Annotated in this window: 79 protein-coding genes, 1 pseudogene and 1 riboswitch (1 of these 81 running past the window's edge); of the genes and pseudogenes, 14 read left to right on the top strand and 66 right to left on the bottom strand. The window is 45.8% G+C overall.

The annotated features are described in order from the left end of the window. The 16 genes from AC6CIF_RS25395 to AC6CIF_RS25320 all read right to left on the bottom strand — a co-directional run. On the bottom strand, nt 1-409 hold the 5' end (the start) of the coding sequence (locus AC6CIF_RS25395; RefSeq protein WP_498202021.1) for a ribonuclease J. 1,313 nt of this gene lie to the left of the window's left edge; 409 of the gene's 1,722 nt are visible here — the first part of the coding sequence; it begins with the start codon at nt 407-409; its stop codon lies off the left edge, out of view. A gap of 109 nt (nt 410-518) precedes the next feature. Next, nucleotides 519-1,790, bottom strand: a complete 1,272-nt coding sequence (rhaA, locus tag AC6CIF_RS25390) for an L-rhamnose isomerase (protein ID WP_498202020.1) — start codon at nt 1,788-1,790, stop codon at nt 519-521. Between the two features lie 19 nt (nt 1,791-1,809). Beyond that, entirely contained in the window at nt 1,810-3,879 is a 2,070-nt protein-coding gene (locus AC6CIF_RS25385) for a bifunctional aldolase/short-chain dehydrogenase (protein WP_498202019.1), read from the bottom strand. Nucleotides 3,880-4,058: 179 nt separating this feature from the next. Beyond that, nucleotides 4,059-4,991, bottom strand: a complete 933-nt coding sequence (locus AC6CIF_RS25380; RefSeq protein WP_370739085.1) for a glycoside hydrolase family 5 protein — start codon at nt 4,989-4,991, stop codon at nt 4,059-4,061. A 414-nt stretch (nt 4,992-5,405) separates the two neighbouring features. Then, nucleotides 5,406-7,745 carry a beta-galactosidase gene (locus AC6CIF_RS25375; protein WP_498202018.1) on the bottom strand — a complete coding sequence of 780 codons (2,340 nt, stop codon included), beginning with the start codon at nt 7,743-7,745 and terminating at the stop codon, nt 5,406-5,408. A gap of 51 nt (nt 7,746-7,796) precedes the next feature. Next, nucleotides 7,797-11,135, bottom strand: coding sequence for a DUF5107 domain-containing protein (locus tag AC6CIF_RS25370; RefSeq protein ID WP_498202017.1), 3,339 nt, complete (start codon nt 11,133-11,135; stop codon nt 7,797-7,799). 173 nt (nt 11,136-11,308) lie between these two features. Next, a complete protein-coding gene (gene treR / locus AC6CIF_RS25365) occupies nt 11,309-12,019 on the bottom strand; it encodes a trehalose operon repressor (RefSeq protein ID WP_498202016.1) in 711 nt (236 codons plus the stop codon). Nucleotides 12,020-12,145: 126 nt separating this feature from the next. Then, nucleotides 12,146-14,275, bottom strand: coding sequence for an S-layer homology domain-containing protein (locus AC6CIF_RS25360; protein ID WP_498202015.1), 2,130 nt, complete (start codon nt 14,273-14,275; stop codon nt 12,146-12,148). Further along, nucleotides 14,169-19,649 (bottom strand): OmpL47-type beta-barrel domain-containing protein, encoded by a 5,481-nt coding sequence (locus AC6CIF_RS25355; RefSeq protein ID WP_498202014.1) that lies wholly within the window; start codon nt 19,647-19,649, stop codon nt 14,169-14,171. The genes AC6CIF_RS25360 and AC6CIF_RS25355 overlap by 107 nt, the downstream gene beginning before the upstream one ends. Before the next feature lie 155 nt (nt 19,650-19,804). Then, nucleotides 19,805-20,827, bottom strand: coding sequence for an SDR family oxidoreductase (locus AC6CIF_RS25350; RefSeq protein ID WP_498202013.1), 1,023 nt, complete (start codon nt 20,825-20,827; stop codon nt 19,805-19,807). 96 nt (nt 20,828-20,923) lie between these two features. After that, complete coding sequence (locus AC6CIF_RS25345) at nt 20,924-21,349, bottom strand: cupredoxin domain-containing protein (protein ID WP_498202012.1); 426 nt, start codon at nt 21,347-21,349, stop codon at nt 20,924-20,926. 205 nt (nt 21,350-21,554) lie between these two features. Then, on the bottom strand, nt 21,555-22,508 hold the full coding sequence (locus AC6CIF_RS25340) for an EamA family transporter (RefSeq protein ID WP_017688752.1): 954 nt from the start codon (nt 22,506-22,508) through the stop codon (nt 21,555-21,557). A gap of 106 nt (nt 22,509-22,614) precedes the next feature. Then, a riboswitch (purine riboswitch) is annotated at nt 22,615-22,725 on the bottom strand. Between the two features lie 77 nt (nt 22,726-22,802). After that, nucleotides 22,803-25,022: a DEAD/DEAH box helicase gene (locus tag AC6CIF_RS25335; RefSeq protein WP_498202011.1), complete on the bottom strand. Its 2,220-nt coding sequence runs from the start codon at nt 25,020-25,022 to the stop codon at nt 22,803-22,805. Beyond that, entirely contained in the window at nt 25,019-26,362 is a 1,344-nt protein-coding gene (locus tag AC6CIF_RS25330; RefSeq protein WP_498202010.1) for an ATP-binding protein, read from the bottom strand. Before AC6CIF_RS25330 ends, AC6CIF_RS25335 begins: the two co-directional genes overlap by 4 nt. A 6-nt stretch (nt 26,363-26,368) precedes the next feature. Next, on the bottom strand, nt 26,369-27,946 hold the full coding sequence (locus AC6CIF_RS25325; protein WP_498202009.1) for a TerB N-terminal domain-containing protein: 1,578 nt from the start codon (nt 27,944-27,946) through the stop codon (nt 26,369-26,371). A 372-nt stretch (nt 27,947-28,318) separates the two neighbouring features. Next, nucleotides 28,319-28,909 (bottom strand): biliverdin-producing heme oxygenase, encoded by a 591-nt coding sequence (locus AC6CIF_RS25320; RefSeq protein ID WP_498202008.1) that lies wholly within the window; start codon nt 28,907-28,909, stop codon nt 28,319-28,321. Between the two features lie 347 nt (nt 28,910-29,256). Here AC6CIF_RS25320 and AC6CIF_RS25315 point away from each other — a divergent pair, with 347 nt between their 5' ends. The 4 genes from AC6CIF_RS25315 to AC6CIF_RS25300 all read left to right on the top strand — a co-directional run bounded on the left by AC6CIF_RS25315 (nt 29,257) and on the right by AC6CIF_RS25300 (nt 32,053). Then, nucleotides 29,257-30,054, top strand: coding sequence for a Nif3-like dinuclear metal center hexameric protein (locus AC6CIF_RS25315; RefSeq protein ID WP_498202007.1), 798 nt, complete (start codon nt 29,257-29,259; stop codon nt 30,052-30,054). Between the two features lie 326 nt (nt 30,055-30,380). Beyond that, on the top strand, nt 30,381-30,806 hold the full coding sequence (locus AC6CIF_RS25310; protein WP_036608521.1) for a DMT family transporter: 426 nt from the start codon (nt 30,381-30,383) through the stop codon (nt 30,804-30,806). A gap of 45 nt (nt 30,807-30,851) precedes the next feature. Then, the gene (locus AC6CIF_RS25305; RefSeq protein WP_498202006.1) at nt 30,852-31,550 is read left to right on the top strand and encodes a Crp/Fnr family transcriptional regulator; all 699 of its coding nucleotides are present in this window, start codon (nt 30,852-30,854) and stop codon (nt 31,548-31,550) included. A 14-nt stretch (nt 31,551-31,564) separates the two neighbouring features. Continuing rightward, the gene (locus AC6CIF_RS25300; protein ID WP_498202004.1) at nt 31,565-32,053 is read left to right on the top strand and encodes a DMT family transporter; all 489 of its coding nucleotides are present in this window, start codon (nt 31,565-31,567) and stop codon (nt 32,051-32,053) included. Between the two features lie 90 nt (nt 32,054-32,143). On the opposite strand, the gene AC6CIF_RS25295 is transcribed toward AC6CIF_RS25300, so the two are convergent. The 4 genes from AC6CIF_RS25295 to AC6CIF_RS25280 form a co-directional block, all read right to left on the bottom strand. Continuing rightward, nucleotides 32,144-32,860, bottom strand: coding sequence for a YebC/PmpR family DNA-binding transcriptional regulator (locus AC6CIF_RS25295; protein WP_074096883.1), 717 nt, complete (start codon nt 32,858-32,860; stop codon nt 32,144-32,146). Nucleotides 32,861-33,138: 278 nt separating this feature from the next. Further along, the gene (cysI, locus tag AC6CIF_RS25290) at nt 33,139-34,860 is read right to left on the bottom strand and encodes an assimilatory sulfite reductase (NADPH) hemoprotein subunit (RefSeq protein WP_498202003.1); all 1,722 of its coding nucleotides are present in this window, start codon (nt 34,858-34,860) and stop codon (nt 33,139-33,141) included. Nucleotides 34,861-34,913: 53 nt separating this feature from the next. Then, nucleotides 34,914-36,749 (bottom strand): assimilatory sulfite reductase (NADPH) flavoprotein subunit, encoded by a 1,836-nt coding sequence (locus tag AC6CIF_RS25285; RefSeq protein ID WP_498202002.1) that lies wholly within the window; start codon nt 36,747-36,749, stop codon nt 34,914-34,916. A 219-nt stretch (nt 36,750-36,968) separates the two neighbouring features. After that, nucleotides 36,969-37,346 carry a winged helix-turn-helix transcriptional regulator gene (locus AC6CIF_RS25280; protein WP_076214900.1) on the bottom strand — a complete coding sequence of 126 codons (378 nt, stop codon included), beginning with the start codon at nt 37,344-37,346 and terminating at the stop codon, nt 36,969-36,971. A 189-nt stretch (nt 37,347-37,535) separates the two neighbouring features. On the opposite strand from AC6CIF_RS25280, the gene AC6CIF_RS25275 reads away from it, so the two are divergent. Continuing rightward, nucleotides 37,536-38,096: an NAD(P)H oxidoreductase gene (locus tag AC6CIF_RS25275; protein WP_498202001.1), complete on the top strand. Its 561-nt coding sequence runs from the start codon at nt 37,536-37,538 to the stop codon at nt 38,094-38,096. A 191-nt stretch (nt 38,097-38,287) separates the two neighbouring features. On the opposite strand, the gene AC6CIF_RS25270 is transcribed toward AC6CIF_RS25275, so the two are convergent. Together AC6CIF_RS25270 and AC6CIF_RS25265 are read right to left on the bottom strand one after the other, a co-directional pair. Then, nucleotides 38,288-43,474: an S-layer homology domain-containing protein gene (locus AC6CIF_RS25270; protein ID WP_498202000.1), complete on the bottom strand. Its 5,187-nt coding sequence runs from the start codon at nt 43,472-43,474 to the stop codon at nt 38,288-38,290. A gap of 447 nt (nt 43,475-43,921) precedes the next feature. Then, nucleotides 43,922-45,478 carry an ABC-F family ATP-binding cassette domain-containing protein gene (locus AC6CIF_RS25265; RefSeq protein WP_017688769.1) on the bottom strand — a complete coding sequence of 519 codons (1,557 nt, stop codon included), beginning with the start codon at nt 45,476-45,478 and terminating at the stop codon, nt 43,922-43,924. 196 nt (nt 45,479-45,674) lie between these two features. On the opposite strand from AC6CIF_RS25265, the gene AC6CIF_RS25260 reads away from it, so the two are divergent. Then, nucleotides 45,675-46,148: an SET domain-containing protein gene (locus tag AC6CIF_RS25260; RefSeq protein ID WP_498201999.1), complete on the top strand. Its 474-nt coding sequence runs from the start codon at nt 45,675-45,677 to the stop codon at nt 46,146-46,148. Nucleotides 46,149-46,378: 230 nt separating this feature from the next. On the opposite strand, the gene AC6CIF_RS25255 is transcribed toward AC6CIF_RS25260, so the two are convergent. The 7 genes and pseudogenes from AC6CIF_RS25255 to AC6CIF_RS25225 all read right to left on the bottom strand — a co-directional run bounded on the left by AC6CIF_RS25255 (nt 46,379) and on the right by AC6CIF_RS25225 (nt 53,158). Beyond that, nucleotides 46,379-46,999: a DUF1349 domain-containing protein gene (locus tag AC6CIF_RS25255; protein WP_235200736.1), complete on the bottom strand. Its 621-nt coding sequence runs from the start codon at nt 46,997-46,999 to the stop codon at nt 46,379-46,381. A 45-nt stretch (nt 47,000-47,044) separates the two neighbouring features. Then, nucleotides 47,045-48,391 (bottom strand): dihydrolipoyl dehydrogenase family protein, encoded by a 1,347-nt coding sequence (locus tag AC6CIF_RS25250; protein WP_498202036.1) that lies wholly within the window; start codon nt 48,389-48,391, stop codon nt 47,045-47,047. Nucleotides 48,392-48,441: 50 nt separating this feature from the next. Continuing rightward, nucleotides 48,442-49,957: pseudogene (opuFB, locus tag AC6CIF_RS25245) on the bottom strand (osmoprotectant update ABC transporter permease/substrate-binding subunit OpuFB). Further along, a complete protein-coding gene (locus tag AC6CIF_RS25240; RefSeq protein WP_498201998.1) occupies nt 49,950-50,924 on the bottom strand; it encodes an ABC transporter ATP-binding protein in 975 nt (324 codons plus the stop codon). The pseudogene opuFB and the gene AC6CIF_RS25240 overlap by 8 nt, the downstream one beginning before the upstream one ends. A 220-nt stretch (nt 50,925-51,144) precedes the next feature. Then, nucleotides 51,145-52,005 (bottom strand): ergot alkaloid biosynthesis protein, encoded by an 861-nt coding sequence (locus tag AC6CIF_RS25235; RefSeq protein WP_498201997.1) that lies wholly within the window; start codon nt 52,003-52,005, stop codon nt 51,145-51,147. Next, nucleotides 51,995-52,441: a nuclear transport factor 2 family protein gene (locus tag AC6CIF_RS25230; protein WP_498201996.1), complete on the bottom strand. Its 447-nt coding sequence runs from the start codon at nt 52,439-52,441 to the stop codon at nt 51,995-51,997. The genes AC6CIF_RS25235 and AC6CIF_RS25230 overlap by 11 nt, the downstream gene beginning before the upstream one ends. A gap of 132 nt (nt 52,442-52,573) precedes the next feature. Continuing rightward, complete coding sequence (locus tag AC6CIF_RS25225; RefSeq protein ID WP_498201995.1) at nt 52,574-53,158, bottom strand: TetR/AcrR family transcriptional regulator; 585 nt, start codon at nt 53,156-53,158, stop codon at nt 52,574-52,576. Between the two features lie 167 nt (nt 53,159-53,325). Here AC6CIF_RS25225 and AC6CIF_RS25220 point away from each other — a divergent pair, with 167 nt between their 5' ends. Beyond that, the gene (locus AC6CIF_RS25220; protein WP_017688778.1) at nt 53,326-53,688 is read left to right on the top strand and encodes an iron-sulfur cluster biosynthesis family protein; all 363 of its coding nucleotides are present in this window, start codon (nt 53,326-53,328) and stop codon (nt 53,686-53,688) included. A 463-nt stretch (nt 53,689-54,151) separates the two neighbouring features. Then, nucleotides 54,152-54,925, top strand: a complete 774-nt coding sequence (locus tag AC6CIF_RS25215; RefSeq protein WP_498201994.1) for a M15 family metallopeptidase — start codon at nt 54,152-54,154, stop codon at nt 54,923-54,925. A 134-nt stretch (nt 54,926-55,059) separates the two neighbouring features. Here the strand turns inward: AC6CIF_RS25215 and AC6CIF_RS25210 are convergent, their stop codons facing one another. After that, on the bottom strand, nt 55,060-55,299 hold the full coding sequence (locus tag AC6CIF_RS25210; protein ID WP_017688780.1) for a hypothetical protein: 240 nt from the start codon (nt 55,297-55,299) through the stop codon (nt 55,060-55,062). Nucleotides 55,300-55,429: 130 nt separating this feature from the next. On the opposite strand from AC6CIF_RS25210, the gene AC6CIF_RS25205 reads away from it, so the two are divergent. Then, nucleotides 55,430-56,062, top strand: coding sequence for a nitroreductase family protein (locus tag AC6CIF_RS25205; protein WP_498201993.1), 633 nt, complete (start codon nt 55,430-55,432; stop codon nt 56,060-56,062). 231 nt (nt 56,063-56,293) lie between these two features. Here AC6CIF_RS25205 and AC6CIF_RS25200 read toward each other — a convergent pair whose 3' ends face one another. Next, nucleotides 56,294-57,454 carry a leucine-rich repeat domain-containing protein gene (locus tag AC6CIF_RS25200; RefSeq protein ID WP_498201992.1) on the bottom strand — a complete coding sequence of 387 codons (1,161 nt, stop codon included), beginning with the start codon at nt 57,452-57,454 and terminating at the stop codon, nt 56,294-56,296. A gap of 166 nt (nt 57,455-57,620) precedes the next feature. Between AC6CIF_RS25200 and AC6CIF_RS25195 the strand changes: the two genes are divergently transcribed. Then, nucleotides 57,621-58,079 carry an AraC family transcriptional regulator gene (locus AC6CIF_RS25195; RefSeq protein WP_498201991.1) on the top strand — a complete coding sequence of 153 codons (459 nt, stop codon included), beginning with the start codon at nt 57,621-57,623 and terminating at the stop codon, nt 58,077-58,079. Nucleotides 58,080-58,395: 316 nt separating this feature from the next. Here the strand turns inward: AC6CIF_RS25195 and AC6CIF_RS25190 are convergent, their stop codons facing one another. The 3 genes from AC6CIF_RS25190 to AC6CIF_RS25180 all read right to left on the bottom strand — a co-directional run bounded on the left by AC6CIF_RS25190 (nt 58,396) and on the right by AC6CIF_RS25180 (nt 62,745). Next, nucleotides 58,396-59,640: an aminopeptidase gene (locus tag AC6CIF_RS25190; RefSeq protein ID WP_036608587.1), complete on the bottom strand. Its 1,245-nt coding sequence runs from the start codon at nt 59,638-59,640 to the stop codon at nt 58,396-58,398. Nucleotides 59,641-59,881: 241 nt separating this feature from the next. Further along, entirely contained in the window at nt 59,882-61,474 is a 1,593-nt protein-coding gene (mbcS, locus tag AC6CIF_RS25185; RefSeq protein WP_498201990.1) for an acyl-CoA synthetase MbcS, read from the bottom strand. Between the two features lie 266 nt (nt 61,475-61,740). Continuing rightward, nucleotides 61,741-62,745 carry an aldo/keto reductase gene (locus AC6CIF_RS25180; protein WP_074094841.1) on the bottom strand — a complete coding sequence of 335 codons (1,005 nt, stop codon included), beginning with the start codon at nt 62,743-62,745 and terminating at the stop codon, nt 61,741-61,743. Nucleotides 62,746-62,946: 201 nt separating this feature from the next. On the opposite strand from AC6CIF_RS25180, the gene AC6CIF_RS25175 reads away from it, so the two are divergent. Then, the gene (locus tag AC6CIF_RS25175; RefSeq protein WP_498201988.1) at nt 62,947-63,792 is read left to right on the top strand and encodes an AraC family ligand binding domain-containing protein; all 846 of its coding nucleotides are present in this window, start codon (nt 62,947-62,949) and stop codon (nt 63,790-63,792) included. 69 nt (nt 63,793-63,861) lie between these two features. Here AC6CIF_RS25175 and AC6CIF_RS25170 read toward each other — a convergent pair whose 3' ends face one another. From AC6CIF_RS25170 to AC6CIF_RS25115, 12 genes are all read right to left on the bottom strand, one after another. Beyond that, entirely contained in the window at nt 63,862-64,260 is a 399-nt protein-coding gene (locus tag AC6CIF_RS25170; protein WP_047842725.1) for an Asp23/Gls24 family envelope stress response protein, read from the bottom strand. A 29-nt stretch (nt 64,261-64,289) separates the two neighbouring features. Further along, nucleotides 64,290-65,369, bottom strand: coding sequence for an AI-2E family transporter (locus AC6CIF_RS25165; RefSeq protein ID WP_047842724.1), 1,080 nt, complete (start codon nt 65,367-65,369; stop codon nt 64,290-64,292). Nucleotides 65,370-65,404: 35 nt separating this feature from the next. Then, nucleotides 65,405-66,862, bottom strand: coding sequence for a sensor histidine kinase (locus AC6CIF_RS25160; RefSeq protein ID WP_498201987.1), 1,458 nt, complete (start codon nt 66,860-66,862; stop codon nt 65,405-65,407). After that, nucleotides 66,840-67,547 carry a response regulator transcription factor gene (locus tag AC6CIF_RS25155; protein ID WP_498201986.1) on the bottom strand — a complete coding sequence of 236 codons (708 nt, stop codon included), beginning with the start codon at nt 67,545-67,547 and terminating at the stop codon, nt 66,840-66,842. The genes AC6CIF_RS25160 and AC6CIF_RS25155 overlap by 23 nt, the downstream gene beginning before the upstream one ends. A 149-nt stretch (nt 67,548-67,696) precedes the next feature. Continuing rightward, the gene (locus AC6CIF_RS25150) at nt 67,697-69,655 is read right to left on the bottom strand and encodes an ABC transporter permease (protein ID WP_498201985.1); all 1,959 of its coding nucleotides are present in this window, start codon (nt 69,653-69,655) and stop codon (nt 67,697-67,699) included. After that, a complete protein-coding gene (locus AC6CIF_RS25145) occupies nt 69,630-70,400 on the bottom strand; it encodes an ABC transporter ATP-binding protein (RefSeq protein WP_036608600.1) in 771 nt (256 codons plus the stop codon). Before AC6CIF_RS25145 ends, AC6CIF_RS25150 begins: the two co-directional genes overlap by 26 nt. A gap of 310 nt (nt 70,401-70,710) precedes the next feature. Further along, nucleotides 70,711-71,694: a sensor histidine kinase gene (locus tag AC6CIF_RS25140; protein WP_498201983.1), complete on the bottom strand. Its 984-nt coding sequence runs from the start codon at nt 71,692-71,694 to the stop codon at nt 70,711-70,713. Then, complete coding sequence (locus AC6CIF_RS25135; RefSeq protein WP_498201982.1) at nt 71,691-72,395, bottom strand: response regulator transcription factor; 705 nt, start codon at nt 72,393-72,395, stop codon at nt 71,691-71,693. The genes AC6CIF_RS25140 and AC6CIF_RS25135 overlap by 4 nt, the downstream gene beginning before the upstream one ends. A gap of 41 nt (nt 72,396-72,436) precedes the next feature. Next, the gene (gene nagZ, locus AC6CIF_RS25130) at nt 72,437-73,777 is read right to left on the bottom strand and encodes a beta-N-acetylhexosaminidase (RefSeq protein WP_498201981.1); all 1,341 of its coding nucleotides are present in this window, start codon (nt 73,775-73,777) and stop codon (nt 72,437-72,439) included. Nucleotides 73,778-74,175: 398 nt separating this feature from the next. Then, a complete protein-coding gene (locus tag AC6CIF_RS25125) occupies nt 74,176-75,279 on the bottom strand; it encodes an NADH:flavin oxidoreductase (protein WP_498201980.1) in 1,104 nt (367 codons plus the stop codon). A 233-nt stretch (nt 75,280-75,512) separates the two neighbouring features. Beyond that, the gene (locus AC6CIF_RS25120; protein ID WP_498201979.1) at nt 75,513-76,826 is read right to left on the bottom strand and encodes a hypothetical protein; all 1,314 of its coding nucleotides are present in this window, start codon (nt 76,824-76,826) and stop codon (nt 75,513-75,515) included. A 180-nt stretch (nt 76,827-77,006) separates the two neighbouring features. Then, the gene (locus AC6CIF_RS25115; RefSeq protein WP_498201978.1) at nt 77,007-78,056 is read right to left on the bottom strand and encodes a 2,3-butanediol dehydrogenase; all 1,050 of its coding nucleotides are present in this window, start codon (nt 78,054-78,056) and stop codon (nt 77,007-77,009) included. 387 nt (nt 78,057-78,443) lie between these two features. On the opposite strand from AC6CIF_RS25115, the gene AC6CIF_RS25110 reads away from it, so the two are divergent. Beyond that, nucleotides 78,444-79,481: a LacI family DNA-binding transcriptional regulator gene (locus AC6CIF_RS25110; protein ID WP_498201977.1), complete on the top strand. Its 1,038-nt coding sequence runs from the start codon at nt 78,444-78,446 to the stop codon at nt 79,479-79,481. Between the two features lie 177 nt (nt 79,482-79,658). Here AC6CIF_RS25110 and AC6CIF_RS25105 read toward each other — a convergent pair whose 3' ends face one another. Continuing rightward, nucleotides 79,659-80,627, bottom strand: a complete 969-nt coding sequence (locus AC6CIF_RS25105) for a D-2-hydroxyacid dehydrogenase family protein (protein WP_498201976.1) — start codon at nt 80,625-80,627, stop codon at nt 79,659-79,661. 80 nt (nt 80,628-80,707) lie between these two features. Beyond that, a complete protein-coding gene (locus tag AC6CIF_RS25100) occupies nt 80,708-81,289 on the bottom strand; it encodes a TetR/AcrR family transcriptional regulator (RefSeq protein ID WP_036670661.1) in 582 nt (193 codons plus the stop codon). Between the two features lie 286 nt (nt 81,290-81,575). Here AC6CIF_RS25100 and AC6CIF_RS25095 point away from each other — a divergent pair, with 286 nt between their 5' ends. After that, the gene (locus AC6CIF_RS25095; RefSeq protein ID WP_498201975.1) at nt 81,576-82,796 is read left to right on the top strand and encodes an MFS transporter; all 1,221 of its coding nucleotides are present in this window, start codon (nt 81,576-81,578) and stop codon (nt 82,794-82,796) included. 1 nt (nt 82,797) lies between these two features. On the opposite strand, the gene AC6CIF_RS25090 is transcribed toward AC6CIF_RS25095, so the two are convergent. The 13 genes from AC6CIF_RS25090 to AC6CIF_RS25030 form a co-directional block, all read right to left on the bottom strand. Next, entirely contained in the window at nt 82,798-82,959 is a 162-nt protein-coding gene (locus AC6CIF_RS25090; protein WP_237175782.1) for a hypothetical protein, read from the bottom strand. Between the two features lie 31 nt (nt 82,960-82,990). Beyond that, a complete protein-coding gene (locus AC6CIF_RS25085; RefSeq protein WP_498201974.1) occupies nt 82,991-83,446 on the bottom strand; it encodes an SRPBCC family protein in 456 nt (151 codons plus the stop codon). A gap of 161 nt (nt 83,447-83,607) precedes the next feature. Beyond that, nucleotides 83,608-84,693, bottom strand: coding sequence for an HD-GYP domain-containing protein (locus AC6CIF_RS25080; protein WP_498201973.1), 1,086 nt, complete (start codon nt 84,691-84,693; stop codon nt 83,608-83,610). Nucleotides 84,694-84,974: 281 nt separating this feature from the next. Beyond that, nucleotides 84,975-86,810, bottom strand: a complete 1,836-nt coding sequence (locus tag AC6CIF_RS25075; protein ID WP_498201972.1) for a UbiD family decarboxylase — start codon at nt 86,808-86,810, stop codon at nt 84,975-84,977. 214 nt (nt 86,811-87,024) lie between these two features. Next, the gene (locus AC6CIF_RS25070) at nt 87,025-88,356 is read right to left on the bottom strand and encodes a sensor histidine kinase (RefSeq protein WP_498201970.1); all 1,332 of its coding nucleotides are present in this window, start codon (nt 88,354-88,356) and stop codon (nt 87,025-87,027) included. A 2-nt stretch (nt 88,357-88,358) separates the two neighbouring features. Further along, nucleotides 88,359-89,027, bottom strand: coding sequence for a response regulator transcription factor (locus AC6CIF_RS25065; RefSeq protein ID WP_076327861.1), 669 nt, complete (start codon nt 89,025-89,027; stop codon nt 88,359-88,361). A gap of 28 nt (nt 89,028-89,055) precedes the next feature. Further along, a complete protein-coding gene (locus AC6CIF_RS25060; protein WP_498201969.1) occupies nt 89,056-91,020 on the bottom strand; it encodes an ABC transporter ATP-binding protein/permease in 1,965 nt (654 codons plus the stop codon). A gap of 195 nt (nt 91,021-91,215) precedes the next feature. Beyond that, complete coding sequence (locus tag AC6CIF_RS25055) at nt 91,216-93,168, bottom strand: S-layer homology domain-containing protein (protein ID WP_498201968.1); 1,953 nt, start codon at nt 93,166-93,168, stop codon at nt 91,216-91,218. 92 nt (nt 93,169-93,260) lie between these two features. Beyond that, nucleotides 93,261-94,298 carry a dockerin type I domain-containing protein gene (locus AC6CIF_RS25050; protein ID WP_498201967.1) on the bottom strand — a complete coding sequence of 346 codons (1,038 nt, stop codon included), beginning with the start codon at nt 94,296-94,298 and terminating at the stop codon, nt 93,261-93,263. Nucleotides 94,299-94,492: 194 nt separating this feature from the next. After that, a complete protein-coding gene (locus AC6CIF_RS25045) occupies nt 94,493-95,785 on the bottom strand; it encodes an amidohydrolase (RefSeq protein ID WP_498201966.1) in 1,293 nt (430 codons plus the stop codon). 78 nt (nt 95,786-95,863) lie between these two features. After that, a complete protein-coding gene (locus tag AC6CIF_RS25040; protein ID WP_076214685.1) occupies nt 95,864-96,157 on the bottom strand; it encodes a hypothetical protein in 294 nt (97 codons plus the stop codon). A 74-nt stretch (nt 96,158-96,231) separates the two neighbouring features. After that, nucleotides 96,232-97,335 (bottom strand): saccharopine dehydrogenase family protein, encoded by a 1,104-nt coding sequence (locus AC6CIF_RS25035; protein ID WP_498201965.1) that lies wholly within the window; start codon nt 97,333-97,335, stop codon nt 96,232-96,234. Next, nucleotides 97,319-98,026 carry a class I SAM-dependent methyltransferase gene (locus tag AC6CIF_RS25030; protein WP_498201964.1) on the bottom strand — a complete coding sequence of 236 codons (708 nt, stop codon included), beginning with the start codon at nt 98,024-98,026 and terminating at the stop codon, nt 97,319-97,321. The genes AC6CIF_RS25035 and AC6CIF_RS25030 overlap by 17 nt, the downstream gene beginning before the upstream one ends. 129 nt (nt 98,027-98,155) lie before the next feature. Here AC6CIF_RS25030 and AC6CIF_RS25025 point away from each other — a divergent pair, with 129 nt between their 5' ends. Beyond that, nucleotides 98,156-99,265: a helix-turn-helix transcriptional regulator gene (locus AC6CIF_RS25025; RefSeq protein ID WP_498201963.1), complete on the top strand. Its 1,110-nt coding sequence runs from the start codon at nt 98,156-98,158 to the stop codon at nt 99,263-99,265. 511 nt (nt 99,266-99,776) lie between these two features. On the opposite strand, the gene AC6CIF_RS25020 is transcribed toward AC6CIF_RS25025, so the two are convergent. The 5 genes from AC6CIF_RS25020 to AC6CIF_RS25000 form a co-directional block, all read right to left on the bottom strand. Next, nucleotides 99,777-100,514, bottom strand: a complete 738-nt coding sequence (locus tag AC6CIF_RS25020; protein WP_498201962.1) for an ABC transporter permease — start codon at nt 100,512-100,514, stop codon at nt 99,777-99,779. Beyond that, on the bottom strand, nt 100,507-101,424 hold the full coding sequence (locus AC6CIF_RS25015; protein WP_076214666.1) for an ABC transporter ATP-binding protein: 918 nt from the start codon (nt 101,422-101,424) through the stop codon (nt 100,507-100,509). The genes AC6CIF_RS25020 and AC6CIF_RS25015 overlap by 8 nt, the downstream gene beginning before the upstream one ends. 86 nt (nt 101,425-101,510) lie before the next feature. Further along, nucleotides 101,511-102,551, bottom strand: a complete 1,041-nt coding sequence (locus AC6CIF_RS25010) for a sensor histidine kinase (protein WP_498201961.1) — start codon at nt 102,549-102,551, stop codon at nt 101,511-101,513. Then, on the bottom strand, nt 102,544-103,251 hold the full coding sequence (locus tag AC6CIF_RS25005; protein ID WP_076214661.1) for a response regulator transcription factor: 708 nt from the start codon (nt 103,249-103,251) through the stop codon (nt 102,544-102,546). Before AC6CIF_RS25005 ends, AC6CIF_RS25010 begins: the two co-directional genes overlap by 8 nt. Before the next feature lie 192 nt (nt 103,252-103,443). After that, the gene (locus AC6CIF_RS25000) at nt 103,444-115,332 is read right to left on the bottom strand and encodes an amino acid adenylation domain-containing protein (protein WP_498201960.1); all 11,889 of its coding nucleotides are present in this window, start codon (nt 115,330-115,332) and stop codon (nt 103,444-103,446) included. Nucleotides 115,333-115,343 lie beyond the last annotated feature (11 nt).

Raw genomic sequence — 115,343 nt, 5'->3', positions numbered from 1 at the left:
TCGTATGCAGGTCGGCCTTGCGCAGCAGCCCATGCTCTTTCAGTTTAAGTTCGATCAGCCCACGAGTGAGCCTGGATGCATACACCGGGATGTTCATTTGTTTTAACAAATACGGAATACCACCAATGTGATCTTCATGTCCGTGAGTAACCACAAGACCCCTTACTTTATCCAGATTGTCCAGCAGATACGCTACATCCGGAATGATCAGATCAATACCAGGCAATGTCTCATCGGGAAACTTTGAACCACAGTCAATGACGATGATGTCCTGATTGTACTGGATGAAATACATATTTTTCCCTATTTCATTCACGCCGCCAAGTGCAGCGATATACAGTTTGTTGTGGGATAGATTCAACTCTATTATTCCTCCTCTGCGTGGAAATCGTATACGATACAGATCCATATTCCTAGTATGGAAGCAATCGCGTTACTTATGCATTTCAATGTGATTATGCCAAAAAACCACCATGGAATATTCATTCCATAGTGGTTTATACGAAACTTAAATACAGTTACACCAATGATTTATCACGCTGTAGTAATACGTCTTGTTCATAGGTTTTGATATCGGTGATCCACTTTTCACGAACTGGAACGCCTTGCTTAGCACAATAGTAGTCCCAGATCGCGCCAAACGGATAGGATTTGAACTCTTCCGTTAAGGCAAGGCGCAACGTGTAATCCCCTTCCAACTCGGCTTGTTTCAAGGCATCCACCGGTTCGAGCATCGCTCGGAGAAGGGCTTTGATCGTGTTACGAGTACCCACAACCCAGGCAGCTACACGGTTAATACTTGCATCAAAGAAATCCAGTCCAATATGTGTGGTCGCAAGCAGATCATGTCGAACCAGTTCACGGGCAATTTCCAGCAGCTCATCGTCCATGATTACCACATGGTCACTATCCCAGCGCATCGGTCGGCTTACGTGAAGCAGAATGCCACTTGTAAACAATGACAAGGAAGACAGTTTATTAGAAATAACTTCAGTTGGATGGAAATGACCCGCATCCAGGCAGATTAACGTATCATTTTGCAAACCGTAACCCATATAGAATTCATGAGAGCCCACCACATATGCTTCCGAACCCAGACCAAAGAGCTTACTCTCTACCGCGTCCAGATTGTGCTCTGGATTAAGCGGTTCGGCGAATACTTGATCCAGCGATTCTTTGAGACGTTTGCGTGGTGTCAACCGGTCAACCGGATTATCTTTGAATCCGTCCGGTACCCATACATTGGTTACACAAGTCTGACCAAGCTGTTCCCCGAAATAAGCACCAATCCGGCGGGATGCCTTGCAGTGATCAATCCAGAACTTGCGAATTTCAGGGTCTGGATGACTGAGCGTGAACCCGTCACTTGATTTTTCATGGGAAAAACATGTTGGGTTGAAGTCCAGACCGAGTCCTTGTTCTTTGGCCCATTTCACCCAGTTCTCATAATGCTTTGGCTCAATCTGATCCAGTTCAACCTGCTCGTCTGTATCCGTGTAGATCGCGTGTAGATTGACCTTATGTTTGCCAGGAATCAGAGCAAAAGCTTGCTCCAGATCATTACGAAGTTCTGCTGGTGTGGTCGCAGCGCCCGGATATTGACCTGTAACGGAAATACCACCTGTTAACTCCCCATCTTTATTCAGAAAGCCTTTGACATCGTCGCCTTGCCAGCAGTGTACGGATACTTTGATCTCCGCGAGTTTGTTCAGTACCTCGTCCGTATCAATTCCGTGCTGGGCATACAATGCCTTGGCTGCTTCATACGCTTGCTTGACTTGGTTATCCATCCGCAAGAACCCTCCTAATTTAACGTGTAAATGCTGCCGGTACACCGCCATCAATGGTCATCATGCAACCGGTTGTTTTTTCGGATTTCGAAGAAGCAAAGAATGCAATTCCTTCCGCAATATCTCTTGGATAGATATTCACGAGTAATGTCGTCCGTTTGCGATAATACTCTTCCAATTGATCCGGTTCAATCCCATATGCCGCTGCGCGTTCATTTCTCCAGGAACCGTTCCAGATTGCTGAACCCTGTAGAATGGCATCTGGAAGAATCGTGTTGACACGAATGCCATACTCTCCACCTTCTGCTGCAATACAACGTGCCAGATGTGCTTCCAGCGCTTTCGCTGAGCTGTAAGCCGAGGCGCTTTTACCTGCATACACCGAGTTCTTGGACCCGATAAATACCATGCTTCCACCAATACCCTGCTGTTTCATCAGCTTGAACGCTTCACGAGCCACGAGGAAATACCCTGTACCCAGTACATTCATGTTCAGGTTCCATTCTTTCAGGGACGTCTCGTCAAATGGGCTGGATGTGGCTAATCCGGCATTGTTCACGATGATGTCCACTCCGCCGTACTGCACCGCAACATCAGCATACGCAGATTGAACGGCTTCCTCATCGGTTACGTCCATTTTCAGCGCATAAGCACGATTCGCACCGTATTGATCATTAATTTCCTGTGCTACTTTCTGTGCGCCCTCCAGGTTGAGATCAGCAAGCACCACATGTGCGCCTTCAGATACCAATCTACGTGCTGTTTCACTTCCGATCCCGCCTGCGCCGCCTGTAATAAACGCCACTTTGCGTGAGAATTCGGTTTCTGCCGGTGCCAAAGACAATTTGTACAATTCCAGCGGCCAGTACTCCACATTGTAAGACTCGTTTGCACTAAGTGATACGAATTGGCCCAAGCTAGTAGCTCCACGCATAACGGCAATCGCTCTGTGATACAACGCTCCGCTTACTTGGGAAAGCGCCCAGCTCTTACCTGTGTTGATCATGCCCACACCTGGAATGAGGATTACGCGAGGTGCCGCTTCGAACATGACATCACCTTCGTTTTTGTTGCTCTCAAAATACTGCTGATATTGCTCTTTGTAAGCAGCCACACCTTCTACCAGCTTGGCTTTTAAGCCTTCAATATCTTCCGCATCCGGTGTCCAATCGATGAACAGAGGTACCACTTTGGTATGTACCAGATGATCCGGGCAAGCTGCACCCACCTGAGACAATTCCGGGGAATCTGCTCCGCCCACAAAAGCAAGTACGTCCTCTTGATCATCAAAGGACAAAATCATTTTTTTACTATCCGACACCGCTCCACGAATGGTTGGCATTACACGTGATACGATCTGACGACGAACATCAGCGGCAAGTGCCGGGTGTTTTACACCACCAAACAAACTTTCTTCGTTCACTCGTGCTTCGATGAATGCTTCCGCTTCATTGATGATCTTGATGGTCTGAGTGTAACATTCCTCGGATGTTGCACCCCAAGTGACAAGTCCGTGTTTTTCCATCAGTACGAGTTCCGCATTGGGATTCGAGAATACGCTTTCAGCAATCATTTTAGATAACGTAAACCCTGGACGTACGTAAGGCACCCATACAAAACGATCACCGTAGATCTCTCTGGCCAATTCCTTCCCGTTATGCGCACAACACAGGCTGATAATCGCATCCGGGTGCGTATGATCCACATGTTTATATGGAAGGAACGCATGCAGAAGAGTCTCGATGGAGGCGCGCGGGTGCTTGGCATCAATCATGCAATGTCCCAGATATTCAACCATCTCTTCATCCGACATGGATTCACGTTCAATTAAGGGTCGAATGTCTTCGAGCCCAAGTCCGGTAAAATGTTTCGCTTCCATGGAACCCAGATCTGAGCCGCTTCCCTTCACATACATTACTTCTACATCACGACCACGAAAATCCTTCACTGTCGTTTTGGTAGACGTATTGCCACCGTAGATGTTACATACACTGCGATCAGATCCAATCAGATTGGATCGGTAAACCAACTGCTCAAGTCCTGTTGTTTTCTCAGATGCCTGCGATGCATTCCATAAACTCTGTACCATTTGTTTCCCTCCGATAATGTTTGTTTTATTCCTAATCCGAGTTTAACATCTTTGTTTTATTTTGAAAACAAAATATTTTAAAACCAAACGGAAATATTCAAAAGTCATTATAGATTGAACTATTTTATTAAAAAAACACCCTGACGTGAACGTCAGAGTGTTCCTGTTTCATCGGCGGATTAGAAAATCCCCGCTTTTTGGGAAGTGTTTTTAATACCATAGGTATCATTAACTACGGTGTTGCCAAAGCTCGTTAAGCTTCCATTCGGGCCTGTTGCCATGTCCAAATAGTTCAGACCGGAGCTGTTTCCGTACCAAGACCAGGCAAGCCAGCCTACCCCTTTTTCCTGACCATATCTCATGATGGCATACTCGTCCACATCACCGTTTGTGTGATATCCCCCGAATTCACCAATGATCAGAGCCAATCCTTTGTTCAGCACATTCTCCATATTGGCTTTGACCGTTGCAGCATCTTTGCCAGCATACTCATACATATGAATGGAGAAGACCGTATTTTTTTGAGAATCGGCTGCAAATACACTTTGTCCGTAATCCACGATGGATTGAGGGAACTGTCCCCATCCGGCTGCATCCACAATGAGCGTATTTTTAATTCCCGCATTTCGGAGTTTCGGAATGGCTTTTTTGTAACCATCAGCCCACGCACTTCCATTCCACGTTCCATACCATTCATTGGCGATGTTGACAATTACCCGATCTTCTTTGCCAATCAAAGCTTCCTTAATACTAATCCAGTAGTTCACCGCCGCATCCAACGAATTATAATCATCTTTCCCTGTGGCGTCATGCACCTCGAGTACAGCTATCATTTTATTTTGGTTAACCACATTAATAATATTTTTAACAGCGTTCAGATCATCTTTGGTGTACAGGCTACCATTCGAAAGAACAATGCGTACCGTATTGGCACCTGTTTTGGCGATTGCAGGGATAGCGGTATTCAAATCATTCTTGAACCAGGAATGGCCGTGATTAACACCTCTCATGACAAAAGCCTTGCCTGTGGAATCGTATAACTTGTTACCGCTTACATAAAAACCTGTAGCAGCAGAAGCTTTGGGGGCTGCACTCCCTAATACCATGAACATAAGAGCAGCAATAACCGTGAAGATTGTACACTTTTTCAGATTAACCATTCGTTTGGAACCTCCTGTATTTGTTTTTTTATTTCAATTAACCCTGCTCCAGACAATAAGTTAATTAAAATCGTTGGTAATAGAAGTTCTTTTGTTAGCAAACAAACAACAAATAACTTTATTATAGTTACATTATTTAGTTTAAATAAACTTTATCGTTAAGGTTATGAAGTTATAATAAATTGAAAACGCTTACCAGTCAAGATCTTTTTACCATGATTAGGAATCATTTGTTTTTACATAACACAGCAAAAAAAAAAGGCTCTCTCCCCTCACAATCGTTCGGAGAAAGAACCCTCTGTATTATTAACGAAAGTTAACTCTTGTTTAAGTCTTGTTTATCTGTTGTTTAATCCCTGCTTTAGACTAAGTGTCTTCTCTTACTCCCGCCAATACCAACCCAACCCGGTACTGTGGTCTCACCCGAATCTCATTAAACTTTCCGATCTCCACACCCTCAAACCGCTCCACATAAGCCTGATTCACATAACTCTCAGTCGTCCCTTTTCGAATTGGGGTTATAGACAGACGAAGCGCGTGATCAGCCAACAAATGACGGGATTGCTTCAAACCAAGCATCCAGCTGCGTCCATAGTGAATATGATCCGTTAACATCTGATGATGAATATGTGCTGCTGCAACGTCTCCTTCATAATCAATCTCAATCCACACGTCATCTACTTGTTCCGGCCACGCTGTGTCCAATCTCAGTGTTGCTGCATACTCTTTCGGATAATCAACCTCTACAGCAGGCTCGTAAGGCGAAACTTGGAATGTATACGTACCGAATATTCCCTGCTTCAACTGGGATGACACAGAATATTTCGAAGCTGAAACATACTCTGGAGCCGGATAAAAGGATACCTCCATCTCTGGTTGCTCCACAGATGTACATAGGAGCATCTCATTCTGTACATACAGATGACTGCTGCTAATTACAAGCCTTTCTTCTCCGCCCACACGGAAACGGTAGGCATGTAATGCCTCTTCACGGGTCAATGTAATGATTCGTATGGCTATACCGTCCGATGTTGTAATCCCCAGATGATGGTCCTTGCCGGCAATCGGATGTATCACAACTTCATTCCCCTGCTCTGATACTGTACCTTCGGGCATATCCACATTTGTAACAGATGTTGCATCAACAACATACTCAGGCGCCATACCTTCATGGGCATAAAAGACAGCCGTAAGCTCCTGATTTACCATGAATCGGGTCAGTGGCTGAACGGTAGCACTAATGATCTTCATTCCATTCAGATTCATATGGAAAGGCAGAATGGCTGCCATGCCGGATTTCAGCTGCATCGTTCCTTCTCTTGGATAAAGAGCAGTCCCTTTGCTGGTATGTAGCTCCAATTGTATATCACGATCAGGCATCGCCACATGATCCTGATAATTATTCATGAACAGAAATCCAGAACCATCTTGTTGCCGAACAGACCAACGCAGATCCAACGTGTTCTCCGGGGTTATAGATTGTTGACCATCCGGTACAACACAGCCCATTGGTGCAAGTAACTCACCGTATCCTTCCAGGAACATGGACAAGGTACGAATGCGGTCATACGATTCACCAACACGCCCAAATTCCCCGAGTGGCGATTGGTAATCATACGTCATTTTCGGCAATGCCTGCTCGTTCATATATGAATTTTTGCCTATCGGATTGGTCCCCCCGTGATACATATAATACCCAACCAGATTGCTGCCGTTCGCAAGTTTCACAATGGTCATCGCCTCAACACTGTCCGCATCAACAACCGGACGAGCGTGATAACTGACCTGCATGCCTCCAGCAAGCTCGCAATACGCAGCAGGGTACTCCAGACTGTCATAATCCACTTCTCCCACAGGATTCATATGCAGATCCCGGAACAAATACTCCCGGCTCGGAGGCTGATTGGGAATCCATGGTGTGTATGCATACCCCGCGAGCATAGGCAATGTTCCTTCTTCAGGCACCGCAGCATTGCCCCAGGCCGTGGCAGTATAGAACATCGGCTTCATACCGACTTCTTCGGCAATATGGCGAAGCATCTTCAGATGTTCTCGCCCGTCCCGGCCGGAGGTAATGTATTTTTCGCGGGTATATCCCCAGGCATCCATGGGTGCGCCAGCGTGCATATACTCATTTTCCAACTGTACCCCGATAACAGGGCCACCCTCCTGATAAAAACAGCCGTTGAGCTGACGGGCAATCTCCCGATATAATCGCTTAGCGTAATACAGATATCCTTCATCGTTCGACCTGACTTCAAATGGATAACTGAATAACCAATCCGGCATTCCACCATTACGCACTTCCCCATGACAGAATGGACCAATTCGTACGATCAGAGGCAGCTCATGTTTGCCACACAGATCCACAAAGTGCCGCAAATTCAGATTTCCTGACCAATTAAATTCGCCTTCCTGCTCCTCGTGAAAATTCCAGAAAACATAGGAAGCGACAATGCTCACGCCGCCTGCCTTCATCTTCAGTAATTCTTCTTCCCACTGCAAGTAAGCGAATCTGGAGAAATGAAACTCACCTACCACGGGAATATGGGGTTTAGCATTACGAGTCATATAATAGTTGGTAAAATCATACGATTCCCCTCGTGGGCTTTTGCCGCCACTGCCAGTCATGCGACCCGCACGAATCTCTTTATCTTCCGCATCCAATATAAAGCGAATCTGGCTACCTGCTGTAGTATCATTCATGGATTATATAACTCCTTCGATATAAATGGGATGTGTTGAAACGATTATCAATTATCGATGGATGATTGCCCCTTGATGATTCGGGTTTTTCTCCAGTACCCGCTCCAACTCAAGTTCGGCTTCACTCGTCCGACCCAGCCCCAGAAGACCCAATGCACGCATATACCGGCAATGTTCTTCATTTCGCTGATCTAGATCGTCATCGAATACTAGAAAATCGGGCAGAGATACCGCAAAATAATCCATTCGGATGTGATCATGCATATGTCTTTCCGCATAGTCAATGAGTTTGTTAAAGCGTCGGTTTGCTTCCTTCACATTGCCAAGTTTCTTCCAGGCCAGACCCTGATAATAGATGGATTCCGGCGGTTGATCATTATAAAACATCGCGCTTGCCGGTTCATTCAAACCGATGGATGCTTTGTGGAAACTTTCCTCTGCCGCCTGATTACTCTTCAGTTGCTGGTAGGCACAGCCAAGATAAAAGTAAACTGGGTTGTCTCCGGCTCCCTCCAATTTACCTTCACCTAAGTTCTCCGGGTAAACCAAAGCCTTCTTCAACAATTCCATTGCTAGTTCAGGTTGTTGTTTCTCCAGTTTTCGCTTCGCCAGTTCCGTCAGTGCCGTAACATATTGTCCTGTTACCTTGCCTTCTCCACCCTCCCATGGATGAAACCGCCGGGTCTGAAGGGCATTCCATGCTTCTTGATGACTACCTTGCATATTCAATAAAGTCACCCACTCGATATACAGATCATCACGGTGGTGAACCAACTCCATATGTTGTTCCAGCAATTTGACTCGATTCTCGCAGGAATACCCTATCTTCTTGTGCAATTGATCCAACTCGTAGAAGATTCGGGCATCCTGTGAATCCAATCGGAAAGCTTCCTCTAATGAAGCCAGTGCAAGATCAGGACGATTCAGCTTGTTATAATAAGCCAGTCCCAGATTCCGATGTACAGTCGAATATGCAGTATCCACCTCGCGTGAAGTTTCCCAATGGGTGATTGCTTCCTCGTAGCGTTTATGATCATATAACCAATTTCCCAGGTAATAGTGAGCACGCGCATCATTCGAATCCACTGCCAATGCATCCTGAAGCACCATGAATTCAAATAACGTATTAGGAAAACAATAATCCGTTGGAGCAGCTTTCCCCTGCTTTTGACATTCCCGGGCCTGCTCCACATCCCCCAGCTGACGATACAAGTAGGCCTGAGCATAACCAACCATAGGATACGGCTGTGCAATTTCGGATTCAACATAAGAGAGTACCGTCAGTGCTTCTTCCCACAACCCGCAATCCGCGTAATCTGCGGCTACATTCAGATAATTATAAAAGTCTCCCCGCATCAGACGATGGAAATTTTCACGTGTTTGCCCCGCTTGTTCTCTCTCTGAAGGTGCAGTTGCTCCGCTATAGATCAGGACTAATTCATGTGCAGCTCCAAATTCAACCGGGTCCAATTCCAGTGTCTCACGCGCATATTGAATGGCCTGTTTATCTTGACCCATTCTGCGTAACAGAGCCACCTTCAGATGCCGAGCCTTATAATTTCTGGTATTACGAATCAGCGAACGTTCGATGTGATCCAACGCTTCGATGTACCGATGTTGCCCCGTATCGATCTGAGCAAGCATGTAATAACCCATATCCTGATACTGTGCAGACCATACAGCTTTATACAGTGCTGCGTAGGCTTCTTCCTGTTTCCCCTGTAGTTTCAAACTCAGACCGAGTTGGTAAAAAGCTTCACTATCATACGGATTCGTATTTTTCCATGTCAGCCATTGTACGGCCTGTCTGAAATGCTTCTCTGCATCTTGAAACAACCCTCTACGCAGCAGCAATGTGCCATACGCTATGTTTAGACGAATATCCGTTGCATCGCGCTTCAAACCTTCCAGATAATAAGGTTCCGGTTCATACGTGGCATGCCGATATTGCTCCAAATGAAGACCAGCCAGATATAGTTGTTCATTTGTACGAATCTCGGATGGTAGTGGGAGTGGTGTGGCCGGGTCTGGGACTTCCTGAATCTCAGAACGTTCAGGCTGATAGGCTACAAGTACTTTTCCTTCCGCAGTTCGAACACTTAACTTTAATTGGTACCATTCATCTTGTCCGCTCCAGGGGAATGAAGATTTATATAGCTTCGTAGGTGAGATATTACATCTCTCCTGGAGATATACCTTGGTTGATCCTATCACTTCAACGGTAACTTGTTCAAAAACCGACGTCGCATATACCATCACGGTTACCATTCCGGTCGTTTCGTCCATTTCCAGATTAACCGCTGCATCAATCGTTGCGTTTTTGACCATACCAATTCCTTTATACGGCATAAAATACTGCGAGAATGATTTCGCTTCATAGGGCTGTAACCATGTAAAATCAGGCTGATTATCGGTATAGATCCCGGTCATTAATTCAATGTAAGGTCCATCCTCGTCCGTTAACTGACGATCCCAGGCTTGCCCAAATGCCCCATTCCCCCAGGTCCATTGCTTCTTGCCCGGAGAAATATGATGATTGGCTACATGCAACAAACCTGCCTGAATCCCATGATCATAACCCCCTACAAAATTATAATCCGACTTATAAGCCATATAGGATGTTGGCACCGGTATGTTTTTGTAGCGCGAGATATCCACACCTTCGGAATAGTCCATCTTGTAATAAGTGCCGGTAGCGATGGGAAAGCGGGATACATCCCGTTTTCCGTGGTCCAGCACAGCCGTTACATCAGGTGGAAAGACGGATTGCGTATAATCATTAACAGCTACAGCCGGGTTGGCCCACCATAGAAAAGTTTGAGGTGCGCTGGTGCGATTGTATACCTCGGCATGGATTTCAAGATAGGCTTTGCCGGGATGTAATGTGAAGCCAGCGGTCATTTTGGTACCATACATGCGGTCAATCTCACCCACCCACACGGTAGCGCTTCCATCTTGATTACTGCCAAATGTATAATCGACTGGACCAAACGTGTTGGGCCGATGATGCTGTGGCCAGTTGAATTCAATTCCTCCGGAAATCCATGGCCCTGCCAGACCCACGAGCGCAGGTTTAATCACCCGGTTATAATATACAAAATCGTAGTTGTTGGTCCGATCCAGCGCACGATAGATCCGTCCACCCAGTTCAGGCATCATCTCGATACGTACATATTCATTTTCGAGAATAACTAATCGATACGACTTCATTTTGGCATCATCTTCAATGCTGTCGATCACGGGATGCGGGTACACCTTACCCGAACTTCCCTGATAAATTCGCTTTTCAAGAAACATCGGATTTTTGTCCGGTTTACCTGTACCATAGGTTGGAATATCTCTGGTTTCTTCCCATATGTGAACGTTTGATGTCGCTGTCACGTGATTCAATTCCCTCACTCCTTGGCCTCGTATATATTGTGATCATACGCTCCGACATGCAGGAAGAACATTGACATTAAGCGGTTCTTGATGGACGATCTTCGGATTCCCCCATAACCAAAGAGAGTACCGATCCACTGAATAATACAGTGAAAGGTACTCTCTGATCGATCTTGATTAACTTATCTGCGACGTGCAAAATCCACAAATCTGAACTTGTCCGGTCGGTGCCTCGACTCCGTATACTGAAATTGACTGGCATCCTCCAGGTACACCTGGCTCCTCACCACAACTACATTGTGGAAACCTTCAAGGTCAAGCAGTTCCCTATCCTCGGCGGTAGGTTCCTCCACCAAAATCTCTTTTTTGGCAAACGAAATCGAAAGCCCCAGCTCTTGCTCAATGTACTCATAGATGGAATCATTACAGATCTCTTTGCTGAGCCCAGGAACAAGCCGCTGGCTAATGTAATCTTTGTCCAGTATGACATGCTCTCCATCCACTTTGCGCACACGTCTGATCTCCCAGACCTGTTCATTCAGGCCAAAGTTAATTTTCTTGTGCAACGCCTGATCCACTTGTTGCTCCTCAAAAACCTTCACATACGTTTGAGCGCGATGACCCATTTTTTTGGCTAATTCCTTGAAGCTAACCAGACCTGAGATGGGAAAATCGATCTTGCGTATGTCCAGTACAATCGAGCCCTTGCCTTGAATCTTCTGAATATAACCTTCTTCGTACAACATTTTCAATGCTTTGCGAATAGTCTCTCGAGACGTTTGATAACTTTCCGTTAGATCCAGTTCCGATTGAAGCAGCGTCCCTGCCTCTATCTCTCCGGTCCGAATACGATCTGCAATATCTTCATATATCCGGATAAATTTATTATTCATTATTCATCACCATTGTTCATTACCCTTTTTTATCATATTGGCAACTATTATAACATTAAAAACCAATCAAGCGGTAATGTCGTTACTGCCGATGATTGCAGTATCACATGTAAGAATCAATTTAATCTAGATATGACGATCAAACGCTGACGCTTTCTCCACTTGATCTGTACGGTTCTCATCCATAACTTGAATCAGCTTATTTAAACGGAAGATCAGCGCTGCAGCTTCGGATCTGCTTAAGTGCTGCATGGGACGGAAGCTGCCGTCTTCATATCCGGTAATCATGTACAAACCTGCAAGTTCCTGCACTTCTTCTTTGGCCCAATCAGATACATCAGTCTGGTCGGTAAACGCTCTTGGGGAAGTCAGCGGTTCCGGTCTGATTTTACGAACAACATTTGCTATAATCTTGGATGCCTGTTCCCGTGTCACCAGCGCATGTGGAGCGAATTTGCCGTTCCCCATGCCTTGAACCATCTCATGATGAACGGCTGCCTTAATCTCAGGAGCAAACCAATCCTCATCGTTCACATCCTGAAATCCATGTTGTTCATTAACCGTTGTGTCCACACCCATCAGACGCACGATTAATGCAGTGAACTCCGCACGGGTGATCGGACGGCGTGGCTCGAAGCGAGTTTCACTTACACCTTGAATGATATTTTGTTCGGCCAGCCAGGTGATCTGATCTTTATTGAATGTTTGGCTGATATCAATAAATTTGATAATTTTTTTCACAGGTACATCAGGCTGCTCAGACGGTTCTGGTTGTGAACTCACCTCATCGGCTTGTTCCGATGTACCGTTTGGACTCGGGGTTGCACCGCCACCGCTCCAGGAGGATGGTGGATACGGAAAAGTCATGGCTGCTGCCCGTTTTCTTTCACTTTTTTCACCTGCTGAATTCTCCGTCCATACTTCCACCTCATAATGCTGCTCGGCATTCAGTCCTGTCCATACATGACTGCGCTGCGTGCCACGGTAGATCTCACGATCTTTATGGGTGATCACAATCACCTCATTCATTGAATCCAGTTCCCAAGTTAGCTTAATCGTATTCGTACCTTGCGCTATGGCTGCTACTGTCAGTTCCTCGGAAGGTAGCGTCTCGAATTCCGGTACTTGAAGCGTCTCACCCTCCCCTGCCTCATTAAATGGAATGATTGCAAAGTCAGTATAACGCTCTGCACTTTTTAATTCAGACACATGTATGGATGTCTCAGTGGTCGTTCCCACAAGCTCTTCATTTCGATAAACTCGATAACCCGCAGCACCAGGAACCAGTTCCCATACAATGTCTGCACCATATATGGAACGCCCCTCTACTACAGGAGTTGAAGCAGCACTACCAGGCAAAGTCATTGCATGAAGGTAATAACCACCATCACTACTGCCGGAGGCATTCATCGCCTTCACTGTATAGATATAGTTCACGCCCGGTTCGAGTTCCTTGTCGTCATAGAACAGTTCGTCTGCAGGAACACGAGCAATCTCTACACCGTCACGCTCAATGATAAACAACTCGGCACCTTCGACCCGGCTCTGTTCCAATATAAGACGAATGTGGTCCTTTGCAGAATGATACTCCACTTTGACAGGAGCTGCTGGCTTGGTCAGGACAGAATACACGAGCTTCTCCGATCCATCTCCCTGGTCATTCTCTGTGTAGATTTCAATCGGGTACTGCTTGCCTGCATCCAGTTGATCAACAATAAACTCTTTTGTTTTGCCTCGGTATACTTCTGTACCATCCAGTAATATAACAAAAGTTTCGTTCCCATAAGGGAAGTCCCATTCCAGTTTGACGTGATCTGTCTCCGGATATATCTTCATTTCCAGTGAATCAACATGAGGTAAGGTGTAAAAAGGAGTCACGATCATTGGACTTCCTGAACCAGCCGTATTATAAGGAATAATCTGTATCTGATCATATCGGGTTGCACTCTCCAAATGAGTTAATCTCACCTCTGTGATATCCCCTTCTTCAATCGTGGTGAACATCTGATCTCCGATACGTATGGTATATCCCTCCGCACCTTGTACCTTTGGCCAAGAGATTAATCCCTCCTTTTCCCCAATCTTGCTTGCATGTAAAGGTTCATGAATGATCGCAGGCAACGTTCGCAAGTGAACTTCGAAACCGGAATCACTCTCTCCGGTTGCATTGGATGTTTTGATGGTATACGTGTAATGCTCTCCTGGTGTCAGTCCATTCATCTTCAAATGAAGCTTGATCTGCTGGAACCTTAGCAACTTCAACACCATCCCGCATAATAATGAATTGCTCTGCTCCCCGTGTTGAGCTTCCAGTCAGGTCCAATACCGCGGTCTGATCTGTAATGTGTATTATGCCTGCCGTCTGAGGTGAGATGGGTTTCGTTAAAACCTGAATCTGAATAGGTTCAGACCGATGACCATCTTCATTAATCGCAACAAGTTCGAATTCATACGCTGTGCCATCCAGCATGCTATTGAGATGTACAGACGGTTCAGACACGCTCTGTACATCTCCCGTTACCCGATTACGAATCTCATATGCAGCCGCTCCCTGAACAACATCCCAAGCCAGATCCACCGCATGTGTTCCGGCTTTCACTGTGATACTTTCTGCAACCAATGGCAACGTTTGAGTCATTACACTGAAAGTAAGCGGCGCACTCGTTCCACTCGCATTGACTGCCCGAATTACATAAGTATATTTCGTTCCTGGCGACAGATCCTTGTCTACAAACTGGGTTTCACTTGAATCCATCTGAGCGATCTCTCTTCCATCCCGTTCAATGACGTAATGATCTGCCCCTTGGACACCAGTGTTACTGAAATCCAGACCTAGGCTGTTTTTTGCCACATCATATACCGCAAACTTAACGGGTTTCTCAGGCAAAGTCAGCAGAGATACATCCGTCGCTTCAGAACGAGTCCCTTGTCTGTTGACTGCCCATAGTTGATAGCGATGCCACGTCCCACCCTGGAGACCTGTAATCGTCGCTCCATTCTCCATTCCTCTATAGATCTCCTTGCCATTCTGCTCAATCACGTATTCAGCGGCACCTTCCACGACAGACCAAGAAACTTTTGTATGATGTACTCCTGAATCAACAAGTACTTCGGCAGGAGACACAGGTTTGGACAATCGGATGAGCTGCGCTGTTTCACCTGATCCAGAAGCATTCACAGCCTGAACTTCCAAAGCGTACTCTGTACCTGGCAACAATTCCTCAGCCGTGTAGGCCAGTTCTGATGTTCTGCCCACTTCTGTTCCATTGATTTTCACAATATAGAGATTTGCCGTATCTACAGCTTGCCATGCAAGTCCCATACTTGTCTCACCAGTCGATGTAACATTCAGTCCTTCCGGCCTGCTAGGTAGCGTAAGAATTGTACTACTGGTGGATGCACCGTACCCAGCAGCATTGCCCGCCTGTACTTCATAGGTATACTCACGACTGCTTGACAGGTGGTGAACTGCGAGTTGTGTATCTGATATCTCATGGCTATGTCCATCGATGACCACCCGATATTTCGTTGCCCCAGCTACAGGTTCCCAGCTCAAGATTGCTCCCTGTTCAGTTACTTGAACAACGTGAAGTCCCGACGGGCTCTCTGGTAGCGTTGTTCCTGATACCGAACTGCGCATCCCCTGTCCACTTCCGTTCACTGCTTGTACATCCAGTTGATAAGATGTTCCTGAACTCAGTCCCGCAAAGATCCATTCTTGGGTTCCAGCAGGAACCGTTCCCGACTTCTCTCCATTCAACCATAACTCATAACGATCGGCTCCACGTACTGCTTCCCAATTCAGACGAAGGCTCCCTGTGGAAGCATCTGATATCTGTAAGCCGGACACCTGCCCAGGTAAAGTCTTGAGCAAAGGTAATCCTGCCAACGGTCCTGGTCCTGTCTCATTTCCGGCAATTAACGTATAGCTGTACTCCGTTCCGCTATCCAGACCCGAGTCCAGATACTCCGTCTGCTCTCCTTCATATATGGCTGTTCCATCGCGTGAAAGACCATAATACGTTGCAGAAGTCACTGTCTCCCATTTCAATGAAATATCATGCTCCTGAATTTGAACGGCCATAAATTCACCGGGCACTGCCGGCAGTGTGAGAAATCCAGTTCTACTACTACCACCTGCTCCGCTTTCATTCATTGCAGTTACCGAAATGTTATGCATGGTTCCTGGAACGAGGTTGCTGACATAGGGAGGGCTACCAGGATCAGATACTGTCTGATCAAATACGGTGGCACCGTCCGAAGTAGTCGCGATGATGCGGTAAGCATCTGCTCCTCGTACTGAATCAAATTGAATTTCGGCCAAATTGGGCTGTGAATCTACTTTTCGAACGTGCAACGTTCCGGGAGCTGCCGGGGTAGTTAATACTTGAACGCTTATTGCATCACTTACTCCGGTATGGTTTCTAACTCTAACTTCATATTCATAGACCTGACCACCGCTTAGGGAGTGATCGATTATACTGTGGTTAGGATAATCCAGTGTCCATGACTGTCCTGTTGTTTTATTCGTTATCTCATACTGATATCCATCGGTATACCTTTCCCCAGTTGGCAAATCCACTGTAAGTTCAGCTGATGTCTCAGCGATCTGTGTCATTCTCACATGATTCGGTTGCTGGGGCTTGCGTTGAATATGGTAAGGTGATGATGTTGTCTCATATGTATTCCCTGCTCTGTCCATGGTTTTCGCATGGATGTACCATATACCTTCCGATTCGATGGATATTTTATGCTGGTCAGAGCGGGCTTCAAGCCAATGCTCCGGTGATTCTGCACTGTTCGTAACTTGATAGAATTGTTCCAGTTCCTGAATGCCTGAGTGGGCGTCGGCATACTGAATGGTAGTGGATATGTCCATGTCCGTCCAGCCATGTCCGTTCGGTGCAAATGTAATCGTTGGAGCCATCTGATCCACATAGGCGATTCGACTGATTTCCTTGCTCACATTGCCAACGGTATCCCTTGCTCTAGCTCGAATGGTGGTACCGCCGTTTGTGCTTACTGTACCCGTATTGCCTGCAATATAAGGAGCATCGTTCATGCTGTATTCATAGGAAATTGCTTGTTCATCCACACTTCCAGCAATGGTGAATTGCACATGCTCTTTACTCCATCCAGAAGAACTTAAACGAATAACCGGCTCGGTTGGAGCTGTCGTGTCGATTCGAACTGTAGCCTGAGCGGACGTGCTTATATTCCCTACACGGTCAAGTGAACGTGCATATACGATCGTTTCTCCCTCATCGGTAACCGTCACTTCACCCGTGTAATCGATCCAGGGACCTTTTTTGTTAAGTCGATATTGACTCTTGGCAAGTCCACTGCCCGCATCTTCACCACTGTTTATCGCAAAAGTTACATCCTGATTCGTCCAATCCTCTTCACTTAACGTAATCGTTGGTTGCTCAGGCCCAGTCTTGTCGATTCTGGCTGTTGCCGAAGTGGAAGCACTGACATTGGCGGCCCGATCAACACTTCGTGCGTAAATCTCGGTTATTCCTTCTTCACTGAGTGTAAGAGGAGCCTTGTAGTCGATCCATTCTCCCTCACTTCCCAGCTTGTACTGTGTCAGACTAATGCCACTTGCTTCGTCCGTACCCTCCGTTAATGTCACGATTACCGCCGCTTTTGTCCAATCGGGCGGATTCAGCGAGATGACAGGTGGCGTTGGTGCCGTCCGATCTACTCTGGCTGTCACAGCCGTTTCCTGTCCTGTATTACCAAACGCATCAATACTGCGTGCCATAACAGTTGTGTTTCCTTCACTGCTTACGGTAAACGGAGCGCTGTATTCACGCCATTCTCCTGCCGGACCAACTTTTACTTCAGTCTTCTGAGTTCCGCTCAAGGCATCCTTTCCTTCTTCAACCGTGACCAGAACATCTTCCTTGGTCCATGTGGATGGAGTCACTGTAACGGAAGGAGCAGTCGGGCCCGTTGTATCTTTAATCATCTCTCCAGCGGATATAAACGGGGTCTGTATCCCTTCACCATTCAGTGCCGCCACAAATACTTCATATTTTCCGTCCGCGAGTCCGGTCAGGGCAAACGCTGTACGTGTGGAAGTTGTTGTTCCCGTTGCGAGGACTTGCCCACCTGGACTGCGTATTTCCGTTTTATAATGGGTGCCCGTAGGATTTGCATTATTATTCCAGCTCGCTGTAACAGAGTTGCCTGATTGTGTCACAGCCGCAGCAGCGGGTGGATTCGCCAATGTATATTTGGTGGATGGACTGGAGTACCCCGTGAAGGAACCACTTGAATTTTTGGCACGTACAGCAAAAGAATAACTCGTATTCGGAGTGAGCCCAGTCACCTGCCGACTGTTTGATGCACCTGTATCCACGATCTGATTCGTCGTCATATTTTTCAGTTCATACGTTACGGATGCATCATTAGCCTTCTTATCCCAGTTGACCGTCAAGTTATTAGAATTAACCAATGTGTATGTCGGCGTTCCGGGCACAACAAAACTTCTTACTGTAAAGTTAACGGTTCCTGCTGAGGACACCCCACCTTTGTCATCCATGACCCATACTTGCAACGTGTGCGTACCATCTGGCAGGGTGCCAGGCAATGTGTAATTGGTGTTGAAAGACTGATTTGAACCCGTTGCGGTCATCTGGGTAAGAATGTTCTCAGACCCACCATCAATGGACCATTTCACGGTCAACAGGTCGCCTACATCCGTATCTCGCGTTGTACCAGAGATCTGAAGTTGCTCGCCTTTGTAATACGTTTGCCCCGAAGAAGGAGCCGTTAGTGTAAATGAAGGCGGAACGTTCTGAGGGCCGATTCCCACGATCGTTGAAAATTTGCGTGAAGCCTGATTCGCTGTTGCTTTGGCATTCCACCAGAATTGCGCAGCTGTATCACTCGCCGTAACGGTCTGACCTGGAGTGAATGACGAAGGTGAAGAACCCCCTGTTAGCTGCGCATTGTCCGGACCGCTATACTGTCCCATGTATATGCGATCTGCATTCACAACATTGTACGTATTCGCATAAAAAGCCGTGACCTGAACGCCGCCGCTATAATTGCGCCATCCATTCTCGATGACTTCAAACGGAGAAGCATCATTGCCATTCACCATCGTATCCCAATAAAATGTTCCACCCAAATTCAGTGCCGATCCACTACGGTTGATGGCTTCCAGTTCAACCTTCATATACCCACCTTGTGAGGTAGCATTAACGATAGATACACGCAAAATATATTCGACATTGTCCTTTTGCCGGGACATTTCAATCACATTATTGTTAATTCGGTAATAATTAAGCGGCAATGTTTTGAAATTCACGGGTGATCCATTATGGTCGATAATCGTAGATACATTCCCTGTATCACCACCGTAAAATACATTTGTGTTTGGTAGTAATACGATTCTGTATTTACCGTCACTGTTCATCTCCACTTTCACCTTGGAGGACTGTACAGCCTTCATGCTGGACGTATCGGATACAATCCCGATTGTTTCAACCGTTTCAGCCATTACCGTCGTTGCGCCCCATTCAAGCAAAAGAGCTTGAGGTGATAATAACGCAAATGCCAATACCACTTTGGTTAATTGTTCCGCTTGTTTCTTCACACGTTTTCCTGATTTCTTCAACGTCTACTCTCCTTTTTGGCACACAAAAAAAGGAGGCACCCCAACAAAGGAACGATGTCCTAAGTTGGGGTGCCTCCCCTAACAAGTGTCATTTTTTCTTGATTATAACGATTAAGCGCATGAATGTAAACACTTGATCATGAACGCCTTACTTCTCATTTCTCATCTCTGATCTTTAATAACGCTTCGTCCAATGCGCCAACGACCTTGTCACACCAACCATCAAATTCCGGATCTTCGGTCTGTAACTCAGGACGCGTCAGAATGTGTTCAATCGTACGTCGAATGCCCTGATCAGCTCTTGTCGTTGCTACAAATTCCGGAACAAGCCGCTTCAGCTTACTGTTGTCAAACACAACGGTATTGGCTTTGTCACCCAGCAATCCGCCGCGAAGATCCTGATCACTGCATGCTGCCAAGAACTCAGAGGGTACATGAACCGCATGAAGCTTAACGCCCAACACGTCAGCTATAATCTCATGAATCTGATTCCATGTGACGGATTCATCTGAGGTGATATGTACCGATTCACCAATGGCATGGATATTTCCCATCAGCCCGATAAACCCTTTGGCAAAATCAGTATTGTGCGTAATGGTCCACAAGGAGGTGCCATCTCCATGGATGATAACGGGTTTGCCTTCACGGATACGCTTGAGAACCTGCCAACTGCCTTGAGCACCATGAACACCGAGAGGTACCGATTTGTCGCCATACGTATGGCTCGGACGCACGATGGTCACAGGGAATCCACGTTCGCGGTATTGTTTCATCAGATAGTCTTCACAGGCAATCTTGTTGCGTGAATACTCCCAATATGGATTCGATAAGGGTGTCCCTTCCGTGATCCGGTAATCAGCCAAAGGTGTCTGATATGCCGATGCCGAACTTATAAAAATAAACTGCTTTGTTTTATCCTTGAACAAACGGTAATCTCGCTCCAATTGAGACGGTACAAAAGCGATAAAGTCTGCCACAACATCAAATTCCAGATCAGCTATCAGTTCCGCTACACGTTTCTCGTCATTAATGTCCGCTTGAAGTACGTTGACCTCACTAGGTAAGTCATCGTTATGATTGCCGCGATTAATTAAATAAAGTTCACAGCCTTGCTGTGCAAGCATCTCCGTAATGGCCGTACTGATGGTGCCTGTCCCTCCAATAAATAGCGCTTTCATTTCGCCACCTCCTGATCGATTTTACCCACTTTCTCATGATAACACGCACCAAAAAAAGGAGCAAAGCTCGGTGACCCGAAACCTTGCTCCTTCTGCTTATACGACCTTAATCGTTGCATATATCATGTACATGCCGCAATGGATCTCATATTCTCCCTTAGGCAGATCTTTGTCGACCGTATAATAATTGGGTCCCTTTTGCATGTATAGATCCATGCCAAGCTTTTGTGATCCCACTGATTTCACATGTGTCACCGACCGGGTCAGAATAAAGTTGATTTTGGTCGGTACGCCAGCCTTCACCTCGATGACGTCTGGTCCAAAACCATCGTTGCTCACGTCCACATCAATGACTTCATATCCCTTCAAATCCTCCGAAGTCTCGGCTTGTGCTGTTACTGCACTTCCCGATCCCGGGGATACGTCTTTGCCCATAAAATAAACCAAAAATGATCCAAGCAGTACAACAACGGTCAGACCCAGCGTTAACCAAGGCCATGTTTTTCCAAACCAGCTTTTCATATAAACACTCCTCATTCGATGTCCCATCAATATTCAATCAACAGACGGATGTATTCTTTAAGCATACCTGATTCGCATGACAATGAAAATGACCCCTCTGGGCTATTGCGATTGAGCTATATTACCTCAATAGAAAAAGCCTGATTTCTCAGGCTTATCTACGGGTATTCCCGTTCATGCTTCGCAATATCCCTTTTTGTATAACTCAGGAATAGATCGGTGTATTCCGACTTCGTCTCATGCGTAATTTATACAACTCTGGCAGGGCTACACCAATGAGTACAATAATAACTCCGAACCATTGCAATCCGCTGACATGCTCATGGAGCACGATTGAGGATAACAATACTGCAATTGGAAGCTCCACTGCACCCAGGATTCCGGCCATGTCACCACCAATATGCGGAACGCCGATAGCGAACAATACTGGTGGAATGAATGCCCCGAAGAATCCAAGCAGCAATCCAAATACAAGCAACTGGCTCCAGATCAACCCGTTAAAGAGGAATGTCGGCGGGAACAAAATGCACAGCAGGATCAATCCGCCTGTAACCATCCACGCACTGCGGAAGGCTGGATGCGCTGAAGGAACCGCTTTACCGCTGAACAAGACAAACAGGGAATAACTTACAGCTGCCATTAGTCCAAGAGCAATACCCAGACCGTTGAACTCACCCAATCCTTGTTCCAGGAAACCCGCTGCCAGCAAAGTTCCACCAAACAGAATGATCAACGTTAGGAATGTGACTTTGTCTGGACGTTGACGTTTGCTTATCGCCTGAATCAATACGCTAATCCAAGTGAACTGGAACAACAGGATAATGGCAAGTGAAGCCGGAATGTAACGCAAAGACTGATAATACACGAGACCTGTAATTACCGTTGGTGTTCCAGCAGCCATCAATATCAGACGTTGTTTCCACGTCAACCGCTTGAATACCTGTGCCACGGCTCCTGATGCTTTGCCATTTGCCTGTGACTTACGTTTTGTTCTAAATTTTGTGTATAGCGCCAGCATCCAGGATAGAAGAAAACCCGTGATCAGCTGTGCTCCCACAACCTCTCCAAGTTTATATCCTTCGCCGTACGCCAGAACCACAATCGTGGATAATATGCCATAGCTCATCGCTCCCGCGAGAACGGACAGATAATATTTCATTGTGAATAAACCTCCTGATGATAAGAAAAATACGCCCGCATGTTGGTTCATGCCAAGGTCACAGACACCATCTAAATGCAAAAAATCCTAACTACGAGCAAGGAATACATTGATTCCTTGGCATCGTAGTTAGGAAGTATAGGCTTCCCGTAGAGACCCTCGCCCTGTGTACACTTTCGGCCTGCGAGGTTATACGAAATGATATATGCAATTTGATGTAATTCGTGTGTGACGACTTTTCATATATTACATGGGAGGTGAGATGGTGTCAACCCTATTCCGTATAAAAAAACGTCATGTCCGATTGGAGCCTGAAGAGTCCCACTCCAATGTTTGCTGTAAACCTTCCTTCAATCCATCCAGATCCAGCCCATCTACGGCAAAAGCCTCACGGATCAAAGGCGGCGCGACAAATTCATCATACTTGCCCAGATAAGGCGCTTCATCTTCAGCCAGTAACGCAGATGCGTCTCCAGCCGTTCGACACTCACTCATGATCTCGGCTAACAATGTTCGTTCGTCGACCTTGCCGGATACTACAAAATAATATGGCTCCATGGGCACAACTGAACGCAAGGCAAGTTTCTTCGACAGATTATGCTTCATCAGGCGCTCCAATGTACGGAATGATTTACTTCCCACCCAAGGAAGAACATACATCGAATCTCCCCCTGCCGGAATCACGACCTGCTTCAACAGTCCGCTTTCACGAGCTAGGCGGCGTGCCCGTTCAAGTCGATTGACGGCTTGCGGTGACAAGTAGGGATAGATGGTCGAGTCGGACAACACTTCACGCATTTTCTGTACTACCGACGTATGAATATCTCCTCCCGCTCCAAGCCATAACGTATCTACTTTACCTTTTGCAGACTTCACATACACAGCCTTGTGCTTGTGATCGACCTCTTCCACTTTCCACAGTTTGCCTGCGAGTGAGAAGCAGTAGCCAGGTGGGGGCACGGTTGTAATCGAACCAATCTCTTCTGAGCCGTTTAGTACTTTATGTTCCTCATCGTCTTTAAACACGGCGTAGAAGCGATAATTATTCACAATTTTCTCACCCGTCAGACCGATGATCAAAGTTCGATCCTCTGTCCATTGCAGATGATCCGTCTCGATGAGGTAATTCAGGAATACCTGATATTGATCAGGTCTAATCAACGCAAATGGAGCCAGCGAAAGGATGGCTTCTGCAAGATCTCTCGGCTCCGCCTCCCCCATACTTTTCAACATGCTCATCGTCTGATGGTAGAGCACACCTATGGGCATTTTGCGAGCTTCAAGCGGCTCGACCCACTTGGTTTTTACATAGAGCTCAATGACAGCAATCGCACGCATCAACGTCCACGGCATACGTGCTGGCAATTGCGCTTCCTCATCCTCTTCCTCCGGACATACAAAAAGCATCTCCGATGCCATATCCTCTCGTCTTCCCGAACGTCCCAGACGCTGTACAAAGCTCGAAGCACTATACGGTGCACCGAGCTGAACCACACGTTCCAGTTCGCCCAGATCAATTCCCAGTTCAAGCGTGACCGTTGCCGCAGCAACCGCAGGCCCCGACCCGGTGCGTAGGGCAGCTTCCGTCTCTTCCCTCAGCATAGCCGAGATACTTCCATGATGCACATGGAACACATCACGCTCTTGCCTGCGAGCCGCAACCCGCCGCATCTCAAGAATGGTGACTTCAGCATCCGTTCGGCTGTTGGTGAAGATCAGCGCTTTTTTACGATGTGTACTCTCATAAATGAAGTCGTAGTACGCTTTACGTGCGTTATGAAGCTGCTCCGCCTGCTCCTCGTCCTGCGCATCTGGAAAAGAGAAATGTTCCACCCGCAGTCGCAGCTTGCGACCGCCCGGGGAAGAGACCACATTCACCCCCTGCTGCGTTCCGGCAGCAAGCCAACATGTAGCCGCATCATAGTCACTAAGTGTAGCCGACAAGCCCACTCTTCGCGGTGCACAGCCAGCCATACGCTCGATTCTGGCAAGCTCGCTGAGTACTTGAATGCCCCGATCTGCTCCCATAAAAGCATGCACCTCATCGATGATGACATATCGCAAGTCATGAAACAGCGCCGGGATTGAATTCGGTCGATTCATGAGCAGACCTTCCAGCGATTCTGGCGTTATCTGGAGCACACCGGACGGATTTTTCATCAGTTTTGTTTTCTCCGCCTGAGGTACGTCACCGTGCCAATGCCAAACCGGAATATTTCCTTCGGATAACAGATCCTTTAGACGTTCGAATTGATCGTTAATCAGGGCTTTCAGAGGTCCAATGTACAAAATGCCAACCGACTTGGAAGGCCGTTCATACAGCTCGGTTAATGCAGGGAAAAAAGCCGCCTCCGTCTTGCCGGAGGCTGTTCCCGCCGCAATCAGCATATGATGCGGGGTATGAAAACAGATATTGCAGGCCTCAATCTGGGCAGGACGAAGCGATTCCCATCTTTTTTTATATATAAATTCCTGAACAAACGGCGCCAGCCGATAGAACGGATTATCACTCATAATTCAAACTCCGCCAGAAAGTCGTCCAGATCATCTGTATTTGCGGAAGCATCTGCCCCTTTAACCGTTTCCTGAGGTTTGGCAACCCGCTCGCCAAGTAATTGAGTATAAGTCACTTCAGGATTCTGGTGTAAAGTATGTAGTACATCCATAAAATCCCGTACCACTTCACGCGTGGTCAGCAATTCATCCGCACCCAGTCGGTTTACCGCCGTTTGCATAAAATCAACCAATTGTTCATCCGTCAAACTTGCGCTGTATCCAAAATGCAGAGCATGAATCTGCCGCAGCTTCTGGAGCAGAATCAGAATCTCTTCATGAGATAACATCGCCAGCTTCAAGATCGGACCTGTGTAATTCGCATACGCTTTGGCTGCATAACGGCCATCAATAAGCCTGGAGCGAAGCGCTTCATAGCTGTATAATCCGCGCCGTTCATCCTCCACAAACTGTGGCGTACCGCCTACAAATATGCCCAGGTGCTCTGCCTTGCCCTGCATCGTATCATTGAACATGGTCAGCAATTTCTCATAGTTGCTTTGACGGGAGACACTGTTTGTAATTTTGTACATATTCACCGCTTCATCAATGAACAACAGCAATCCTTTGTAACCAATGCGCGCTGTGAATTCAGACCATAATTTGAAGTAGTCGTACCAGTTGTCATCGTCAATAATAACCCCAACAGCCAGTTCTTTTTTCGCTTCCGTTTTGGTTGCAAATTCTCCTCGAAGCCAGCGAAGTGCCGCCTGTTTGCGATCATCATCAGCCAGCTTGTACCCGTTCCAGTATGACGCCAGTACTTTGGCAAAATCAAAGCCGTGAACCAGATTCTGCATCTCCCCCGTCACCGCATAAATCTGTTTCTCTACCTCAAGCGGCAAAGCGGGATCATCCGGGCGCAAGTTCTGACTCTGCATCGTGGACTGTTGCAACCCTGCGATCCATTTTTGCAAAATCGGCTCCAACGCTCCCCCATCCGGGCGTGTGCGTGTAGACAGACGAGTCATCAGTTCGCGATATGTCGCAAGTCCCTGCCCCTTGGTCCCCACCAATCGTCGCTCTGGTGACAGATCGGCATCTGCCACAACAAAATCCCTATCCATCGCATAATTACGAATCATTTGCAAAAGAAAGCTTTTACCGCTGCCGTAACGACCCGTAATGAGTTTAAACGCTGCGCCGCCCTCAGCGATATTGTCCATATCCCGCAAGATGGCTTCCACTTCCGGTTTCCGGCCAACAGCAATCTGCTCCAGTCCAATTCGCGGGACAACACCCGCTGTCAATGAATTTACAAGTGCGGTGGTCAGCCGCTTTGGTATTTTAAGTTCTGTCACTGCGTATCACCTCTTCACATGTTCGAACACATCTATATAATCAGGAACAATCCGGTCCCCATCAATCAGAAGATCACCGATCGTTTCCATAGCCACATCATTAATTTCATCCAGCAGAAGCGTAGGCATCGTTCCATATTGCTCAGCCAGACGCATCAGCTCCGTATCTGGACTTGCGCCAAGTAGAACATGAATCGTTTGCACCTGCTGAGGGGAGAGTTCCTTGGCAAAGAGCAGCCATTCTTCATCCAGATCAGCCTCAGTAGACTCGTCCCACTGCAACCTAATAGATTCTACTTGCGCTCCTGTTGCAATCTCTTCTGCCGATAGCTCCGACTCCATGGAACCTTCAGTTGGAGTGATCTCGTCCCTTACTTCTAGCGCATCGAATGGATTACTTGTAACATTTGCGTTGTTAACCTCTTCATCCTTCACTTCAGAAGGGTGATCATCCTCAATTGTAAGCGCCAATCGCACGTACTCACTTTCCTGCTGTAACGATGCCAATTTCTCTGTGTCAATCCGAATCATCGGTTGTTCCACAGACTCCGCATGCTCGATCGCATATGTTTTGTCCAGGTATCGCTCAATCAGATTTGCAAGTTCGGGTTCAAGAGTCTGTCCTCGCAATCGGCCTCTGAATCCGAGCAGTTCACGAAGTTTATTTTCAGTACATCGATAGATCCGCGTAACCATCTGCACAAATTCAGCCTGTTCACCTATGGGCATATATCTGAACGATACCGATCTTCCATAGATCGAATCATCATAGACTGCTTTGCGAAACAGAATGCGCTCCATCGTGCGTTCATCGTTATGATCACACTCAGGCAACAGTCCAACTTGTCGCGTACGTTCCAGGTACGAATCAACCAAGGCCATGGCCCGCGGGATGTACTGCTCCATCACTTCTTTGCCGCCATCTCTGTAGAATTTACTGAGCGTAATATCGTAATCATAGTATCTTTGCAGCATATTCAGCGATATATCCGATACATTATCCTGTAAAATGCGTTGCAGCTCCCTATCCAGCATCTCTGCTGGCAGGTATCCGCCCGAAAGGCCCATGACCTCGGATAAGGACATTTCCATCTGATGGACCAGCACATAATCGACCATCCACTCTTGCATATATATATTTAATTGGGGCAGCCGTTCACGGTAGTTCACCCATAGCTGCTTCAATTGATCATAACCATCCTGAGGATTCTGCCAGCCAATGCCGTTAATTAACTCGTAGATATGAACAAATAGATAGGACAGATCGGTATCCGGGTATCTCCCCTGACGTACTTCCTTCCTCCAAAACAAATACCACTTGCGCTGGGCTTCATTCATCACGCCATACGTTGGCCAGTAACTCATAAAGGGAACCCACGGGGATACATCCCCCTCCATCTCTGCCCACTGCTTTGCTTCCTCTACAAAACGTTTCTCTGAGGACAATATGCCTCCACGATGCTGCATCGTATCATGTGCAGACTGCACAATGGTTGAACGATCAGGAACTGGCACTGCTGCTGTTTCAGGTTCTTCACTCAGATCTATCTCCATAAATTCCAATTGTCTTGAGTTGTCTTTCATAGAACGTTATCTCACCCTCCTCCAAGACAGAATACGAACAAGTGTATCCATAGGGATCATTATATCACTTGTCCTGTGTCTGCGGTGACGAAATTTAGACATTCCTGGACACAAAAAAGAAGGCATTTCTGCCCTCTTCTCATCATGATGTTATATAAGTTGAAATAATGATTTTCACATTGCACTACGATGACAGAATAACCTTCCAATCGCTGTTATCCCCAGATTTTACCGATTCCCTTTTCTAAAGGGAAAAATCCGGTTATAAATGCGAACGCTTCGCTTTTCCAGCTTTTTTCTGTCCTCTCCGTTAGGTGTAAATGTATTATTTCAACTTATATAGATACCTTTTAAATATGAAAAAAGTCCGCCCTACGTATTAATCCATTGATCCAGTAGTCGGAATGTCTCTGATGCACTGTGTACCATGTTGTCATGATCTTCTGGAGTACTGATGGACTGCTGCAGCAAACCCGTAAACTCGCTCCATCTTGTTCTTGTTTCTGAGCCGTAAGCATTGAAATATTCCAAACCACGATCGGCCTCAATGGGCAGGAACTGCGACAAACGTTTGGTCATGATCTGTCCACCGTTCGTGGACCCCTCAATTACATACAGATATCCGAACAAACGCGCAGGTGTTGAAATATCCGGCAGTTCTTCACACAGCGGAAGTTGAGTGATCTCTTCTTCACCGGCACCCAGATTTCGTAAATCTTTTTCCAACAGTCCAGCCTTGCCTCTAATCTCGATATCCAATCCCGTACTTCCCCAGAAAGGCTGTTGTACAGCCTGATCTTCCAGCGGTTTCAGGAATCCATAAAATTTCTCTAAATATTTTCTATATTCTTCTGTAGTCACAGTTTGATTCATAATGGCTTTTGCATAAGGGTTCTGTTCTACTTGTCTGTGATAATGAGCTGTCTCGCTCTTCAGACGTTCCATAATAGTTGTTGCTGTCATCGTAGTTATCCCCTTTCACAATCTGTTCTATTGTTGCAAATGAACGCTTGTCCCCAACTGATTCTCAGTATATTGAAATGGAAACTGCTTTCCTTGCACTCAGCTCCATTTATTACAAGCAAAGGCTCTATGTAAGTATACTTATTCTTGTTTGAGAAAACTATATGAATCCAACATCCGTGTACAGCCCAATTCATTGCTCCGTTGTTATCTTAACTGACTGTAATCTGTATGTTTAAGTATTAACCGAAAACAATAAAAACGCCCCTATAATCTGGAAGGCAGTAGATTTCAAATGTCAACATGGTACACTAACTTTATATCCTGTCATTGGAGGAATGTATTCTATGGATCTTACTGTTCAAGACGTTGTACTTCATCTCACAGATAACATTCAATTGCCGGAAAACACGGTAGATCAGCTCATTACGGGCTCACTTGATCGTAAGGTCAAAGGCATTATCATTGCTTTTATGCCCACACATTATGTTATTGAACAAGCCATACAGCAAGGTGCGAACTTGATCATTGCGCATGAATCTCCATTTTATAACCATCACAGTCATACGGATTGGCTTGCAAATGATTCGGTTTATGCGGACAAAAGAAAGTTGATCGACGAAGCAGGCATTTCCATCTATCGATGTCATGATATCATCCACCGCTTCCAACCGGATGGCATTACTGAAGGACTGATTCGGGCATTGGGGTGGTCCTCTTATGTAGAGCAACGACTACCGGAAGCAGACGTCCTTTCTTTTCCGGAAGGAAGCACCGCCCAAGCTATTGCTCACCATGTGAAAAGTTCCCTGGGCATCGATTATGTACGCGTTGCAGGCAACGCGGAAATAGTCTGTAGACGCGCAGCGGTACTGGTAGGTTTTCGTGGTAATGGACATGTGACGATTCCCTTGATTCAGAACGAGCAATTGGACCTCATCATTGCTGGGGAAGGGTTTGAATGGGAGACGCCAGAATATATCCGTGATGCCGTGCAACAAGGCAAGTCCCAGGCACTGATCATGATGGGACATGCCGAGAGCGAAGCTCCGGGAATGAAGCTATTGACAGACAGGTTGGCAGAACGTTTTCCTGAACTGTCTGTTCGTTTTGTAGGCGAGAAGCCTGTGTACACTGTGATCTGATAATACGATTGGATTTGTACGGAGAGGATCTCAAGTTGATTCCTTCTAATCTCATTGCCTATCCTACCCCGGAGCTTTGGATACTTTCTATGCTCCGGGGTACGCTGGGCAGACTCTCCTTACATTTCTTGGATAGCTAGCTATGATGAAAAATGAGTACTGAGCACATATGCCACGCATCTCTTCATGCCCCATCTGGATTTTCCGAGTTCTTTATTGTACTCTAAATGCTGTGACTTCAAAGCTCAGGACATTTGTCCTTGGCGTTCAGAGTTAATTTATCATTTAATAATAGAAGTCGAAGTGATTGAATAAGGAGCGTACATATGAGAGGAATTATTTTTGCATTACTGGGCGGCGCGTGTATCACGCTCCAAGGGGTTGCCAATACTCGGATTAGCACCGACATGGGCACATGGCAGGCCGCTACGATCACACAACTGACAGGATTCATCTTAGCGGCGCTGATCCTAATGTTTGTTAGAGACACCAACCTTCAAGGACTCAAACAAGTAAAACCTATGTACTTGGCTGGAGGTGCTTTTGGCGCCGTCATTATTTTCAGCGAAGTGACAGCAATTCAGCAAATTGGGGTTACCTTCACGATCTCGGCTCTGCTCATTGCTCAGCTGTTCCTGACTTTTCTGGTGGATAGTAACGGATGGTTCGGCGTGGTGAAACAAAAGATGAAACTGCCGCAATTTCTGGGCATTGCCTTAATGGTGACTGGTGTCATTATTATGAAACTATAGTTTTTGGAGAAGGTTTGAAACATATCGTCGGGGGTGAATCACAGCGTGCAAGAGATCCATAACGAGCAACAATTAATGCAATATCTGAAGCAATATCAACTCGAAACTGTATTTCACGAGCCCCTGCGTACACATATGACGTTATGCCACTTTGAGAAGTGTGAACTGATCTGTCGTGAAGGGGAAGCTTCCGAATATTTGTACGTACTGGTTGAGGGTAAAATCAAGATTTTCACCACCTCCGCACAGGACAAAACGCTGGTGCTTTGCTTCAAAACACCGCTTGAAGTGGTCGGTGACATAGAGTATGTCCGTGAAAGCGATATTGTTAATACGGTTCAGGCCGTGTCACCTGTGGTGATGCTTCGCATTCATTATCAATGGCTCGCTGAGCTTGCCAGCGATTATGCACCTTTACTTAAATTTTTGCTCAAAATCATCTCACACAAATTCTACATTGACTCGAACTTTTCCAATTTCAACCTGATGTATCCCGTTGAGGTTCGTCTAGTCAGCTACCTGCTCTCCATCTCAACAGAAGAAGCGGGTAACGTCGTTCACGAAGAGTTGGACGCGTTCAATCTGACCGACATCGCGAATCTGATCGGCACCAGTTACCGACACCTGAACCGGGTCATCCAGAAGCTCTGTGCAGACGGATTAATCGAGCGACATCAAGGATTGATTATGATTAAGGACCGGGCGGGTCTACGTGAAATAACAGGTCACAACATTTATGAATAAGGAGTTCGACAACCATGTTAATCACAGGTATTTCGCTTGCATTACTGGCAGGTGCACTTGTCAGTCTGCAAACGATTTTTAATAGCAAAGTCAATGAACGCACCGGTTCATGGTCCACAACAACGATGGTGCTTTTCACCGGATTCATTGCTTCGTTCCTCATCTCTCTGCTGGTAGAGGGCAAAAATACATTCAGCTTCCAGCATATGCAACCCTGGTACTGGCTCAGTGGAGCCATCGGCGTTGGCGTGGTCTTCTGTCTCGTGCAAGGGATGAAGCTACTTGGTCCCACATATGCCATCTCGATCGTGCTAACATCCCAACTGAGTTTTGCGCTACTATTTGATTCCATGGGATGGCTCGGTCTGGAGCAAATTCCTTTTTCGTGGAATCAGCTGCTGGGTGTACTTGTTATCGTGGGGGGAATTGTGTTGTTCAAGTTCGGTGGGGGGAAATCTGAAAAATCAGAGCAGTCCCCTGGAAAACTTCAGTCTGACTCATAAACGAACAAAAAAAAGAGTGTCCGTCCAATCCCACAGATTGGTCAGACACTCTTTTTATGCAATCATACCACTACATATCGTCTCGTTCGCTTAAACGAACTCTACGTTATGGTACACCTGCTGAACATCTTCAAGGTCTTCAAGCGCATCGATCAGTTTCTCGAACTGAGCTTGTGCATCCTCTGGAAGTTCAATATGGTTTTGCGCAAGCATCGTCAGCTCGGCTACTGTGAACTCGGTAATACCAGCAGCTTTGAATGCTTCTTGTACAGCGTGGAATTGATCCGGTTCTGCATATACAATTACAGCTTCGTCTTCGTCCACGATATCACGTACATCCACATCTGCTTCAAGCAAAAGTTCCAGTACTTCCTCGGAGTTTTTGCCTTCTATACCGATAACCGCTGTTGGATCAAACATGTAAGCAACAGAACCACTGACACCCATGTTGCCAGCGTTTTTGTTAAACGCAGAGCGCACTTCCGGCGCTGTACGATTCACATTGTTAGTGAGTGCATCAACGATGACCATCGCACCATTCGGTCCGAAGCCTTCATAACGCAACTCTTCATAGTTCTCATCCCCGCTGCCTTTTGCTTTTTCCATCGCACGATCAATGATGGCTTTGGGTACATTATACGTTTTGGCACGTTCCAGCACGACTTTCAGTGCACGGTTCGCTTCCGGGTCCGGTTCGCCCTTCTTGGCAGCTACATAGATCTCAACTCCGAATTTAGCGTAGACCCGGCTCGTGTTTGCATCTTTTGAAGCTTTCTTTTCCTTGATATTATTCCACTTACGACCCATATCGTTTCCGCTCACTTTCAACATGTAATCTGCTTTCTACTATGCCATTATATCTTGTTGAGCGTACTTCAACAAGTTAATACACACGAAATAATGGGAATAACTGCGGTGATTATTCATCTCCATTTGAAGATTAGCCTCAGTTTATCCTCTCATAAATCTCTCAGCAGCAACTAACGTTACCTCTATTCACTCCATATATAACAGACAAGAAGCACCCCATAAAGGAATGCTTCCGCCCTAAATCAGTCCTAATTTCAGTTATCTTACCCGGTCAATTAAGCGTGAAATTGTCGACCATCCAACACTTCAGGAACATAACCCGCACGAATGACAAAGTCTCCGAAATGTTCCCCTTCATTACGTTCTTTGGCATACTGGTTCACCATCGGAGTTAACGTGTCCAGAATCTCGGTTTCACCAATGTTTTCTTTGTACAGCTTATTCAAGCGATGTCCGGTGAAGCTGCCACCGAGATACATATTGTATTTACCTGGTGCTTTACCGATAAATGAAATCTCCGCCAGCATCGGTCTTGCGCATCCGTTCGGGCAGCCCGTCATCCGAATGACAATCTCTTCGTCTCTCAGCCCCGCTTCGTCGAGTACAGGCTCCAGTTTGTCGATCAGGGACGGCAAGTAACGTTCGGACTCAGCCATCGCGAGACCGCAAGTTGGAAGCGCAACACAAGCCATGGAACTTCTGCGTAGCGCAGAATAATGTGCACCATCAGTCAGGTTATACTGCTGAATCAACGCTTCAATCTTTTTCTTTTTCTGGCTGCTAATATTACCGATGATCAGATTCTGGTTCGCAGTCAGTCGGAAATCACCCGTATGCACTTTGGCAATTTCACGTAGACCCGTCATGAGCGGATAGCCGTCTACATCTTTTACACGACCATTCTGAATGAACAGCGTGTAGTGCCATTTGCCATTATTGCCTTTTACCCAACCATATCGATCTCCGTTAGTCTCAAAATGATACGGACGTGCCGCATCCAGCTTCCATCCCAGACGGCTGGTCAGCTCTTCGACAAACCACTCCACACCACGGTCATCCAGCGTATATTTGAAACGAGCATGTTTACGAACGGCACGATCTCCATAATCACGCTGAATCATAACTGTTTTCTCTGCCACATCAATCATTTGCTCCGGCGTACAGAACCCAATGACTTTGGACACCTGAGGATAGGTTTTGGCGTCACCATGAGACATCCCCATGCCGCCACCAACAGAAACGTTGAAGCCTTGCAGCTTGCCGTTCTCCACAATAGCAATAAAGCCAAGATCTTGTGAATAGACGTCCACATCATTGGATGGTGGTACAGCAATACCGATCTTGAACTTCCGTGGCAAATACACTTTGCCATAGATTGGTTCAACTTCTTCGTCGGAGTCCTGGGAATCAATCACTTTCTCTCCGTCCAGCCACAGCTCATGATAAGCCCGCGTGCGAGGGTCCAGATGATTGCTCACCTGACATGCCCACTCATACACTTCAGCATGCACATCAGATTGATTCGGATTTGGGTTACACATCACGTTACGGTTTACGTCACCACATGCAGCCAGTGTGCTTAACAACGAATCGTTCACTTCGCGAATGGTGTTCTTAAGATCCCACTTCAGTACACCATGCAGTTGGAAAGACTGACGTGTGGTCAGACGAATCGTCTCATTCGCATATTTATGCGCTACCCGATCCATCATCAACCACTGCTCCGGGGTTACAACCCCACCGGAAGCACGTACACGCAACATGAATTGGTACGCAGGCTCCAGCTTGGATTTGTGACGCTCATTACGCAGGTCGCGATCGTCCTGCATATAACTGCCGTGGTGTTTCATCAGACGGTTGTCGTCCTCTGGAATAGCCCCCGTGATACGATCAGCCAACGTTTCGGTCAGACTTCCACGCAAGTAATCACTTTTGATCTTTATATCTTCCACATCGCTATTCGTGCGCTGTGGGTTAAGTAAGTTATTATAAACCATGCTGCTTTCTCCTCTCGTCTCTGCGGGATGGTGCAATCCGGCTGGGCCGGTGATTAATAGACGTCCCGCTGATAACGTTTCTCCTGCTGCAACCGTGTCAGATATTCCGATGCCTGCTCAGGCGATAGACCGCCTTCTTGTTCAAGAATCGTGGTGAGCGCAGCATGCACATCATGTGCCATTTTTTTCTCGTCACCACAGATATATACGCTTGCACCTTCCTGAAGCCACTGGTACAGTTCTTTGCTGTGTTCCAGCATGCGATGTTGTACATACACTTTCTGTTCCGTATCACGTGAGAAGGCTACATCCATCTTCGTGAGCACACCATCTTTGAGCCAACGCTGCCACTCCGTCTGGTACAAGAAGTCCGTGGCGAAATGCTGATCTCCGTAGAACAGCCATGTCTTGCCCTCTGCTCCTGTTTCTTCACGCTCACCAAGGAAAGATCTGAACGGCGCTACACCTGTACCTGGCCCAACCATAATAATCGGCGTATCCGGGTTCTCAGGCAGCTTGAAATTCGGGTTATGCTGTATATATACAGGCAGGGTGTCGCCAGCTTCGATTCGTTCAGCCAGATGTACCGAGCATACACCGTAACGTTCTCTGCCACGCGCTTCATAACGTACCGAGCGAACGGTTAGATGAACTTCATCCGGGAAAGACTTCGAACTACTCGCTATGGAGTACAGACGTGCCGGAATTTTGCGAAGAGCAGCTACAAATTCTCCGGCAGGAATCCCTTTCAGATTATAATCCTGAACCAGATCCAGCAGATCACAGCTATTCATGACTGTGCGGAATTCGGAATCATCTGCGAGTAACGCCGTCAGGCCACTCCCAGGATTCAGTTTCGCAAGTTGCTCCACGACCGGTTTCGTCACAGCTGTAATTTCAAAATAACGCAGCAACGCTTCATGCACAGATGCCTGATCCCCGTTTTTATTCACGGTCACGCGTTCATCGGCATTCCATCCCATGGCTGCAATCAATTCATCCACAAGGCGCGGATGATTCTCAGGGAATACCCCGAGGCTGTCTCCCGGCTCATAATCCAGGTTGGAACCTTCCAAAGACAACTCAATATGGCGTGTTTCACGGTCCGATCCTCTGCCATTCAGATTGAGATTCTCCAACACTTCAGCTTTGAATGGGTTCGTGCGATCATATTCGGACTCCCCGCCGCTCACCGCAGCTGTAACAGCCTCAGTGGTTACCGTACTCGCACCAGTAGATGTACTGCTTAAGGATGCCAGTACTTCATTCATCCACTCCGCAGCTGCTTCATCAAAATCAACATCACAATCCACACGCGGTACAAGAGCTGTACCACCCAACTCCTGCAACCGATTATCGAAGTCCTTACCTGTCTGACAAAAGAACTCATAGGAGGTATCTCCCAGAGCCAATACCGAGTAACGAAGTCCTTCAAGCTTCGGAGCCCGTTTGCTGTTCAGGAATTCATGCAGCGGAATCGCATTATCCGGTGGTTCGCCTTCGCCATGCGTACTGACGATGATGAGGAGATTTTCAATTTTCTTAAGTCCGTTCGGTTTGAAATCTCCCATCGATGACAACGTGACCTGAAGACCTTGCTCTTCAAGTTTCTTGGCCAGCTTCTTCGATAGGCCACTGGAATTCCCGGTTTGTGAACCAAAAAGCACGGTAACTTCCCGGGATACTGGCGGAGCACTGACAGGTGCAATACCTGTAGTTGGTGCAGCCTGTACCAGGTTAGCTGGAGCTGTTATTGTCGCGCTTGTCTGAATTGCTGCAATATATCCGCTCAACCAAGTACGTTGTCCATCGGTCAATGTAGGAATAAGACGATTAAGCAGTTCAACTTGTTCTTGATTAAAAGGGCTGTTTGTCACTTGAAGTTCCACTGTTTGCCACCTCGCGCATTGCTTCGATTTTAATTCCGACTAAAATCATCACATTAATTTAATTTCTTCTCTCTAAAACCTAACACACCGGGTGTTGAGGGTCAATTTCAATGATTTTATAGCATTTATCAGTTTCGCTGATAAAGGACAAAAAACAACAAAAACCCTCCTTTTCAAATCAAGGACGGTTTTGGTTTATTTTTAAATTTGGCGGCCAGCTTAAGTTGAAGTTGAAAGTGGAATATAGTCACTAAAATGATTTCCCAGCACTCTGCTTTTATCTCCGTATACTCTGTCCAAATGATTTTCTCCCCACAGACATATGCGGTCAATGATGTCCTGTAGTGTCAAGCCGTACTCTGTCAGCTCATACTCTACCTTGGGCGGAATCTGGGGATGAATGATCCGATGGATGATTTCATTCTTTTCCAGTTCACGCAGCTGCTGGGTTAAGACCTTCTGGGTAATGCCAGGAATGGCTCTGCGAAGTTCGCTTGTTCGTTTTTTACCTGATATCAGCTGATGCAGAATAAGAATCCTCCATTTTCCACCGACCAGTTCCAGCATCGCCTGCACGCCACTCTCATATTTTTTCATTTCTTGTTCCACTTGTACTCCCCCATAATTCACATATATGTATATCCATTATTAAAAGTAACCGAAGAACCCCAAAGTATCTACAGCACTCTCAGGTGCGTACTTCTCAAGAAGATGTCATGAAACTTATAATAACATTGGTCAGAATGTTTAACCAAAATAAAAAGAAAAAAGGATGGTTACTCCTACATGAAAGTTAAACTGGTCGTTACTCACCCAAGACAGGATTCCCTAACATTTGCCGTGATGAATCGTTTTATAGAAGGTATGCAGGAGAATTCCCATGAAATCGATATCCTCGATCTATATCATGACGGATTCGATCCCCTATATCGTGTAGAAGATGAGCGAGACTGGCAAAATCCCGATAAACAGCATTCCCCCGTGATTCGCAAAGAGCTGGATCGTGTGCTTGCGGCTGATGCCATTGTATTTGTTTTCCCGATTTGGTGGTACAACGTTCCCTCCATGCTCAAAGCTTATCTGGACAAGGTATGGAACATGGGGCTGCTGAACAAGGCAAACTCCAAAAAGGCACTGTGGATTGCACTAGCCGGAGGGACAGAGGCTTCATTCCATAAATACGACTATTACAACATGATTTCCAATTATCTGAATAATGGGATCGCGGGTTATGCAAGAATGCAGGAATCCCGAGTTGAATTCCTCTATGAAACCATTTCAGAATCCAAAGAACATATCGAAGGCTTGTTGGAGCAAGCGTATCAAATCGGCAAACATTACAATTAACAATTCGCAGACATTACACATAACATTCGTATACATTACGGATAACAACTGTAAAACGACATGAAGCTACGTGTTCGTTGAGTAAATTACTTTTCGCCAATGGCTGGCATATAATTAAGAAGGCTTACTCCAACCTGGGCTCCAGGGCAAAGTAAGCCTTTTTTTTCACACGCTACGATTCTGGTGTATCATCATTTCTGCCATACCAGTTTGCTCATCATCGCATATAACAACGTAGCCGATTCGGCTCGGGTCGCTTCGGCAAGTGGTTTCACCTCACCGTTGTACCCGCGGGCGATGCCCAGTTCTACAAGTAATGCCACACTATCCCGGGCATAAGAGCGAATCTCGGAAGCGTCACGGAAACGAGTAAGGTTATCTGTTCCAGTCTTCTCGGAGTCAACCAGCTCAGCCGCTGCAAGTGCCCGAACTGTCAATGTCATCATCTCTTGACGAGTGATCGTGGACTCTGGCAAGAAGCGCCCGTCACCGGTACCACTGGTGATACCTAGCGAACGCGCAGCTGTAACTGCTTCGTAGTACGGAGCCTTTTCGCTTACATCAGAGAACGCATTCACGGAAGAAGCATTCAAACCCAGCGCAGTCATCAACCATTGCATGTATTGGCCGCGGGTCATCTCCTGTTTTGGATGTAACTGCGTGGAATCACCGCTTAACTCTGCATCAATTACACCTCTGACAGCCAAAGCCTCCATTGCTTTCTTGGCCCACTGCACTTCTACAAGGTCTGCAAATGTCTGCTCTACAGGCACAACAGCATAATTTCCTGTGAGTGATGTTACGGAAAATACAAGCTGCCCGCTTTTTGGATCGTAGTAACTTTGCGGCAACGGGGTTGCCACACCGTTCGCACCAATGGCAAATGCTACAATCCGATCCTGCTGAGCATTTTGTGATGATTGGTAAGGCAGACGAACTATCAACTCGCTTTCCGATGGCCATGGTTGACCATCCAGTTGAAGTTCAAGCTGGACTCCATATTTCGTGCCAAGCTGATCTGCGACTGTTTTTGGTAACTCCGTTCTGACCAATCGGATTGATGCAACCCCATCACCAACGATATCCTGCGTTAACAGTGTCGCAGGGAGCTCCAAAATCCCCAGCTCTGTAACAATGTTGAACACATGTGACTCACCCTGATCTATTAACGCAGAGGCAGGCAGAGATACTTCATATGCCGTTGCTCCCGAAACCGGCTTCAGCCGAAGTTCAACCAAGCGCTGACCCGCATCTATTGAGGGGGCAACTTTAAAAGCCTCTTTAATCGTTGAAACATCTACATTGGACTGCACTACACCCTTCTGGTCGGACTGTCCCTGCAACTCCAGAACAGAACGGTCCTTCTCCGGTTTAGGTTGTGGTACCGCATTCTCTGCACTTGGGTTACCATTTCCTGAATTTCCACCGGAATTGCCGCCTGTATTACCGCCCGAACCAGGGTCCGTGCCTCCAGGGGAAGTAACAGATGCCGGCACCTTCACTGTCAACGGTATAGTAAGGGCTTTACTGTCGTCAGAAGTTCGAGTAATTTCCAACTCCAGTGTTACTGTTGTTTCCTTAGATGGCGGGACAATCGTTCCATCGGTATGAATGACGGACGGTACCGAACTGGAAGCGATCTTCACCGTGAACCCTTGTGGCACGGATGGTAACTTCAGTTTTTTTGCACCTGCAGAAGGCTGTTCCAGTGCCGTAATCCCTGTTGCTACATCGGCAGCGCTCTGCTGAGCCGTGTGCACCTGATAAGCGGAAGATACACCTCTCAAGGATTGTCCCGTCGCATCAAAAGCTTCCACTTTGTAATAATATTCCGTGCCGGGGTTCAGTTCACTGTCCGTGTACTCCCGTCCATTGCCGCTGTAGACCACCTTATACTCTCCTTGCTCACGATCTGAGCGGTAGAGCTTGTAGCTTGCTGCACCAAGATGAGCATCCCAGCGAAGCGTTGCGCTCGTTGAATCCAACGCATCAGCATGAAGGCCAGCACTATCATTTGCAGGTGGTACGGCGTCAGGTTTAACGATCATAATCCAACTAATCATCGGGTCCTGCGATGCCGTATTACGCACGGTCAACTCCAGCTTGTTGTCCGACACGCTGATGCCTTTGTCGGCTCTAACGCTAGCAGGCGTAAAAGTAACTGCACCGGTATTGGTGCCATTGATGATGAAATTTGCTCTGCGCGATGTATTGGTCCACGGATCGTTGAATCCGGCGTACACATCATATGTCCCGTTTGGCACATCAAATCTATAGGTTAAGTCCGTGCCTTTAGGTGAATTGCTGACATTGCCACCGTTCAGATAACGTACGGTCGAGAATATATCTCCGCCATTTGAACCAGATGACAGTGCATCTGCGCTGGTATACCCCCAATTGCGACCCTCCACCGGAGCGTACATCTGGTCTGCCGTTCCCGGGTTGGCAAGTGTTCCTTTCATATAGGCACCCATGAGACTATAATCAGCCGTTTCGTAACCTCCGCTATTCACGAAATAGAGTGTGTTTTCCGGGATGACGTTTACGCGAACTGCCTGCTTTTTGTTGTTATATTCCGGTGTGGTTACCTGTAATGTGAGCGGCCCTGGCTTGGCAAAATCTTCTGCCGTCATGGCCCGGTTATCAATCGTCCATACTGCTGGCGTTGATACCAGTGCTCCACCCTCGCGCACATTCAATGTTGATGGCAAGGATGGTACTTTGCCCAGCGCCACGGATTCTGGCAACGGATCAGCGATATCAACCTTGCCCATCGAATTCAGCAGATCAGGTGTCCAGCTGTTATACCACTTGATCGCGATATCCGAGCCTATTCCAAACTCAATTGGCAAGAACACGTATTTTGCAGCATCATTCGAGAAGTTGCCACCATTCCACGTATCCCCCACGTAAATGAACTTGCCTTTTTCAGGATCGACCGGAATGACGGAAGTGGTCTGTGTGCCAAATGCCTTGCCTGGATCGGGATCGGTTGGCAACGTACGCACGAACGGATTGGTCTGCGTTGACCACGGGCCAAAGATGTTGTCCGCAACCGTCACTTTGTTTTCGTTAGGGGCCCAACCGGAAGCTCCGGAAGTCAAAATATAATATTTCTCCTGATACTTAAACATCGCCGGTGCTTCACGTTGCCCTCCCGGAAACACTCGCACGTAATCTACGCCGTATTCCGCCTGATAGGTGGAATCTCGTACCGGATTGCCTTTGTCATCCGTTCGTCCTTCCTTATGCCACCCTGTTACGTCACTGTAGTCTTCATTCAGTTTGGAGATATACAGCGTCAGGTTTTCTTCGCTGGAGTAGATCAGATAACCGGTACCGTCACCGTCCTTGAACAACGTCATGTCACGGGCCATGCCCTTATCGCTTGGGAAGAAATCTTTCTCTCCTTCGGGAGCTCTGTCCATCCGGTAACTCTTCTGATACACAAAAGGCCCTGTTGGAGAGTCGCTGATCGCATAACCAGCCCGCGCCTTACCGTAATTCGCATTATCGTTATAGGGGTCCTTATCGCCGTCCATGTGGGCCCACATCACGTATTTCTTTGTTTTGTCGTTGTAGATGACCTTTGGTCGTTCAATAATCCGTCCTTTGCGGATATCTGCCCAGATATCCACGCGGTCTTCACGCCCCGCATACAATTTGGAGATCAACGGGTCATTGTCAAAATCATCCATGGATTGAAGTGTCGTTAGAGCCATGCCTCGGTCCGTCCAGTTCATCAGATCCTTGGATGAATACACACGCACACCAACCGCTGGCCAGCCGCCTGTGTGGTATTCACCATACCAGTAATACATCTCCGTCTGTTCATCATAGAAAAAGCCTGCTCCATGCGCATCAATCGGCTTACCGTCCAGATCTGGCCACAATTGCCCTGGTGTAATGCTTGTGCGAACTGTGGCAACACCCAGCGGTGCGGATGCTGGAGAAGTTACGCCGTCCACGGTCGCCTGGATGATATAAAAATATCCTGTGCCCATCATCAGACCGCCATCGTTAAATGTGTTTTCATTGCCGCTATAGACCTGCTGATACGTACCCGTAGCACTGGTTGCACGGGACACGGTATACGTTACATCAGATCCAGGCAGGACATTCCACCCCAGAGAGATTGATGTGTCCGTCACAGCTGTGGCAGCGAACTCTGCTGGAGAGTCAATGGAGTATGTCGTGGCTTCTGCAACAGTGAATGCTGACTCCCCAGCTACGTTATAGGCTGTTACGCGATAGTTGTAGCTGTTGCCCGGCTCAAGTGCATTATCCGTGAATGTGAGCCCTTTACCTTCATAGATTTGCTCGTATTGCTCACTGCCAGCTTTGGCTCGAATCACGCGATAACCAGTTGACTTGTCCACGGCGGACCAAGATAGCTTCACGCTCGTTGCGTTGAGTGCTTCGGCCTTTAATTCGCCAGGAGCCTGTGGTGCCGATGCAGTCGTCCGAACTTCCAGCGGAGCAGTCCATAATGATTCGGTTAGGCCTCCGTATTCATAAGCGAGCCTGTAATAATACACCGTATCTCCGCTTAATCCTTCATCCGTGTGTCCCAAAGTCCCGGTATTGGTTACCAGGGAATAGCTGCCTTCAGGCGAAGAGGAACGATACAAGCGATAGGCTGATGCTCCCGCGATTTCAGACCATTGCAGTGAAACCGAAGACGCCGTCTGCTCAGCAATAGAGAGCTGAATATCGTTCTCAGGCGGTTGCTCCGCAATGATCACGTCATCTGCATGTACCGACTGCCACTTATTCCGAATGCCCACGGTACCTGACCCGTATGTAGTATCGACCAGATCAAATACCAACTGATCGGAGCCGTTTTCCGCGATATACCCGCGAATGGTGGTACCTGATAACACCACTTTAAGTGTGTACCATGTATTTTGGGCAAACGCATAGTCCACCGTGTTCAAAGTTGTGTCTGATCCGTTCACCCGTTTGGAGAAAACGAGTTTATTACTAGGAACTTGCATCTGAAAATAGTAAAAGTTGCTCTTATCCTGAAACCGCGGCAATATTCCCGGATACCCCTGACCGGCTCCCGTGTAAAAGCGCATGGACACGGTCATGTCCGACATGGAGTCTCCAGTAGAGATAATGCCTTCATTGGTATCGCTCTGGAAAAGCGTAAAGTTGGACGCATCTGTCGGGTCAGCAAACACTTCCCAGTTGCCTGAGCTTACGTTCCACGCGGGTGATTCCGTGAAATTCCCATCCGAAAAATCGTCCTGCAACAATGTGGCGGGTATACTGCTCAGATCGGCATACGCCTTACTCGGCAGCATCAACGGTCCCGAAGACAGCGCAAGTGTTGCTGATAACATAAATATCATGGGTTTCCTGAGTTTATCCAATGTTCATTCTCTCCTTTGGCGTGAAAGATGAAAGCATGTTTCTTGAAAGCGCGGTGTTGTTGTTCAGCTTATCCTCAGCAACCAGTGGTCAGTAACGAGCTCTTGTCCACCTCCTTATTTTAATGAAACCGGTTTCATTTGAGTGTAAAAAAAGACCCGTCTTCCCTTCTAAGTGCAATGATACCCATACGGAATACCGTGTTTTCTTTGCCCCTATGCAGTGAAACAGGTTTTTAATATATAAATGTAACCGCTTTCCTGAATTATATTATTGCCTTATTCAAGCTGTCAACTGTGAATTGAGCTCAAACATTTTTCGTTAAAACCACGCAAAAAAGGCGCGAGTTCTGCTTGTTTTGCAAGCAAAATTCGCGCCTTTTCTCACGCTTCGAGCTTGTTCGCAAGCTCGCACGTATTATTAATCCGTGATTTTTGAACAACCTCTATTTAAAATACTTTTGTTGTCCACGACTCACAGTTCCACGTCTCCGTAACGACATCACGGTAGAATTCCGGTTCGTGGGAGATTAGAAGAATACTGCCTTTGTAAGCCTTGAGCGCACGTTTCAACTCTTCCTTGGCATCAACGTCCAGATGGTTCGTCGGCTCATCGAGCACAAGCAGGTTGGTTTCATTATTGATAAGCTTACAGAGACGCACTTTGGCCTTCTCGCCACCACTTAGTACAGCTACCTTGCTCTCAATGTGTTTTGTAGTCAAACCACATTTTGCAAGTGCAGCACGCACCTCGAATTGGGTATAGGAAGGGAACTCCTGCCAGATCTCTTCAATACATGTATTGTAGTTGGCATCCTTCATCTCTTGCTGGAAGTAACCAATCTCCAGATGTTCACCACGTTGAACGGTTCCTTCCAGAGCTTGAATTTCACCCAGAATACTGCGCATCAGAGTTGTTTTACCGATTCCGTTCGCACCAACAAGGGCAATCTTCTGTCCGCGCTCCATACGCAGATCCAGTGGTCTGGACAACGGTTCGTTGTATCCAATTACAAGACCTTTGGTTTCGAAAATGAGCTTGCCAGATGTTCTTGCATCACGGAAGTTGAACTGCGGTTTCGGTTTCTCCTTGGCGATCTCGATGACATCCATCTTGTCGAGTTTCTTCTGTCTGGACATCGCCATATTACGTGTAGCTACACTTGCTTTGTTACGCGCTACAAAATCCTTGAGGTCAGCAATTTCTTGTTGTTGGCGCTTGTACGCCGACTCCAACTGCTGTTTTCTCATCTCATGCACTTCCTGGAAGTGATCATAATCGCCCACATAACGAGTTAGATTCTGGTTCTCCATGTGATAGATCAAGTTGATAACACTGTTCAAGAACGGAATATCGTGAGAAATGAGGATAAATGCATTCTCATATTCCTGCAAATAACGTTTTAGCCATTCGATATGCAATTCATCCAGATAGTTCGTAGGCTCATCGAGGAGCAAAATATCTGGTTTTTCCAGCAGCAACTTGGCAAGCAGGACTTTGGTACGCTGTCCACCACTCAGGTCATTGACGTCTTTATCCAGACCGATATCCGTCAGACCCAGACCACGTGCGGTTTCATCCACTTTGGCGTCAATCATGTAGAAATCCTGGTTTGTCAGCGTATCCTGAATCGTACCCACGTCTTCAAGTAGTTGTTCAAGTTCCTCCGGGGTAACATCGCCCATTTTGCCATACATATCATTCATTTCCTGTTCCATGTCAAACAAATACTGGAACGCGCCACGAAGTACGTCACGGATTGATTGGCCTTTGTTCAATACAGCATGCTGGTCCAGATAACCAACACGCATCCGTTTGGACCACTCCACCTTGCCTTCATCCGGCTGAAGTTTTCCTGTAATAATGTTCATGAAGGTGGATTTACCTTCACCATTGGCCCCGATCAGACCAATATGTTCGCCCTTCAAGAGGCGGAATGAAACGTCGTTAAAGATAGCACGGTCACCAAAACCGTGACTTAATTTTTCTACATTTAATATGCTCATTCATGACACCTTTTCTATATAGACTTAATTCTTTGTATATTATAAGCGTTATATCCTGCACAACTCAACGCCATATTAAAAATATTGCATCTTTTTGTCTGAAATTTGCCTTATATGAAAGTATGGGTTAAAATTTTGCCTTAACGAATTACTATTATATAGAACGGAGCTCTTCGAAGAGCATCAGGTGAACAATATGATTGAAGTGAAACAATCCAAGTTGGGTGATGGTGGTGAGTTTAACCGCGGGGTATTTGCTACCGTGGATATTGCCAAAGGAACGCTTATCCATCAGGCACCCGTTGTGCCTTACCCAAATGAAGACCATGAGCATGTCGAAAAAACGATTTTGGAAGATTATGTGTTCGAATATGGGGCGAATCATACCGCGATTCTGCTCGGCTACGGAAGTCTGATCAACCACTCCTATGAACCTAACGCTACTTATGATATCAATTTTGATAACCACACCTTTGACTTCTACGCGTATACAGACATCAAAGCTGGCGACGAAATCGTGATCAATTACAACGGTGAGGAAGACAGTATGGACCCGTTATGGTTCCTGGACGATTACGAGGAGCGTATGCTGGAGTTCAATAAGTCCAATGATGATGAGGTTGAAAAAGAGACCGAACCCCAGTCCCTGGATACGGACACGAGTAAATAAACGTTAAACTCAAGTAAAGTTCGCAAGCACTCTATTGTATGTGCGAAAAGAACTCACTGAACCCGGTGAATGATGAAATGAGTAACTGGAGACTCTTCACAGTCCAAAGTTTAAACACACAAATAAGCAAGTCCTCCGTTAGTGGAAGACTTGCTTATTCATGTTGTCTTGCTTTCTAAGCCAGATACACCTGTTCATGTTTCATGGTTTATAGTGCATCTTAACTTGTTTTAATCTGTAATCGGCGGATCTGTATGCAAGTCTTGATCGGGTGTCGTGGATCTCCACTTGGTAAAGGCTACCTCGAACCCTGCACGCTTTGGTGAACACAGAAATGGACCGGCGTGTTTGTTCGTTGGATAGGCAAACCGTGCAACCCGAATCGTACGCCAAGGATGCTCATCTGTGCGTGCACGAATGACAACAGCCTCATTACTGTAGGAGGCTCTGATTGTTACGATTCGTCCACCCCACTCTGGCACAGGAGAGAGTGACCAATCGGAATACGTATCCGTCACGACGGCTCCAACATGTGCCACGCCATCATTAACCTCAACTCCAGCCTTGATCCATTGGTCTTCTCCATACCATAACATTAGTCCCGCCTGATCATATAATTCGGTGAATGAGCTTAGATCAAACGATACCTCAATCGCTTCCGTTCCGTCCCATGGAGCAAGCATGGCATGTCCATCCCGATGACAGAACCCATAGAATGTGTTCTCCCAGAAGTCACTGCCTTCCCGAGCTTCCACAACGAAACGATCCCCATCCATCCGTGCAGCAACGGGTTCCTTCGTCCATTTGCCTTCATGAAGCCCAATAAAATCCGATGACATCGTTGTTTTCATCCTTCCTTCCGTCCCAAAGGGGAGTTCATCCTCACTTCATCACTTCTAAATTAAAGAACCCAGGTCCGATGCAGCAGTAGGATATGCAAAATTCATGGTGTTTAACTGATCGATAGTCAGATTGAACTGAATCGCCATTGCAAAAAGGTTGATCAATTCTTCTGTTTTGCTCCCGAGCACATGCGCACCCAGAATACGCCCGGTTGATTTGTCGATCACCACTTTGGCCATGGCAAATTTTTCATGAGTTCGCTTGTAAGTATACCATTTCGACATATCATTTACCTGCACCTCATAGCCCTCTTTCTTGGCTTGTTCCGTGCTCATACCTACAGCTCCAAGGGCAGGGACAGTAAACACAATGGAAGGCATCACTTTATAATTAGGTTTGTGTTGATTTCCCTCCAACAAATTGAACGATACAGCCCGGGATTCCTGGCCTGCTAACGGGGTTAAAGGCAACCCTTTTGTATCCGTTACATCGCCAGCAGCATACACTCTTGGATTACTTTCACTTTGCAAGTACTCGTTCACCGTAATCCCCTTTTTGCTGTAGCTGACGTTGGCTTTCTCCAATTCCAGCCCATCCACATTGGGAATGCGCCCTGCTCCATGTACCACAAGTCCGCACTGCCACTTGTGATCTGCACCATTACGTGTGCCATGAACGACATAGGCGTTCCCCTCTTGCCGTATGGACTTCACCTCCGCGTTCAAGTGAACATGAATACCGATCTCTTTCGATTTTTGCAACAAAGATTCTACCAGATCTGCATCAAACGATTTCAGGGGCTGCTCACTCCGATGCAGGATATGGACTTCCGTCCCGGCTCTGGCCGCAATATGTGCAAACTCAAATGCAATGTATCCACCGCCTACCAGCACTAAACGATCCGGCAGCTGTTCCAGATCCAGAAAGTCATCACTATATATAAGATGCTCCGAGCCCTCAATCTCAAGTGGCGCAGGTCTTGCACCGGTAGCAATCAGGATGTGTTTCCCATGGAGAACTTCTTCACCAACTCGAATATGATTTTCATCGACAAATGAAGCTTTACCATGGAACGTATCCATTCCGGCCTGTTTGAATTGATCTTCACTTGCTCTAGGTATGCTCTCGGTAAAGGTGCGTTTAAAAGCTATAAGTTCAGACCAGTTGATGGTCGCCTGTCCCAGAATTCCTTTCCCTTGCATCCGTTCATTCCAGTCTATCAGCTCAGCTGCTCCAGCCAGCACTTTTTTGGGATCACAGCCGCGCAGTGCACACGTTCCGCCGAACTCACGTTCATCAATTACAGCAACTCTCCAGCCAGCTTCAGCGCAACGGGTGATTACAGAGCTTGCCGCGCTTCCTGTGCCAATCGCAATCAAGTCATACGTTTCTTGTGTCATCATGGTTCCTCCTCATCCTTTTGGTACATCTATTGCAGGGATGCCTGAAGTTACAGCAATCCAGCCTGTTTAAGGTACTCTGCTGCAACCTGTTCAGGATTCGCTCCCTCTACATTCACGTCATAGTTCATCTGACGCATCTCGTCATCCGTAATTTTTCCAGCAAGCTGATTCAGCACCTCAACCAGTTGTGGATATTGATCTGCCGTTTCTTGACGAAGCATCGGCGCACCTTGATACGGCGGGAACAATTCCTGGTCATCCTCCAGCACAACGAGTTCATATTGTCTCAACTCACTGTCTGTGGAGTAAGCATCAACGAGATTAATATCTCCGCGCTGAAGAGCACCATAGCGAAGCTTTGGTTCCATTGTTGCAACGTTTGGGAATTCAATCCCATACTTTTTCTGAATGCCAAGGTATCCGTCTTCCCGATCCGAGAATTCAAGTGTGAATCCTGCTTTGATCTGCTGCTCAACCGGTTTGAGATCCGAAATGGTCTTGAGATTGTATTGATCTGCGATGCTCTTTGGAACGGCCAACGTATACGTATTGTTGTAATCCATTGGGTTCAGCAGCACCATGTTGAACTGGCTTAACATTCCGTCTCTTGCTTGTTCGTAGACCTCTGTTCGATCCGTACTCACAGCCGTTTCCTTCATAAATTCGGAGATCGCTGTCCCGGTGAATTCGGGATAGATGTCAATATCACCCGACTTGAGTGCATTGAAAAGGAATGGTGTTTTGCCTAACCCGGGTTTTAGTTCAACCGTCAGGTCTGTATCTTTTTCAATCAGCAATTTGTACATATTAATGAGAATTTCGGGTTCCGCCCCTAATTTCCCGGAAATGACGAGATCCTTCTGTCCACCACGTGCCACGAAGGGAATGGTAATCACAAGTATCGCGATTATTGCCAGCGAACCAAGGGTAACCAATGTTTTCTTAAAGGATAACCGCTGGAACTGACGTAATAGTACATCAAACAAAATCGCCAGCAAGGCGGCCGGAATGGCTCCAAGGATGATCAATGCCGTATCGTTCCGATCAATGCCCAGCAAAATTAATGCACCCAAACCTCCTGCGCCGATCAAAGCAGCAAGTGTCGCCGTTCCTACAATAAGCACCATAGCGGTCCGAATTCCGGCCATAATAACAGGCATCGCCAGTGGCAGTTCCACTTTGATTAGACGTTGCCAACTATTCATGCCCATCGCATTCGCTGCTTCCACCATGGAAGGATCAACTTCGGATATGCCTGTGTACGTGTTGCGAAGTACGGGAAGCAGCGCATACACCACCAATGCAATAATTGCAGGAAGTGTTCCTATGCCGAATAACGGGATGAGCAATCCGAGAAGCGCCAAGGAAGGTATGGTCTGCAACACAGCCGTAACCCCAATAATCGGTTCAGCGACTTTTGGCTTGCGTGTCAAGTAAATACCAAGCGGAATAGCGATGAGGACAGCAAAGAACAAGGCGATAAAATGAGATCTGAATATGTTCCAGCAGAGCAGACAACAACTGACCTTTGCGCTCACTGAATACCTCCGTGAATCTACTCATGTCCTTCACCTCGTTCCTGTAACTGACCAGACCAGTATTTCATCAGATCAACTCGACTGATCTCCCCAATAATCTGGCGGTTATGTTCAACCAGCAGATGGTCATGGGAAGCCATGATATCAACTAATTCCGTTAACGTAATGGATGCAGGAACGGCAGTTTTGGCTGATTTTGGCACCTGACCCGGTGAGAGTGGTGACATGATGGATTCGAGATCAAAATCAGATTGTGAACTCGTATCGGTGTTAGGACTTCCAACAAATTCACGTACGAAATCATTAGCTGGCTGTCGGATCAGTTCTTCCGGGGTGCCTACCTGCAAAACCTGTCCATCCTTCATAATGCAGATGCGATCCCCCAGCTTCATCGCTTCCTGAATATCATGGGTGACAAACACAATTGTTTTTTTCATCTGACGCTGGATATCCAAAATATCGTCCTGCAATTTCTCCCGACTCATTGGATCGAGTGCACTGAACGGTTCATCCATCAAAACTATCTCGGGATCGGCAGCGAGTGCACGCAACACACCAATTCTCTGCTGTTGTCCTCCGGATAACTCGGACGGTTTACGCTCACTGTATGTATCTCCGTGTAAACCAACCATGTCCAGTAACGTATGTACACGCTCCTTGATTTGATCTGACTTCCATTTTCGCAGTTCAGGAACAACCGCAATATTTTCGGCAATGGTCATATGCGGGAATAGTGCAATCTGTTGCAGTACATATCCGATATTCCAGCGCAATTCGTGAATGTTGTATTCATCGATTGGGCGTTCATTAATGCGTACTGTTCCATCTGTTCGCTCAATCAGGCGATTGATCATTTTGAGCATGGTGGTTTTGCCACATCCACTCGGACCAATCATGACAAACAGTTCTCCCTTGTTAATGTTGAGGTTAACCTGACGCAAAGCCGTTGTTCCATCAGGATATTGTTTTGATACATTTTCGAACTGAATCATTCGCTCTCTTCGCCCCTTTATCTAGGGCGTGTCTGAGACACGCCCTAACATTCATCTTCATCTATTTCCCCAAAAGTGTGTTCGTATAATCACTGTTTTCCGTAGTGTCCCTGCTTAGGGAGAGATCCATATTTGAATCAACGATGTCAACATGCTGGTAGACATGCAAAAAGACGGGCACTAGGCACCGTCTTCTCATAATATGAAAATGTTTCTTCCATTATTTCCATACTTCCATATGATTCTGAATAAATTGCTCGAATGAAATCGGGTTATTCCCCGTTAATTTTTTCACCGTATCTGTCGTTTGATCTTCTCTCCCCTCCTCCCGGATAAGCACATCCAGTCCTGCGAGGGCAGCAGCGTATTCTTCTGACATTCCTGCGCGAATCATGCTGTTCCTCAATTCATCATCTGACAAAGATTCATGCTGAATGGACTGACCCAGTACACGGCTCAAGACGTCTGCAACCTGTCCATAGGACAACGTCTCCGGCCCTGTAATGATATGCTCCGTATTATGAGGAACAATATCTGTCAGAGCATGGAACGCAACTGCCGCGATATCATCTGCACTAACAAATCCAATTTTCCCGTCACCCGTAGCACTGTATATTTTCCCGAGTTGTTTCGTTGTCTCCCGATGCGGTCCCTCCGTAAAGTTCTCCATAAAATAGGAAGGCTGCAATACAGCCCACTCAGGAGCTTGGGCTTTTAAATATTGATGTACTTTGCCAAAAATAGGACCATCCTCATCAATTGAAGCACTGCCAAGCAAGACAAATCGCTTAACGCCGTTCCACAATGCTTCCTTGATGAACGGAATCATGACGTCTTCTGGGGTCATGTCCATGACTGGCACAACAAGATACACCTGGTTCACATTTTTCAGCGCCGGCGCATATGTCTCGGAATCATACCAATCAAAATAGACATAATTATCGGCAGAACCAGAAAGAGATGTTTTCGTTCTTCCTGCCAAACGCACCGGATATTGATGCTTTTGAAGTATGGCCGCAACACGGCTTCCTGTTTTTCCATTAGCTCCGGTAATAAGTGTCAACGGTTTATCATTGATCATGCTTGTTTCCTCCTAAGTCCGATTCGAGTACGATCGTCGGATTCCAATAGTCTTTATAATGTGTAATTTTTCCATTAGAGTGGCTCACTACAGAGATGTATGTTTGGTTGTATGGCTTGCCTGTAACTAATGAACGCCCTTTACAAGTAAATTCAGCCACAAACTGTTGTTTCGTGGAATCAGCCAAGATCACCGGTTCAGAAAACTGCTGGATTTCAATCATCCCCAGCAGATTATGAAGATGATTCGTAATTGCGGCTTTGCCTTCCAGTTTCTGAGGATATCCTGCTGGTGCATATGGGAATTCGAAGATAGCTTCAGATGTATATAGCTCCAACCACTGTTCTAGTTTTCCTTCCAGTAGCAAATTAGTGAATCCATGCATGATCCGATGCGGTATACTATTGCCCGCTTCCAACTGCTGAGATTGTGTCATCCTTATTTCCTCCTTCAGTTTGTTTGGTGTTCTTTTTCCAGACCAATCGGTCTATAATAGTCAAAAAATAAACGCCCTAAGCGTTCATTTTCAAAAAAACGTAAAGAATTCTTACTCAAATCATGTAAAACGCTAATCCATTGCCCTTAGGGTCATCTGTACAAAATCTCGCAGCGCTTCTGCACTTGCACCACTTTTCGCCGTAAAGGTCAATGAGAGTCGGGAATAATTCAGAAAACGGGCAAGCCCGGGCAATTCTTCCTCAGCGTGTCTCAATTCGCCACTCCTCTGGCCTCGTAACAGTGCACTATGAAAAACATCTTCCATTTGCTGGTTAGTGGTTTGAATAAAGGCTGCAATTTCGTGATTTTGTGGTGCCTGTTCAACCGCGCTATTAATGATGAAACATTCATTACGACGTTCGTCGTCTGTCAACACGTTAACCGCTTCGTTGAACAACTCCGTCACGCCTTGCCTCACACTTGTACATTCGTCTAATATTCTGATCCCCGCCTCTGTCTTCTGCTGAATATAGAATTTAAGAGCAGAGACAAATAAATCATGTTTAGTTCCGTAGGTGTCATACAGGCTTTGCCGCGCAATGCCAAGTTCACTCAGCAGTAAGCTCAAAGATGTACCTTCATAACCGTACGCTCCAAATACAGACGTTGCTTTTCTTAGAACGATCTCCGTGTCAAACTCCTTGGCTCTTCCCAATCTCAGACCTCACCTCCCTATTCATTAAATAAAGAATACCTTTTCCAGACTGATCAGTCAAGAAAATAAATGCTTTGATTTTTGCCAAAGTGGTATAATGTGAATAGAAGCTGAATGAATTCTTTTACCACTTACAACCATGACCACATATAAAGGAGTGTACCTATATGTATATTCAAATTACAGATTTGGCTGCAAAACGATTGACGGAAAGCTTGAATGACCAACCCGGATATTTCAAAGTGATCTATGACTTGGAAGGTTGCGGATGTAACGGAGTTATCGCTATTATCATTGTTGATGAACTTGCGGCTCTCGATGCGCAGATTGAAACCAATCTGGTTCCGTTCTATGTTGATCCGAAGCAGCAGCTGAACCTAGAACAACACATGAAGCTGGATACGGAAGAAAATTATCCTTCTTTCAAATTAAGCAGTGATTCTGGTGTGCTCAGCGCTAACGTTCGCGTTCGTGACACCCGTGCAGTAACCGTGGGAAGCTCCGGTGGATCCGACGCCTGCATGTTGTAACACAGTCTCCAGCATACTTAAAGTAATCTAGCATTATCTCTCTTCACATCAAAAGCCGTTGCATCTAATGCAACGGTTTTTTTAACGTTCTTTTCCTTATATGCCTCTATCAGAGTTGCAAAAAAGACTCTATAAAAGATGGACTAAACATTTACACGAAACGGAGAGGACAGAAAGAACCTGAAGAAACGAAGTGTTCGCCTAAAAGCTTTCTGAAAGAAAGCTGCATCGGAAGCATACGCTATCACAAGATTTTCACCATTATAAAATTGAATCAAAAAAATCTGGGGATAACAGCGATCGGAAGGTTGTTCTGTCATCGTAGTGTCCAGTGTAAATATCTTTGGTTCAACTTATATAGCAAACTTTGTTTACAACTCGGAAACAATTGGAGAACCTATGGATATAATCCTCTAGTATACTCGGTATATAGATTCATATATTCCGAGGAGGAACACACATCATGAAACATTTTACTCGTAAATCCATCATATCTACAATTCTCATAGGCTCTGTTGTAGCAGGTTCTGCATTTACTACGTTTCCCATCACTTCAAGCCTGAATCCCGTCGCGTCTGCGGCAAGCTCCAGCTTCACTCAATTCCTGCATGATAATGCACCTGGTCGTACGATCAAAACGATTAAAAATGTGGCAACTGTGACCAATGTGTCCAGTACGGTTGTACTTGTCAATAAAAAGAGAAATCTGCCTTCAACTTATGCACCTCAAGATTTGGTTGTACCTAATATTCCTTTTAGCTTCTCAGGTTCCAGTCCGAAGAAACAAATGCGTAAAGTAGCTGCAACCGCAATTGAAAAATTATTTGCAGCTGCCAAAAAAGACGGCATTGATATTAAAGCGGTGTCTGGCTATCGCTCTTATGCGACCCAGAAATCGATCTTTGACCGTAATGCCAGCATCAAAGGTGAAGCTGTTGCCAATAAAACAAGTGCTCGGCCAGGACAAAGCGAACATCAAACGGGTCTAGCCATGGATATATCAAGCGCTTCGGCCGGTTATGATCTTCAGCAAAGCTTTGGCAATACCAAAGAAGGCAAATGGCTGAAAGCCAATGCCCACAAGTACGGCTTCATCATCCGTTATGGCAAAGATCAGGAGAAATTGACTGGTTACTCCTATGAGCCATGGCATGTACGTTATGTAGGGGTATATATTGCTGGTGAGATTACCAACCAGAAACTTACGCTGGAGCAGTATTTGGAACGTGCCAAATAAGGCAGGTTTGAGCCCAAAACCTAGACAGTTATTTGATTAGATAAAAGAAGCGTGACTATAGGTAACATGACTGAAGGAGAAGATGGGGCCGCAACTGGCCCTCTTCTGCTTCAATCTTTCATTTACACACTTCGTTATGTCCCAACGATTTTTCTAAAGACCAGTGGCAGTCTCTTCAGACCTTCTGTTCCAGCCCAAGAGCCTACTCCAGCAAGTATTGCATTATGGCACAAATAAAGTGCGACATTGTACACGATAGGGCCTAGAATAATCTCCACGACTACAAAACGTTTTAACGTCGAAGATTGGATCACATATACCCGAAATTCATGAGGGTCATGTCCTCCCATATACCTTGCGATCAATGCTTTCATGAATCACCTCTAGTGTTTTATTTTAGCGTATGGCAGACAATCCTTGTCTTATTCTAAAATAATACTTACATAAAGTAACTAAGTGTGTTATAGTCAGTTTATAAATCATACATAAGCGAGGGAAACTACCATGAGTGAGTTGGAGAATGTAGTCAAAAACCGTAGATCGGCCGTTATTTTTGAAGAAGGAATTGAAATTTCGGATTCGGAACTGCAAGAAATGTTTGCCCTGAACAAATTTTCACCATCTGCCTTTAACCTGCAACACACGCACTATCTTGTGATTAAAGACGAGGAACAGAAAGAGAAAGTCTATGAAGCTTCCCAGCAATATAAGGTAAAAACAGCTTCTGCGGTCATCGTGGTATTGGGCGACGTCAACGCGCATCATCATATCCGCACGATTAACGAAGGTTTGCTGAACCTGGGCGCACTCACTCCATTCCAATACGAGCAGGAATCCCAAAGTGTCACCGAATTTTACGAATCTCGCGGCAGATTCTTCCAACGTGAGGATGCGATTCGCAATGCCAGCCTGTCTGCCATGCAATTGATGTTGATCGCTCAGGATCGCGGTTGGGACACTTGTCCAATGATTGGCTTTGACTCGGAAGAACTGCAACGGAGTCTGGAAATCCCTAACCATTACGTACCCGTTATGCTGATCACCATCGGTAAAAAGTCGGAAGCCAAACAGCGCCCACGCGGTTACCGTAAACCGATTAACGAATATGTTAGCTTCAACAAAATGCACGCTGAATAACATATAATATAACAAATTATATAAGTTGAACTAACATTTACACTATAACGGAGAGGACAGAAAAAACCTGAAAAAGCGAAGCGTGCGCCTTTATCCCCGGATTTTCCCCTTTAGAAAAGGAATGGAATTAAAATCTGGGGATAACAGCGATTGGAAGGTTGTTCTGTCATCGTAGTGTCAGTGTAAATAATCTTTAGTTCAACACAGCAAAAAAGCCACGATCTCGTGGCTTTAATACGTTTCATAAATCAACGTATCCAACATGTGAAATTCATCGTCAAACTCCGCATATATGTACAGTCGACCAGCAGGTGTATCCCCCGCATCATAACCCAATCGGAAATATTGATCTCCCTGAAATTCTGCATCAGCCAAAATCAATTCATTGATATCTTCGTCTGGATGAGCCTCGGCAATGGTTCTAAGCGCCTGTTCACCAAGCATGTCCCACCGTTTCCACGTCTCTTCCATATATGGGGATAAGGCTTCCATCTCTGTCTTGGTTGAAACCTGTGCAGTGACTACCAGTTCTTTATCCTGAATAAGTAAGCTCATCTGATAGTTGGACATCGATGCGTCATATTGAAACAACCCCATACCCGGAACTTCATGATTGGATTCAAACATTAGATTATCTGCATACTGCAGTCTTTCCAGCTTGGGATTAGCGCTATAATCCAACTCGGTCAATTTGTTCTCGGAACAGTACAACTCTTTTAGTTGTACGTTATGACGAATATCCAGCTTGCTAATATGGTTGTTAAAACAACGGACACTCTCTAAAACCATATTTGAACGAAAATCCAACTGTTTGATATGGTTGTGGTTACAACGAAGTTCAATCAAGTTTGGACAACCTGTTACATCAAGTTCCAACATGGAATTGTTGGCGCAATCCAGTCGCCGCAGTTGCTTATTGTGTTCAAATTCAAGTGAGAAAAGAGCGTTGTAACTGCAACTAAGTTCCTCCAACTGCTCAAGGGGCTCCGTAGCCATCTCCGACAACATATTCCAATGACACTCCACCATTACAAGTCTGGAATTATGAGAAAGATCTAATTTTCGAAGTCGATTAAAGCTGCAGTCCAGCACTTGCAATTCCGAATTGGAACTGAGGTCCAGTGTAAGAAGCTGATTCTCTCTGCAACGTAACGTCCTCAGCTTGTGATTCTGAGTAAGATCCAGACCGGTCAATTGATTATAGGCACAATCCAACTCTTGAAGACCCCTGAAATACTCGATTCCATTAAGATTGCTAATATTGTGATTGGAAAGTTCTAATATCTCAACCTCACAAACGTCACTCTCCTGAATGAAATCCCGCTGATCACAAAAACGATCCAACACAACTTGCCTGAAACGTTCATCCGTGAAGGCATAAGTAATATCCATGTATGACACCTCCCCCTCTCGTTTTGCTCTATTGGAACAGTCTTCCAACATATTACCATTATTCTATGAGTTTCGTCGCCGGGATTCAACAATTACCTAAGCAAATTCTTTTATACCATGTTAGCATCCAACATGTAAGAGAAATCGTACAGAGAGGAAGATTTTCATGGAAATGGTTATCGAAAACCTCCCGTCATATCGTATCGCCTATGTTCGACAAGTCGGTCCGTACGGGCCTGCCAATGCTCAAGCGATGAATACGCTGAAACAATGGGCAGACAAAAAACAACTGCTTAATGAAGCAGCAATTTTATTCGGTATTCCACAAGATGACCCAACTACCACACCGCCCGAAAAATGTAGATATGATGCCTGTATTTTTATTACTGAATCTGAACGTCTGGAAGATGAGTTTGTTGAGATTGGCGAGTTATCAGGCGGAGATTATCTCATCTGTAAGGTGAGACATACGGCAGAAGCTATACAGCAGGCATGGAATGTGATCATCCCTCATTTACAAACAAGTGGTTATCGGATGGACAATAAGCCGGTTATAGAACGATATCGTTGGGACCTGCTTAATCAGCATTATTGCGAGATATGTGTGCCTGTAAGACCCGTGTAATCCATGTTATGAGGAAACGAAAAAAGTGACTTCAAGTTGAAGTCACTTTTTTCGTTCAGTAATACTGCTACTATTTAAGTTGAATTAATCATTTACACGATAACGGAGAGGATAGAAAAAACCTGAAAAAGCGAAGCGTTCGCCTAAAAGCTTTCTGAAAGAAAGCTGCATCGGAAGCATACGCTATCCCCGGATTTTCCCCTTCGGAAAATGGAATCAAAAAAATTCTGGGGATAACAGCGATTGGAAGGTTATTCTGTCATCGTAGTGTCAGTGTAAATAATCTTTAGTTCAATTTATATAACTAGATTAGAAATTAAAATGCCCAGTTGCCTTTACGGAATACCGGCTCGATTGTACCATCCTGTAACTCACCATCGATATCCAGTTCTGCGGAACCGATCATGAAATCAACGTGAGTCAAGCTCACATTGCACTCATGCTTCAGCAACTCTTCGTTCGACATTGTTGTGCCGTCTTTCATGTTAAATGGATATGCACTTCCCACAGCCAAATGGCAGGATGCATTCTCATCGATACCCGTATTGTAGAAAATACGATTCAGGTTGGAAATCGGAGAGTCATGTGGTACGAGTGCGACCTCACCCAGATAACGTGCACCTTCATCAGTGGCAAACAGGTTCTTCAAATGTTCTTCACCAGATGCTGCCGTAAACGCTACAACCTGTCCATCCTTGAATGTGATTCTCATCTGGTCTACCAGTTGTCCGTTCAGGTTCAAAGGCATGGTGCTACTAACATAACCATTCACTCCGCTACGCTTAGGCATGGTGAATACTTCTTCAGTCGGCATATTGGCGACCGTGTATACACCTTGTTTATTTTCGCTACCACCGCCACCCCAGATGTGGTTGTGGACCAATTCAATTTTCAAGTCTGTACCTGGCGCACGGTAATGCAGGCTCTTATAGTTCTTTTTGTTCAGGAGATCACTCATGGTATTCAGGGTATCCAGATGTTCTCTCCAATTTTGTACGGCGTCTCCGCCATCTACACGGTTCATTTTGAAGATCGTTTCCCACATCACGTTGATTCGGTCTTCTTCCGGGATGTCGGCAAATACTTTGTTCGCCCAAGCTTTGGTTGGGGCCTTGATCAGACACCAGCTAATTTCATGGTTGCGTGTGTATTTGGCATATCCGCGACGTGCGTGTGCAGCTGCCTTGGTAGCACGGGAAACGCTGTCGGAGTCAATTCCGTTATACAGTTCAGGATCTGGAACTTTGATCGTCAAGGTAGCGCCGCCTGCTTCCGCAAACTTCTCCATCATATCCGCTTTCCAGGCTGGATAGTAGTCAAAGCTGTCATTGGAACCATGTTCAAAACGACTGCGGGTAATGTTGTCGTCATCGAAGTCCACTTGTACATAGTTTGCACCAGCCGCATAGGCTTTTTGCACAATGAGACGTGTGAATTCAAGCGTTTCAATGGGAGCAGTAACCAGCAGATCCTGTCCTTTTTGGATATTCACGCCGACTTTAACAACCAGCTCTGCGTATTGTTCCAATGACTTTTCAAAGGTTTGTTCAAATTGACTCATAGTTGTGTTCACTCCTGCTTCATATATTATGACATGGATTGCAAATGACTTGGATTCTGTTGAGTGGCCGTTACAGCGAAGGATCGTTCTTTAGATCGTCGTTGTCTCCAAATTTTCTTCATCGTATTTTTCAAAGGTTAAAATTAGGAGACAAATACGAACGCTATCGCTTCTGCAGAATCGATTCCTTCTCTTTCACTACTTATACTATTAATTTCCATCATTCGTTACCTAATCTCATTTAACCATTACGTTTTTCTTGTTCGCGCAGTTCGATCCGGCGGATTTTACCAGAGTTGGTCTTTGGCAGATCCGTAACAAATTCGATCTTGCGTGGATATTTATAAGGTGCTGTAATTTCTTTGACGTGGTGTTGCAATTCACGCATCAGTTCCGGTGAAGCCAGTGAATCGTCTCTCAACACAACAAAAGCTTTAACAATATTGCCGCGGATCTCATCCGGACTTGCAACCACCGCACATTCCTTCACGCTGGCGTGTTTCATAAGTGCTTCTTCCACTTCAAATGGTCCAATCGTGTAACCCGAACTGATGATGATATCGTCACTGCGACCTTCAAACCAGAAGTATCCTTCTTCGTCTTTGCGTGCACGGTCCCCTGTTACAAAATAATCGCCACGCTGACTCGCTTCCTTCCGTCCCTCATCCTGATAATAGGACCGGAACAAAGCTGGCATCTCTTTGTGTACCGCGATATCTCCCATTTCACCCGCAGGCACAGGTTGTCCCTCTTCATCAATAATTTCAATCAATCCAGGTGTAATCGACTGACCCATCGAGCCAATACGTACAGGCGCATCTTTGAGACTGCCGATTAACAACGTGCTCTCGGTCTGTCCATATCCGTCTCGAATAGTCAGGTCGAAGTGACGCTGGAAGATTTCAATGACTTCCTGATTGAGCGGTTCACCCGCTGAAACAGCACTTCGCAGATGAGACAGGTCATAATGTCCAAGATCATCGGCTTTGGCCATCAACCGATATTCCGTTGGTGTACAGCAAAGGACATTAATTTGATGTTCCTGCATCAGTTCCAAGTAACGCTTGGGCTGGAATGATCCATTGTAGACCAGTCCAGTCGCGCCTCTTCCGAGTACCGACAGGAACGGGCTCCAGATCCATTTTTGCCAGCCAGGTGCAGCCGTTGCCCATACGGTATCTGAAGGTTGAATATCCAGCCATAATGAAGAAGCGATCCGCAGATGGGCATATCCCCAACCGTGGCTATGTACAACTCCTTTGGGATTACCAGTTGTACCCGATGTATAAGCAAGAATAGCCGTATCATCACGATGAGTCTCCACCGCAACCATCTCTTCGGGTTGATTCTGCATTAACTGGTGCACATTCACCCAAGCTTCAGCAGGTACGCTAACTTCTCCATTCGGTGATGCCACGATGCGATGTGCCAGTGACGGCAGATCCGCGTCCATCTTTTCCACTTCCGAGGTCGTCTCGGACCATACAATAACAGCCCGCGCCTCAGAGTGACGCAGACGATATTCCAGATCTTTTGCCCGTAACATCTCGGAGGAAGGAATAACGGCAATTCCCAATTTCAGACAAGCAATATAAATGACGTAGGCAATAATACGGCGTGGTACCATGACCAACACCCGATCACCCTTCTCTAATCCAAGTTCACGCAGACCTCCAGCAAGACGATTCGCCTGCTTGAACAAATCACCATACGTGATCTCTTCCACCTCTCGTTGATCGCTGAGCCATCTAAGTGCAATCCGCTCTGATGGATGATTCTCCATCTCGGATGTCAGGTTATAGCTTTCAGGCGAAATCCACTGTTCAAAGTTCAAATGGAGCCTCTCCTTCGTAGTTCAAATGTAAAGCTTCTATATATTATACCCTAAATCCTAGGACCAGGTGCTATGAACTAGGTTCAATCTGAAAAAATAAACACAGGTCAATTAATGAACTATTATAATAGATCTTATCCTATAAAGAAAATGACATATAAAAAAATGGCACCTACCCTGGATATCAGGAAGGCGCCATTTCATTCTTCATTTATATTACATTAGTTTTACCTAACTATAATTTTCACACTGCTATACTGTGTATTTTACCACGGATAATTACCCATTCCGTCCAAAATGCTTTCGATCTCATTCAACTCTTCCGTTGTCAGATCCGGTGCGCTGAGCGCAGCCACGTTTTCTTCAATCTGGGACACACGGCTTGCACCAATCAGTGCAGAGGTTACACGGTTACCACGCAAAATCCAGTTCAGAGCCAGTTGAGAGATTGTCTGACCTCTTCGTTCAGCAACCGCCTGAAGTGCATCGAACTTGGCAATCCGTTCGTCTGTGTAAGCTTCTTTTTTCAAATTGCCTGTTGGATTGGCTCGTTCTTCCTTAATTTTGTCGACATATTTATTCGTTAACTGACCGCGGCCGAGTGGACAGAATGCAATGGAACCTACGCCTTGCTCATCCAGTACGTCTTGTAGCCCGTCTTCAATCCAGCGATTCAACATCGAGTAGTTTGGCTGATGAACCAGACATGGCGTACCCAGACGACGCAGAATGGTTACCGCTTCTTGCGTCTGTTCTGCATTATAATTGGACAAGCCCACATACAGAGCTTTACCTTGCCGTACGATATGATCCAGCGCCGTCATCGTTTCTTCCAATGGCGTGTCCGGATCTGGACGGTGATGATAGAAAATGTCTACATAATCCAGTCCCATCCGACCAAGACTTTGATCGAGACTGGCAATCAGGTTTTTGCGGGAGCCCCACTCGCCGTAAGGTCCATTCCACATATGGTAACCTGCCTTCGAGGAGATGAGCAGTTCATCCCGGTAAGGACGCAGATGTTTTTTGTAAATCACGCCAAAGTTCTCTTCCGCTGATCCTGGAGGTGGACCATAGTTATTCGCCAGATCGAAATGGTTAATTCCGAGGTCAAAGGCACGCAAAATCATCTCTTCCTGAATATCCAATGTGCGGTTGCCACCAAAGTTCTGCCATAAACCCAGCGCAATTTGCGGCAATCTGATTCCGGATTTGCCGGAACGTACATATTTCATCTCATCATATCGTTGTTCACTCGCAGTATAGGGCATCGTTATTCTCACTTTCCTGTAAGGTTTGTTGAATTCCTTTTCATCTTAGACATTTTCCTGGATAAACGATATGGCATTTCACTTTGAACATATGGAATAATGATTGTTATCTATATATACTAATGTTAAATAATTAATCTTTTTAGCTATTTAGTATGTTAAAATGCAAGATGAGACGAAATCGTACAGGAGTGAATACCCTTGATTACGTATATGTTCAAGAACAATCATTTTCAGGAGTTGCAGCTCCTTCATTATGGCACGGAAGCTTGTACACCGGGTCACCACTTTGGCCCTGCCATGAGAGACTATTACAAAATTCATTATATCTTGAATGGCAAAGGCACCTTCGAAGTGGGAGGCAAAACGTACAACCTGTACAAAGGTCAAGGTTTTCTAATCGTTCCGCATTCTGTTGTTCATTACCAAGCAGATCAGGATGACCCCTGGGAATACAGCTGGGTTGCTTTTCAAGGCAGCAACAGTCCATCCTTTTTACAGCAGGCTTGTCTGTCAGAGCATCACCCGATTTTTGAGCTGGGCAATGAGGATGACGAGATGCGATCCTGCCTGCACCGAATGATCAATTCCCGCAATACCCACAAAGGCTGGGAGATTAGCATGACTGGTTTGCTGTATCAATTCTTCTCTATTTTGATTGATCAGGCTAATTCAGAGCATCTTCAACCCATGCCGGATTATTCGAAGGAAACGTACGTAACGCAGGTAATGGACTTCATTGAAATGAACTATGCCAATGCCATTACCGTTCAATCCATCGCGGCCCATGTCGGTTTGCAGCGCAGTTACCTATGCTCTCTCTTCAAGGATCAGATGGGAAGCAACATCCAATCTTATCTGGTCCATTACCGGATGCGCAGGGCAGCCGAACTGACGCTTGATCCAGGTCTGACCATTGGCGATATTGCTCGTTCTGTGGGCTACACCGATCAATTGCTCTTCTCCAAAATGTTCAAAAAAGTGATGGGCGAAGCGCCTACCTACTACCGCAAACATAAAACAGCACCCTCCCAATTAAGTTGTTAATTGGGAAGGTGCTGTTTTTGCCAATCGTTTATCCTTACAGACGTGATTCCTTACATTCTTTTCATTGGTTTATACCGTCTCCGGCATGGATATGCCAACAACTTGCACTTTGATTTCATCTACCATAACGCCGGCTAATTGTTCTACAGCCTGTTGAACATTATGTTGAAGTTCACGGCAAACCTCGTGCATCTTGTTGCCATATTGAATGTTGATGCGCAGCTGGATGGTTGCCTGATCGTCTTTGACGTGTACGTCAATCCCTTTTTGCAGACTCTTGCCGCTGATACTCTTGGCAATCCCTTCAGTCAGTCCAACGGACATGGAGGATACACCAGCCGTTGATTGAGCGGCCATCCCCACGATCTTGGACAACACATCATTCGAGATATGAATGGTACCCATTTGAACAGATTGAGGTGCGATATATTCAGGTTCATTGTATTGTTTTTCGATAATTTCAGACATGTGCTCCACTCCTTCGAATAATTTAAATTCTAAGCATTCTGCCATTTGTCCTTGAAGAACATGTTATAGATTCGAACCAAAAGAATTTTAACGATCATATAAACCGGGATAATAATCAGGATAGCAATAATTCCACCCAAGTCGCCTGCACCCAACACCAGAATGATGGTCGTAAGCGGGTGAATGTCCAGCTTTTTGCCGAATACGTACGGTGCAACCAGGTTGTCCTGAATCTGCTGAGCGACAAGAATAATAATCAGGGACCAGATGGCAACCGATGGTGATACCACGAGACCCATGATCACAATAGGCACGGACGACACAATCGCTCCGATAAACGGAACAAAATTCATGATGACCGCAATTACCGTGAGCAGTAATGCGTACGGCAGTCCAATAATCAAGAAACCGATATACATCAGTACACCCAGCGCCAGATTCACCAAAACTCTTCCCACAATAAAACCACTCAACGCCTGATCAATCTCAATTACAACATCACGGCTGTCATTTTGGAAACGTTTTGGAGCGATATGTGCCAATTTACGACCAAATTTCTCGCCTTGTAACAGCATATAGAACAAAAGGATCGGTAGTGTAAACAAGATGATCGCAAAACTGGAAACAAGTGAGAAAAATCCACTTACATAGTTGGTTACAAAGTTAAATCCTTTGTTGATATACTCCGTGATCTGGGAGAAAGGTGTCGAGCCCTCAGGGAACAAGGCCTGAATGGCTCCATTTTGCTCCAGCTCTCTCAGCTGTTCACTTAATGAATTAATTAGACTTGGTGCGTTATCAACCAGATTGATCAGTTGCTCACGTAACGATGGCCATAAACCAATGATGAAGAACACTCCCAGAATAGCAATAACCAGATAGATTAGCAAAATACTTAGCGTGCGATTTATTTTCTTTTTCTCCATATAATTCACAAGCGGCCTTAGCAGATAATAAAAGAACACCGACAACATCATCGGCACGGTAATGACCGTGATCATGGTGACGAGCGGCTGAAAGATGAAGCTTACACGTGATAATAAATAGATATTAACCAATATCAGCGCCAGTGCAATACTGAACCGGACAAACGTATTTACTTTGAACAAAATATTTCCCCCCACATGGACATTTCTTCTCTTATTTAATTTGGAATCTCAATGCTAAACACGGTGGTTTCTCGCCCACGCCGGGAAAGGATCAGCCTTCCGCCCATTTTCTCCGTATTACGTCGTGCGATGGACAAACCAAGTCCGGTGCCTCCGGTCGCTGTCCGTGCCTCATCCCCTCGTACAAACGGGTCAAAGATCGTTGACCATAGTTCTTGAGGTATGCCCACTCCGTTATCTGCCACCTCTATCACCACATGGGTATGAAGCGGAATGAGTTCGACGCGCAGTTCGGTCCCGATTGGATTATAAGACAGAGCATTGGTAATCAGATTCTGAATGACTCTGGATAACAGCTCCGGATCATACCTCGCGTAGATCACCTCATCAGGAACAAGTACATGAAGGACAAACTGTTTCTGTTCAATCTCCCCATAGGTATCTGCCATAATCTCGCGCAGGAATTCTCCAATCTCTCTTCTCTGAATATGCATGCGAAAATCGGGCGAATCCACCTTGAGCAGCTCCAGCATATTCTGTATCATGCGTGCAACTTGAACAGACTTGTTATAGATGTATCCCAGATATCTTTGCTGCCTGTCCTTGTCCTCTCCACGTCCTTCCACCAATGCCTGCGCATATCCCTGTATAGATGTTATCGGTGTCTTCAGATCATGTGATAAGTCTACAATCAGTCGCTGTTTGCTCTCTTCGGCGTAACGTTTCTCCGCAGAGGTGTTCTCAATGACGTCCGCCATGTAGTTAAAGGTCTCACCTATCTGGACAAATTCCCTCTCGGCTGATATCGACATCCGTGTACTATAATTTCCTTGTATCATCTGCGTAAGACCCGAGGAGAGGATACTGAGTGGTTTTTTGATTCTCCGTGCGACCCAATAGCTATAGACAAAGATCAACAATAAAACCAAACCGATGCCAATCATAATGTAAAAGGATAATGGATGTTTCAGATTGGTAATCAACTGATTATCGTTAATTCGCACGCTAACCAGATCACGCGGGATTTTGAGCAATACATACGCTGCCGCTCCTTCTGTCGAGAGAGGAGTGATCGAATAATAGTATTCCTGGTCACTCCGATTTTCCAGTCCATCATACAGATCGGCTTCACTGTATTGCGTGTAAGCATCTTGCTTGTCTCCCACATGACGAATGACATTGCGATTCGCATCCAGAATTTCAATCCAGCCGCCGCTGTCCTTGAGACGTTGAATCTCTGTGTCTTTGCCTTTCGCCACCGAACCTCCACCGGAGTAAAATTCGTTCTCCAGCTCTTCCACATATACGTGGGCTTCAACATTCAGATCCGGATCAACCATCTGATCCGAAATGCGAAAATCCACGACATCAAGTGAAACCATAAGGTACACAATCAATACCAGTAACAGCAAAAAGAAGTTGAACAGCAAGAAATCCAGTGTCAGGGATGTCTGCAACAGTCGCTTTTCTCTAGCTTTCCATGGGCGCTTCAATTTTGTATCCCAGTCCCCTTATCGTTTTGAGATATTCCGGTTGTCTGGAGTCACGCTCGATCTTCTCCCGTATGTTGCTGATATGTACCATAATCGTGCTGTCCTCGTGCGCATAATAGTCGCCCCAAACGGCTTCGTATATTTTTTTACGGGTGAACACTCGGCCAGGTTGATAGAGCAACAATTCCATAATTTTATACTCTGTAGAGGTCAATGTTACAGGTGTTCCTGAACGAAAAAGGATACATTGGGATCGATCCAGCGTCAGATCACCTAATACCAGATTCTGTTCTTTCGCTGCGGGGATCTCCGCTGCATCAAAATGATTGACTCTTCTAAGCAACGCCTCTACTCTGGCGACAATCTCAAGCGGGTTGAATGGCTTCGCTATATAATCATCTGCCCCAAGTCCAAGCCCAAGGATTTTATCGTGATCCTGACTTTTAGCGGATAGAAACAGTACAGGCATGTGATGCGTGGCTCTAATCTGTTTGATCAACTGCAATCCATCCATTACAGGCATCATGATGTCCAGTATGACCAGATCGATCTGTGTTGAACGTATGGTTTGTAATGCCTCGGCTCCATTCACCGCAGTTTTAATGGTATAGTCCTTCTCCAGATATAGTTGAAGCAGTTCAACAATCTCTGGTTCGTCATCTGCAATTAATACGGTGTATCTCATGTTATTCCTCTCATTTCCTATACTCTATGCCTATCTCTACATTATTACTATATACTACGTCTCTTAATTCAACCTAAATCATTTCTAAAGATAATCTAAATAAATAGAAATAGAGCCTTGGCTCTCAGGCCAAGGCATTAAGAAAGGTTCTAAACTAATTTGGAATACATGTGACGCAGATACCGCCAGCGCACGAGTGCAAAATACAAAATCTGCATGGAAGCAAACACCAAGAAAATACGCAGGCTGTATCCGAAGACCGAGAAATCAACCAGTTGTTGCAACGCTACAAAGGCAACCGAACTGTGGATGACCGCCACCAGAATCGGCAGGAAAAACATAAGTAATAGCTGCCTTGTTACGATCTTACGGAGTTCGGGACGACTCAGTCCTATTTTGCCAATCATGCGATACTGCGCTTCATCCCGTTCTAGATCTGCGTAAAGTCTGAAATACGTGAAACTTGCTGCAAAGGTGAAGAAAACAATGCCGATAAGGCCGCTCAAAATTAGAATGATGCCATTGGTCTGCTTGGAATTAAGCCAATCCACCACAAGCGCGCTGACCTCGTAATAACCTCTGTCGGAATGATCATCTTGAATGGATTTGATCAATTCAGGAGCAAAGCTGCGTGTACCCATCCAATCTTTCACGATAAATTGTATCGTTCGACTCGAATAGAAACCTTCAGGCATGCCAACTTCCTCGTTATACGCCGGTCTCAACTTCTCAAACAATTCGTTGGTTACAACGTAGAGATTAATTTCATTTTGAAAAGGAATCACAATATCGGTACCAGGTGTCACTAGCCGAATCTGTTCCGACCGATTATCAATCTCCAGATCGACCTCCGTCCCTGAGAATCCTTGTTCAGCCTGATCACGGTACTTCTTACGAACCGCCAAATTGCTAGGTGTCATAAATGACTCATCGACCTGTTTCAACGTACGTTCTTCGTACCCAAGTGCCTTCGCCAGACGGTTATAATCACTCAGTTTGATAATCCTTCCATTATTATTTTCAGGTATATGAGCATAACTGCCCTTCACATAGGGAACTTGATGATCAATCAACGTTTCTTCAATCTGCCGAATATGTCGCTCGGAGTTGGGAGTATCCCATATATTCATATAACTGAATGCGTACGGATTCGACATGGACGACAACCCCGGGTCAGCAATAGCAAGCATGGTGCCAATTCCCGTAAATGAAGAAGCTGAAATGATACTTACCATGAAAAACATGATGGCGTTATCCTTCATTCGATAGGTAAGTTCAGATAGGAAGAGCAAATTGGTTTTACGGAAAAACAACCTTGGATTTCTTTTCAGTGCCCGAATGATATATACACTGAGCTGTGTGAACAAAAAGTACGTACCTGCAATAACAACCACGACACTTGCGAGTAATAACGGAAACGAGAAGCGTATCCATACAAAAGTGAATACTCCTGCATAACCCCCGCCAATCAACAATACGGATAACAAGGCGAGCAGACGTGATGCTTTGGGTTCCGGTTTCGGTTTTTCCTCTGATTTCACAAGGTCAATGAGAGTTCCTTTGCGAATGAGCAAGGATGAGGACATCGCGATCACAACAAACAGCAGCAGAAATGCACCAGCCGTCAGGGCAATGCCTTTGAGTGGAAAATAGAATCGAAGGCTGTTCTCAACAGCCAGCATAGAGCCACAGATCAGCAGGATCAATTTGCCGAAAATAATTCCGAGTCCAATCCCGGTAATGATCGAAGCTAATCCGATACACATGTTCTCCATAAACAGGAGCCTGTTCATCTGTTTACGTGTCATGCCAATGATCAGGAAAATACCAAATTCCTTCTTGCGTGTCTTCAGGAATGAACCAACGGAATAGAGCAGGAACAGGAATGAAAAGATGAATATAATGATCTCTGCAATCATAAATCCTTGATTCGCAAGCAACGTTACCGTTCCACTCGACCCCTTTAACCCCGCTTTCAAATCGGGATGGAACAGGAGCAATGCGTAAGTAAAAAAGATCATGACGGAAAATGTACTGCTCAGAAAATGAGCCAGATAAATTCGTTTGTTGCGAACAACGTTATTAATGGCGAACTGGCGAAAATTCATGTCCTGACCCTCCCATTAGGGATAATACATTAATAATCTTCTGGTAAAAAGCTGCACGATTATCGCCGTAGTGAATTTCATTATACAGTTTGCCATCCTTGATAAAGACAACCCGACTGCAATAACTTGCGGCTACTGCATCATGAGTGACCAGCAGCATCGTAGCCTGATCCTCCTGATTGCGCGTTTCGAGAATCTCCATCACATCTCTTGCCGCCTTCGAATCCAGGTTGCCTGTTGGCTCATCGGCCAGAATCAGCTTCGGGGAATGGATAAGCGCTCTGGCAATGGCCGTACGCTGTGCCTGTCCTCCTGATATCTCATATGTCCGTTTGTTCAGAATACCCTCGATCCCCAGCTTGCTTGCCAGCTGTTCAACACGAGTGTTCATCTCTGCTAGCGAAACACCGTCAAGAGTCAGTGGCAGCACAATGTTTTCCTTCACTGTCAGTGTATTTAACAGATTGAACGATTGAAAAACAAATCCAAGCTCTTTTCGCCGGAACAGCGCGAGTTCGTCCTGATTCAATTCAAACGGATTCTTCCCTGCAATCCGCAGTTCGCCTGATGTTGGGTGATCAATGGTTGAGATCATGTTCAGCAGCGTTGTTTTGCCACTACCCGATGGTCCCATGATGCCAACAAACTCACCTTCCTGAATACTGAGGTCAATACCTGATAACGCTTCATAAGATACGATGCCTTTGTAGATTTTACTGATCTGTTTCACAGAACAAATCTCCATGGTTACAACTCCTTAGTGATGTATGAATTCAAAATTAAGTTACTTTCATGCTGTGTGCATGTGTATTGTACGTGGCCTTTCCTGTACTCTTATGACTATAGTCTATCGAAGTTTTGGCCATTCTCCTATGGTTTAACCTTTCATCAACATGACAATGTTGTAAGGTTGCATCATGAAAATCAAAAAGACGCCTTCGCCCCGATCAGGCAATAGACGTCTACACTTATACTTACACTGTAATATATACTCCACTCAAACTTCTTCAACAAAAATACAGACCTCACGTCCAATCTTATCTTCAACCTGCCTCTCAGGAGTTGAATGTAATTCGGACGGTCGTTCCTTCACCGTACACGGATTCAAGATCGATCCGATGATTCATCCGTGTTAACACTTCTTTGGCAATATACAGCCCCATGCCAGTGGACTCTTTGAAATGCCGCCCGTTCTCCCCGGTGAAGAAAGGCTGGAATACCCGGTTTAGATCAGACTTCGGAATACCGCTGCCTTGATCCTCGACTTCCAGCATGATAGAGCGTTCTGCTTCATACGCACGCAGATGAATCTTTTGTCCGCTGCCCGCAGAGTATTTGATTGCATTGGACAGTAACTGTACCAAGACAAAACGAATCCACTTGGCATCAGATTGTACAACCAGCGAAGGATCTATATGCATCTCTGGATAGACGTGATTGCGAATAAAGAATCGCTTGAGTTCATGGATCGCTTCTTCCCCAGCGGTCTTCAGTATCACAGGTTCCACACTGAAATCCTGCTCGAAGGTATCCAACCGCGCTACATACAGCACAGTCTCCAAACCTCGCCTCATCTGGTCCGCTTCCTCCCGAATGCTTATGAACCGAGGATCGTCATCTTCCTGGCCTTCCACGGTCAACTCAATGACGGATAACGGTGTCTTCATCTGATGGACCCACTGGTTCATGAATGTCAGATATTCTTGCTGCCGTTGTTCCAGCCGATGGAGATGAGCATGGTACTGTCCGTATTGTGAATCCAGCAGCTTTTCCAGCGCCAGTGATAAAGGACTTGTTTCGTTCAATGGTACAAATTCCTTCAGCGAATCCATCGATCGTGACATCCGGGTATAAAAGGAGCGATGTGAATAATAACGATACACCAAATATCCGATGTATAAAAATAATCCCAACGCTACGGCATAACCAGCCGTGATCCAATCGTTATAGCCGTCATACCAGAATACAGCAACAACGGTGAACAAGATGGCAACAACCCAGCACGTTAAAGCGAGATGTTCTCGTATAAACAATCTCATGATGGTGAAGAGGCCATCCAGGTATTGTTCAATCGGTAACCAGAACCTCTGACCGTTTCCAGTGCATCCGTAATACCAAGCTCAGCTAATCGTTTACGCACCCGAGTAACGTTAACGCTGAGAGTATTGTCATCCACAAAAGAGTCATCCCACAGCTTCTCCAAGATAGTCTCTCTGCTCACCAGCTTGGGACTGCGGCGCAGTAACGTTTCCAGCAGAATCGTTTCCTTCTTCGTCAGCTGCACTTTGCGATCACCAAGCTGAATCTCCAGTCTTTCCAAGTACACGACCAAGCCGTCCAGTTCCACCTTGCGCTCTTCATCACGTGTAGCATAGTCCCCATATACCCGGCGTAGCTGACTTCGAATTTTTGCTATAACAATCTCATGCTCAAATGGCTTCGTGATATAATCATCCGCCCCGTTCTCCAGTGCCATGACCTGATCCATCTTCCCACTCCGCGCGGAGATAAACAAAATGGGGCATGTGGACAGTGTACGAATCTGGCGGCACCAATAGAAACCATCGTAACTGGGCAAGTTGATATCCAGAAGTACCACATGTGGCTGTACCTGCTCAAACTGTTGTACAATCATCTCAAAATCCTCGACCAGAACGGCACGGTCCCCGTAGCGTTCAATATGAGATTTCAATAACCCCGCAATCTTGGGATCGTCCTCTATTATCATAATGGTATACATTATTGGATCTCACCTCTGGCAAAATCATAACACAGGATTTATTATCTAGCATCGACTTGCTTACGCCAATCCACAATATCTGCATTCAATTGCTTCAGGTCTCCTGAAGCTTTCTGATCATCGGATAACTTGTATTGTTGCTTCAATGCCAGGATACGATATACACTTTCATCAATTCGGGACTCGGTGATCTTGCCTGACTTCACTGCACTCATTAGCGTATCAAAAATCGTCTTGGCACTCTCATAACTGTGAGCGACCAACAGAATGTCACTTCCTGCTTTAACCGTTGCCAGGGCTGCCTGGTCCAACTTGAAGTTCTTCGCGATTGCACCCATACTCAGATCATCTGTGATGACCACACCATCATACTTGAACTTCCCGCGCAAATGTTCACCAATTATGACATCGGATAAGGATGCCGGATGATCCGGATCCAGCTTCGGGAACAAAATGTGTGCAACCATGACCGCCTCCACTTGCTCTTTCACTGCGGCCTGGAATGGAATCCATTCAAGCTCGGCCAGTTGTTTTTCCGTTTTATTCACGACAGGAAGATCAAGATGAGAGTCCACGGACGTATCACCATGACCCGGAAAATGTTTCACTACCGGAACAATGCCTTCACTACGTAGTCCCTTCATCTCTGCAATCCCCATACTTGACACCAGTTCTGCCGAGTTGCCGAATGAACGATCTCCAATCACTGGGTTCTTCGGGTTACTGTTCACATCCAGCACAGGAGCAAAGTCCACATTAAAACCTGCAAGCTGAACCTGTCTCGCCAACAATTCGCCCATCGTTTCAGCAAGCGCGCTGTCTTTCGTCTCGCCTACTTTTCTACTGGAAGGAATGGATTCCACCGTCTCTGGCATACGACTCACTTTGCCGCCCTCCTGATCCACACTCATGAAGATCGGTATCGGGTTGGACTGATTCGCTTCCTTGATGGATTGCACAAACTTGGCTGTTCCCTCAAGTGTCGATACATTGTTGGCATAGAAAATAATGCCCCCTACCTTTTGATTAGTAATCATCTGTTTGGCTTGATCATCCAACGTTGTCCCCTGAACACCGGCCAGTATCATCTGTCCAATCTTCTCTTCTAACGTTAATGAACTGAGCTGCTCCTGCACCGGATCGACTTCTTCTTGCGGTTCCTCTGGTACTTCTTCCTGCGGTGGAGCGGTATTCTGCTCCGGCGATGAAGTAGATTGCCCTGAGTTGGAGCCAGCGTTCGATCCGGTATTCGAGTCCGTTGCGGAGGAAGGTTTCTGCGCTTGGCCACATGCAGATAAAAGCAGAACGATCCCCAGCAGAAGACACATCATATGCAGTGGTTTTCTCCATTTATTGTTCGAGGTGTACCTATAGTTGTACAAGGATATTCATCCTCCTTATGTAATGTCATCTTGGTAATCTAAAGGTTCAGGCCTAACCTTATCACAAGGTGAATGATTTTCAAAATGAGCGCTTCTGAGGATTGAATCGTTGTTCAGACACTTAAGCGGTAAAAAAAGTGGTTGCACTGGAACCTTAGATGTGGAACTTAATGGTGTTGTGACTAGGCGCGTGTGCGATGTATGTGGAGAATAAAAAGGAGTAACGGTGCAGAAAACGATTTTCTATTGTGAATTTTTCATAAGTTGAAATTATTATTATAGGAAGATCAAAAAGCCGCCCAAAGGCGGCCTATTTGTTCGTTTTTGTTTTACTTTTCGTTGTGAATCGTTGCCGTTCAGCGTTAGTTCACCTTTCACCAAACGTTCTTAGGCTTCTATTAATGGAGTGTTTGCAACACTTCCGTTGTAAATGGAATGATTTCGGATATGCGACCTTCACGAACTTTGGCAGGCCATTCGGGATCACTAAGCAGAACACGACCCAAGGCGATCAAGTCAAATTCATTGTTCTCCAACTTCTCATTTAATAGATCCAAATGGGCATCCCCTGTTCCATGGTTCTCGGTTGCTCTGTCTACAAATTCAGCTTCAAGACCTACCGATCCAACTGAAATAGCTGGTTTACCGGTTATTTTTTGCGTCCAACCCGCGAGATTCAGCTCAGATCCTTCGAATTCAGGCAACCAGAACCGCCGTGTAGAGCAATGGAATATATCCACGCCAGCAGCACTGAGTGGGGCCAGGAATTGCTCCAATTGTTCTGGCGTCTCCACCAGACGTGCCTCATAATTCCCCATCTTCCATTGGGAGAACCGAAGCACAATTGGGAAATCAGGACCAACCGCCGCACGACAAGCTTTAATCACTTCAACCGCAAATTCGGTTCGCCGAGCTAAATCACCACCATAATTGTCGGTTCGTCGATTCGTCTGCTCCCAGAAGAATTGGTCAATCAGGTAACCATGGGCTCCGTGCAGTTCAATTCCGTCAAACCCGATTCGCTGTGCATCCGCTGCCGCTTGGGCATATGCCTGTACAAGCCCTTGAATCTCCTCTTCCGTTAAAGGTTCACGTGATGGTTCACCTGCCATGCTAACCCCTGACGGACTTACAGGCTCAGCTTCTGCATTAGGCAAGTCGCCGGAACGACGTGCTGTACCCACATGCCACAATTGTGGCATGATTTTGCCACCCGCTTCATGTACTGCTTTCACTACATTAGCCCATCCTTGCAAAGAATCTTCACCATGGAATAATGGAATACTCACTCCACTAACCGAAGATGGATGATTAATGCCTGTACCTTCTGTTATGATGAGCCCCACTCCACCTGCTGCTCTGCGACGATAGTATTCAGCAACTTCCGGTCCAGGTACGCCCTCTGGTGAGAATCCGCGAGTCATGGGTGCCATAACGATTCGATTAGACAATGTTAGCTTGTCCGAGACGAATGGTTTGAATAATGCTGAAGGTACGTTCATAGTACATTGCTCCTTTACGATTGGAAGTGTGGAACTCCGCATCCACATGAAATGCGACATGCTTTTGTATATTGTAACACGTGTAATCCAGTTGACTGGTTAAGGATTATTTCTCTATCCATTTTATAGTTTCTTAATTTTATTTTCAAATTTTCGAAGTTGGGCGTTCAAACTTACCGGTCACCAATAATGTGGATGTAGCATAGTATATAATCCATAATCTTCCTTCCAGTTTAATTAGCATTCACGGGGATATCACTTCGATTCACTCGAAGCAATTTCCCTGATGAAGTCGATAACACATCCGGATCGGTACCCAGACCAAAGTAGAAATCACCCTCGTTCTCTTCGAAAGACTTGGCATAGGTGTCCTGGTTAAAACGTAAAATCTCATTCCATGTGGTCAGATCCGTGGATTGGTAGACCCGATTGATATACAGTTTGGCACTTTGGCGAGTGTACGTAAGCACATACACCTTGCCATCACGCAACAGCACATCGGTTGGGAGCGCCTTGGCATCTGGGAGATTAACTCGCCTTGCCTGATTGATGTCGGTCATGACATTCAAAGATTTGGGCAGCAGCTGCCCATCATTAAACACGCCTCCCGCTATATAGAGCAACTTGTTATTAAAGTTAACATTTTTGCCAATTTTATTATAAGGAATCGTGCCCGTTTGATAGGTTAGTCCTGGCAGCATTTTGCTACCATAGATGACAACATCGCGTTTCTCAAGCTTTTCGTTAATCTCCAGGATATTGGTTTTGTCATTCCATATTTTATTGGCAGGATACATCATGCCAGATGCATATAACTTGCCATTAAGATGGAACATGGTATAAGCCCGGAAACCAAACGTATTAATGGTCGCATATTTCTGCCAGGTTTCACCTTCATTATGAGAGATTAGTATGGTTGGTTTGGACTCCGTACCCAGCGCGGCAAACATCTTACCCTGATACGATGCCAGATCGTATACGTGTACACCCAGCGGCAGATTGCGATATTTGGTCCACACCTCTCCATCCAGACGATAGAAGTTACCCAGTTCCCACTTTTCACTATCAGAATCATTGCCAGGAATATATAACTTGTCGTTTAGTACTCTGTAGATATCAATCTGTTCCTCATCCACATACATCTTCGTTGATGGCAAGATGCCCAGGTTGCTGTTAGTCACCGACTGGGTCTTGAATTTTGCATTCGCTGTATCATAATAAATAACTGGAATAGGGCCTGAATTAGGAGCTACGCCCAGATTGCTGCTATTTCCGTGGCCCAAATATATTTTGCCGTTGTACAGTTGCATGTCCCAAACGTTATTAGCATATGGTGTTTTGGTAAAAGGTCTGCCTAGCAGTTCGATCTTCGATGTTACATCCGCTGAACTGATCGGTGCATTCGACACCTTGGCAAGCCCACGTTCCGTCGCAGGGGGTTGACTCGTTGAGGTGGTGTTTTTCGGCTTGGAGTTCCCCATAAGCATCCAGCTCATTCCTGCGACAATGGTCAAAATTACGGCTGTCCATTTTGTATGTCTCTGCATGTCCGCTTCCTCCTTCATTTTTTTTCATGATTACCTTCACACCAAGATGATACAATTTGTATCTTTTTATACTATGTAAAACTACCCGCACATGCAACAAATTCCGCCCTATTTATACAAAAAAAGTAGACAATCACATCTGTTGATGTGCTGTCTACTTTTTCTTACTATCTGTGATTTCTATTCAGCTTTTACCAAAATCTTAACCTGATTTTTCTCTTTCAACAGTGCTTCAAATCCATGCTCTACCACTTCATCCAACGAAATTCGTTTGGTCACCAGCTTGTCAGCCGGGAAGAAACCTTTATCCATCAGACTGATCACCGCCGGGAACACATCGCGATAACCAATAATGCCATTAACTGTACGTTCTTTCATGACAATTGAGTTGGGGTGAATCGGTGCTTCCTGTTCAAAAATACTGACGATCATCAACTCTCCACCAATACGTGTCGAATCGATGGCTTGTTGCAGAACACGTGGAACACCGGTTACTTCATAGGCTACGTTAACGCCACCTTGTGTACGTTGATGGATCTCTTCCACGACATTAAACTGCATTGGATCAATCACAATGGCACCGAGCTCTTCGGCTTTTGCTTTCCGTTCATCCGATAACTCCACCACATAAATATCTGACGCTCCCGAAGCTTTAAGCGCTTCAATGACCAGTAGTCCGATTGGGCCTGCGCCAAACACGGCTGCCGTATCTCCCACTTTCAGTTTGCTTTGGCGCACAGCGTGAAGTGCTACAGCTGAAGGTTCAACCAACGCACCTTGCTCATACGAGATTGAATCCGGAATGGCATGTACCATGTTTTCTGCAGCAGTTACATACTCGGAGAATCCTCCTCCGCCTCCAGCGAGTCCGAGGAAACCCATCTGATCGCACAGATTGTATCTGCCCTGTTTACAAGCTTCGCAGTGTCCACATGCATAGATGGGTTCTACCACAACACGATCGCCCGCCCTGAAACGTGTAACACCTTCCCCTACTTCAACCACCTGTCCTGAGAATTCATGCCCCATAACTATAGGCGCTTGTTCCCCTGTTAGCGGATGCGGTGCTTGAGCCGGAATGAAGATTGGACCTGCTGTGTACTCGTGCAAATCACTGCCGCAGATACCGCACCATTCCACTTTTATTTTGACCTTCCCTTCTTCAGGGTGAGGTTCATTAATATTTTCGAGACGTAAATCTTTGACTCCATGCCAACGTAATGCTTTCATTCATTTCATCTCCCAGATCATAAGTTTTGATATAATCGGAAACGTTTCCGTAAATTAAATATGTCACATTTTAGATACACTGTCAAACATATTTCTCTACTAATATGTCTATTTCGTGATCATATCGAGTTCACTTTAAGAATGCTTATACTATAATTCAAGTGATTTTAGCAGTATTACAAACGATGTAATCCTTGTCATTAACATATATTATGGAAAATATTATTGTAGTCCTATTGAAATTTAATCAGGCCTCGCTATAAATCTGGTCCTTTCATGGGATACTTCATTGTTCAAATGTTATAATCAAGTTATATACCTATCGTGAAGTTCTTACATATTCCTAATAATTCGGAATCGTTTCCGATAAAGTGAGGTAACTGTACATTGAAGAAAGAACAGAAACTTACGATCAAGGACGTTGCAGAGCGTGCCGGCGTGGGCATCGCTACCGTATCCCGGGCCATCAACAATTCAGAAGGCATCAGCAGTAAAACACGGGATAAAGTGATGCAGGCCATTGAAGAACTGGGGTTTGTACCCAACACCTCGGCACAGAGTCTGAAAATCCGGCAAACGCACCAGATCGCTCTTGTTGTACCCGACATACGTAACGCCATCATTCCGGAAATCTCCTGGTCTGTAGAGCAAACGGCGAAGCAGCATGGGTACCATGTCGTGCAGATCAATACGGCAGGCAATGCCAGAACGGAGCTTGAAACCATTCGTAATGTCAAAAAATTGCATGTGGACGGACTGATCTTCATGCCTCTGGCGTACCCCAAAACGTTACCCGGACTGATTGATAAAGCGCCGCTCCCTATCTCCATGATTAATTACGGCAAAAAACTGGAACCGGGCATAAAGGCAGATATCGTCTCTCTCTCTCAACCTGAAGGCAAACTGGTGATGGAACATCTGTTCAAGATCGGCCGGACTCGAATCGCTTATGCGGGAGCACCGAAGGACATTATTGAAGAACGCTTTCGTGCGTATGAGCAAGCTGTAGGCCATGTGGACATTTCTCTCGTCTACTTTGGTGAGGACTTTTCATTAAATACAGGCGCCAATGCTGCAGATTATTTCTATGGACTTACGCATATGCCAGATGCGGTCTATGCCATTAATGATATGGTTGCCATCGGATTGGTTAATCGGTTCAAGGAGTTAGGGGTTCGTGTACCTGAAGATGTGGCTGTTGTGGGTGTGGATAACAATCAATGGACGACCGTCACGTCTCCTCAGATTAGTTCCGTGTCCATTATGGGCGAAGAAGTCGCCAGACTTGCTACTGAGCTGTTGTTAAAACGAATTCGGGAGATGAATACGACCGATTACGAACACATCCAATTTGAACCGCGCTTAATCGTTCGTGAATCAAGCGTCACCATGATTCATTCCTCCCAGCGAGGACCGCACAGTTAAGCTTGGTGAGAGGGATGGGTCACCAGGATAGGATGTATTTTACATCCGTCCCTTCATTTGTTTTCTACACAGATATACTAAAAAGGTGTTGCTCAGGTCTAACTTTTTCCTGGCATCACCTTATTTATCGTTGATTCGATATAACTATAGCAGAGTCATACTCCGCATACGTTCATTCTAAGAAAGCAGTTGCCTGATTGGTGTTCCCTTCAGGAACATCGCTATATTCTCTACGGTATGATTATAATAGATTTCATAATTGCCACGAGTCACATAACCCAGATGCGGTGTGGCCAGAACGTTGGGCAATGTTCGCATCACATGGTTAACTGGCAGCGGTTCCTGCTCATATACATCCAGACCTGCACCAGCAATCACACCACGCTGCAATGCCTCCACCATAGCTTCCTGATCGACAATGCCCGCTCGTGACGTATTGATGAATAGCGCACTCGACTTCATTAGTTGAAATTCGGCTTGTCCGATCAGATTCCGCGTACGATCACTTAATACCAGATGAATGGATACGATGTCGCTCTGTGCAAGCAATTGCTCCTTGGTCTCGGACCAGATGACACCATGTTTTTCGGCTTTCTCTTGTGTTAGATTCTCGCTCCAGGCCATCACGTTCATACCAAATGCTTGTGCGATCTCAGCCATGCGAGTACCTATCTTGCCCAAACCGATCAATCCAAGTGTTCTCCCATGCAAATCCAACCCTACTGTGCTCTGCCAGTTTCGATTGGAGCGAAGTGCATTATTTTCCGTAACCAGTTGTCTGGAGAGCCCCAGAATCAGTGCCCATGTAAGCTCCGTCGGCGGATTAGAGCTTCCCTCGGTTCCACACACAATGATCCTGTTCTTCTCTGCAGCCTTGAGATCTATCGACGCGTTGCGCATACCACTTGTAATCAGAAGTTTTAGCTTAGGGAGCTGCGAAATGACCTTTTCTGGAAACGGTGTACGCTCCCGCATCAGCACCACAATATCAAAATCCTGCAATTCTTGTATGACTTTTTCTTCCGAGCCCATATAGTTGTTGAATGTCTGAATCTCCACCTGATCCATCAACGGACCCCAGTCCGCCGACGTCAGCGCAACGTTCTGATAGTCATCCAAAACGGCACAGCGCAACTTTGTATTCATTCCTGATCTCCTCCTATATCTGCTCACTTCTTAAATATATTGTAGCAACTCCGCATCACTTTAAACAGAATAATTCCCTATTAATGTAACAAAGACAACGTAACCTGGATGCTCTGCTCTACAAATAAGCGGTCCGGTCCTGATTTCATCAGAACAGTCAGTCCAATCATGGATACAACCAGAGACTGTGCGACCGCACTCGCGTTCATGTCAGTGGACAACTCCCCGCTCTGTTGCCCTCGTTCTATCGTTTCTTTGAAAAGAACACCCAGGTACATCTGATGCTCCCGTGTAAGGACAGCGAATTTGGGATCATGTGGAGCCAGCTCAACCATCGTATTAATGCAAAAACAGCCATGACTAGGCTCGGTCACACTCCCCTCTGCTCCAATATGTTCAAACAATCCACGAAAGGCTTCCCGCACGGAGGAGCCCTGTTGAAGTCTGGCTCTGACTTGAGCCGCGTGCTGAGTGGTATACCTGCGAAGTGCTGTTTCAAATAATTCCTTTTTATCGCCAAAAGCCGCATACAGACTGGGACGTTGTATGCCCATTGCGGTCGTCAAGTCATTTAAAGATGCCGCTTCGAACCCTTTGTCCCAAAACGTATGCATCGCTGCATCAAGTGCTTTATCCGTATCAAATTCCCGTTGTCTAACCATACAATTCACCTCTTTATGTATCGATCAGTATGTTTATATATTTTAACCTCACTCTTATTACAAAGTCAAAACCTAATAACCGGAAAGGAGTTTTTAGCTATAAATGAATCGAAAAATCTGGAATAGAAGCGATCGGATAATTATTTTGTCGTCATATTCTCTGGGTAAATAACCTTCAGTTTAAATCTCACCCATTTCTCTGTTGACAGAATTCACGCAAATAAAGTATGGTTATCCCGAAACATAACATACCAATCAGTACAAAATAGAAAGGTGACATCCATTTATGCAAACTTCATCTCCAGATGCACAATTACCCAATAAGGATCGTCCTGCCATGTCACGGTTAGTTGCTCTTCTTTTTGCCGTGTGCAGCGGACTTGCGGTCGCCAATATCTATTATGCTCAGCCTTTGCTGGACTCCATCGCTCAAGAATTCAGCCTCTCTCCATCATCCATAGGGATTGTCATCACAGTGACTCAAATATGTTATGCCTTGGGGCTGTTCCTTCTCGTTCCGCTTGGGGACCTCTTAAACCGACGCAAGTTGATCATCATCCAAATGCTCTTATCCGTACTTGCACTGGTTGTGGTAGGAACCTCACAATCCAGCTCACTTTTATTCACGGGCATGGCTGTCGTTGGTTTATTAGCAGTCATTACACAAACGCTCGTTGCCTTTGCTGCACACTTGGCAGCCCCTTCCGAACGTGGTCGCATTGTCGGGCAGGTAACCAGCGGAATCGTCATTGGCATTTTACTTGCACGAACGGTTGCAGGTACGCTGAACGATTGGCTCGGGTGGAGATCGGTATATCTCTTCTCCGCCAGCCTTACATTACTCGGAATTGTCGCCTTATTTTTTGTTCTCCCAAGGCAACAATCCCCACAAGTGAAACAAAGCTATATCCAATTACTCGGTTCCGTCTTGCAACTGTACCGTGAGTTGCGTGTGTTACGAGTACGAGGTGTGCTGGCCATGCTGATTTTTACAGCCTTCAGCATCTTATGGACTTCTATGGTACTGCCACTAAGTAGCCCTCCACTGTCCCTGTCTCATACAGTCATAGGTGCATTCGGTCTCGCAGGAGCGGCGGGAGCATTGGCTGCTGCCCGTGCAGGTAAACTTGCCGACCGGGGACTTGGGCAGAAAACAACCGGTGTTTCCCTTGTCATTCTGCTCTTGTCCTGGCTACCCATCGGTTATATCCATCATTCTCTCTGGTTTCTGATCCTGGGCGTTATCCTGCTCGATCTCGCCGTGCAGGCCATACATGTTACCAACCAGAGCCTGATCTACGAAGTTCGCCCCGAAGCGCAGAGCCGCCTGACGGCAGCTTATATGATCTTTTATTCCATCGGCAGTGCAACCGGCTCCATCGTTTCTACCCAAGTGTATGCATGGGCGGGCTGGACAGCCGTTTGCTGGTTAGGTGCTGGCGTTAGTGCAGCAGCCCTTGTGTTCTGGATGATCGATCGTTATATGCATCGGAATCTCGATCGTTGAATTAGTCCAGTTTATCCCACACCACAATAAAAAGAGTTGCCAACGGACCAAATAACAGGGAAATCAGAAACCAGTTCCGACCACTTCTGTTTTTTCCCTGGGCCAGTCCGGCATTAATCAAGGCAAGTGTGCCCCAACCTACAAAATATTCATTATCCATCAAATGTCTTCTCTCCTTTATCCCTCAATTCTGGCTACTGCTCAAGCATATCTTTGAGCTTACGATTACGATCCTCCAAAAATGCCTGCATGTATCTCTTCAGCACAAGTCGCTCCGTTGCCCATCCCAGTAATCCAAGTGGAGCTTCGAATCGAAGTGTGTCTCTCATGCAAGTCATCTGATCCCCAATTACGCTGAAATGATGTTCATGTCGCATGCTCTTGAAAGCCCCTTTCTCCATCTGATCCACAAAGAGGAAAGGTCGTTCAAACTGCACGATCCGGGACTTCAGCTTCTGTCTGACACCAAAATGAGTAGCCTGAAATGTAACTGTATCCCCTGCTCCAATTCTTCCTGTGGTTACTCCTGCGACTGCTCGCTCTCTCGTATGTTGCCATACGGTCTGAGTATGCATATCAATATCCCGGGCATAGTCAAAACACCGTTCAATCGAGGCATGTATTGTAATCTCGGTTGTCACTTCAATCATGGCGATCACTCCTTAGCAGGAAAAATAAGGTCTTTGCAAAGTATACGCTTGCTTCCTTAGTCGAACAACACATCTAGGATGATATAACAAAAAACGGGTCCCCTGTCTTCGTACAGGAGGCCCGTCCTCAATATAAGTAAGGAATACAGATCATATTTAGATTAAATAAGCAATTCATCAATGGCAAGCGTACGCTCTTTGGAGAGATCGCGATATTCTTCAGACTCCACTTTGATGAGTGGTTTGAAAATATCGGACGTATTGTTCATGACAATCACACCTTTTTCTCCATTGCTGAGCAGTACCTGTTTCCCGATGAAATTAGGAAGCAAATGTTGCATCAATGCCTGAACCGGTTTTTCATTCAATTTACCAAATCCCATTCCATAGATATCTCTAAGGTTGTTGATCAGATTTGGATTGCTTCCTCCGTGATTCCCGGATCTCATGCCTATATAGATATCCGCTACAGATACAATCTGTGTATATGGATGAATTTCACTTTTCTCAAGTTGCATCGGATAACCCGACCCATCTTCCCGCTCGTGATGCTGCAAAGCAACCAGTGCTGTCGCTTCATCCGTCATCGAATTTTTGATAATTTCATGGCCATATATAGTGTGACGCCGCATTTCAAGCTGCTCATCCGCCGTCAACGGTTCTGTTTTGTTCCGAATCCGGTGGGATACTTTGCACTTTCCAATGTCATGCAGATAACCACCGCGACTAATCTGATAACTCTCCTTCTGAGAATATCCAAGCCAATTCGCAAGGTAGAATGACAACAATCCTACCTGGATTGAATGTGTATAGTTATTGACGTCATCCCGCTCCAGCATCATCAGGAGATGAACGACATCTTTCTGCTCATCCAGTCCCTCAACCATCGGTTGCAGTGCATCATCCACCATGGTGGCGTTGAACTTGCCAACGGTCAGAGCTTCGAGAAAAGCATTTTGATAATTATGTACAGTCTGAATAAATTGGGACTTCAGCTCTTCTTCAGGCGGTTCTTCCTTCGTAGTTATCCCCGAAGCATGCTTTGCGGCTGCTGCAAAAAATTCTGCTTCAGTGATTTCCTCTTCGCGTGATTCAATATCTACATAATCTACACGGTGCTGCATAAGCAAGGAGATATCCTCACCTTTGATCACAGTTCCCTTCCCGAGAACGTGTAATCCTGCATCGCTGAATGTATCCGCAGTTAGACGGTCTCCGTCTTGCAGGTTCATAATATGGATTCTCAAATCGGTATTCCCCCTGAACAATTCATTATAGTAACAGCACCCAACGGAACGGGGCCACAAAAATACCTATACTCTTTATATCGTTATAATTCTTCATTTCATACATAGTTCAAACGACCTTAATCGAAAAGGTAAATACGAACGTATAAGACTTTATCCTCACTCCAATATCCAGATTAGTCCCGGTTTTAAACTTTTACACACTTTTGTGTCCGTCCCCGTATCAGAGTATGCCAAAGAAGTTCAAACGCTCCGTTTGAACTTCTTCAAGACATCTCACATTAGATTTTGATCGAAGCCAGACTTGCCCCTTTAACAAATAAACGTTCAATGCTCTTCTCCACCGAAGCATCGGGAATCAGCGGCGGTGCCTGATGAGGTTTGGTACGCGCATCAATAATCACCTGATCACAGCCCCAATGCTTGTGGTCATATCCGCTATTAACCCCGTACATGTCATGTGAAGGGTTGCTGCGAGTAAAGGTGGCCCATAAGAAGTTGCTGAGGTTAGCACTCAGGAATGAACTGTCGTCACATAGAATGATCATTGGACACGAGTCCAGACCTCCCTGTTCTTTCAATAGAGACGTGAATGCTTGCATCTCCTGTGCTGTATCCGCATAACTCGTAAAGGCCGATGTCTGGATCGAAACGATACCCGGCATGATGAGCTGCGGATTCTCATAACCGCGAATGTTTTTCAAAGACTCCGGAACTTCCGTGCACAACTCTCGAACCTTGTCGCCATACGCTGCAAAAACGACCTTGCTACCGCTGTTCAGTCCTGTACCCGAGTAATCCAGTGTATCAATCGTTGTATGGGTATGGAAATGAATATCCCGCTGCATATCCATACGCTCCAAGATATAGGTCAGGAATTCAACTTCCTTGTGGGTATCCAGAGGTTGCTGATCCTCAGCAGTAATAAACAGGTACTTCGCCAGACTGAGCTGACCCGTACCCAAAATGCGATTAGCAATCGTGAGCAACTCTGTCGGCTGCTTCACAGCCTGATACGGCGTGTAACGTTCACTTCCGATTGCGAACAACAATGGATGGACCCCTGCCGCATCGACCGCATGCACTTCTTTGACACCCGGAATTTCCTGTTTGATCGCGTCTCCTGTAATCTCATGAATCAAATCACCAAAAGCCGTATCCTCTTGCGGTGGTCGACCAACAACCGTAAACGGCCAGATGGCATTCGGTTTGGCATAGACTTTATGCACACGCATTAGCGGGAATTCATGCGTCAGACTGTAGTAACCCAGATGATCACCGAACGGCCCTTCGGGTTTTGTCTCACCTGGGTAGATATCACCCGTGATGACAAAATCTGCATCATTACTGATGCAATATCCGTCCTTGTAACTGTACCGAAAGCGACGTCCAGCGAGCAAACCGGCAAATGTCATCTCACTAAGTCCTTCAGGCAAAGGCATAACCGCTGAAAGTGTATGTGCAGGTGGACCCCCAATGAAAATACTCACTTTCAGTGGTTCTCCTTTTTTCACCGCTTTGGCTTGATGTATACCAATTCCGCGATGAATCTGATAATGTAATCCAATTTCCTTGTTCATTTCAAAATCATTGCCATCCAGTTGAACCCGGTACATCCCCAAGTTTGAATTCATGATACCTGGCTTATCTGGATCTTCGGAATACACCTGCGGCAACGTCACAAATGCCCCACCGTCCATAGGCCAGTGTTTGATGAGCGGCAGATCCGAGATTTGAATCTCTTGCGCGGACACCGGCAGGCTTATAGATTTCTGTTTTGGCAGCGCCTGCCACGCAGCAAGACCTGTGCGCACATGCTGAAATGGCGTCTTAAGCGCCTTCATGGGATCGTCACGAACAGCCATGACCCGTTGTACGCCTTCCAGCGTACCGCGGAACATGAATTTGCTTCGTTCCACCGTACCGAACAGATTCGACATAGCCTGGAACTTTGAGCCTTTTACATTTTCGAATAACAACGCAGGGCCTTTAGCCTCGTGCACTTTCATGTGGATCGCTGCCATCTCCAGATGAGGATCAACCTCTTCTTTGACCCGAATCAAATGACCATGCTGCTCCAGATCGTTAATACAATCTTCCATATTGCGATATTTCATTGGATGGCTCCATTCTCTGTATGATTAAATTAATTAAGTTCATAGATTCACATAACGTCTCTTCTATTTTATCAAATGATCCACTGCTAAACAAAACTATATGTGAAATTTTGTCGCGAATACAGATATCAAAAAAAGCAATCTGGCAGCAATCTGAATCCTGAACGCACAGGGACCGATTGTTTCCATATTGCTCTCTCTGTTCTGGCTTGCCTTAAGGTGTAATGGTCGATCTGGGGATCGTGACAATAAACTGTGTACCTTTTCCTACTTCGCTCTCTACATCAATTGTACATTGATGCAATTTCAAGATTTTAATGACAATGGACAACCCTAATCCATTCCCTCGAAGTGAGCTGCTCCGCGCTTTGTCCACCATGTAGAATCGATCAAAGATATACGGGAGAGCTTCCTCAGGTATTCCTTGTCCAGAATCTCTAATCAATACCTTCACAAATGAAGATGGCGTCTCAATTTCGACATGAATGGTACCTTGTGGACCGGTGTATTTGATCGCATTGTTTATTAAATTCTGCCAGACCTGATCAAACAAATCTTTGTCCACTGTGATCTCGCAGGGCAACAAGTCCAGTTCGATCTGTATGTCCTTCTGTGACCACTGCGGCTCCGCCAGTAAGATCGCCCTTCTTAATTGTTCATCTACCTGGAATGTGGTGAAATGAACCGGATGATGCTCCGAATCCAGCGAGGCTAGCCGAAGCAGATTATCACTGAGCCTCGATAAGCGCAGCGTTTCCTCATAGATAATATCCAAATGCTCTTTCTGCTCTTCTAGAGGAATAACACCATCTTGTAGTGCTCTGGTAAATCCCCTGATCGAAGTGAGCGGAGACTGCATTTCATGAGAGACGTTGCTGACAAAGTCATCACGAACCGAATCGATTTTTTGCAACTCACTGGCCATATGATTAAAACTCTCCATCAGTTCGCCAAACTCATCCTGATTATTATGTTTCAGACGGACCGACAGGTCTCCTGAGGACATCTCCTTCGCTGCAACCGTTAATCTCTTAATTGGTTTCACAATGTAACCGGACATGAACAGGATTAATAAACTACCAATCACCAGAACCGTTAACAGTGAGGTTAAGAGCGTGTTTCGCAGTGTATGAAAAAGAGAGGAGAAATCGCTTTGAATCAGAAATGTGCCAATCCCCTCGTTTGTTCCGGGAACACCTATGGTCGCGATTCCATCTTTACTGGATATAAACATTGCATCGGTTGTACCTTCCTCAAATAACGAATGAACTTTGTCCTCTGGCAAGGAAGATAATACTTCACTTTGTTCATTCACAGGAGTGATATTTAAGCCGTAGCGAGCAAAAATATCCAAGCTTGATTTCACTTTTTCCGGATCATCGATCAGGTTAATCAGTGTAGCGAGATCTTGAGCAAAAGTAACCATAAAACGATTCGGTGTCTTTTCCTGGGACCCGTTATTTATCATAAAGGAGAGAATTAAACTCACCAGAACAATCCCGATAAACGTAGCTACGATACGAAGTCGCAGGCTTTTCCTAAACATTTTCATGCCCGCTCCAGCCGATAACCGAGTCCTCTTATCGTTGAGATCACTAGCTCAGGTACAGGTTCAAGGCGTTCCCTTAACCGTTTGATATGTACATCAACCGTACGCTCATCTCCTTCGTAATCGATGCCCCATATGTCATCTATAAGCTGTGTACGTGTGAATATTTTCCCTGGCGAACTCGCCAGAGAAAATAACAATTCACATTCCTTCTTTTTCAATTCGATAGTTTGTCCGTCCGCAATGACCATCAGATTGCCCAAATCAATCGTTACACCGCTGATCTGAATCATGTTTGATGAACTTTTGTTATATCGTTTCAGTAACGATTTTACACGTAAGATTAACTCCACAGGATCAAAGGGTTTAACCAGGTAATCGTCTGACCCGGCGTTAAATCCTCTGACTTTGTCCTTGGATTCTCCCTTGGCAGTCACCATCAGGATCGGAATATCCAGATAAGACCGAATATCTTCCGTCAGTTCAATGCCGTCTATTCGCGGCATCATCACATCCACAATCGCCAGATCAACTTTCGTATGCGAGAGGATATCTAACGCTTCTTGACCGTCTGGTGCTTCCAGCACGGAGAATTGATTCTTTTCAAGATAAATTCGGATTAATTTGCGGATATGGGAATCATCGTCCACCACCAGAATTGTGTTCATGTAACCATTATCCTTTCCGCAATTGGTTTTATTCGTATCGTAGGGATTCCATCGGGTCCAGCTTCGCCGCTTTTGATGATGGCATCAAACCGGCCACGATACTAATTCCTGTACTTACCACGATACCAAACAAGATATAATATCCCGAGAGATTAATGAGTTTGGCTCCAAACGCATTGTCCAGTAGAATATTTAATACATAACTGATGATCACTGCAAAGACCACCGCAATAATACCACTAAATACGCCTAATAAAGCAGATTCGGAGAAGAATATTCGCTTGATATCTTTCTTTCTTGCTCCAATCGCCCGAAGAATTCCGATCTCTTTTGTCCGTTCCACGACACTAATATAGAGTACAACCAATATCATAATACCAGATACGATCAACGAAATGCCTGCAATACCCGCGAGTACAATAGAAGCCATACTTACATATGTCGTGATATTCTCCATAACTTTGGCCATCTGAGAGCCTGCGAAGCCAGCATCTACAGCAGCTTCATTGATATCATTTACATATTTCATATCGGTTGCATAGGCGTTAACCTGAATCGGTCCGATTGTTATTCCTTTGTCCGTATACATCTGCTCCAGCGTCCCTGATGAGATGTATCCAGGGGATTGTTGCATTGGAGATCGTTGATCTGCTGCTTCATAGATCCCTGAGATCGTTACTTCTTTCTCCAAAGTTACCGGTTTATTATTGCTATCCATCTCGTTGATATATAGAAACACAGACTTGCCGATCATGGATTCAGCTTGGTCATTTCCGCTTAATTTATTTGCTGTATCAAGGGGTACTAACATTTCATTTTCTGCCGGCAGAACACCCGTTGTTATCAATGCTGGATCAAAAGCATCCGTTAACGTTGTTAACTGCGTGAGTCCAACACTTTGTTTTTCATTCACCATAGTCGATTGGCCTGTAATGGTCGTAATTGTCTCTACATGATCTACATTAGGGAAATTGCGAATTGTCTCGATATCCTCTTTGGTAAACGGTTCACCTGTCGCCATCAAGGCTTCGGGGCCTTGCATGTCTTTGGCTTCTTCACTTGGCTTTGTTATATCCACGAGCAAAGGGTCCATACTTGAATTGATTTCGTCATTCATATACGTGGTTATTCCATTCCCCAAGGAGAGCATCAGGAGTACACTTAATATACCTATAGATCCACCCAAAGCTACCAGGACATTACGCTTGGCGTTGAGTTTCATATTTTTGAGTGCCATGTTGAATGAAGCAAGCAGACCCAAACTGCGGGAAGAATCCTGACCACTCTCGTAAACAGCCGTAGAAGGATCTTTCAGGTGAATATCATCACTAATACGCCCCTCTTCAACCTTCACAATACGTGTACCGGAGTGAGCGACTTTCTGCGAGTGAGTTACGGCAATCACCAGCATTCCCTTTTTGGCTATACTGTCGAGCAGAGCGAGGATTTGATCTCCGTTTTCCCTATCCAGAGCACCCGTCGGTTCATCTGCAAGAATAATATCCGGATTGTTGGATAACGCCCGTGCGATGGAAACCCGTTGCTTCTGACCGCCGGATAACTGGTTGGGACGTTTGTTCAGATGATCTTTCAGTCCCACCTCTGTCAATATATCTACGGCACGTTGGTTCCGCTCCTTCTCATTGGTATCCGTCATTTGCATCGCAATCGTCACATTTTCGAGGACAGACAGATGCGGGATCAGATTGAAATTTTGAAAGACAAAGCCGATATTATTCTTTCGATAATCATCCATTTCCTTCTCTGTCATGGCACTTAAGTTCTTTCCACGAACAACGACATCCCCTTCATAATCGGAGTCCATGCCACCAATGATATTCATCAGCGTTGACTTACCGCAGCCAGATTCGCCAAGGATGGAGACAAATTCCCCTGTCTCAAAACTCAGGTTCAAACCGTGGAGTACCGGGACTCTTTCTTTTCCATATAAGGTGTATGATTTCTTCACATTTTTAACTTCCAGTATTTTCATATGGATCTCTTCCTCTCCTGATCATGCACGATATCTATCTATTTGATGTTCATATCGTAACAAATCAGTATGAACTGATAATGAACTGGACTATTGCACCTATAAGAGGTTCGAGAAAAACGATATGCAAAAAAAACACCTACAGCTTGCTTGAAATAAATCATTTCAAGTAAGTGTAGGTGTCCAGAAATTTGATTAGATTAATCCCGCTTTTGCCAGCAGCCTTTTCACAATTGCCGCAGATTGTGCACGACTAATGTCTGCATCTGTCATCAGCTTGCCATCAGCACCTTGTACCAGCTCTTGTTTAATCGCCGATGCAACCGGCTCTGCTGCCCATGCCTGTACTTTAGCGCTATCGCTGTATGTGCTCAGCAGACTTGTTGTCTCTGAAGCATTGGCCTGTGCCAGACCGACCAGTTTCATCGCACGTGACACAATGGTCAACGCTTCAGCACGAGAAATTTCACTGTTCGGACGGAAGCTGTCGTCAGCATAACCTGAGATCAGGCCGTAGGACACAGCCGTCTGAACCTCATCCTCATACCAGCTACCATTCTTCACATCCGTGAATGATGCCGCTTCTGTACTGCGCGGTGCGTGCAGTCCCAAACCTCTTAACAGAACAGCCGTAAACTCTGCCCGCGTAATACTCCGGTCTGGCGCAAACACGTTCTCAGCAGTACCTTGTACGATCAGACGGGATGCCAGATCCTGTACGTCATCACGACTCCAGTGATTCGTTACATCGCTGAATGTTGCCGGATGATAGATCAGGGCGTAAGTACTGTTCGTCAAGCTGTTAATAATAGCAGAATCTTGCAAGTTACCTTTGATAACCTTGGTCGGCACATGCAGAAGGCTGCCATCTGGCTGAAGTACAACTCCTGTCGTGATCTTTGAACCATCGACACCCTCTGGCAAAGTAATGGAGCGCTCTACATAGGAGTTAAAACGATCCACATTAACTTGCTGTCCATTCCAGATCGCTTTTACTTCAAAATCAACCGGAGCTGCAATCACCGTTGTGTTCTCCAGCTTGTCCGCTGCAGCCTGAATTGCTGTTTGCTTGGATGTGGCACTAGGCACAATAGCGATTTGGATTGTGACATCCTCCAATGGAACCGTGCTTCCGAATTGGTTCAGAACCTGATCTACCTGAATCTGATTAGCTGGGAGGGTGTACGTACCACTGTCAGTCTGAATGACAACTTCGGCATTACTTCCTTCCATCGTTTTGACCAGTTTGCCGTTCAGTTCACCAACGACCGCGCCCTTGCCAGTACCTGTAATCGGCAGCAGAAGCGTTCTTAGTCCACTGCCAATCTGATTGATGACTTTGGCATTATCCACATGAACCGTGGTTGTGACCTGATTGTTTACCGTTGAAGTGGTAGCCGTTGCAGATTGTTCCTGTTTCTGTCCGTTCACATAGATGTCTACACCTTTGGTTTCCGCTGGAGTGGATGGTACTGGAGTAACCACGGGTGTAGTTGGTGATACACTTCCTCCTCCTCCACCCGAAGAGTTACCAGGATTCGGTGTAGGTGTCGAGCCAGAATTGTCGCCACCTGAGTTCGCTGCTGTAATTGTGATTGTTCCACCGGACAACTGAGCACCACTATTGTGTTCTACATTTGTAAAAAGCCAATGTTCTGAATCGCTTTGCACCACTGTGAGCTGTTTTGTTCCAGGAGTCGCATTACTTTTGGCTTTGACCTCAATATCAAATAATTGCTGTTCGTCTAAAATCAGACGTTCTCCTGCATTGAAATCAACCCAGATGATCCGTACCCAGCCTTCTTCGTTATTAATTACGTACTGGAAGTCTCCTGTACCGGTTTCTTCTGGGGATGTGCTGATAGTGCTGACAGATTTAGTCGTGATCCGGACAACTTCCAGGGCAGATGTATCATAATCAATCTGCATATTATAAGCGCTAACCTGAGAATAGGACTGCTTTAATGTAACAGGGACATGAACCGTCTGCCCCGCCTGTACACTAACATTTGCAAATTGCACCTGTGATGGTTCTGCCGGCTCTGCCCCAGCAATACTCGGGAATACGAGAGACGAGAGTAGCGTCAGTGCGATGAGACCTGACATTGTTCTTCTGATTCTTGGACGTTTCTTTTTCGGTTGAAACATGTATTAGCCTCCATGTCTGTATCAATTGGTAGAATGTATGGTAATGATAGAAAAAATATTGTTATTCGTTATTTAAATTACAAAAATATGAATTAATCAGGGCGTTGTATTTTTTCTTTTCCAACAATGTATACTCGTCTAGGCTCCGTATTCGTATCCGAAGTGGAATGAGTAGTCACTTCGAGCACAAGATAATAACCTTCGTCTTCAGATGTAACGGTATGCTGTTCTCGTGTCTCCCCTTCTATTGGAACCATATCTTCTCCTGAAGGGTCTGTTGCGCGGTACCACTGATAAGAAGGAGTATTAATGTAATCAATATCATCACCATCAACATCCATTAAATAATAATCTGTGGCAATTGTGTTCTCCATGTAATTCTTCAATTGACCATTCAGCACATACGGCGCATCGTCCACTTGTTGAAAGGTCAACACATAATCATTGTTTTTCGCGCCAAGTGTTTTGTTGGCATATCCGTTTAACAACGCATTCATATCCCCCAAAGTGGGTTCCGCATTACGATCCACGTCCATTCGGTTCATCTCCACATAAGAATAACCGCGGCGACTGACCATATTACGAAGATAAGTCAAAAGTTCTGCTGCATCCGCAGAATTCACTTTTCCGTCTGCATTTACATCCCCTTTTTTACTAATGTTAAGTTCAAAGTTATCCGTAACCGTTTCCGGTACATCAGATACAGTATATTGAGCTTTCAATTCAATATTGATCTTGCCGCTCTTGTAAGGAATAACAACCAATGTATTTTCATTTTCTATCGTTTCTACATACACCCTAGCTAAACTGTTATCACTTGAGTTGGCTGTGAGCATACTAAACTCATCAGATCGTAAATGGGTACTCAAATCAATTCTAACTCTATTGTTCGTTACCTTGATGGGTACACCGGACACAAAAGAAGGATCGTTTTGTTCCGATGAATAATTTAACCAATGGATGCCGTCGTTGAGCACAGGCCGTGAAATGTTAATCTCTGGGCCAATTTCTCCTGCGTTAGCTTGAGGAAGCGTTCCACCTATAGGCAATGCAATGCTCAGCCCGAGTGCAGTCAACATGCTTTTTTTCAATATCGGCTTAAGCCGTTTTTTGTTTTGTTTCCCCTTCAATTCATGTTCCTCCTCGTATACATTTCAAATTTGAACAACTACATGCTCAGTATAACGAGTCATTCTGAACCGATTCTGAACAGGACCATGGAACTATTTCCAATTGTAATTCGACAAAAAAACGCCATGGATTGAGCCTCCATAGCGTTTTTAAACACAAATCTTTTTCCAGTTCGGATCAAATTCACCTAAAATTAAATTCCCTCAACAATCCTTTTGGCTCTAACCTTCACCTCACGGTATAGTTCTTCCTCATTGATCGTGAGCAGCTTCCTGCCTCTCATGAGGATCTGACCATTCACAATCGTGGTGTCCACGTCCGCCCCATTTACGCTGTAAGCCAATAAGGATTCCACCTCATGTACCGGTTGAAGATGTGGTTTCGCCAGATCGATCAGGATCAAATCAGCTTTGTACCCCACCTCAAGCATACCTACTTCATCCTGTAGACCAAGCAGACTAGCACTTCCGCGTGTAGCCATGCTTAGTACATCCCTGGCTGGCAAGCGGGTGGGATCGCCATAGTCCAGCTTTTGCAGCCAGGTCGCGGCTTTGATCTCCTCGAACATATCCACGGTTGTAGCACTTCCCGCTCCATCCGTTCCGATTCCCACGTTAATTCCCTGAGCCAACATCTCGGTAATTGGAGCAATTCCACACCCCAGCTTCAGATTACTGACTGGATTGTGTGCTACACCGCCGCGCATGCCCTTCAATCTGCCGATGTCCCTTCGATTGAGGTGCACACCATGCGCAAGCAACACATGTGCCTGTTCGAACATCCCCGCCTCTTCCAGATACTCTGTCGGTGTCATGCCATAGCGCTCACGAATCTTCACAACTTCTTCCTTCGTCTCAGCCAGATGAATATGTAGCGGAATATCCTTCGTGACAGCCAGAGCAATGACTTCACGTAGCGGCTCCATGGGACAAGTGTAGGGTGAGTGGGGTCCATACATGGTTGTTATCCGCCCATCGGCCGCTCCAGACCAGCGCTCTACAAGGTCGATCGCCTCCTGCAATCTGCGTCCCCCATCATCCTCCATGAATACCATTCCACGTGTAAGCGATGCCCGCATCCCCGTTTGCTTAACCGCTTCTGCAATCTCATTCATATGAATGTACATATCCGCAAACGCAGTGGTACCCGAACGGATCATCTCGGCGATGGATAACTTGGCACCCCAATAGATGTCTTCCGGGTTCATCCGTGCTTCGGCAGGCAGCATTTTGCGTTCGAGCCAGTCCATCAGCGTCAGATCATCCGAGAATCCCCGGAGCAGACTCATCGGTGTATGTTGGTGGGCATTAATCAGTCCTGGCATGGCAACCTTATTGCGTCCATCGATAATCTCATCTTCAGGTTGAGGAGGAATGTGGTTCGCAATCTGTACAATGCGATCTCCCTCAACACGAATATCCCCCATAAAGAGGGCATCGGCATCTTTCATCGTTAGAATCGTAGCTTGCTGAATCAATATACTCATGACGTTCACGGCTCCTCTGGATTGGTTGTCGTTCATTCCCTATCCGAGGGTAAGCCTTTACGTAACGGCAAGGTCAAGTCATTTTAATTTTTGGATCGTCATCTTTCTGAAACTTTGTATAAACGGTTTAGGATCGATTTCGACCATATAGGGATATACTCCTGTGCTTGTGTGCAGATAGAAAAATCCACCTTCATCACCCATACGGCGAAATGACATATCAAACACTTCCGTGATGTTGAACTCGCGGTATTTGGTCACAATTTTATCTGAATACAGAATCATGGAGCGGGCATTCATCTCAATCTCTTGGGCGAGACCCGTCACTTCTCTCTGTACTTTGTAATAAGGTAATACAGCAACGCAGTTCATGATCTCCCTCCATTCATGCCATGATTATTGTTCCATCATAGCAGATCGGAGGTTCCCAGCAAAAGAGCATGAAACTAGGTGATCTTGGTCGTCACCTCTAGTGGCGTATGAAGTGCATCCTGAATGTTCTGCAAAGAGAGACACTGTTCAATATGAAACACACCATGAGGTAACTCTGACTCTGTTCTATATACGCGTTCTGCCACCGCTGCTGCCACGGCCGCTGTTGCATCTGCTTCCTTTGCGCCAACCAGTAGTTGTTCGACGCGGATTTGCTCACCATTTTCCCATCCTACGGCATCGACCTTGACCGCATACATTGGCTCTCCCCCAGGAATAAGGCCAAATGCCTTAACTGTTCCATTCCGAATAGACGGGATACGCAGCAACGAAAACAACCCTGCACGTTTGGAGATTGCCATGGATCCTGTGATCCAGCGGGAGTCCAGACAGAGTCTGGTAGATACGGTTGGAATACGTAACGTCCGAGCAACCACGTGCTGATCCGAAAAGTTAAATCGATAAGCCTTCCGCTGCCCTAGTTTTGCTCCAAAATCAATCCTTTTGCCATCTCCGAAACTTTGTACCTCAGCAGGTTTGCCCTTTTGCATCACTTGGTAGGTGGCATTCATCTGATCAACGGTCCACTCCACGGCAGCTTTTCCGTGCTTCTCACCAAGTCCCAGCATGACGGTAATGTCTGCTTCCTCCATTTGATCCATATGCATGGTCGCTTCGCGCACAAGCAAATTAGTCACTCCGGGTGATAATCCAACGCTGAGGATCGCGGTCGATTTGGAACGTTGCATTTTGGTGTGCAGCTGTTCAACCTGAGCGAGAAAATCATATTTTGCAGAAATATCAATATAATCGGTTCCGGCTTGTGCGCAGGCTTCAACAAACCGGGTATCGCTCTGATCCACACACATAATGACCAGCTTCACAGGCCGTAACATTGAAGGCTCCACAGGTTTTGTTACATCCAGTTGAAGCGGTAGCACAGCACCACCTGTAGACCTGCTGAACTCTTCCGCACGGTTCATGCGTGTACCCGCAGCCCATACTTTACCCGGGAACAATTTCCCCAGTTGAGTACATATCATCTGCCCCACTTGACCATAACCACCAACCACCCAGATCTGATCTTTCATAGGTTTCACGTTAGTTTCGAATTGCATAATACCCCTCCACCCAGAACGCCCCGAAGTAACGTGTAATATGTGAGAAACCGCATTCGGTCAGTAGCTGAGTCATCTCTTCAGAGGATATTGGATCGGATTCACGGCCCAGGGAAGCAGCAAAGCGCTCCCACTCTTCAGGAAGGACGCCCACACTCAACATGTGATCCTTCCAAGCTTGCATCATGATTGGATGTGCAGGTGAACGAAGATCGGCATTCACAGCCGCAATGATCAGTGGTGCACCTGGTTTAAGTCTCGCTGCGAGGCTGGTAAGAAACGTTCTCTTGGCCTCAATCCCCTGAAGGAAATGTAACATGAGCATGCTTGTCGCCCCATCATATACGATATCCTCAGGCAATTCTTCAACCGTAACAGGTTGCAACTTCACTCTGGAACCGATGCCTGCTTCCGCGACTCGTTTCTCAGCAAGTTGCAGCATGGGCTGCGAAGGATCTACTCCAGTCAATGTCCAACCGGCATGACGTGATCCGAGCAGAGCAATCTCTTTTCCCCCTCCCGCTCCGGCAACAAGGATATGAATATCGTTGTTATTCGCAAAAGATGCTGCAAGCAGCCGTTCCATTAGATCATGCATATGAGAATAACCCGGAATTTTCAGGGCTATCGATTGTTCGTAACGATGAACATCTGCTGTTTCCCAGCTCATCGGTGATAGATTGTGATTCATGGACACCGCACTCCTCTTGAATTGAAGTTAGACTTGACTCGTTGTTCGTCTAATTTCATTATAGAAGGATACGGCGAGCCTACAATCCCAGAACATTGGGATATGCGCACAGAGAGAGGAGTAATCTTGTTGACATCACGTATTGATCGGAACCACAGACTTATCACTTCTCTTGAAAAAGGAACCTGGACCTCACGTACCTATCGGGAAGCTGTTCTCAAGCAGATCCATACGGTTATACCTTACGACGCATACTGTTTCACTACCGTTGATCCTCTGACTCTTCTCTCCACAGGAGCTGTGACAGAAGATGGCATTGAGGCCATTCATGATCGGTTATTCATCAATGAATACATGGAAGAAGATATACATAAATACGCTGAATTAGTTCGCAGCGGTGAACATACAGCTACACTCCACACATCCGTAAACGCACAGCCTGAACAAAGCCCACGTTATATCAACATTCTTCAGCCAGCGGGGTTCGGTGATGAACTGCGTGCTGTATTGGTCAATGGAGACGCTTGCTGGGGATATCTGACCCTATATCGTAAGACAGAATGTGCTGTCTTTACAGAAGAGGAGCGGATGATGATTCAGTCCTGGACCGCTTCTATTGCATCGATGCTGCGGTCCACGAGCTTGACACTGATCGATGAGATCACGAGTGATAGTCCCGAGGAACCCGGAATTTTGATCACCTCAGACACGTTCCAGCTCTTATCCCTGAACGCCTCCGCTCAATATTGGCTGTCCCAATTGCGCATGCTGGAACATGTAGGGCCAGACATTCTGCCCCGTCCGGTACGTGCAGTGAGTTCCCACTTGCAGCGCAAGAATCGGGCAGAACTGGTCGTGGGTGCTCAGATTGCAACCGACTCACCCTCCAAAGTTTGTATCCAACTTCCGGATGGGCGTTACCTCATACTTCATGCCAGTATTATGCAACAGCTTACGGGACCAGATCAGATTGCTATCCGTTTGGAGCAGGCGATGCCACAGGATTTGCTGCCCTTGCTCGCCGAAAGCCATGGATTATCCAGTCGAGAGCGGGAACTACTCGGATATGTGCTCCGCAGTTATTCATCCAAAGAAATTGCTGCTGCGATGCATATTTCTGTCTACACGGTTCAGGATCATTTAAAATCCATTTTCGCCAAAACCAAGGTATCCTCACGTCGCGAGCTCATCTGGTATTTCGTTTCCCGTTTCCAGCTATCGGATGAGCCTGCCATATAATCCCGAGTAATTTCCTAGTAATCCACTTGACTATCAAATAATGAGAAAAAATCAAAAGATGCCAATACGATATCCTCGTAATGGCATCTTTTTCTATATGCTATTGATTTAAGAAGGTCCAGATACTGGCCATCGTATCAATCATCTCCGGTGTAGATCCTTGTGTCGCTTCTTCCTCTTGCATCTACCCGCACTCCTCGTTTCACTTTTTCCAATGTATACATCACTCAATAATTGATATTGATAATCAATATCATATTTGATCAGGTAAGTATATATCATTAAGTGATATTGGGGAACAGGCAGTGGACGTTATGCTTTCCATCCGCTTTCGTAAAACGAGAACAAAAAGGGCCAAACCGTAACTACGGGTTAACCTGATCATTGAAAAAGAAGCCCTGATCCATACTGATCAGGGCTTCTCCATTATGTTTTTCGCAGTCATATGCCACCGACTTGATTAGGATTTTGTATGTTTCGGAGAAGGTTTGGATAAGTTTGAAGACAAGATCTAATGAATATCTTTTTTCTTAAAATAACCAATGGCCAGTCCAAGACAGATGATGAACGTCGCAGCGATCGAAATATAAGAATACTCTGGAGGATATTTGGCTTCCAGTGTTCCATTCGCGATATCCAGTGCTGCGGTCCATGGAAATAGTCCTCGATGTTCACTTGTAGCCAGCATCACATTCACCAGTGTAATAATAATGGTTACGATAATCGCTGGCACAAAACTTTTTAATACGAGCGTAATCAGAATGATCGGGGTGGACAACAGAAACAACAGCAGTCCTGCCACTACATAATTGCTGAGCGAGTTAAGCACAAACTGTGGAGTAAGACCTGCAAATTGACCCAGTGAACCAAAAATGATCGCCAGCGCCCACGCTGATAATGTAAGCAACATAATCCATCCCAGCAACATAATCCATTTGGACATTAGCAGAGCGACTCTGGAAACCGGAATGGTCAGCAGATTCTTCATTGTATCCTCCGCATATTCCCTGTTATACAGATAAGCGGTAATGACACCATACAACGGAACTCCAATGACCAGTACAGCATATATGCTTGTGTTGGACATAAGCACACTGAATTGTGCGACAAGATAAGGCTCCTTTGTTTTCATTTGGACAAACATGGCAGCAGCTACCATCAAAGGGGCAACGGCCGCTCCGATGATACTAAGCAGAAACATTTTGGAGCGTTTCAGCTTGAGAAGTTCAGTGTAAAGCAAATTAACCAATGGTTCCACCTCCAACCAGCTTGGTGAAATAATCTTCCAAACGATCCTCACTCACCATAATTTTGGTTACATTGATGTCATTCTCCATAAAGATTCTGTTTAACTTACCTTGTTGTCCCAAATGGGAATACACCCGGATATTGCGTTCATCATGAATTTCATATTCAGCCTGATCCAAACCGTCGAGAATGACCGCAGCCTTATTATCATCTGAAACTTGAAATTCGGTGTATTTACGGTTCCTTTTCCGAAGCTGCTCAAATGAAATTTCCTCCAGCAGGTTCCCTTCATGAATAATGCCCATGTAATCAACCAGTTGTTCAATTTCCGATAAAATATGGCTTGAGATCAAGATGGTAATATTTCTCTCCGTGGCCAAATTTTTAATCAGCCTGCGAATTTCTTTGATCCCAATCGGATCAAGTCCATTGGTAGGTTCATCAAGAATCAGCAATTCTGGATAGTGCAACAGGGCTCGGGCAATGCCTAACCTTTGTTTCATTCCCAAAGAATATTTGCCAACCAATTTTTTGGTTTCATTTTGCAGACCTACGATTTCGAGCGAGTCCTCAATGGCATTCTTTTTGTATATCCCCATAATTCGAGCGTTGATGGATAAATTTTCGCGGGCAGTCAGGTTCTCATAAAACCCGGGTACCTCTACAATCGAACCGGTTCTTCTTAATATTTCTTTTTGATTGGTAAATAGGTTCTCTCCAAATATCTCAATCTCACCATGCGTTGGTTTGATTAGACCGAGCAGCATACGGATTGTCGTCGTTTTCCCTGCCCCGTTGCGTCCAAGAAAGCCGTATATCCCACCTTGTTGAACGGTCATGTTCAGTGAATTAACTGATTTTTGAGTCCCGTATTGTTTGGTGAGATTTGTTGTTTTGATAATTACACTCACGTCTAGCGCACCTTCCTTCCAAGAACTGATAATTTCATTCTAGGTTTCAGATTTTAAATAGCGCTTATCCAAATCTTAACTATCTCTTAATTGTGCTGTGAGTTTGACAGCCGCTTATACTTGGGGATTGTGAATATAAAGGATGTTTTCACGCCAGGTTTGCTCTCTGCCTGCAAATACCCCTCATTTTTCTCAGCCAATGTCCGGGCAATTGAAAGACCAAGCCCGCTTGCCCCAAAGACAGGGCTACGTGAGTGGTCACTGCGATACATACGTTCAAACACCAGATTTAGCTCTTTCTCCGATATCCCTGGTCCCTGATCCCATACGGTTAATTGGAAATTAAGATGATAACATGTTATCTCAATTCCCAGAACGCCCCCTTCATGTCCATACTGGATAGAATTTTGAATCAGATTACTGATGAGGCGATTGATACTCAGCCTGTCTGCCATAACGAAACAAGGGTAATCCGGGATCTGAATTTTTAGATCCATCTCTGCTTTTTTGAGACTGGGTATAAATTCAATCAAAATCTCCCTGGTCAATTCGGCCAGATCCAACGGCTCAGCCTGCATGGGCATCTCGTCTGCATCCAGTTTGGCCATGGTGAACATCTCATCTATCATTTTTTTCAAGTCCTTCGATTTTCGCGACAAAATATCCATATAGTCTCTTCTCTCTTCTTCTGTCGAAGCAATGTCATCCTTGAGCGCATCCACATAACCAATCATCGAAGTTAGAGGTGTGCGAATATCATGAGAAATGCTGGAAAGCAGACTCTTTCTTACTGCCTGAGAGCGCTGGGCCTCGATATTTACGCTTTCAAGCTGCTCCATCAGGTCATTTGCTGCAAAAACGATCTCATCCAGCAGTACATTCCCTTTGCTTAATATTCTTCTTTTTCCTTCTCCATTGACCGCCCGATGCAGTTCAGAAGCAATCGATTGCTGCTTGCTTCGAATCTGATATTGATTAACGAGTACGCAGATGCTGGTGAAAACAAACGCTGCAAACAACCACATTCGTGAACCATGCGTCAAGCTCGTGTAGTATTCCAGGGCAAGTGCCACAGCTCCGATGATCAACTGTAGACCGGATAACATCAAGATGGCATCTCTATTCATCCCGTTCACCTACAAATTTATAACCGATGCCCCAAACGGTTTTTATAAATTGTGGATTCGAAGGATCGGATTCAATCTTCATTCGCAGCTTTCGGATATGTACCATGACGGTATTGTCATCATCCAAATACCCATTATCCCATACATTCCTGAATAATTGGGCTTTGGTGAACACCTGACCAGGATTGGACATCATAAATTTGAGTAATTCTGTTTCTTTGCCAGTCAGATCGGTCTCTTTTCCCTGGACATCAACTGTGTATGTTTTCAAATTCATCATCAATCCTTTGAAGCGAATGACCTCACTATGGTCAGGAACCTCCGTCCCAAGAACCATAAATCTACGCATGAGTGCCTTAATTCTAGCAACCAGTTCATGAATGCTAAATGGTTTGGTAATGTAATCATCTGCACCGATGCCAAGACCTATAATTTTGTCTGTTTCGTGGTCTTTGGCTGTCACCATCATGATGGGTACATTACTGATACTGCGAATTCTTCGACAAGCCTCCATACCGTCCATCTGAGGCATCATCAGGTCAAGAATGACCATATTATATTTGTGCTGTTGAAACAGCTGCAGCGCTTGTTCACCATCTGCGGCAGTATCTACGGTATACATCTCCCGCTCCAGGTATTTTCGGATCAGGTCTCGAATCTCCTTATCGTCATCCGCAATGAGTACACGAATATTTTGCATGATTTCAACCTTCTTTCATGTCAGCATTTTACATAATACGATTCAATTCACTCCCAGGTATAAGATCTAGACGAATAGAAGCATTTCGATCTAAATCTTGGTGATTGAAAGACACTCTTTGGATTTATGCAAAATGCTCATGTGTAAAAAAAGGTTGGCGTTTCTGACTCACGAAACGCCAACCTTGAAATATTATTTAGTGCTTGTCAGCAAGAGTTCGTTGATGAGCGTTGCATTCTGTTTCACAATCTCCGGATAATTTTTGTCAATCATCTCCATATGTTTGCCGTAACCTTTCACTTGTCTGAATTGTCCTGTGGTGGATTGGGACCACAAAGCAATCGAAGCATTGGCATCCAAAAGTCCTGAAGTCACATAACTGATGTTACCATCAATCGTACCAAAGGTTATGGCTTCATGAACATACAGGTAAGACTTCGTAATCAGCTCCAGCAAATAGTCATTCGCCAATTTCTCAAGGTCCTGATATTGACTCATGTTGAACTTTTGCTGAATCTCCTGCCTGATTTCTTCTTCAGTCAGACGATGCTCTTCCACTTCTGTTCGGTATTTTGAGTCCAGTATAATCAGGTCACGCACTTCATATCCTCTGCGGTTAAGCTCTTTGGCTACATCGAAGGCCAGCACTCCACCCGAGGAGTAACCCATCAGCGTGAATGGGCCCTCCTTTTGAATATCAATCATCATTTGAGCGTAACGAGCAATCCGATCTTCTGAAGTGATGAAATTAAAGCTGTACACTCCGAACGAGTCCAGATGCTGAGCAAGTGTCATGTAGGCAATCCCCATGGAAGCAGCGGGAGGAAAACAGAAAACGATCCGATTATTCTCGCTTGTCCGGGTTAGCTGCATGCAATCTTCGGTGTAGTCCTCCAGCAGATCTTTGGCTTTCTCAACAAAGGCCGCCAGATCAGCAATGGTCGGTTTTTCAAAAATATCCTTAAACGGAATTCTAAAATTCAACAGACTGTACAATCGGGATACAAAAGACATCACATTTAACGAATTCGCACCCAGCTCAAACAGATTTGCATGTATGCTAATCGGCTTCACTGGAAGAACGTCCTCCCAAATATCTGTCATGTGTCGTTCCAGTTCCGTTTCCGGTGGTGTGTAGGATTGCAGAGCTGTCACACTGTCCTCGGGCTCAGGCAATGCCTTCAAGTCCACTTTTCCGTTCACCGTCAATGGAAGCTGATCCATCACAACAAAGAATGCAGGTATCATATATGCAGGAAGCTCGTCAACCAATCCCTGTTTCAGTTGAACGATGTCCATCTTTTTACTCAGGTCCACAGGTACGATGTACGCACAGAGATAGCTTTGCTGAGAATCGTCTTGCCGCGGGGTCACAATTGCATCCTTAACTTCCGGTTGTTGCAGCAAACGATGTTCAATCTCTCCCGGCTCAATACGGTATCCCCTAATTTTCACCTGATGATCAATTCGACCGAGGAACTCCATGTCTCCGTTTGGCAACCATTGCACCAGATCACCTGTCCGGTATAGGGTAGTCCCTTCTTTGAACGGATTGGGTACAAACTTCTGCATTGTTAGTTCCGGACGTCCGAAGTATCCTCGGGATACTCCGTCACCTCCAATGTATAGTTCCCCTGGCGAACCAGCCGGAAGCAGTTGCTGATGTTTATTCAGCACATATAACTGCACATTTGCAGCAGGTTTCCCAATAGGTACTGAGATTCTCGTGTCCGTCTCGGGATTATACGGATGGATCATGCAGCCTACAACTGTTTCCGTTGGCCCGTATTCATTAAAGATCTGAACCTTGCCTCCAAAACTCTCATATACTTCCCGAGCCAATTCCGATTTCAGGTCCTCACCGCCTACAATCAGGCACTTGATACTAGATCGAGTGTTGTCCATATCCTTAATTAGATTCAGATGTGATGGTGTCAATTTAACTACGCCTGCTTGCCGATCCCTGAATACATTCAGGATCACCGGTTCATCTCCGCTGGTTGGATATACCACTATTTTATTTCCAGTAACCAGCGGTGTAAAGATGGAAGTGATCGTCAAATCAAACGCAAACGAGGAGTACAGGGCAAAATCAAGCTCCCGATTCTGCAAATAAACGTCCTTCGCCCAGAAAATATAGTTGATCAGACCGCTGTGCGGAATCATTGTGCCTTTTGGTTTCCCGGTCGATCCTGAGGTATAGATCACATACGCTACATCCTCTGGTCCAGCATGCTGCTCCAATGGTTCTGCTGAATAATGGCTATAATCCGTATCAATCGCTACGGATGTTCTGCCCGACACGGTATGGCCTTCTTCCCTTTCCAATATGATCGATGAACCGCTATCCTCCAGAATAAATTCAATCCGTTCTGCGGGATATTCCGGGTCAATGGGCACATACGCTCCGCCCGCCTTCATAATAGCCAGAATGCCAACAATCATCTCGGGTGAGCGTTCAACCATAATGCCCACCATGGAATTGTAACCAACACCGATAGCTTTTAAATGTCTTGCCAACTGATTCGATTTTATTTCAAGATGTCTGTAGGTCAGCACATCTGAGCCCAACGCTACGGCGACATGTTCAGGGGTTTTGAGGACTTGTTCACTGACCAACTGATGCATCGTTTTGCCCTTCGGATAGGCTGAACCCGTATCGTTGTACTGATCCAACAGGATGATCTGCTCTTGTTTCGTCATGATTTGAATGTCATCGACCCGCATGTTTTCATCTGTCACGATTTGATTCAACAGCGTAAGCATATGGTCTTCCATGACTTTCATCAGGGCTTCATCATATTTGCCCGAATCATAAGCAAACTTGATTACAAGCTCTTCACCAGGTATTGCAATCAGATTGAATCCATAATTCGTCTGTTCCTGACTATGGATGTCCTCAATGACAAACCCAATATCATTCGCGCCTTGTTCAACGAGACTTGAATCCACCGAGTAATTTTCAAAAACCATGATATGATCGATCAAATCTCTTTTTAGACTGCTCAAAGATGCAATTTCAGCCAGACCCAGATGGTGATGCTGACTTCCTTCAATGGATAAGGCCTGCATATCTCCAACCAGTTGTTTGAAGGTGCGTCCCTCATCCCATTGAATCCGTGCAGGAATGGTGTTGATAAATAACCCAACCATGTTTTCGATCCCGCTTACCTGCGCTTCTCTCCCGGATACCACCGTTCCAAATACGACATCCGAAGTATCGTTGTACTTGGCAAGCATGATTCCCCAGACACACTGCATAACCGTATAAAATGTAACATGGTTCCGGTTAGCAAGATCATTCATTTGTTTCGTGAGCTGTCTGGAAATGCGGAATTGATGCTCCTGTGAAGTGGCCCCCTCGTTCAATGAATAAAAAGTTCCTGCTGGAAGCTGAACCTTGTTCTCATATCCGCCCAGAACATTCTTCCAGTACGAGATGGCTTCATCCTTGTTCAACGCCTGCAACCATTCCACATATTCACTGTAAGGTACAGGCTCGTGGAGCTGAATGTTTTTCCCAGTACGTTTGCATTCATACAGATGGACCAACTCTGCAAGAATAATGCCTCTTGCCCAGCCATCAAGCAAGATATGATGGTTACTCCAGATTAACGAGTATTGCTCCTCATCGGTCTGCAACAGTTCGAATCGAACCAGTGTATCTCTGCCAAGATCAAAGCCTTTTCTTTTGTCCTCCATAGCAATTGACAATACACGAGTGCCTCTGTCCTGTTCTGGCAAAGATCGAAGATCCCGGTATACAAAAGCAGCTTCTCGGTTTTGACAAATAATATTCCGCGGCTCTTCTGTAACTTGGTACTCAATGGACACACGAAGCATTTCGTGACGTTGCATCAACAGGTTCAGACTCTCCTGAAGCCGGCCAATGTCAAGATTTCCTCTGATGTTCATGATCAACTGCTCAAAATAAACCCTGTCTCCGCGATTCTCAAGTGCATGGTACAGCATACCTCGCTGCATGTTGGCCAAAGGATATATTTTCTCAATTCGCTCTGGGCCGAACTTTTGCGTAATCACTTTCAAATTTTGCAGTGTTACATATGGATCTCCATAATCGGATGGCGTTTTTTCGGCCTGCTGTTGCTGCACACAATGTTCAATGATCAGCTGGAGCATTTTTTGGTAGGATGTCGCAAAGTTCTCTACGATGGAGTTATCAAACAACTTGTGGTTATAGGTGATGTTAATCATCAATTGACCTTCAGCCACATAGGCAATAACTTCCATTGGATTGGCACGAATGACATCATCACCAACCGAATTGCCCGCTGGCAACCAGGACGAACGAAACAGACCACTGTTAATATCCTGATCCATTTGTCCCAAATAATTAAACAACAGGAGTGGTGTCTGCTCTTTCAACTTTGGCAATTCAGTAGTCATATATTTCAATATTCCGTAACCAATTCCTTTCGCAGGAACCCTTCTTAGCTGCTCTTTTACCTCCTTGATCGTTGTACCAAGCCCTTCCTCATTCCCGAGATCGATACATACCGGATATTTGCTTGTAAACCAGCCAACCGTACGACTGATATCCAATTCGTCTCCCATAAGCTCGCGACCGTGACCTTCCATCGTTACCTTAACTTTGCTCGCTCCTGCACATTCCTTGATGGAGAGAGCTAGAGCAGCCAGCAGAATGTCATTAATTTCAGTATAGTAGGCCTGGTTTGTCTCTCTCAAAAGTTGAGTTGTCATCTCTCGGTCCAGCGATACGCTGCTCATTCGATTGTCTCCGTATCGATACTCGCTCAGATGAACTTCATTCCGAGGAAGAAAGCCGGCTTCTTCTTGATCCGTCTTGATCCAATACGCACGCTCCTTGGCGAGACGACCTCCCTTCGCATAGTCGCTCAGGAAAGCTGCATAGTAGGGGTACGAATCTGTAACCGGATAAAAAGAAAGATCTTGTCCTTCCAGAAGCTGCTGGTATCCTATGGCCAAGTCTTCCAACAGAATTTTCCAAGATACCCCATCAATCAGCATATGATGGATTACAATGACCAGATGATCTCCCTGATCGGTCCTGAAAATGACGGCTCGCACCAGAGGTCCCTCGAAAATTTCGATGGATTCCTGTATGTTGGAGGCTGCCTGCTGCACCCTGGTGTACAGTTCCTGCTCATCAAGACCGTTCATGTCCTGTACGTCCAACTGGAAAAGACCTGCTTCATAATCGAGATGGGTCTGCATCACCTTACCTTGTTCCTCACGATAGGACATCCGCAAGACATCGTGATGCATCATTAACTCTTCCATGATCTGCCGGACTATCTCTGGATTGAATCCCTCCTCGCGGTACAACATCAAGGACTGATTAAAGTGGTTCATTCCTGTACGTTGATGCTGCAAGAAATAAGACTTCTGGATGGGTGTAAGATCAACCGGACCCGTCACACGCTGCTTCATCCGGTCTACATGGGAATCTTCTCTAACATAACGCCCCAGCAACTTGATCTGTGGATTAGCAAATAGCTCTTTCATGGTCAGCTTTTTGCCAGCTCTGGACAGTCTGGATATAATTTGCAATGCTTTGATGGAATCACCACCGGAAGCAAAGAAGTGATGGTTGATGCCGATTGGCTTGAAGCCAAGCACCTCTTCCCAGATGGAAACGAGCAGGCTCTCTGCCTCGTTTCTCGGGGGCTCATAGACCATCTCTCCACCCATGCTTGCATCCGGTTCGGGAAGTGCACGTACATCCAATTTCCCATTGCCGGTCAGCGGCAGGGTATCCAATTGCATAAAATGCGTAGGAATCATATATTCAGGCAATTCGACACCTAGATGAACGCGAATTTCGTCCAATGGTATCGATCTGTTTGCTGTGAAATAGGCACAGAGCACGGTAGTCTGTTCCTGGTTTGCTCCAGGTACGATAACGGCCTCCCGTACACCTTCCAGAAGCAGCATTTGTTTTTTGATTTCATCCAGCTCAATCCGATAACCACGCACTTTCACCTGATTATCCTTCCGACCTGCCAGTTCCAGCTCATCATCATGTGTCCAACGGGCAAGATCTCCTGTTTTGTACATGATCTGCCCCGGCTGGAATGGATCTTCAACAAACTTCTCCCAAGTCATTTCAACCTGATTGAAATACCCGCTGGACACTGCTTCACCCGAAACACAAATTTCACCGAATACACCCCGGGGCACCAGATGGTTATGCTTATCAAGCACGTATACCACAGTGTTATCAATCGGTCTGCCAATAACCGGATGATCTATAAAGGAACGAACATTCACAGACGATATGTTATGAAAAACGACACCAATCGTCGTTTCAGTTGGACCATAATGATTCATGATCCGGCTGTTTGGAAACTCTTGAAGGTACTTTTCCACATCCGTTGTATTTGTCTTCTCCCCACCAAGCACAACCAGCCTCAGCACAGGCTGCCATTCTGCAAATGCAGCATCATGGAGCAGCAGATTGAATAATGAAGGGGTCAGTTTGATGAATGTGATACGCTGTTGAGCCATTATTTGTAATATTCTAGCCGGATTGGTGTAGTCTTCCTTGCTTGGAACGTGAAGCTCACCGCCTTGCAACAAGGATGAAAATACACCTGTGTATCCCAGATCAAAAGCACTGGAAGACATCAGCATCGTTCGATCTGCCGCAGAAACTCCCGCTTCGCGGATGAACCATTGTGTGTAATTAACAATATTTCGGTTGCGAACCATTACCCCTTTCGGAGTACCTGTCGAACCTGAAGTATAGATCATATAGACCTGCTGTTCAGGCGAAATCGGCAGAGATAGATCCGTGTAGTCAAAGCTTTCGATACTGCTGTCGTTAACCTGACACACATCCCCACTGAAAGATAACTCCTTGGACAACGGATGATCCGTCAACACAAGGATAGCCTGGCTATCATTCAAAATAACATTGGTCCTGTTCACAGTCTGCTCAGGATCAATCGGTAAATAGATGGCTCCCGTTTTAAGAACGGCCAGCATGCTTATAATCAAGTCCACAGATGGATTCATGCTTACTGCGATAACCGAATTCGGTGCAGCCCCTCTTGATCTCAGCGAGCGAGCCAGTTGATTAGCTCTGCGATTCAACTCTTCGTAAGATAATTCGTTTTCCCCTGACACCACTGCCCGTTGCCCGGATGACTTCCTTACTTGCTCCTCGAACAGTTCGATCAGGGCTGCATCTGTTCTGTATTGCACAGGCTGACCACAGGATAGCTGCATAATGGACTTTGTCTCTTCTGATGGGATGAATTGAATATCCTGCAACCGTAACGTGGCATCATTACTGATATTATCCAGCAATTCAGTCAAGTGGCCTGCCATACGCTCTATTGTTTCAGGCTTAAACAACTCCGTAGAGTACGTAAACACACATTTGATCCGGCCCTCAGCTTCCATTGCGGTTAAGGTGAGATCAAATTTGGATCGGATGTTACTTGGAGGAAGTGAACTGAATTGCACACCCTCGATTGCAAGCTCCTCACTGTCATAATTCTGGAATACCAGCATCGTATCAAACAAGGCACTTCTGCTCATATCTCTTGTCAAGGCAAGCTGTTCAACCAGCTCATCAAATGCATAATCCTGGTTTTCATAGGCTTGAAGTGTATTCTCCTTGATCTTGTTCAGATACTCCTTGAACGTAAACGTGCCTACCGGACGATTCCGAAGTGCCAGTGTATTAATGAACAAACCGATTACATCTTGCAGCTCCGGCTGTGAATTACCTGCTACCGGTGTCCCCACGATGATATCTTCTTGCCCGGTGTATCGATGTAACAGTGCTGTATAGCCAGCAAGGAGAAGCATAAATAAGGTTACGCTCTCACGATGAGCCAATTGAGACAACCGTTGCGACACACCCTCAGATAACTCGAATGGGAACAGTTCACCTTCATAATTACGGTGTTGTGGTCTTGCATAATCGATTGGCATATCCAGTAGCGGGACTTCTTCTTGATAGACCCTTATCCAGTAGTCCTTCTGTGCCTGAATCACTTCCGTTGTCCTGGATAGTGCCTGCCACTCGGCATAATCTTTGTATTGCAATTGGAGTGGTTCAAGCGTTTGTCCTTCATACAGGGCGCTTAGCTCCCTGGTCAAGACGCCCATGGATACACCGTCCGCAATAATATGATGCATATCCATAATCAGACTGTATTCCGCAGGTCCCATCTGCACAAGTTCCACCCGCAGCAACGGAGCCTGAGTCAGATTGAATGGACGAACAAATCTCGCCTGCCACGCTTCTAAAGTCTGTTCACCCAGCTCGAGGGACGTGATCCTGAATTCCACCTGTTGATCAATTCGTTGAACAGGCTGTCCATCAACCATATGGAAAGAAGTCCTGAATGATTCATGACGCTTGATCAGATCCTGAAAGGCTCTTTCCAATTGGCATACATCCAGATTGCCAGTTATTTTCATAGCATAAGGCATATTGTAGGCCAGGCCCGAATCTTCCAGTTGATGCATAATAAAAAGTCTTTTTTGTGCTGACGAGAGCGGGTAGTACTCCTTGCTTTCCGCTTTGGTTATGGTCACATATTTGCTGGAACGAGCAGAATCGATCCACTTGGACAAGGCTCTGACCGTAGGCGTTGCAAATACTTGTCTCAATGGTATGGCCACACCGAATGCCTTGTGGACGCGAGATACGAGAGCCGAAGCCTTCAGCGAGTGTCCTCCAACTTCAAAGAAATTGTGGTTTACGCCAATACGGTCATTATTTAGAAGCTGATGCCAGAGTGCAAGTAATTCCGCTTCCACCCTGCTTCCCGGAGCTTCATAACCCCCAAGTGCAGACATGCCCGCTTCCGGGGCTGGTAGCGCTTTACGATCCACTTTCCCGTTGGAGGTCAGTGGCAATTGATCCATCTTTACAATGTAGGCTGGCATCATATAATCCGGCAATTGAAGAGACAACTGTTGTCTGATCTGTTGCGTAACCGCATCATCTGCTGCCTCATTCAGGGTGATATATGCACATATAAATTGTGTATGCTCTTCATCCGCCCTGGCTACAACGAATGCATCCTTTACGATATAAAGCTGAAGCAATTGATGTTCGATTTCACCCAATTCAATTCGATATCCCCGAATTTTGACCTGATGATCCATCCGGCCCAAGTACTCCATGTTGCCATCTGCACGCCATCTGGCCAAATCGCCTGAACGATACATTTTCTCACCAGGATAGAACGGATCTTCGACAAATCGTTCTTCCGTAAGACTGGATCGATTGAGGTATCCTCTGGCAAGCCCTTCTCCTGCAACATATAGCTCACCTGCACATCCTACTGGCTGCAATTGACGATACTGGTTCAGAACATATGCCCTGAGTGTAGGGATGGGCTGACCTATATTACTTCTGCCCATTTCTATATCAGACAACGTAATCTCCTTGTAGGTAACATGAACCGTAGTCTCTGTAATGCCGTACATATTAATTAACTTTGTAGACGGATAACGCTTGTACCATTTTGCCAATAATGACGGACTTAACGCTTCTCCACCAAAAATGACTTTTCGCAAACTCAATTCCTTCCTCGGACGTTTTGCCTCCTCATGCATCAATCGGTAGAAGTAAGATGGCGTCTGATTCAGAATAGTTACCTTTTCACGGATTAACCATTGCAGGAATTCTCCAGGCTGTTGGGCGACCAGATGTGGAACGATAAGTAATGTGCCCCCGTACAACAATGCTCCATACATCTCCCACACCGAGAAATCAAAACAGAAGGAATGGAACATCGTCCATACATCGTTCTCGCTGAAATAAAAACGATTACGGTCATTAATCAACAAACGCACGACATTTTTATGTTCAATCAATGTTCCCTTCGGATTCCCGGTTGTACCTGAGGTATAAATGACATAGGCGAGGTCATGGGATTGAACGGATGTCTCCAGATTTCCTGCATCCAGGTGATACGAGTTCTCTTCCTCCAAGACAACGCATAAACCCCGGTGAAGTCCGCGATCCATTCCTTTTTCAGAGACCATCAACAGGTGGATGCCCGAATCCTCCAGCATATAGCTAATACGGTCATCCGGATAGGTGGGATCAACAGGTATATATGCAGCTCCCGCTTTTAACACTGCCATGATGCCAACGATCATATCGACTGACCGATCCGCCATAATTCCAATGAATTGCTCTGTTCCTCCTGTAAGAGATAACAACGTACGGGCCAGTTGATTGGAACGCTCATTCAGCTCCATGTACGTCATATGACGATGCTCATCCCGGACAGCAATTCGATCAGGCGTACGTCGAACTTGCTGCTGGAACAGCTCATGAATGGTCATATTTCGCGGGTAATCCGCATCAGAGTTATTGAAAGAATTCAGGAGCACCTCACGCTCTGCACCACCTACAAGTTGAATGTCAGCAAGCTGCTGATGATCAGCTGAAGTAACTTGTTCTGCCACACTCCTAAAATGTTGATCCATATGCTCGATAATGGATGAATCATACTTATTACCATCATACGTAATCACAAGGGTCAGGCTGTCACCAGGTGTTGCTGAAATCAGGAATCCGTAGTTGCTCTGTTCCTCCGCATGCAGTCCGGTAATTTCAAAACCAACCCCAGTGCTGGATTGATGAACAGCTCCATGATCCAGGGCATAGTTCTCAAATACAAAGACGTGATCCATTAATTCCTTGTTGAGATCACTCAATGCCTGAACCTCAGCCAGATTCAAATAATTGAATCGCTGACTTTCAACGGCTTGTTTCTGAACGGCCTGAAGTACGTCGCCAAAATGCTTTTGATGCGGATAACCAATCCGAACAGGAATCGTATTGATGAACAACCCTATCATCTCTTCTATGCCTTCAACTGGCGCTTCTCTGCCAGAGACTACGGTTCCAAATATGACGTCCTCCGTATCATTGTATCTGGCCAGCACCAGACCCCAGATACATTGAATGACGGTATTCAACGTCACACCATAACGAACACCTATTTCATTTAATTGGCGGGTTACCTCCTGACCCAAAGATATCATCTGTTCTTTTCGCAAATATGGAACATCATGCTCTGTAAGAAGCAAACCTGGAACACTCGACTGTGTGTCATAATTTTCCAAATAGTGTCTCCAATACGCTTGGGCCTCATCCTTGTCCTGACGAATGAGCCATTCAATGTAATGATGATATCGTTTCGGGTCCTTCAGGTTGTGCACCTTATTCTCAAGTTTGGCCTTATAGATCTGGAACAGCTCCGATAATATAATTCCCAGACACCATCCATCCAGCAAAATATGATGATGGCTCCATACAAGGGTGTAGGATTGATCTGTGGTGCGAAAAAGAGCTGCACGCATAAGTGGCTGTGTATCCAAACGGAAACTGCGAGCCTTATCCTGCTGAGTAAAAGTTTCCAACTGAGCTGCTGAATGGTGTGCTTCCAAAGCTGTCCAGTCTTGAAATTCAAATTCAATGGTGAGGTTTTGCATAATGACCTGTCTCGGTTCCTCCAAATCATGATGCATAAATGAAGCTCTCAATGCTTCATGTCTGTTCATGAGCTCATTGAAACTGGATTGCAAGTAATCCGGGTTCACTTCCCCGCGAATCTCCATGACCGTTTGCTGAAAATACGCAGTTGATGTCTCATCTTCCATTGCGTGAAAGAGCATGCCTTGCTGCATATTGGTTAACGGATAAATCCGTTCAATGATCACGCCCGGACAGGCGGATTTGATAAGATCCAGCTCCTCAAGTGCCAGACTTGGATCACCATAGTCGGAAGGCGTATATGTCGTTTCACGCTGACACAAGCAATGGTCCACAATTTCCGTTAATTGCTCCAAAAACGTATCTGCAAATCGACTTACAAGCGGCATGTCCACCGCAGTTTGGTTTGCTGTTACGTTGAGATGTAACTTCCCACCAGATACGAAGGTGTTCAGTTCAATCGGGTTATTTCGGGCGATATGGCCACCAATCGTTTGTCCCGTGGAGAAACGGGACTCCCGGAACATGGCTTCCCCAATCATGCCTCCATCCATCTCACCGAGATAGTTAAACGAAATGGATGCTGGACGCTCCGCCTGCAACTCTGGCATCC

This window comes from Paenibacillus sp. GQ49, assembly GCF_059759055.1.
Note: the sequence above shows the minus strand (reverse complement) of the source record. Positions and strands in the feature narration are given on the sequence as shown.

Excerpts from the sequence above, each read along its gene's own strand:
- AC6CIF_RS25150 (WP_498201985.1), bottom strand. The coding sequence starts at position 69,655 with ATGAATTTTCGCCAGTTCGCCATTAATAACGTTGTTCGCAACAAACGA.
- AC6CIF_RS25190 (WP_036608587.1), bottom strand. The coding sequence starts at position 59,640 with ATGAGTCAATTTGAACAAACCTTTGAAAAGTCATTGGAACAATACGCA.
- AC6CIF_RS25280 (WP_076214900.1), bottom strand. The coding sequence starts at position 37,346 with ATGAAAAAATATGAGAGTGGCGTGCAGGCGATGCTGGAACTGGTCGGT.
- AC6CIF_RS25220 (WP_017688778.1), top strand. The coding sequence starts at position 53,326 with ATGTATATTCAAATTACAGATTTGGCTGCAAAACGATTGACGGAAAGC.
- AC6CIF_RS25115 (WP_498201978.1), bottom strand. The coding sequence starts at position 78,056 with ATGAAAGCATTACGTTGGCATGGAGTCAAAGATTTACGTCTCGAAAAT.
- AC6CIF_RS25005 (WP_076214661.1), bottom strand. The coding sequence starts at position 103,251 with ATGCAAAATATTCGTGTACTCATTGCGGATGACGATAAGGAGATTCGA.
- AC6CIF_RS25120 (WP_498201979.1), bottom strand. The coding sequence starts at position 76,826 with ATGCAGAGACATACAAAATGGACAGCCGTAATTTTGACCATTGTCGCA.
- AC6CIF_RS25010 (WP_498201961.1), bottom strand. The coding sequence starts at position 102,551 with ATGAATAGAGATGCCATCTTGATGTTATCCGGTCTACAGTTGATCATC.
- AC6CIF_RS25230 (WP_498201996.1), bottom strand. The coding sequence starts at position 52,441 with ATGACACAATCTCAGCAGTTGGAAGCGGGCAATAGTATACCGCATCGG.
- AC6CIF_RS25100 (WP_036670661.1), bottom strand. The coding sequence starts at position 81,289 with ATGGTTAGACAACGGGAATTTGATACGGATAAAGCACTTGATGCAGCG.
- AC6CIF_RS25260 (WP_498201999.1), top strand. The coding sequence starts at position 45,675 with ATGATTGAAGTGAAACAATCCAAGTTGGGTGATGGTGGTGAGTTTAAC.
- AC6CIF_RS25250 (WP_498202036.1), bottom strand. The coding sequence starts at position 48,391 with ATGACACAAGAAACGTATGACTTGATTGCGATTGGCACAGGAAGCGCG.
- AC6CIF_RS25200 (WP_498201992.1), bottom strand. The coding sequence starts at position 57,454 with ATGGATATTACTTATGCCTTCACGGATGAACGTTTCAGGCAAGTTGTG.
- AC6CIF_RS25060 (WP_498201969.1), bottom strand. The coding sequence starts at position 91,020 with ATGAAAATACTGGAAGTTAAAAATGTGAAGAAATCATACACCTTATAT.
- AC6CIF_RS25205 (WP_498201993.1), top strand. The coding sequence starts at position 55,430 with ATGAGTGAGTTGGAGAATGTAGTCAAAAACCGTAGATCGGCCGTTATT.
- AC6CIF_RS25350 (WP_498202013.1), bottom strand. The coding sequence starts at position 20,827 with ATGAAAGCGCTATTTATTGGAGGGACAGGCACCATCAGTACGGCCATT.
- AC6CIF_RS25095 (WP_498201975.1), top strand. The coding sequence starts at position 81,576 with ATGCAAACTTCATCTCCAGATGCACAATTACCCAATAAGGATCGTCCT.
- AC6CIF_RS25385 (WP_498202019.1), bottom strand. The coding sequence starts at position 3,879 with ATGGTACAGAGTTTATGGAATGCATCGCAGGCATCTGAGAAAACAACA.
- AC6CIF_RS25315 (WP_498202007.1), top strand. The coding sequence starts at position 29,257 with ATGGATCTTACTGTTCAAGACGTTGTACTTCATCTCACAGATAACATT.
- AC6CIF_RS25300 (WP_498202004.1), top strand. The coding sequence starts at position 31,565 with ATGTTAATCACAGGTATTTCGCTTGCATTACTGGCAGGTGCACTTGTC.
- AC6CIF_RS25135 (WP_498201982.1), bottom strand. The coding sequence starts at position 72,395 with ATGTATACCATTATGATAATAGAGGACGATCCCAAGATTGCGGGGTTA.
- AC6CIF_RS25055 (WP_498201968.1), bottom strand. The coding sequence starts at position 93,168 with ATGTTTCAACCGAAAAAGAAACGTCCAAGAATCAGAAGAACAATGTCA.
- AC6CIF_RS25215 (WP_498201994.1), top strand. The coding sequence starts at position 54,152 with ATGAAACATTTTACTCGTAAATCCATCATATCTACAATTCTCATAGGC.
- AC6CIF_RS25105 (WP_498201976.1), bottom strand. The coding sequence starts at position 80,627 with ATGAATACAAAGTTGCGCTGTGCCGTTTTGGATGACTATCAGAACGTT.
- AC6CIF_RS25265 (WP_017688769.1), bottom strand. The coding sequence starts at position 45,478 with ATGAGCATATTAAATGTAGAAAAATTAAGTCACGGTTTTGGTGACCGT.
- AC6CIF_RS25295 (WP_074096883.1), bottom strand. The coding sequence starts at position 32,860 with ATGGGTCGTAAGTGGAATAATATCAAGGAAAAGAAAGCTTCAAAAGAT.
- AC6CIF_RS25140 (WP_498201983.1), bottom strand. The coding sequence starts at position 71,694 with ATGAGATTGTTTATACGAGAACATCTCGCTTTAACGTGCTGGGTTGTT.
- AC6CIF_RS25170 (WP_047842725.1), bottom strand. The coding sequence starts at position 64,260 with ATGTCTGAAATTATCGAAAAACAATACAATGAACCTGAATATATCGCA.
- AC6CIF_RS25335 (WP_498202011.1), bottom strand. The coding sequence starts at position 25,022 with ATGAGTGATAATCCGTTCTATCGGCTGGCGCCGTTTGTTCAGGAATTT.
- AC6CIF_RS25030 (WP_498201964.1), bottom strand. The coding sequence starts at position 98,026 with ATGAATCACAATCTATCACCGATGAGCTGGGAAACAGCAGATGTTCAT.
- AC6CIF_RS25275 (WP_498202001.1), top strand. The coding sequence starts at position 37,536 with ATGAAAGTTAAACTGGTCGTTACTCACCCAAGACAGGATTCCCTAACA.
- AC6CIF_RS25235 (WP_498201997.1), bottom strand. The coding sequence starts at position 52,005 with ATGATCAATGATAAACCGTTGACACTTATTACCGGAGCTAATGGAAAA.
- treR (WP_498202016.1), bottom strand. The coding sequence starts at position 12,019 with ATGAATAATAAATTTATCCGGATATATGAAGATATTGCAGATCGTATT.
- AC6CIF_RS25040 (WP_076214685.1), bottom strand. The coding sequence starts at position 96,157 with ATGAACTGCGTTGCTGTATTACCTTATTACAAAGTACAGAGAGAAGTG.
- AC6CIF_RS25320 (WP_498202008.1), bottom strand. The coding sequence starts at position 28,909 with ATGACAGCAACAACTATTATGGAACGTCTGAAGAGCGAGACAGCTCAT.
- AC6CIF_RS25255 (WP_235200736.1), bottom strand. The coding sequence starts at position 46,999 with ATGAAAACAACGATGTCATCGGATTTTATTGGGCTTCATGAAGGCAAA.
- AC6CIF_RS25340 (WP_017688752.1), bottom strand. The coding sequence starts at position 22,508 with ATGAAATATTATCTGTCCGTTCTCGCGGGAGCGATGAGCTATGGCATA.
- AC6CIF_RS25035 (WP_498201965.1), bottom strand. The coding sequence starts at position 97,335 with ATGCAATTCGAAACTAACGTGAAACCTATGAAAGATCAGATCTGGGTG.
- AC6CIF_RS25070 (WP_498201970.1), bottom strand. The coding sequence starts at position 88,356 with ATGTTTAGGAAAAGCCTGCGACTTCGTATCGTAGCTACGTTTATCGGG.
- AC6CIF_RS25045 (WP_498201966.1), bottom strand. The coding sequence starts at position 95,785 with ATGAGTATATTGATTCAGCAAGCTACGATTCTAACGATGAAAGATGCC.
- AC6CIF_RS25240 (WP_498201998.1), bottom strand. The coding sequence starts at position 50,924 with ATGATTCAGTTCGAAAATGTATCAAAACAATATCCTGATGGAACAACG.
- AC6CIF_RS25325 (WP_498202009.1), bottom strand. The coding sequence starts at position 27,946 with ATGAAAGACAACTCAAGACAATTGGAATTTATGGAGATAGATCTGAGT.
- AC6CIF_RS25180 (WP_074094841.1), bottom strand. The coding sequence starts at position 62,745 with ATGCCCTATACTGCGAGTGAACAACGATATGATGAGATGAAATATGTA.
- AC6CIF_RS25345 (WP_498202012.1), bottom strand. The coding sequence starts at position 21,349 with ATGAAAAGCTGGTTTGGAAAAACATGGCCTTGGTTAACGCTGGGTCTG.
- AC6CIF_RS25065 (WP_076327861.1), bottom strand. The coding sequence starts at position 89,027 with ATGAACACAATTCTGGTGGTGGACGATGATTCCCATATCCGCAAATTA.
- AC6CIF_RS25375 (WP_498202018.1), bottom strand. The coding sequence starts at position 7,745 with ATGAATGATACTACAGCAGGTAGCCAGATTCGCTTTATATTGGATGCG.
- rhaA (WP_498202020.1), bottom strand. The coding sequence starts at position 1,790 with ATGGATAACCAAGTCAAGCAAGCGTATGAAGCAGCCAAGGCATTGTAT.
- AC6CIF_RS25195 (WP_498201991.1), top strand. The coding sequence starts at position 57,621 with ATGGAAATGGTTATCGAAAACCTCCCGTCATATCGTATCGCCTATGTT.
- cysI (WP_498202003.1), bottom strand. The coding sequence starts at position 34,860 with ATGGTTTATAATAACTTACTTAACCCACAGCGCACGAATAGCGATGTG.
- AC6CIF_RS25380 (WP_370739085.1), bottom strand. The coding sequence starts at position 4,991 with ATGTTCATGGTATTAGGGAGTGCAGCCCCCAAAGCTTCTGCTGCTACA.
- AC6CIF_RS25085 (WP_498201974.1), bottom strand. The coding sequence starts at position 83,446 with ATGATTGAAGTGACAACCGAGATTACAATACATGCCTCGATTGAACGG.
- AC6CIF_RS25125 (WP_498201980.1), bottom strand. The coding sequence starts at position 75,279 with ATGAACGTACCTTCAGCATTATTCAAACCATTCGTCTCGGACAAGCTA.
- AC6CIF_RS25075 (WP_498201972.1), bottom strand. The coding sequence starts at position 86,810 with ATGAAATATCGCAATATGGAAGATTGTATTAACGATCTGGAGCAGCAT.
- AC6CIF_RS25145 (WP_036608600.1), bottom strand. The coding sequence starts at position 70,400 with ATGGAGATTTGTTCTGTGAAACAGATCAGTAAAATCTACAAAGGCATC.
- AC6CIF_RS25210 (WP_017688780.1), bottom strand. The coding sequence starts at position 55,299 with ATGAAAGCATTGATCGCAAGGTATATGGGAGGACATGACCCTCATGAA.
- AC6CIF_RS25310 (WP_036608521.1), top strand. The coding sequence starts at position 30,381 with ATGAGAGGAATTATTTTTGCATTACTGGGCGGCGCGTGTATCACGCTC.
- AC6CIF_RS25155 (WP_498201986.1), bottom strand. The coding sequence starts at position 67,547 with ATGAGATACACCGTATTAATTGCAGATGACGAACCAGAGATTGTTGAA.